At 70.8% G+C, this 113,512-nt stretch carries 102 protein-coding genes, 1 tRNA gene and 1 pseudogene (1 of these 104 cut by a window edge); 52 read left to right on the top strand and 52 right to left on the bottom strand.

From position 1 onward, the window contains the following. The first annotated feature begins 299 nt into the window (after positions 1-299). Positions 300-875, top strand: a complete 576-nt coding sequence (locus ACIPWY_RS34795) for a pep a2 (RefSeq protein WP_393702494.1) — start codon at positions 300-302, stop codon at positions 873-875. 175 nt (positions 876-1,050) lie between these two features. Then, the gene (glgX, locus tag ACIPWY_RS34790) at positions 1,051-3,180 is read left to right on the top strand and encodes a glycogen debranching protein GlgX (RefSeq protein WP_393702492.1); all 2,130 of its coding nucleotides are present in this window, start codon (positions 1,051-1,053) and stop codon (positions 3,178-3,180) included. A 55-nt stretch (positions 3,181-3,235) separates the two neighbouring features. Here glgX and ACIPWY_RS34785 read toward each other — a convergent pair whose 3' ends face one another. The 5 genes from ACIPWY_RS34785 to ACIPWY_RS34765 form a co-directional block, all read right to left on the bottom strand. Beyond that, positions 3,236-6,250, bottom strand: a complete 3,015-nt coding sequence (locus ACIPWY_RS34785) for a glycoside hydrolase family 38 C-terminal domain-containing protein (RefSeq protein WP_362907856.1) — start codon at positions 6,248-6,250, stop codon at positions 3,236-3,238. A gap of 128 nt (positions 6,251-6,378) precedes the next feature. Then, on the bottom strand, positions 6,379-7,650 hold the full coding sequence (locus tag ACIPWY_RS34780) for a glycosyl hydrolase (RefSeq protein WP_393702489.1): 1,272 nt from the start codon (positions 7,648-7,650) through the stop codon (positions 6,379-6,381). 60 nt (positions 7,651-7,710) lie between these two features. Beyond that, positions 7,711-8,631 (bottom strand): carbohydrate ABC transporter permease, encoded by a 921-nt coding sequence (locus ACIPWY_RS34775; RefSeq protein WP_362907858.1) that lies wholly within the window; start codon positions 8,629-8,631, stop codon positions 7,711-7,713. Then, positions 8,628-9,596: a sugar ABC transporter permease gene (locus ACIPWY_RS34770; protein ID WP_362907859.1), complete on the bottom strand. Its 969-nt coding sequence runs from the start codon at positions 9,594-9,596 to the stop codon at positions 8,628-8,630. Before ACIPWY_RS34770 ends, ACIPWY_RS34775 begins: the two co-directional genes overlap by 4 nt. 18 nt (positions 9,597-9,614) lie before the next feature. Further along, on the bottom strand, positions 9,615-10,907 hold the full coding sequence (locus ACIPWY_RS34765; RefSeq protein WP_362907860.1) for a sugar ABC transporter substrate-binding protein: 1,293 nt from the start codon (positions 10,905-10,907) through the stop codon (positions 9,615-9,617). A gap of 252 nt (positions 10,908-11,159) precedes the next feature. Between ACIPWY_RS34765 and ACIPWY_RS34760 the strand changes: the two genes are divergently transcribed. Next, the gene (locus ACIPWY_RS34760) at positions 11,160-12,230 is read left to right on the top strand and encodes a LacI family DNA-binding transcriptional regulator (RefSeq protein ID WP_362907861.1); all 1,071 of its coding nucleotides are present in this window, start codon (positions 11,160-11,162) and stop codon (positions 12,228-12,230) included. Positions 12,231-12,243: 13 nt separating this feature from the next. Here ACIPWY_RS34760 and ACIPWY_RS34755 read toward each other — a convergent pair whose 3' ends face one another. Continuing rightward, positions 12,244-12,726 carry a luciferase family protein gene (locus tag ACIPWY_RS34755; protein WP_393702526.1) on the bottom strand — a complete coding sequence of 161 codons (483 nt, stop codon included), beginning with the start codon at positions 12,724-12,726 and terminating at the stop codon, positions 12,244-12,246. Positions 12,727-13,158: 432 nt separating this feature from the next. Here ACIPWY_RS34755 and ACIPWY_RS34750 point away from each other — a divergent pair, with 432 nt between their 5' ends. Next, positions 13,159-13,695, top strand: coding sequence for an HAD domain-containing protein (locus ACIPWY_RS34750; protein ID WP_393702486.1), 537 nt, complete (start codon positions 13,159-13,161; stop codon positions 13,693-13,695). Positions 13,696-13,726: 31 nt separating this feature from the next. On the opposite strand, the gene ACIPWY_RS34745 is transcribed toward ACIPWY_RS34750, so the two are convergent. Together ACIPWY_RS34745 and ACIPWY_RS34740 are read right to left on the bottom strand one after the other, a co-directional pair. Further along, the gene (locus ACIPWY_RS34745) at positions 13,727-14,611 is read right to left on the bottom strand and encodes an aminoglycoside phosphotransferase family protein (protein WP_393702484.1); all 885 of its coding nucleotides are present in this window, start codon (positions 14,609-14,611) and stop codon (positions 13,727-13,729) included. Positions 14,612-14,740: 129 nt separating this feature from the next. Further along, positions 14,741-15,655 (bottom strand): MerR family transcriptional regulator, encoded by a 915-nt coding sequence (locus tag ACIPWY_RS34740; protein ID WP_362907997.1) that lies wholly within the window; start codon positions 15,653-15,655, stop codon positions 14,741-14,743. A 111-nt stretch (positions 15,656-15,766) separates the two neighbouring features. Here ACIPWY_RS34740 and ACIPWY_RS34735 point away from each other — a divergent pair, with 111 nt between their 5' ends. Then, positions 15,767-17,287 (top strand): alpha/beta fold hydrolase, encoded by a 1,521-nt coding sequence (locus ACIPWY_RS34735; protein WP_393702482.1) that lies wholly within the window; start codon positions 15,767-15,769, stop codon positions 17,285-17,287. 583 nt (positions 17,288-17,870) lie between these two features. Here ACIPWY_RS34735 and ACIPWY_RS34730 read toward each other — a convergent pair. Next, entirely contained in the window at positions 17,871-18,839 is a 969-nt protein-coding gene (locus ACIPWY_RS34730) for an alpha/beta hydrolase (RefSeq protein WP_362907866.1), read from the bottom strand. Between the two features lie 325 nt (positions 18,840-19,164). On the opposite strand from ACIPWY_RS34730, the gene ACIPWY_RS34725 reads away from it, so the two are divergent. Continuing rightward, positions 19,165-19,893: a glucose 1-dehydrogenase gene (locus ACIPWY_RS34725; protein ID WP_362907867.1), complete on the top strand. Its 729-nt coding sequence runs from the start codon at positions 19,165-19,167 to the stop codon at positions 19,891-19,893. Between the two features lie 184 nt (positions 19,894-20,077). On the opposite strand, the gene ACIPWY_RS34720 is transcribed toward ACIPWY_RS34725, so the two are convergent. Continuing rightward, on the bottom strand, positions 20,078-20,521 hold the full coding sequence (locus tag ACIPWY_RS34720) for a MarR family winged helix-turn-helix transcriptional regulator (RefSeq protein WP_393702479.1): 444 nt from the start codon (positions 20,519-20,521) through the stop codon (positions 20,078-20,080). 54 nt (positions 20,522-20,575) lie between these two features. Here ACIPWY_RS34720 and ACIPWY_RS34715 point away from each other — a divergent pair, with 54 nt between their 5' ends. The 4 genes from ACIPWY_RS34715 (at position 20,576) to ACIPWY_RS34700 (ending at position 24,018) form a co-directional block, all read left to right on the top strand. Further along, entirely contained in the window at positions 20,576-21,181 is a 606-nt protein-coding gene (locus ACIPWY_RS34715; protein WP_393702477.1) for a TIGR03086 family metal-binding protein, read from the top strand. An 85-nt stretch (positions 21,182-21,266) separates the two neighbouring features. Beyond that, entirely contained in the window at positions 21,267-22,094 is an 828-nt protein-coding gene (locus tag ACIPWY_RS34710) for an N-formylglutamate amidohydrolase (protein WP_393702475.1), read from the top strand. A gap of 152 nt (positions 22,095-22,246) precedes the next feature. Then, a complete protein-coding gene (locus ACIPWY_RS34705) occupies positions 22,247-23,230 on the top strand; it encodes an alpha/beta fold hydrolase (protein WP_401536416.1) in 984 nt (327 codons plus the stop codon). A 140-nt stretch (positions 23,231-23,370) separates the two neighbouring features. Beyond that, the gene (locus ACIPWY_RS34700) at positions 23,371-24,018 is read left to right on the top strand and encodes a dihydrofolate reductase family protein (protein WP_393702471.1); all 648 of its coding nucleotides are present in this window, start codon (positions 23,371-23,373) and stop codon (positions 24,016-24,018) included. 21 nt (positions 24,019-24,039) lie between these two features. Here ACIPWY_RS34700 and ACIPWY_RS34695 read toward each other — a convergent pair whose 3' ends face one another. Continuing rightward, positions 24,040-25,107: a class I SAM-dependent methyltransferase gene (locus tag ACIPWY_RS34695; RefSeq protein WP_393702469.1), complete on the bottom strand. Its 1,068-nt coding sequence runs from the start codon at positions 25,105-25,107 to the stop codon at positions 24,040-24,042. Positions 25,108-25,357: 250 nt separating this feature from the next. On the opposite strand from ACIPWY_RS34695, the gene ACIPWY_RS34690 reads away from it, so the two are divergent. Next, positions 25,358-26,179, top strand: coding sequence for a VOC family protein (locus tag ACIPWY_RS34690; protein ID WP_362907874.1), 822 nt, complete (start codon positions 25,358-25,360; stop codon positions 26,177-26,179). Positions 26,180-26,189: 10 nt separating this feature from the next. On the opposite strand, the gene ACIPWY_RS34685 is transcribed toward ACIPWY_RS34690, so the two are convergent. Further along, positions 26,190-26,957 carry a sulfite exporter TauE/SafE family protein gene (locus tag ACIPWY_RS34685; protein ID WP_393702467.1) on the bottom strand — a complete coding sequence of 256 codons (768 nt, stop codon included), beginning with the start codon at positions 26,955-26,957 and terminating at the stop codon, positions 26,190-26,192. A 156-nt stretch (positions 26,958-27,113) separates the two neighbouring features. Here ACIPWY_RS34685 and ACIPWY_RS34680 point away from each other — a divergent pair, with 156 nt between their 5' ends. Further along, positions 27,114-27,845, top strand: a complete 732-nt coding sequence (locus tag ACIPWY_RS34680) for a class I SAM-dependent methyltransferase (RefSeq protein WP_393702465.1) — start codon at positions 27,114-27,116, stop codon at positions 27,843-27,845. 467 nt (positions 27,846-28,312) lie between these two features. Here ACIPWY_RS34680 and ACIPWY_RS34675 read toward each other — a convergent pair whose 3' ends face one another. After that, a complete protein-coding gene (locus ACIPWY_RS34675) occupies positions 28,313-28,504 on the bottom strand; it encodes a hypothetical protein (RefSeq protein WP_362907877.1) in 192 nt (63 codons plus the stop codon). 436 nt (positions 28,505-28,940) lie between these two features. Between ACIPWY_RS34675 and ACIPWY_RS34670 the strand changes: the two genes are divergently transcribed. Together ACIPWY_RS34670 and ACIPWY_RS34665 are read left to right on the top strand one after the other, a co-directional pair. Continuing rightward, entirely contained in the window at positions 28,941-30,602 is a 1,662-nt protein-coding gene (locus ACIPWY_RS34670) for an ATP-binding cassette domain-containing protein (protein WP_362907878.1), read from the top strand. 131 nt (positions 30,603-30,733) lie between these two features. Continuing rightward, positions 30,734-31,085 (top strand): annotated as a pseudogene (locus ACIPWY_RS34665) (MFS transporter); the annotation flags it as partial. Between the two features lie 3 nt (positions 31,086-31,088). Here ACIPWY_RS34665 and ACIPWY_RS34660 read toward each other — a convergent pair. Beyond that, positions 31,089-32,573, bottom strand: a complete 1,485-nt coding sequence (locus tag ACIPWY_RS34660) for an FG-GAP repeat protein (protein ID WP_401536409.1) — start codon at positions 32,571-32,573, stop codon at positions 31,089-31,091. Positions 32,574-32,716: 143 nt separating this feature from the next. On the opposite strand from ACIPWY_RS34660, the gene ACIPWY_RS34655 reads away from it, so the two are divergent. Continuing rightward, positions 32,717-33,340 (top strand): class I SAM-dependent methyltransferase, encoded by a 624-nt coding sequence (locus tag ACIPWY_RS34655; protein WP_393702460.1) that lies wholly within the window; start codon positions 32,717-32,719, stop codon positions 33,338-33,340. Positions 33,341-33,356: 16 nt separating this feature from the next. Here ACIPWY_RS34655 and ACIPWY_RS34650 read toward each other — a convergent pair whose 3' ends face one another. Further along, on the bottom strand, positions 33,357-33,995 hold the full coding sequence (locus tag ACIPWY_RS34650) for a LysE family translocator (RefSeq protein ID WP_362907881.1): 639 nt from the start codon (positions 33,993-33,995) through the stop codon (positions 33,357-33,359). A 152-nt stretch (positions 33,996-34,147) separates the two neighbouring features. On the opposite strand from ACIPWY_RS34650, the gene ACIPWY_RS34645 reads away from it, so the two are divergent. Next, positions 34,148-34,768 (top strand): L-threonylcarbamoyladenylate synthase, encoded by a 621-nt coding sequence (locus ACIPWY_RS34645; protein ID WP_362907882.1) that lies wholly within the window; start codon positions 34,148-34,150, stop codon positions 34,766-34,768. A 16-nt stretch (positions 34,769-34,784) separates the two neighbouring features. Here the strand turns inward: ACIPWY_RS34645 and ACIPWY_RS34640 are convergent, their stop codons facing one another. From ACIPWY_RS34640 to ACIPWY_RS34630, 3 genes are all read right to left on the bottom strand, one after another. After that, the gene (locus tag ACIPWY_RS34640) at positions 34,785-36,020 is read right to left on the bottom strand and encodes an epoxide hydrolase (RefSeq protein WP_362907883.1); all 1,236 of its coding nucleotides are present in this window, start codon (positions 36,018-36,020) and stop codon (positions 34,785-34,787) included. Positions 36,021-36,029: 9 nt separating this feature from the next. Next, positions 36,030-37,367 (bottom strand): M1 family metallopeptidase, encoded by a 1,338-nt coding sequence (locus tag ACIPWY_RS34635; protein WP_362907884.1) that lies wholly within the window; start codon positions 37,365-37,367, stop codon positions 36,030-36,032. A 104-nt stretch (positions 37,368-37,471) separates the two neighbouring features. Next, complete coding sequence (locus ACIPWY_RS34630) at positions 37,472-41,335, bottom strand: Pls/PosA family non-ribosomal peptide synthetase (protein ID WP_393702524.1); 3,864 nt, start codon at positions 41,333-41,335, stop codon at positions 37,472-37,474. Between the two features lie 513 nt (positions 41,336-41,848). On the opposite strand from ACIPWY_RS34630, the gene ACIPWY_RS34625 reads away from it, so the two are divergent. Further along, a complete protein-coding gene (locus ACIPWY_RS34625; RefSeq protein ID WP_362907886.1) occupies positions 41,849-43,501 on the top strand; it encodes a GMC oxidoreductase in 1,653 nt (550 codons plus the stop codon). Between the two features lie 67 nt (positions 43,502-43,568). Here the strand turns inward: ACIPWY_RS34625 and ACIPWY_RS34620 are convergent, their stop codons facing one another. Further along, on the bottom strand, positions 43,569-44,048 hold the full coding sequence (locus ACIPWY_RS34620) for a carboxymuconolactone decarboxylase family protein (RefSeq protein WP_362907887.1): 480 nt from the start codon (positions 44,046-44,048) through the stop codon (positions 43,569-43,571). Continuing rightward, positions 44,048-45,133, bottom strand: coding sequence for a dihydrodipicolinate reductase (locus tag ACIPWY_RS34615; RefSeq protein WP_393702456.1), 1,086 nt, complete (start codon positions 45,131-45,133; stop codon positions 44,048-44,050). The genes ACIPWY_RS34620 and ACIPWY_RS34615 overlap by 1 nt, the downstream gene beginning before the upstream one ends. Before the next feature lie 199 nt (positions 45,134-45,332). Here ACIPWY_RS34615 and ACIPWY_RS34610 point away from each other — a divergent pair, with 199 nt between their 5' ends. Then, the gene (locus tag ACIPWY_RS34610) at positions 45,333-45,785 is read left to right on the top strand and encodes a hypothetical protein (RefSeq protein ID WP_362907889.1); all 453 of its coding nucleotides are present in this window, start codon (positions 45,333-45,335) and stop codon (positions 45,783-45,785) included. Positions 45,786-45,852: 67 nt separating this feature from the next. Here the strand turns inward: ACIPWY_RS34610 and ACIPWY_RS34605 are convergent, their stop codons facing one another. Further along, entirely contained in the window at positions 45,853-46,158 is a 306-nt protein-coding gene (locus tag ACIPWY_RS34605) for a cupin domain-containing protein (RefSeq protein ID WP_362907890.1), read from the bottom strand. 145 nt (positions 46,159-46,303) lie between these two features. Here ACIPWY_RS34605 and ACIPWY_RS34600 point away from each other — a divergent pair, with 145 nt between their 5' ends. Further along, positions 46,304-46,873 carry an isochorismatase family protein gene (locus ACIPWY_RS34600; protein ID WP_393702453.1) on the top strand — a complete coding sequence of 190 codons (570 nt, stop codon included), beginning with the start codon at positions 46,304-46,306 and terminating at the stop codon, positions 46,871-46,873. Positions 46,874-46,902: 29 nt separating this feature from the next. Here the strand turns inward: ACIPWY_RS34600 and ACIPWY_RS34595 are convergent, their stop codons facing one another. The 4 genes from ACIPWY_RS34595 to ACIPWY_RS34580 form a co-directional block, all read right to left on the bottom strand. Then, positions 46,903-47,253, bottom strand: a complete 351-nt coding sequence (locus ACIPWY_RS34595; RefSeq protein WP_362907892.1) for a UBP-type zinc finger domain-containing protein — start codon at positions 47,251-47,253, stop codon at positions 46,903-46,905. Then, positions 47,250-48,719 carry an ATP-binding protein gene (locus tag ACIPWY_RS34590; RefSeq protein WP_393702451.1) on the bottom strand — a complete coding sequence of 490 codons (1,470 nt, stop codon included), beginning with the start codon at positions 48,717-48,719 and terminating at the stop codon, positions 47,250-47,252. Before ACIPWY_RS34590 ends, ACIPWY_RS34595 begins: the two co-directional genes overlap by 4 nt. After that, complete coding sequence (locus ACIPWY_RS34585; RefSeq protein ID WP_393702449.1) at positions 48,716-50,392, bottom strand: FAD-dependent oxidoreductase; 1,677 nt, start codon at positions 50,390-50,392, stop codon at positions 48,716-48,718. Before ACIPWY_RS34585 ends, ACIPWY_RS34590 begins: the two co-directional genes overlap by 4 nt. Positions 50,393-50,528: 136 nt before the next feature. Next, positions 50,529-51,491, bottom strand: coding sequence for a threonine/serine dehydratase (locus tag ACIPWY_RS34580; RefSeq protein ID WP_393702447.1), 963 nt, complete (start codon positions 51,489-51,491; stop codon positions 50,529-50,531). Between the two features lie 148 nt (positions 51,492-51,639). On the opposite strand from ACIPWY_RS34580, the gene ACIPWY_RS34575 reads away from it, so the two are divergent. Continuing rightward, the gene (locus ACIPWY_RS34575) at positions 51,640-52,440 is read left to right on the top strand and encodes an ATP-binding cassette domain-containing protein (protein WP_362907896.1); all 801 of its coding nucleotides are present in this window, start codon (positions 51,640-51,642) and stop codon (positions 52,438-52,440) included. A gap of 28 nt (positions 52,441-52,468) precedes the next feature. Here the strand turns inward: ACIPWY_RS34575 and ACIPWY_RS34570 are convergent, their stop codons facing one another. Continuing rightward, complete coding sequence (locus tag ACIPWY_RS34570; protein WP_401536397.1) at positions 52,469-53,026, bottom strand: hypothetical protein; 558 nt, start codon at positions 53,024-53,026, stop codon at positions 52,469-52,471. A gap of 146 nt (positions 53,027-53,172) precedes the next feature. Here ACIPWY_RS34570 and ACIPWY_RS34565 point away from each other — a divergent pair, with 146 nt between their 5' ends. Together ACIPWY_RS34565 and ACIPWY_RS34560 are read left to right on the top strand one after the other, a co-directional pair. Continuing rightward, positions 53,173-53,631 carry a MarR family winged helix-turn-helix transcriptional regulator gene (locus tag ACIPWY_RS34565; RefSeq protein WP_362907898.1) on the top strand — a complete coding sequence of 153 codons (459 nt, stop codon included), beginning with the start codon at positions 53,173-53,175 and terminating at the stop codon, positions 53,629-53,631. 165 nt (positions 53,632-53,796) lie between these two features. Further along, complete coding sequence (locus ACIPWY_RS34560; RefSeq protein ID WP_362907899.1) at positions 53,797-55,023, top strand: SpoIIE family protein phosphatase; 1,227 nt, start codon at positions 53,797-53,799, stop codon at positions 55,021-55,023. Positions 55,024-55,034: 11 nt separating this feature from the next. On the opposite strand, the gene ACIPWY_RS34555 is transcribed toward ACIPWY_RS34560, so the two are convergent. Both ACIPWY_RS34555 and ACIPWY_RS34550 read right to left on the bottom strand, forming a co-directional pair. Then, entirely contained in the window at positions 55,035-56,246 is a 1,212-nt protein-coding gene (locus ACIPWY_RS34555) for an FAD-dependent monooxygenase (protein ID WP_393702442.1), read from the bottom strand. Positions 56,247-56,346: 100 nt separating this feature from the next. After that, complete coding sequence (locus ACIPWY_RS34550) at positions 56,347-57,159, bottom strand: AraC family transcriptional regulator (RefSeq protein ID WP_362907901.1); 813 nt, start codon at positions 57,157-57,159, stop codon at positions 56,347-56,349. A 49-nt stretch (positions 57,160-57,208) separates the two neighbouring features. Here ACIPWY_RS34550 and ACIPWY_RS34545 point away from each other — a divergent pair, with 49 nt between their 5' ends. Next, the gene (locus ACIPWY_RS34545) at positions 57,209-57,742 is read left to right on the top strand and encodes a DUF2000 family protein (RefSeq protein WP_393702440.1); all 534 of its coding nucleotides are present in this window, start codon (positions 57,209-57,211) and stop codon (positions 57,740-57,742) included. A gap of 376 nt (positions 57,743-58,118) precedes the next feature. Continuing rightward, on the top strand, positions 58,119-60,218 hold the full coding sequence (fusA, locus tag ACIPWY_RS34540; RefSeq protein WP_393702438.1) for an elongation factor G: 2,100 nt from the start codon (positions 58,119-58,121) through the stop codon (positions 60,216-60,218). A gap of 67 nt (positions 60,219-60,285) precedes the next feature. On the opposite strand, the gene ACIPWY_RS34535 is transcribed toward fusA, so the two are convergent. Beyond that, positions 60,286-61,293, bottom strand: a complete 1,008-nt coding sequence (locus ACIPWY_RS34535; protein WP_393702436.1) for a zinc-binding alcohol dehydrogenase family protein — start codon at positions 61,291-61,293, stop codon at positions 60,286-60,288. A gap of 211 nt (positions 61,294-61,504) precedes the next feature. Here ACIPWY_RS34535 and ACIPWY_RS34530 point away from each other — a divergent pair, with 211 nt between their 5' ends. Further along, positions 61,505-62,476 carry a methyltransferase domain-containing protein gene (locus ACIPWY_RS34530; protein ID WP_362907905.1) on the top strand — a complete coding sequence of 324 codons (972 nt, stop codon included), beginning with the start codon at positions 61,505-61,507 and terminating at the stop codon, positions 62,474-62,476. Then, a complete protein-coding gene (locus ACIPWY_RS34525; RefSeq protein ID WP_393702433.1) occupies positions 62,473-62,976 on the top strand; it encodes a hypothetical protein in 504 nt (167 codons plus the stop codon). The genes ACIPWY_RS34530 and ACIPWY_RS34525 overlap by 4 nt, the downstream gene beginning before the upstream one ends. Before the next feature lie 25 nt (positions 62,977-63,001). On the opposite strand, the gene ACIPWY_RS34520 is transcribed toward ACIPWY_RS34525, so the two are convergent. The 4 genes from ACIPWY_RS34520 to ACIPWY_RS34505 all read right to left on the bottom strand — a co-directional run bounded on the left by ACIPWY_RS34520 (position 63,002) and on the right by ACIPWY_RS34505 (position 66,546). After that, positions 63,002-64,627 (bottom strand): amidohydrolase, encoded by a 1,626-nt coding sequence (locus ACIPWY_RS34520; protein ID WP_362907907.1) that lies wholly within the window; start codon positions 64,625-64,627, stop codon positions 63,002-63,004. A 37-nt stretch (positions 64,628-64,664) separates the two neighbouring features. Continuing rightward, on the bottom strand, positions 64,665-65,132 hold the full coding sequence (locus ACIPWY_RS34515) for a hypothetical protein (protein WP_393702431.1): 468 nt from the start codon (positions 65,130-65,132) through the stop codon (positions 64,665-64,667). A 145-nt stretch (positions 65,133-65,277) separates the two neighbouring features. Next, positions 65,278-65,607, bottom strand: a complete 330-nt coding sequence (locus tag ACIPWY_RS34510) for a deoxyxylulose-5-phosphate synthase (protein WP_393702429.1) — start codon at positions 65,605-65,607, stop codon at positions 65,278-65,280. A 45-nt stretch (positions 65,608-65,652) separates the two neighbouring features. Further along, a complete protein-coding gene (locus ACIPWY_RS34505; protein WP_393702427.1) occupies positions 65,653-66,546 on the bottom strand; it encodes a LysR family transcriptional regulator in 894 nt (297 codons plus the stop codon). Positions 66,547-66,664: 118 nt separating this feature from the next. Between ACIPWY_RS34505 and ACIPWY_RS34500 the strand changes: the two genes are divergently transcribed. After that, positions 66,665-67,063: a 4-oxalocrotonate tautomerase family protein gene (locus ACIPWY_RS34500; protein WP_393702425.1), complete on the top strand. Its 399-nt coding sequence runs from the start codon at positions 66,665-66,667 to the stop codon at positions 67,061-67,063. Between the two features lie 13 nt (positions 67,064-67,076). On the opposite strand, the gene ACIPWY_RS34495 is transcribed toward ACIPWY_RS34500, so the two are convergent. Continuing rightward, positions 67,077-68,807 (bottom strand): immunity 49 family protein, encoded by a 1,731-nt coding sequence (locus ACIPWY_RS34495; protein WP_393702423.1) that lies wholly within the window; start codon positions 68,805-68,807, stop codon positions 67,077-67,079. A 10-nt stretch (positions 68,808-68,817) separates the two neighbouring features. Then, positions 68,818-69,591, bottom strand: coding sequence for a hypothetical protein (locus tag ACIPWY_RS34490; RefSeq protein WP_362907913.1), 774 nt, complete (start codon positions 69,589-69,591; stop codon positions 68,818-68,820). A 123-nt stretch (positions 69,592-69,714) separates the two neighbouring features. Between ACIPWY_RS34490 and ACIPWY_RS34485 the strand changes: the two genes are divergently transcribed. From ACIPWY_RS34485 to ACIPWY_RS34475, 3 genes are all read left to right on the top strand, one after another. Then, complete coding sequence (locus ACIPWY_RS34485; RefSeq protein ID WP_393702421.1) at positions 69,715-71,202, top strand: PLP-dependent aminotransferase family protein; 1,488 nt, start codon at positions 69,715-69,717, stop codon at positions 71,200-71,202. 579 nt (positions 71,203-71,781) lie between these two features. Next, positions 71,782-72,330, top strand: a complete 549-nt coding sequence (locus ACIPWY_RS34480) for a GNAT family N-acetyltransferase (protein ID WP_362907998.1) — start codon at positions 71,782-71,784, stop codon at positions 72,328-72,330. 153 nt (positions 72,331-72,483) lie between these two features. Next, positions 72,484-73,461: a DUF1731 domain-containing protein gene (locus ACIPWY_RS34475; protein ID WP_393702419.1), complete on the top strand. Its 978-nt coding sequence runs from the start codon at positions 72,484-72,486 to the stop codon at positions 73,459-73,461. Between the two features lie 46 nt (positions 73,462-73,507). Here the strand turns inward: ACIPWY_RS34475 and ACIPWY_RS34470 are convergent, their stop codons facing one another. Then, on the bottom strand, positions 73,508-74,215 hold the full coding sequence (locus tag ACIPWY_RS34470) for an SDR family NAD(P)-dependent oxidoreductase (protein ID WP_393702417.1): 708 nt from the start codon (positions 74,213-74,215) through the stop codon (positions 73,508-73,510). A gap of 367 nt (positions 74,216-74,582) precedes the next feature. Here ACIPWY_RS34470 and ACIPWY_RS34465 point away from each other — a divergent pair, with 367 nt between their 5' ends. From ACIPWY_RS34465 to ACIPWY_RS34435, 7 genes are all read left to right on the top strand, one after another. Further along, a complete protein-coding gene (locus tag ACIPWY_RS34465; protein ID WP_393702415.1) occupies positions 74,583-76,223 on the top strand; it encodes an alpha/beta hydrolase in 1,641 nt (546 codons plus the stop codon). A gap of 386 nt (positions 76,224-76,609) precedes the next feature. Then, on the top strand, positions 76,610-77,833 hold the full coding sequence (locus ACIPWY_RS34460; protein ID WP_393702413.1) for a cytochrome P450: 1,224 nt from the start codon (positions 76,610-76,612) through the stop codon (positions 77,831-77,833). Positions 77,834-78,414: 581 nt separating this feature from the next. Further along, positions 78,415-78,978, top strand: coding sequence for a winged helix-turn-helix domain-containing protein (locus ACIPWY_RS34455; protein ID WP_389545116.1), 564 nt, complete (start codon positions 78,415-78,417; stop codon positions 78,976-78,978). A gap of 73 nt (positions 78,979-79,051) precedes the next feature. Continuing rightward, positions 79,052-79,900 carry an oxidoreductase gene (locus tag ACIPWY_RS34450; protein WP_393702411.1) on the top strand — a complete coding sequence of 283 codons (849 nt, stop codon included), beginning with the start codon at positions 79,052-79,054 and terminating at the stop codon, positions 79,898-79,900. 74 nt (positions 79,901-79,974) lie between these two features. After that, complete coding sequence (locus tag ACIPWY_RS34445; RefSeq protein ID WP_401536389.1) at positions 79,975-80,718, top strand: aldo/keto reductase; 744 nt, start codon at positions 79,975-79,977, stop codon at positions 80,716-80,718. A gap of 154 nt (positions 80,719-80,872) precedes the next feature. Next, entirely contained in the window at positions 80,873-82,873 is a 2,001-nt protein-coding gene (locus tag ACIPWY_RS34440) for a hypothetical protein (protein ID WP_401536387.1), read from the top strand. Between the two features lie 130 nt (positions 82,874-83,003). Continuing rightward, the gene (locus ACIPWY_RS34435; RefSeq protein ID WP_362907922.1) at positions 83,004-83,507 is read left to right on the top strand and encodes a GNAT family N-acetyltransferase; all 504 of its coding nucleotides are present in this window, start codon (positions 83,004-83,006) and stop codon (positions 83,505-83,507) included. Between the two features lie 153 nt (positions 83,508-83,660). Here ACIPWY_RS34435 and ACIPWY_RS34430 read toward each other — a convergent pair whose 3' ends face one another. Together ACIPWY_RS34430 and ACIPWY_RS34425 are read right to left on the bottom strand one after the other, a co-directional pair. Beyond that, the gene (locus ACIPWY_RS34430) at positions 83,661-84,032 is read right to left on the bottom strand and encodes a MerR family transcriptional regulator (protein ID WP_393702407.1); all 372 of its coding nucleotides are present in this window, start codon (positions 84,030-84,032) and stop codon (positions 83,661-83,663) included. Positions 84,033-84,099: 67 nt separating this feature from the next. Beyond that, complete coding sequence (locus ACIPWY_RS34425) at positions 84,100-85,128, bottom strand: MDR family NADP-dependent oxidoreductase (protein WP_393702405.1); 1,029 nt, start codon at positions 85,126-85,128, stop codon at positions 84,100-84,102. A 400-nt stretch (positions 85,129-85,528) separates the two neighbouring features. Here ACIPWY_RS34425 and ACIPWY_RS34420 point away from each other — a divergent pair, with 400 nt between their 5' ends. From ACIPWY_RS34420 to ACIPWY_RS34405, 4 genes are all read left to right on the top strand, one after another. Beyond that, the gene (locus ACIPWY_RS34420) at positions 85,529-86,065 is read left to right on the top strand and encodes an NUDIX hydrolase family protein (protein ID WP_393702403.1); all 537 of its coding nucleotides are present in this window, start codon (positions 85,529-85,531) and stop codon (positions 86,063-86,065) included. 142 nt (positions 86,066-86,207) lie between these two features. Then, positions 86,208-86,561, top strand: a complete 354-nt coding sequence (locus ACIPWY_RS34415) for a DUF1330 domain-containing protein (protein WP_362907926.1) — start codon at positions 86,208-86,210, stop codon at positions 86,559-86,561. 121 nt (positions 86,562-86,682) lie between these two features. Beyond that, positions 86,683-87,114 (top strand): PPOX class F420-dependent oxidoreductase, encoded by a 432-nt coding sequence (locus tag ACIPWY_RS34410; protein WP_362907927.1) that lies wholly within the window; start codon positions 86,683-86,685, stop codon positions 87,112-87,114. Between the two features lie 126 nt (positions 87,115-87,240). Further along, positions 87,241-90,030 (top strand): SpoIIE family protein phosphatase, encoded by a 2,790-nt coding sequence (locus tag ACIPWY_RS34405; protein ID WP_393702400.1) that lies wholly within the window; start codon positions 87,241-87,243, stop codon positions 90,028-90,030. Between the two features lie 7 nt (positions 90,031-90,037). On the opposite strand, the gene ACIPWY_RS34400 is transcribed toward ACIPWY_RS34405, so the two are convergent. Genes ACIPWY_RS34400 through ACIPWY_RS34390 form a run of 3 tightly spaced genes read right to left on the bottom strand, consistent with a single transcriptional unit; the run spans position 90,038 to position 93,037 of the window. After that, positions 90,038-91,144 (bottom strand): DUF6183 family protein, encoded by a 1,107-nt coding sequence (locus ACIPWY_RS34400; RefSeq protein ID WP_393702398.1) that lies wholly within the window; start codon positions 91,142-91,144, stop codon positions 90,038-90,040. Then, complete coding sequence (locus tag ACIPWY_RS34395) at positions 91,141-91,581, bottom strand: hypothetical protein (RefSeq protein WP_362907930.1); 441 nt, start codon at positions 91,579-91,581, stop codon at positions 91,141-91,143. The genes ACIPWY_RS34400 and ACIPWY_RS34395 overlap by 4 nt, the downstream gene beginning before the upstream one ends. Positions 91,582-91,618: 37 nt before the next feature. Beyond that, positions 91,619-93,037 (bottom strand): hypothetical protein, encoded by a 1,419-nt coding sequence (locus ACIPWY_RS34390; protein ID WP_393702396.1) that lies wholly within the window; start codon positions 93,035-93,037, stop codon positions 91,619-91,621. Positions 93,038-93,098: 61 nt separating this feature from the next. Here ACIPWY_RS34390 and ACIPWY_RS34385 point away from each other — a divergent pair, with 61 nt between their 5' ends. After that, a complete protein-coding gene (locus ACIPWY_RS34385; RefSeq protein WP_362907932.1) occupies positions 93,099-93,842 on the top strand; it encodes a TetR/AcrR family transcriptional regulator in 744 nt (247 codons plus the stop codon). An 84-nt stretch (positions 93,843-93,926) separates the two neighbouring features. Beyond that, positions 93,927-94,985 (top strand): helix-turn-helix domain-containing protein, encoded by a 1,059-nt coding sequence (locus tag ACIPWY_RS34380; protein WP_362907933.1) that lies wholly within the window; start codon positions 93,927-93,929, stop codon positions 94,983-94,985. 18 nt (positions 94,986-95,003) lie between these two features. On the opposite strand, the gene ACIPWY_RS34375 is transcribed toward ACIPWY_RS34380, so the two are convergent. Beyond that, positions 95,004-95,540 carry an RNA polymerase sigma factor gene (locus ACIPWY_RS34375; RefSeq protein ID WP_390017520.1) on the bottom strand — a complete coding sequence of 179 codons (537 nt, stop codon included), beginning with the start codon at positions 95,538-95,540 and terminating at the stop codon, positions 95,004-95,006. Positions 95,541-95,797: 257 nt separating this feature from the next. On the opposite strand from ACIPWY_RS34375, the gene ACIPWY_RS34370 reads away from it, so the two are divergent. After that, positions 95,798-97,915: an acyltransferase family protein gene (locus ACIPWY_RS34370; RefSeq protein ID WP_401536381.1), complete on the top strand. Its 2,118-nt coding sequence runs from the start codon at positions 95,798-95,800 to the stop codon at positions 97,913-97,915. A 52-nt stretch (positions 97,916-97,967) separates the two neighbouring features. Here the strand turns inward: ACIPWY_RS34370 and ACIPWY_RS34365 are convergent, their stop codons facing one another. Continuing rightward, positions 97,968-98,762, bottom strand: coding sequence for a phytanoyl-CoA dioxygenase family protein (locus ACIPWY_RS34365; RefSeq protein WP_393702391.1), 795 nt, complete (start codon positions 98,760-98,762; stop codon positions 97,968-97,970). Between the two features lie 35 nt (positions 98,763-98,797). Here ACIPWY_RS34365 and ACIPWY_RS34360 point away from each other — a divergent pair, with 35 nt between their 5' ends. Continuing rightward, positions 98,798-99,715, top strand: a complete 918-nt coding sequence (locus ACIPWY_RS34360; protein ID WP_362907937.1) for a helix-turn-helix domain-containing protein — start codon at positions 98,798-98,800, stop codon at positions 99,713-99,715. Here the strand turns inward: ACIPWY_RS34360 and ACIPWY_RS34355 are convergent. After that, a complete protein-coding gene (locus ACIPWY_RS34355) occupies positions 99,703-100,557 on the bottom strand; it encodes a helix-turn-helix transcriptional regulator (RefSeq protein ID WP_393702389.1) in 855 nt (284 codons plus the stop codon). The genes ACIPWY_RS34360 and ACIPWY_RS34355 overlap by 13 nt on opposite strands. 195 nt (positions 100,558-100,752) lie before the next feature. On the opposite strand from ACIPWY_RS34355, the gene ACIPWY_RS34350 reads away from it, so the two are divergent. Next, positions 100,753-101,238, top strand: coding sequence for a hypothetical protein (locus ACIPWY_RS34350; protein WP_401536378.1), 486 nt, complete (start codon positions 100,753-100,755; stop codon positions 101,236-101,238). A gap of 81 nt (positions 101,239-101,319) precedes the next feature. Here ACIPWY_RS34350 and rox read toward each other — a convergent pair whose 3' ends face one another. The 3 genes from rox to ACIPWY_RS34335 all read right to left on the bottom strand — a co-directional run bounded on the left by rox (position 101,320) and on the right by ACIPWY_RS34335 (position 105,179). Beyond that, positions 101,320-102,747: a rifampin monooxygenase gene (rox, locus tag ACIPWY_RS34345; protein WP_362907940.1), complete on the bottom strand. Its 1,428-nt coding sequence runs from the start codon at positions 102,745-102,747 to the stop codon at positions 101,320-101,322. A 470-nt stretch (positions 102,748-103,217) separates the two neighbouring features. Further along, entirely contained in the window at positions 103,218-103,721 is a 504-nt protein-coding gene (locus ACIPWY_RS34340) for a hypothetical protein (RefSeq protein ID WP_393702386.1), read from the bottom strand. A gap of 276 nt (positions 103,722-103,997) precedes the next feature. Next, positions 103,998-105,179 carry a mandelate racemase/muconate lactonizing enzyme family protein gene (locus ACIPWY_RS34335; protein ID WP_393702384.1) on the bottom strand — a complete coding sequence of 394 codons (1,182 nt, stop codon included), beginning with the start codon at positions 105,177-105,179 and terminating at the stop codon, positions 103,998-104,000. 206 nt (positions 105,180-105,385) lie between these two features. Between ACIPWY_RS34335 and ACIPWY_RS34330 the strand changes: the two genes are divergently transcribed. Continuing rightward, positions 105,386-106,261: a LysR substrate-binding domain-containing protein gene (locus tag ACIPWY_RS34330; protein ID WP_362907943.1), complete on the top strand. Its 876-nt coding sequence runs from the start codon at positions 105,386-105,388 to the stop codon at positions 106,259-106,261. A 32-nt stretch (positions 106,262-106,293) separates the two neighbouring features. On the opposite strand, the gene ACIPWY_RS34325 is transcribed toward ACIPWY_RS34330, so the two are convergent. Further along, positions 106,294-107,142, bottom strand: a complete 849-nt coding sequence (locus ACIPWY_RS34325; RefSeq protein ID WP_393702382.1) for an IclR family transcriptional regulator — start codon at positions 107,140-107,142, stop codon at positions 106,294-106,296. 57 nt (positions 107,143-107,199) lie between these two features. Between ACIPWY_RS34325 and ACIPWY_RS34320 the strand changes: the two genes are divergently transcribed. From ACIPWY_RS34320 to ACIPWY_RS34305, 4 genes are all read left to right on the top strand, one after another. After that, positions 107,200-108,174 (top strand): 5-dehydro-4-deoxyglucarate dehydratase, encoded by a 975-nt coding sequence (locus ACIPWY_RS34320; RefSeq protein WP_362907945.1) that lies wholly within the window; start codon positions 107,200-107,202, stop codon positions 108,172-108,174. A 93-nt stretch (positions 108,175-108,267) separates the two neighbouring features. Beyond that, positions 108,268-109,605, top strand: a complete 1,338-nt coding sequence (locus ACIPWY_RS34315) for a gluconate:H+ symporter (RefSeq protein WP_393702379.1) — start codon at positions 108,268-108,270, stop codon at positions 109,603-109,605. Between the two features lie 40 nt (positions 109,606-109,645). After that, positions 109,646-110,983, top strand: coding sequence for an enolase C-terminal domain-like protein (locus ACIPWY_RS34310; protein ID WP_362907947.1), 1,338 nt, complete (start codon positions 109,646-109,648; stop codon positions 110,981-110,983). A gap of 60 nt (positions 110,984-111,043) precedes the next feature. Further along, positions 111,044-111,117: transfer RNA gene (locus ACIPWY_RS34305), tRNA-Met, on the top strand. A gap of 168 nt (positions 111,118-111,285) precedes the next feature. Here the strand turns inward: ACIPWY_RS34305 and ACIPWY_RS34300 are convergent. The 3 genes from ACIPWY_RS34300 to ACIPWY_RS34290 all read right to left on the bottom strand — a co-directional run bounded on the left by ACIPWY_RS34300 (position 111,286) and on the right by ACIPWY_RS34290 (position 112,481). After that, a complete protein-coding gene (locus ACIPWY_RS34300) occupies positions 111,286-111,462 on the bottom strand; it encodes a hypothetical protein (RefSeq protein WP_165914507.1) in 177 nt (58 codons plus the stop codon). 140 nt (positions 111,463-111,602) lie between these two features. Continuing rightward, positions 111,603-111,833: a hypothetical protein gene (locus ACIPWY_RS34295; RefSeq protein WP_393702377.1), complete on the bottom strand. Its 231-nt coding sequence runs from the start codon at positions 111,831-111,833 to the stop codon at positions 111,603-111,605. Between the two features lie 72 nt (positions 111,834-111,905). Then, a complete protein-coding gene (locus tag ACIPWY_RS34290) occupies positions 111,906-112,481 on the bottom strand; it encodes a hypothetical protein (protein ID WP_393702375.1) in 576 nt (191 codons plus the stop codon). 333 nt (positions 112,482-112,814) lie between these two features. Here ACIPWY_RS34290 and ACIPWY_RS34285 point away from each other — a divergent pair, with 333 nt between their 5' ends. Continuing rightward, positions 112,815-113,366: an HPP family protein gene (locus tag ACIPWY_RS34285; RefSeq protein WP_389481665.1), complete on the top strand. Its 552-nt coding sequence runs from the start codon at positions 112,815-112,817 to the stop codon at positions 113,364-113,366. 120 nt (positions 113,367-113,486) lie between these two features. Here the strand turns inward: ACIPWY_RS34285 and katG are convergent, their stop codons facing one another. After that, positions 113,487-113,512, bottom strand: the end of a protein-coding gene (gene katG / locus ACIPWY_RS34280; protein ID WP_393702373.1) for a catalase/peroxidase HPI. 2,206 nt of this gene lie beyond the right edge of the window; the window shows 26 of its 2,232 coding nt (coding positions 2,207-2,232); its start codon lies off the right edge, out of view; its stop codon occupies positions 113,487-113,489.

Here is a 113,512-nt window from a genome sequence, read left to right as displayed (position 1 = left end):
TGTTCACTTCCCACTCTTGATGCGCACGGTGCACCGGGTCGGTGCGCTGGGGCCGTGCACGGAGAGGCACCGAACCATTACGCCGATCGGTACCCCGTTCCATGGTGCATTTGGCGGTACTTCCCGTCCTGTTGGAGCTTCAACGACACCGCGGCCGGCTCCTCGGGTTGCACGAATGGAGTAGCGATCTCATCCTGAGGCTGACTCAGGAGCGATCAGTGCTCACGCTACGTGTTCGGGGTACGGCCCGCAGGGGGCGAACGTCGAGCGGGAGCTTCGCCGGTGAGGAGCCGAAGACGATGAACAAAGCAGTGCCCTGCTACTACCACCTCGATGTCGAGGTCAGCTCGGAGCGTGTCGGGCAGGTCAGGCGCATCCTGGCCGCCCATCTGCGGTACTGGAAGCTGGACATGCTCGTCGAGCCCGTCTGTCGTGGCGTCGAGGTGTTGCTTCACACGATCGACGAGCATGCGACGGACAAGAACACCACGGTCGAGATGTGGTGGAACGGACAGCACTTGATCACCGCGGTGTCGGACCATGAGCGCGACCTGCCGGGCCCGCACTACTCCCCACAAGGGTGCCTCGCGGAGATCGCGGCGCTGAGCGACGGCTGGGGCGGCTGCGCCACAGCCACGGGAAAGATCATCTGGTTCTCGCGCCGTGCCCGTCTCGGCGAGCGCGCCCCGCTGCTGCCGGTCGGACCCGCGCCGAGAATCGGCGAAGAGCTCGAGATGCCGCGCGAGGTGCCGGTCCCGGCGTTCGCGGGCTCGGTGGTCACGGATCCGCTCGTGTCCGCCGCCCCGGCAGCCCGTGCGCGCGGGCCCGAACTGTCCTTCCCACGCAGGGTGGTACGCCCGACGCCGGTGATGTGACATCCATCAGCACCGCGCTCCGTCCGGAGCGCATCGCACCGGGCCGCGGTCTGCTTCGGCAGTCGTGGCCCGGCGGCGCGCAAGGACGCGGCAGACGTGGGCCGGGCGCGCGGCAGACGAGGTGCGGGCGGCGCGGTGACGACGCCGACACCAAGATCATCCGTACGGTGGCCGAATGCTCACCTGGACCGGACGCCCCTATCCACTCGGCGCGGCATTCGACGGCGACGGAACGAACTTCGCCCTGTTCACGGAGGTCGCCGAACGCGTCGACCTCGTCCTCCTCCACGACGACGGCAGCCACGACACGATCACCATGACCGAGGTCGACGGCTTCGTATGGCACTGCTATCTGCCCGCCGTCGGCCCCGGCCAGCGCTACGGCTACCGGGTGCACGGCCCGTGGGACCCGGCGGCGGGCCACCGCTGCAACCCCGCGAAGCTGCTCCTCGACCCGTACGCCACCGCTGTCGACGGGCAGATGGACAACGACCCCTCACTCTTCGAGCGGGCGGCCGGCGGGCCGTCCCCGGCCGACAGCGCGGAACACACCCTTGTGGCCGTGGTGACCGACGGCGCCTTCGACTGGGGCAACGACCGCCCGCCCCTGCACCCGTACGCCGACTCCGTCATCTACGAGGCCCACGTCCGCGGCCTGACCCGCACCCACCCGAAGGTCCCCGAGAAGCTGCGCGGCACCTACGCGGGCCTCGCGCACCCGGCGGTCATCGAGCACCTGACCTCCCTCGGCGTGACAGCGGTCGAGCTGATGCCGGTGCACCAGTTCGCGCAGGACGGCTTCCTGCGCGACCAGGGCCTGTCGAACTACTGGGGCTACAGCACGATCGGCTTCTTCGCGCCGCACAACGCCTACGCCGCCCAGGGCACCCGTGGCGGGCAGGTCACCGAGTTCAAGTCGATGGTGAAGGCGCTGCACGCGGCCGGCCTCGAAGTGATCCTCGACGTCGTCTACAACCACACCGCCGAAGGCAACGAGTACGGCCCCACGCTCTCCTTCCGCGGCATCGACAACGCCTCCTACTACCGGCTCGTCGACGGCGACCCGGCGCACTACTACGACACCACCGGCACCGGGAACAGCCTGCTGATGCGGCACCCCAACGTGCTCCAGCTCATCATGGACTCCCTGCGGTACTGGGTCACCGAGATGCACGTCGACGGATTCCGGTTCGACCTGGCGGCGACGCTCGCCCGGCAGTTCCACGAGGTGGACCGGCTCTCCGCCTTCTTCGACCTGATCCAGCAGGACCCGGTGATCGGCCGCGTCAAGCTCATCGCCGAGCCGTGGGACGTCGGCGAGGGCGGCTACCAGGTCGGCAACTTCCCGCCCCGGTGGTCCGAGTGGAACGGCAAGTACCGGGATTCCGTACGGGACTTCTGGCGCTCCGGCGAGAACACCCTCGCCGAGTTCGCCTCCCGGCTCACCGGCTCCTCCGACCTCTACCAGCACGACAGCCGCCGTCCGCGCGCCAGCGTCAACTTCGTCACCGCCCACGACGGTTTCACGCTGCGCGACCTGGTCTCGTACAACGACAAGCACAACGAGGCCAACGGCGAGAACAACCAGGACGGCGAGAGCGCCAACCGGTCCTGGAACTGTGGCGCCGAGGGCCCCACCGACGACGAAGGCGTGCTCGAACTGCGCGGCCGCCAGCAGCGCAACTTCCTCGCCACCCTGCTGCTCTCCCAGGGCATCCCCATGCTCGCCCACGGCGACGAACTGGGCCGCACCCAGCAGGGCAACAACAACGCCTTCTGCCAGGACAACGAGATCTCCTGGATCGACTGGCGCCTGAGCGGCGAACAGCGCGAGCTGATCGAGTTCACCCGGCGCACCATCGCCCTGCGCGCCGCCCACCCCGTGCTCCGCCGCCGCCGCTTCTTCCGCGGCGAGACCGCCACCCGCGAGGGCCAGCCGCTGCCCGACCTCGTGTGGCTGCGCCCGGACGCGCGCGAGATGACGGACGACGACTGGCAGCGCGGCGACGCCCACTCGGTGGCCGTGTTCCTCAACGGCGACGCCATCGCCGAGCCCACTCCGTACGGGCGGCCGGTGGTCGACGACTCCTTCCTGCTGCTCCTCAACAGCTACTGGAAGCCGGTCCGCTTCCGCCTCCCGGACGCCACCTACGGCGAGCGGTGGACCACCCGGATCGACACCACCGACCCGCAAGGTGTCGCGGACGAGACGGAACACAAGCCCGGCACTGATGTGCTGGTCGAGGCGCGCAGCCTGGTCGTGCTGTCCCGGGAGGCCAGGACGGCACCCGGCACGCAGGACTGAACGCGCCGTGCGGTGGGCCGGTTCCGTGACCGGCCCACCGCACGAGAACTCCGGGTCAGGCCCGCTTCAGCCGCAGTGTCACCAGCTCGAAGGGGCGCAGTGACAGCGTGATCCGGTCGCCGTCGCGCTCCGGGTCGGCCGCGTCGGCGAGCGGACGCTCCAAGAGGTCCGTGGCCGCAGCGGCCGCGACCTCGAAGCCCGCCGTGAGCGTGGCGCGCACCCGGCCGCCGCGGGACTCGTGGAAGCGGACCACCACGTCACCACTGCCGTCGTCGGCCAGCTTGACCGCCGTCACGACGACAGCGTCCTGGTCGACGTCCACCAGCGGAGCGACCTCGCCGGAGCCGCTCACGTGGCGCTCGGGCAGGTTGATCCGGTAGCCCTCGCGGACCGCGTCCCCGATCGCCGCGCCCGGCACCAGCGCGTGCCGGAAGCGGTGCACACCCTGGTCGGTCTCGGGGTCGGGGAAGCGCGGCGCGCGCAGCAGCGAGACGCGGACGGTGGTCGTCGTGCCCGAGTCGCTGTCCCGCACGGTCCGCGTCACGTCATGGCCGTACGTCGAGTCGTTCACGAGCGAGACGCCCCAGCCGGGCTCCTCGACGTGCACGAACCGGTGGTTGCACGCCTCGAACTTGGCGGCCTCCCAACTGGTGTTGGTGTGCGTGGGCCGGTAGAAGTGCCCGAACTGCGTCTCCGACGCATACCGCTCGGCGTGGATGTCCAGCGGGAACGCCAGCTTCAGGAACTTCTCCGTCTCGTGCCAGTCGACCTCCGTGTCGATGCCGAGTCGCCGATCGCCGGCCGTCAGCGTGAGGATCTGCGTGACACGCGAGTCGCCGAAGGTGCGCACGACGCGCACCGACGTGCCCTCGCCGGGGGCCACCTCGTCGGCGTCCACCAGGTCGGTGACGGTGTTGCGGTAGAACTCGTCGACGTCCCACGCGTCCCACATGTTCGGGAAGTCCGGGTGGATCTGGAGCAGGTTCGCGGCCCGGCCCGGCGCCACGGTCTCGCGATCCGCGACGAGGTCGTACGCGGACACGACCAGGCCCCGGTCGTCGATCTCCACCCTCAACAGCCCGTTGTCCAGGACGAAACCGCCCGCCGCGCGCGAAGCGATCGCGGCCTCGCCCTCGACGACCGGGGTGCGGGCGCCGCCCGCGGGCACCCCGTCGCGGGTGTGCGGCGCCGAGTTGAAGACGAGCGTCCCCGAGCCCTCACCGGCCAGAGCCCGCTGAGCCGCGCCGATGATGCCGTTCAGTTCCTCGGCGACCCGCTCGTACGTCCTGCGCGCCTCACGGTGCACCCAGGCGATCGACGAGCCCGGCAGGATGTCGTGGAACTGGTGCAGCAGCACCGTCTTCCAGATCCGGTCCAACTCCTCGTAGGGGTAAGGGAATCCGGCCCGGACCGCCGCGGTCGCCGCCCACAGCTCGGCCTCGCGCAGCAGGTGCTCGCTGCGCCGGTTGCCCTGCTTCGTCTTCGCCTGGGAGGTCAGGGTGGCGCGGTGGAGTTCGAGGTAGAGCTCGCCGACCCACACGGGCGCGTTCGGGTACTCCGCCTCGGCCTTCTTGAAGAACTCCTGCGGCGTCTCCCACACCACCGTCGCGGACCCTTCGAGGTCACGGAGGCGGGCAGCCTTGGCAACCATCTCGCGGGTCGTGCCGCCGCCCCCGTCACCCCAGCCGGTCGGCGCGAGCGAGTGCCGGGCGACCCCCTTGTCCTTGAAGTTCTTCGCCGCATGGGCGATCTCGCTGCCCTTCATGGAGCAGTTGTACGTGTCCACGGGCGGGAAGTGCGTGAAGATCCGGGTCCCGTCGATGCCCTCCCACTGGAACGTGTGGTGAGGGAACTTGTTGGTCTGCGACCACGAGATCTTCTGTGTGAGCAGCCACTTGGAGCCCGCAGCCTTGATGATCTGCGGCAGCCCCGCGGCGAAACCGAAGGTGTCGGGCAGCCACGCCTCGTCGTTCTCGATCCCGAACTCGTCGAGGAAGAACCGCTTGCCGTGCACGAACTGACGGGCCATCGCCTCCGAGCCCGGCATGTTGGTGTCCGACTCCACCCACATGCCGCCCGCCGGCACGAACCGCCCGTCGGCGACCGCCTTCTTCACCCGCGCCCACACCTCGGGCCGGTGCTCCTTGACCCAAGCCCACTGCTGGGCCTGCGACATGGCGAAGACGAAGTCGGGCTCGTCCTCCAGGAGCGCCGTCATGTTGGACGTCGTCCGCGCCACCTTGCGCACGGTCTCGCGCAGCGGCCACAGCCACGCCGAGTCGATGTGCGCGTGGCCGACGGCGCTGATGCGGTGCGCCGACGGGACCGCGGGCGCGGACAGGACACCCGTGAGCCGCTCGCGGGCGGCGGCCGCCGTGCCGTTCACGTCCTGGAGATCGACCGCGTCGAGCGCGCGCTCCACGGCGCGCAGGATGTCGTGGCGCCGCGCGGACTCCACCGGCAGTTCGGCCATCAGCTCGCCGAGCACTTCGAGATCCATGACGAGCTGCCACACGGTCTCGTCGAGGACCGCGAGATCCATCCGCGCCAGCGTGTACTGCGGCTCGCTGCCCGCGGTCTCCTTGTCACCCAACTGCGTGGGCAGGAAGGGGTGGTAGTCGAGGATGACCGGATTGGACGCCGCCTCGATGTGCAGGCGGACCTCCTCGCCGCCCTCCACCGGGGCGCCGACGCGTACCCACTGGTTGCGCGGGTTGAGGCCCTTCACGGGGGTGCCGTCCGGGCGGTAGACCAGGCCCTCGCACTGGAAACCGGGCATGTTCTCGTCGAAGCCGAGGTCGAGGATCGCCTCGACGGTCCGGCCCGCCCAGGCCTCGGGCACCGTCCCGGTGACGCGGAACCAGCAGGTGGCCCACGGAGCGCCCCAGCGGGCGCCCACCGCGATCGGCTCCGGCGTCGCCGCGAGCCCTTCATCGACCGGAACCGGCTCACCCGGCGCGTTCCACACCGCGACGTCCAGCGGCACGGACTCCGGGTACACGGCGGGTCGGATGCGCTCGTCGAGGACGCGCTTGAGACGGGCTTCGACCAGCGTGCGGTCGTCATGCATGAGGGTGCTCCGTAAGGTCCGGGGTGCGGGTGATTACCAGGTGAAGACGGGGGGCGGCATACGGGACGCTGTACAACTCCCCGACGCGGCGCACCTCGAATCGTGCGGTCCGCATCGGGGAGGATCGGTCACGGCGCCGTGCCGACGGTCCGCGTGACCTGGCCGGGTGTGACCACTTCGGTGATGCCGCGCGCCGCCAGATGATGTTTGTCGTGCGCGCGGCTCGCCAGAACAGTCGTGGGCCTGGCCCCGTCGGCGGTGAGCCGGGCGAACGCCTCGAAGACGGCGCCGCCGGGCGCGCACACCGAGCGGTGCGGGGCGGCCTCGTCGTCACCCGCGTCGACGACGAGCGCGGTGGTGCGGGGCGCGGGCGTACGGGGATGCGCCCGCCGGTCCGCGACGATGCGGGCGAGGGCCTTCGCCGCAGGCTTCGGATGCCGGTCGCTGGTCAACAGGCCGAGGCTGTACTCGAGTTCGGGGAAATCGGCGAGATCGCGGCTGACGTCGTGCGAGCACCACCAGGTCACGCCCCACAGGTCGGGGCAGTCGAGGGCGTTCTCGACGGTGGCCTCGGTGAAGTGCGCGGCGTGCTCGGCCGGGACGAGGGGCGCGGGCGCCCCGACCTCCTGGAGCCAGACCGGCCGGTGCGGATCGCCGGCCCAGGCCTTGGACAGCTCGACGAGGTACGCGGCATGGTGCTCGGTCGCCGTCCCGGTGCGGCCGTGGAGCTGCGCCGTGCCGTTGAACACCCACGAATGCACCGCGGTCAGCGCGCCGAGCCGGGCGGAGTGCGCGGGCGTGAACGGCTGGTCGTCCTGGTACCAGGCGGCGTCGTACGAGGCGTGCAGATGGATCCGCCCCGGCGCTCCCTCCTCGCACGCGGCGAGCACGCGGCGCAGCCAGCTCCCCGCCTGTTCCGGCGTGATGCGGTCCGGGTCGGGATGCGGGCCTGCCGCGAACTGGTTGACCTCGTTGCCGATCGTCATGCCGATGAAGTTGGGCCGGTCGGCGAGCGCCCCCGCGAGGGTGCGCAGATACGCCTCCTGGCCGTCGATCACGTCAAGGTCGGTGAAGAGGTTCCGCCGGTGCCAGGTCTGCGTCCACGCGGGCAGGAAGTCGAAGCTCGACAGATGTCCTTGCAGACCGTCCACATTGACATCCAGCCCCCGCTCGGCCGCCGCGTCGGCGAGCTGGACGAGCTGCTCGACGGCGCGGGGGCGGATGAGGGTGCGGTTGGGCTGGAAGTACGGCCACAGCGGGAACACCCGGATGTGGTCGAGGCCCAGCGCGGCGATCGAGTCGAGATCGGCGCGCACGGCGTCGAGGTCGAAGTCGAGCCAGTGGTGGAACCACCCTTGGCTGGGGGTGTAGTTGACGCCGAAGCGCACGGCAGAAGTCATGCGGAGTCCTGGTTCTGTGGTACGTGGGTGCCTCGGTGGCGGGATGCCCGCCGTACGGGGTCAGCCCTTGACGGCTCCCTCGCCGACCCCGCGGAAGAAGTACCGCTGGAGGCAGGCGAAGAGGATGATCAGCGGCGCGACGGCGATGATCGTGCCGGCCGCGACGATCCGCTCGTCGTTGGCGAAGGTGCCGTGCAGGTAGTTCAGGCCGATGGTGAGGGTGAACTTCGCCGGGTCGCTGAGGACGATGAGCGGCCACAGGAAGTCGTCCCAGGCGCCCATGAAGGCGAAGATCGCGACGACCGCGAGGGTGCCCTTCACGGACGGCAGCGCGATCCGCAGGAACCTCTGCCAGGCGTTCGCCCCGTCGACGAAGGCGGCCTCCTCGATCTCGTACGGCAGGTTCAGGAACGCGTTGCGCATCAGCAGGACGTTCATGGCGGCGATGCAGCCCGGCAGGACCACGCCGACGAGGGTGTTGTTGAGGCCGAGTTCACGCATCGTGGTGAACTGCGCGATCACGATGCTCTCGACGGGCACCAGCATCGCGAGGATGAACACGAGGGTGGCGATCTTCCGGCCGCGGTAGCGCAGCCGGGCCAGCGCGTAGCCCGCGAGCGCGGAGCCGACGCAGTTGGTGACCACGTTGGCGGTGGCGACCTTCAGGGAGTTGAACGCGTAGTCCCAGACCGGAATGGTGTCGGCGACGCGCTCGTAGTTGTGGAGCGTGGGATCGGCCGGCAGGAACTTCGGCGGGGAGCTGAAGATGTCCTCGTGCGTCCCCTTGAGCGAGGTGGACAGCTGCCAGAGGAAGGGCCCGACGGTGATCGCGAGCACGGCCAGCAGCAGCGCGTAGCGCAGTACGAGTTCCCAGACGCGGATGCGCCGGCCGTTCTCGTCGGTGACGCGCGGTGCGCGGCGGGGCCGAACAGGCTTGGCTGCCCGGGCAGTTGTGGCGCGGACGTCCTCGGTGACGCTCACGCGTCCTCCTTCCGGTCGGCGCGGAGCACGAGCAGCATCAGCGCGACGGTGACGACGAACACGACGACGGAGATCGCCGAGGCGTAGCCGACGCGGCCGGTCAGGCCCGTTCCGGTGCGCTGCACGAGCATCACGAGCGTGGTGTCCTCGCCCGCGGGGCCACCGTTCGGCCCCGCCATCAGATAGACCTCGGAGAACACCTTGAAGGCGGCGACCGAGGAGAGCGCGGCGACCAGGACCATGGTGGAGCGCACGGCGGGCACGGTGACGGTGAAGAAGCGGCGTACCGCGCCCGCACCGTCCACCGAGGCGGCCTCGTGCAGCTCGCGCGGCACGTTGGCCAGCGCCGCCAGGTAAATGATCATGTAGTAGCCGAGGCCCTTCCAGACCGTGACGGCCATGGCGCTCAACAGGAGCAGCCACTGGTCGCTGAGGAAGCCGACCTTGCCGATCCCCACGGCTTCGAGCAGCGAGTTCACCAGACCGCGCTCGTCCAGCATCCACACCCAGATCAGGCCGACCACGACGATGGACGCGACCACCGGCGTGTAGAAGGCCGACCGGAAGAAGGTGATGCCCGGGATGTTCTTCTGGACGAGGAGGGCGAGCAGCAGCGGAAGGAGTACGAGGGCGGGGACGACCCCGACCATGTACAGGACGCTGTTGCGCAGCCCCGTCCAGAACATGTCGTCGTGCAGCAGCTCCCGGAAGTTGGCCAGGCCCACGAACTCGCCGGGGATCAGGGTCCGCCGGTCGGTGAAGGAGTTGACCACGGTGGAGACGAACGGATACAGGATGAAGACGGCGACGACCAGCAGCCCGGGGGCGGCGAACAGCCAGGGGCTGGTGGGCAGATGACGTCTGACGCGGGAGACGGGCCGCCCCGAGGCGTTCGCGGGTGACGTCACATCGGCGTGCGCGGCGGTCTCGGCGGCGGTCTTCACGGTCGGAAGGGGACTCGTCATGATGTACGGCTCCGGGGCTCAGCCCTGCTGCTGGAGCAGCCGGTCACAGGCCTTGACAGCGTTGTCAAGAGCGGTCTTGGGACTCTCCTTGCCCTGCAGGGACTTGGCGACGGAGTTCCGCAGCTCGGTCTTCATCTGCTCGCTGAACAGGACCGGCGTGTAGTTGACCGCGGACTTCAGGGAGTCGGCCGCGGCGATCCGCACCCGCGTCTCGTCCGAGCCGTCCTGCTTCGTGAAGTAGGGGTCGTCCAGGGAGCCCGCGGTGCTCGGGAAGATGGCGACCTTCTTGGCGAACTCCATCTGGTGCTGCGCGTCGGTGACGTAGTGCGCGAAGGCCACGGCCGCGGGCTTCTGCTTGGTGCGCGAGTTCACCATCACGCCCATCACGTACATGTTCACCTTGCCGGTGCTGGTGATCTGGTCCGTGATCCCGATGTTCCTGTAGAGGCTGGGCGCCTCCTTCTTGAACTTCGACAGGTCGAGCGCGCTGCCCGGGTTCATCGCCACGGCCCCGGTCAGGAACTTCTTGCCGGTGGACTCGGGCGTCGCGGTCAGCGCCTGCGGGTCGAGCGCCTTCGCGTCGTACAACTCCTTGTACTTCGTGAGGAGTTCGACACCCTTGGCGTCGTTGAACGCGAAGCCGGTGCCCTCCTTGTTCATGAGCGGAGCGCCGTAGCGGCCGAAGTCCTCGATGGTGGGCACGTTGGCGAGCGTGGCCACCTTGCCCTTGCTCTTCTTCGCGAGCTGGAGCGCGTCGTCGAACAGTGCGTCGTACGTCTTCGGGGGCTTGGACGCGTCGAGCCCGGCCTTCTTGAACAGGCTCTTGTTGTAGAACAGCGGCCCGGTGTTGAGGTACCACGGGAAGGCGTACGTGCCGTCCATGCCCGGTATCTGATGGCTGGCCCACGCCCCCGGCAGGTACTCCTTCTTGTACTTCGGGGCCGCCTTGTCGAGGTCGAGCGCGAGGCCGGCCTTGGCGAGCGGGGCCACGAGGTCGGGGGAGACGTTGACGACGTCGGGCAGCGTGCCGCCGGCGGCGTCCGCGCTGATCTTGTCGGCGTAGCCCTCGCCCGGCTGGTCGATCCACTTCACGTGGGTCCCGGGGTACTTCTTCTCGAAGTCCTTGACCAGGCCGTCGAAGTACGGCTTGAAGTTGGCCCTGAGGTTCCATGTCTGGAACGTGATGCTGCCTTCGATCTTGCCCGAGGCGTCCGCCGAGCCGCCGTCGTCGCCCCCGGAGCCGCACGCGCTCAGCGGCAGGACGACAGCGATGGCGGCGGCAGCGGCTAGTGCTCTGCGAGAGATGGGCACGGTGACACGGCTCCTTTGCGGCGTCGAATGTTGCCGTGCAGACCCTGCATTGCGATCACGGAAAAAGTCAATGCATTCTCGGAAACTGCTGTGAGCGGAATGACATATCGGCAGGTCAGGGCAGTGGAGTAGACCTTTTGAAGGGGGTGACTAATGCGCTTTAGGGTCTTGAGCTCAAGCGCATTAGTGTGCGCCGCGTGCGCTACGCTGGTCGCGGCAACCCAGCCGGGTTCCACGGGGAAAGGGGCAGCTGTGGCAGCCAAGCGGTCTCCCGCGCGCCGGCCGACGATGAAGGACATCGCGCTCAGGGCGGGTGTCTCGGAGAGCGCCGTGTCCTTCGCGCTCAACGACCGGCCAGGGGTCTCCGAGGTCACCCGCGACCGGGTGCGGCGCGTGGCCGAGCAACTCGGCTGGCGGCCCAGCACGGCGGCCCGCGCCCTGTCCGGCGAGGGCGCCGCCACGGTCGGCCTGGTCGTGGCACGCCCGGCGGACACGCTGGGCGTGGACTCGTTCTTCCTCCAGCTCATCTCCGGCATACAGGAAGTCCTGGCGGAGCGTCATCTCGGCCTGCTGTTCCAGGTGGTGGAGGACGTCGAGGCGGAGTGCGCCGTCTACCGGCGCTGGTGGGCCGAGAACCGGGTGGACGGCGTGCTCGTCGTCGACCCCCGCACCGCCGACCCGCGCCCCGCCCTCCTCGACGAACTCGGACTGCCCGCCGTGGTGATCGGCGGAGTGCCCGACGCGCACCACCCGGGCCTGTCGACGGTCTGGGCGGACGACGCCGGGGCGATGGCATCGGTCGTCGACGAGCTGTACGCGCTCGGGCACCGCCGCATCGTCCACATCGCAGGGTTGCCGGGCCTCGCGCACACCGAGCGGCGCATCCGCACCCTGCGCGGCGAGGCCGAGCGGCGCGGCCTGACCGAGGTGCGGTCCGTGACCACGGACTACTCGGACGCCGAGAGTGCCGCGGTCACGCGCCGGGTCCTGGAGGCCGGCACACCGCCCACCGCGCTCGTCTACGACAACGACGTGATGGCCGTCGCCGGGGTGGCCGCCGCCGGCGAGCTGGGCTTCTCCGTCCCCGGCGACGTCTCGGTGGTGGCCTGGGAGGACTCCCCGCTGTGCCGCATGGTCAAGCCCTGGCTGTCGGCGCTCTCCCGCGACACGGTCCAGTTCGGCCGGACGGCGGCCCAGGAGCTGACCGCACTCCTGGACGGCGGCCCGGCCCGGACGGTGCAGGTTCCGCTGCCCCGCCTGATCGAACGCGACAGCACGGGGGCGGCGCGGGGTGCGAAGGCCGTGGCGGGAGGCAGTGACTGACAGGCGTTGCCGGTCAGTGGCCGTGCGGCAGCATCCGTCCGACGGCCTTCCACGCGTCGTGGACGCGGCCGTGGTGAGCGGCACCGGGCGCCGACGCTGCCGCCTGCCCGGCCGCGCGCGGTGCCGGGATCGCCTGTGGTTCCCAGTCGCAGGGTGGGGCCGAGCGGGCGGCGCGGGGGCCGCCGCACTCCTCCTGACGCCCGCTGACCGCGTCGTGCTCCTTGAGCGCCACGCTGATGAGCGTCAGCAGGAGCGCCACGTCGTCGTCGCAGTCGAGCAGCACGGTGATCCACGAGGCCCCGGGGCGCACCCGGATCGCGGTGCTGTCGCGCAACTGCGGAAGGAGGCGTTCGACCGCAGTGCGGGTGAGGTACAGATCTGCGGCATCGTTGGCATGGAAATGCACGATGTCGCACCCCGCTGTCCCGAAGGCGCGCCCAACGGCACACCGGGGAGAGCCACTTACCAGGTTCGGCCAGGACTCCAGCTGGGTCATGGCGCGATGGGCCGCGGTCATGTGCACATGGTTGCGCACTCTTCACCCCGCCAACCAGCCCTATTCACCACCCGCTTGATTAATCGGCGGTTTCGGGACCCTCACGAGGGACGGAAGGGGGCGGCGTGCCCCCGCCGGCTCGGGCGAGCAGGGCCGTCGTGGACGCCTCGCGCAGGCGCCTCAGCAGGCTCCCGACCGACCGGAGCGTGGTCCCTGACATGGCCCATCGCGAAAATCGGCGGCACGGCCACGTCACCGGGTATGAACCCCAACTGCCATTGGGTCAGAGCGTCCCGCCGGACGACCGCGCCCGCATGCGCCATGCCGCTCGCCGGCTCGTACCTGTCCACCGGCCTGGTGTCGGCAGTCATCATGGTCCTCACACCAGCGGCGCGGGCGCGGGCGCGGCCCCCGAGTCGCTACTGTGCCGAAGTGACCGGATTCGTGCACCTTCCGCTCCTCTTCCTCGACGTCGACGGGCCGCTGATTCCGTTCGGCGGGCCGCCGGAGTGCCACCCGACGTATCCGATGCGCCGGCCCGGGTGCCCCGACCCGCTCGGTGCCGCCCTGAACCCCCTGCTGGCCAGGATCAATCCCGCGTACGGGCCCCGGCTCGCGGCGCTCCCGTGCGAGCTCGTCTGGGCGACGACCTGGATGGACGAAGCGAACGACTGCGTCGCCCCGCTTCTCGGGCTGCCGCCGTTGCCGGTGGTTGACTGGCCGGATCCGGCGGTGCGCGAGGCAGGACACGGCGTCCGCGGCCTGCACTGGAAGACCCGCGCCCTGGTCGGCGAGGCGCACGGCCGTCCCTTCGCATGGGTCGACGACGAGATCAGCGACGTCGACCGCGCCTGGGTCTTCGAACATCACCCGGAACGCGCCCTGCTGCATCGCGTGGACCCGCGACAGGGCCTCACCGAGGCGGACTTCGTTCTTCTCGACGAGTGGTTGCGCGCCGCAGCCGACTGACCCGGGGCGGTGCGCAGGCAGGACGGGATCGTCAGGCCGCGGCCACGTCGTCGGCGAGGAGTTCCGCGATGACGTGACGGGCGATGGAGGCCATCACCGGATTGCTCTCCCGGTAGTACCGGAGCTCCTGAAGGGCGACGGACAGGGCCCAGCCACGGCCCCGCGCCCAGGCGTCGTCGTCCGCGCCCGAGCCCGTCCGGAAGACCTCGCGCGCACCGGCGGGCAGCAGGTACCAGGCCGCGATGAGGTCGACCGCCGGGTCGCCCAGGCCCAGGCACCCGAAGTCGATGACGGCGCTGAGTCGTCCGTCCGTGACGAGCACGTTCCCGGGCTGCAGATCCGCGTGGATCCATACGGCGGGCCCGGCCCACCCGTGCGCGCGCAGGGCCGACTCCCAGACGGCGGTCGCCGCATCCCCGTCCAGCTCCGCCCGCAGCTCATGGATCGCCGCACGCGTCACCTCGTCGCGCCCCGCCAGCGGCTCGCTGCGGTAGGAGGCGGGTCCGCCCGTGGGGTCGACACGCTGGAGTACGGAGACGAACTCCGCCAAGTCCTCTGCCAGCAGGGCGGGTTCGTGGGCGTGGCCGGGCGCCGGGTTGGCGCCGTCGAGCCAGCGGTAGACGGACCAGGGCCACGGGTAGCCCTCGCCGGGCGTTCCTTTGCCCAGCGGAGTGGGGACGGCCACCGGGAGCGCTCCGGCGAGCAGCGGCAGCCACCGGTGCTCCTTCTCCACGTCCTGCGCCGAGCCCGCGAGGCGGGGGAGCCGTACGGCCATGTCCTCGCCGAGGCGGTACATGGCGTTGGACGTACCGGCCGAGACGACCTCCGTGAGAGGAAGGCCGGCCCACTGCGGGAACTGCGCAGCGACGAGCCGGCGCACCAACGAGACGTCGATGTCCGCCTCTTCGGGCCGCAACTTACGAGCACACACAGGGAAGCCTCGGGCCTTTCGCAGAGAGCCGCACAGGATGGATTCCGTTGCGCCAAGATACGGAATCCGACGCCGCCGGCCCAGTGATTAACCGGCGCCTGCGGCCTCCCCGCCTCAAGCGGCCCGGCGTGCGACCTGGGCGTCGAGCGCGGCGCAGAGCCAGTCGTGGGCGGCGCCCGGCGTCGGCCGCGAAGGACCGGTCAGTTCGGCGACGAGCTGCCAGTAGTGGTCGATACGCGGATCCGCGGCCAGCACACCGCTGAGCACACGGCGGAACGCGGGGGTGTCGCGCACGCCCCGTGCGGCGGCGTAGGCGGAGACGAAGCAGTCAAGCGCCTCACCCTCGTGCGGTGACCGCTGGTCGCACAGCTGGGGCGATGCCAGCGAGTAGGCCTCGCTGAGTCCCTCGTAGAGCACCCCGGGGCGGAACCCCTCCTCGGTCCGGTGCGCCGCCGGCTGGCCGCGGTCGCCGCCGTCGCAGGAGCCCGAGGTGAACGCGTGCAGTCGGGCGAAGGCCAGGACGTGGGCCGGAGTCGGGTCCGCCGGAGGCTGCGGCACGGCCTGGTCGAGGACGGCTGAGACGACTCGGGCGGGCATCCGCGGCGGCAGCCACCGGCGCCAGAAGCGGGCCGGTGCGGCCGTACTGGGCGGAGCCGACACCGCACCGACGAGAAGAAGCCGCTCGGCACGTTCGGTGGGGGTGCAGCCCTGGAGCAGCTGAAGTGCGGCCTCCCGCCAGCGCAGCGCGGCCAGTTGGGAGCCGATGTCCCGCAACTGGCCGGCGACGACGTCCTCAAGCGTGTCGCCGAGCGCGCCCTCCTCACCCAGAACGCGGCTCACGTCCGGCACCCGCACGTCGAGGGCGCGCAGGGAGCGGATGACGCGGAGCCGGTCGAGCGCCTCGGGCCCGTACCGGCGATGGCCGCCCGTACTGCGGGGCCCTTCGGGCAGCAGACCGCGGTCCGAGTAGAAGCGGACCGTCTTGACGGTGACGCCCGCGCGCTCGGCGAGCTCCCCGATGGACCACATGCTGTCGGCGGGCACGACTTGAACCTCCCTCAGGGGGAGTTCCTACGGTACCGGCGAGCGCGGACGGCCGGTGCGGCCCCTTCGCGGACCATGGCATGGGAGGAGACGGACATGACGGCATTCATCCTGGTGGCGGGCGCCCACACCGGCGGCTGGGTCTGGCGGGACGTGGCGGCGGGGCTGACGGACGCGGGGGCGCAGGCGTACGCCGTGACGCTCACCGGCATGGACGGAGAGGACAGCGGGAACGGCGGGGGCCGTCCCGTGGAGCTGGAGACGCACATCGACGAGCTGGTCCGGCTGATCGACCAGGTCGGGGAGCGGGACGTGGTCCTCGTCGGCCACTGCTACGGCATCCACCCTGTGCGCGGTGCCGCGGATCGGCGCCCCGAAAGGATCGCCAGGATCGTCCACGTGGAGGTCGGCATCCCCCAAGACGGCGACCCCGCACTCAAGTTGGTCCCCGACCAGACGGTCCGCGAGCGCGTGCTGAGGTTGTCCACGGATGGCGGGGGCGGGACGCTGCCCGCGCCGGGAGTCGAGGAGTGGCAGCGCTGGGGCAGCGTCGCCGGCCTCTCGGCCGAGGCGCTGGCACGGCTGACCGAAAGGGCCGTTGCCCAGCCCTTGGGCACGTTCACCAAGCCGCTGCGGCTGTCCGGCGCGGCCGCCGAGCTGCCGACGACCGGCGTCCTGTGCGCCGCCAACGGGTCGAGCATCGCCGTGGTCGAGACTCTGGTGGGCATGGGCGATCCCGCGTTCCAGGTGCTCGCCGACCCCCGTGTCACCTTCTTCGAACTCGACACCGGGCGCTGGCCGATGCTCTCCGCTCCCCGCGACCTCGTGGACGTGTTGCTCCGGGCCGTCGCCGGGGAGGGGCACCGGGTGACTGCCGCGGTGCGCGAGCGGCCCGCGCGCCTCCGGCCGTTCCTCATGGACGTCAAAGAGCGGCCACGGGAGCGGACGGGCCGCGTCGACCTGCATCTGCCCGACGCGGCCGGTCCCCGGCCCGCCGTGGTGTTCGTGCACGGAGGGCCGGTTCCGGCGGGCGCGCGCCCGACACCGCGTGACTGGCCCGCCTTCGTCGGCTACGCGCAGTACGTGGCGGGCCTGGGCGCTGTCGGGGTGACCGTGGACCACCGGCTCCACGAACTGACCGCGTACGGGCGGGCCGCCGACGACATCGCCGAGGCGATCGACCTCGTACGGGCCGATCCACGGGTCGACGGCGACCGCGTCGCCCTGTGGTTCGTCTCCGCCGGGGGGCTCCTGTCGGCCGACTGGCTCGCGGCGCCGCCGTCGTGGCTGCGGTGCGTGGCGGCCTCGTACCCGATCCTCGCACCGCTGCCGGGCTGGGGACTCGCCGACAGCCGGTTCCGCCCGGCGGTGGCGGTCCGTGGTGCGGGGCGGCTGCCGATCGTGCTGACCCGGGTGGGGCTCGAACGCCCTGAAATCGCGGTGACGGTCGAGGAGTTCGTGTCCGCCGCCGCGGACTGCGGAGCCGCCGTCGAGGTGATCGACGTACCGCTCGGCCACCATGGATTCGAGACGGTCGACCCCACCGACGCGTCACGCGCCGCGGTGGAACGGGCGGTGCGCTCGGTGCTCGGACATCTGGGAGCAGAGACGGACTAGTCAGCGGGCTGCTCGGTCTCGTCGGCTGCCGCGGTCATCCCTACCGTCGACTCGACCACCTCGGTTGCGCGGTGAGGAGGCGCTGTTGTCGGGCCTGGTGGGCGAAGAGGCGGTGGCGGTGAGGGTGTTCGACGCCTGTACGTCGAGGCCGATGAAGGGGTTCAGCCAGGTGAAGTGCTCGGCTGCGGCCTCGGGGGCCCCGCCGCCGCTGCTGTCGGCAGCACTGCGCTACGGGCGCAGGCCGCGGAGCACGATCCTGCGCGCGGGCGAAGAGCCGCGCGAAGCTCGCCCTCCGGCCTACATCGCATCCCTGCCCGCGCAGGACCGGCCCACCGGGAAAAGAGAGTCACCCCAGTTCCCGGGACGCGTGACCGCGGCGCTCTACTCCTCGCCCGAACTGGCGGCCCTTTCCGGCAGGGCTCTGATCGGCGCGGAGTTGGGCTCTTCGCTCTCCGTCACCGATATCGACGGCGGCACACCCCGGTCCATGCGTCATGTCCTGGGGAACCGCGCGAGCCTCGCCCAAGCCTGCTGGGCCGACCGACCCGGGCAACGCCGATCCTCACGCCGTCCTGGGGCGCCGTCAGGGCGCCGGGCGCCGCAGCCGACGGCCCAGGAGGACGGCTCCTGCGCCGGCGGTCAACGAGGCGGCGGCGATGCCGGTGAGTGCGGCCCGGACGTCATGAGTGGTTCCGGTGGCGGCCAGAGCAGGCCGGGCGGAATCGGCCGACGTGGCGGCTTGGAGGACGAGGTCGGTGACCGCGTCGGGGTGGGAGATCATGGCCACGTGGGAGGAGTCGATCTCCACCGTGTGTGAACCCGCGCGCTTCGCCTCGAAGCGTTCCTGGTCGGGGTTGATGGTCTTGTCCTGCTTCGCGACGAGGAACCACGACGGGATGTTCTTCCAGGCGGCCACCTTGGCCGTCTCCGAGAACGCAGTCGTTGCCGCAGGCCGTTGGGTGACCGCCATGACCTTCGTGGTGCTCTCCGGCAGGTCGGCGGCGAAGACCGGATGGATCCTGTCGGGCTTGAGGTACAGGTCTGTTCCGCTGACGCCGCCGGCCCGGTAGGGAACGGACTTGGTGGCGGTGCCGAGTTCGCTGGGGAACTTGGCCCCCAGGGTCATTCCGCTCTCGCCCACGTCGGGCATCAATGCCGATACGTACACCAGGGACTTCACCCGGGGGTTGCCCGCGGCGGCCGTGCTGATCAACGCGCCGCCGTATGAGTGACCCGCCAGCACGATCGGGCCCTTGATGCTGTCCAGCACGGAGGCGATGTAGGCGGAGTCGCTGTACAGCCCGCGCAGCGGGTTGGCGGGAGCGATGACGGTGTAGCCACGGCGTTCGAGCCGTTCGACCACCCCGTTCCAGCTGGAGGCGTCCGCGAACGCTCCGTGCACCAGCACGATGGTGGGTTTGGCCGTGGTCGTGCCGCCGTCCGCGGCGACAGGGGCCGCCACGGTCGCGCACAGGGCCACGGCGCACCCGGCTGCCATGACGGGTGCGCGACGTATTCGGCGCCATGCGCCGGGGACCGGAAATGCTGCCATGTTGTTCTCGCTTTCCGTTAGACCTACGACATCTGAGTGTTCGCCCATCAGCACCGGCAGGCGCAGCCACGCACTCCAGCCGGGTGACAAAAGTGGGCCATGGGGGTGAATGCCGGAGTCGACAGGTTTCCCGGATCCGCGTCGTGAACTGTGTGTGATCCGCCGACTGTCCAGCGCCGTGCGCAGACCACTGGACGCGACCGGCTCTACGCCACAGAACCGCGCCACCGGCCCGATCCGGTTCACCTAACTAAGATGTTCGCGGGGTATCGGGATGAATTCGAACCATCCGCCAGTCGTGATTGAGAATGTCGGGAGTAGCGCCATGGGCAAGTTGCAGGGAAAGGTGGCGGTCATCACCGGCGGTACCGCCGGGATCGGACTGGCCACAGCAAGGCTCTTCGTCAGAGAGGGTGCCTATGTCTTCATCACGGGCCGCCGCCAGAAAGAACTCGATGAAAGCGTGAAGGCAATCGGCGGCAACGTGACCGGCGTTCAGGGAGACGTCGCTGAACTGGCCGACCTCGACCGCCTCTACGAGACCGTCGCGGCGAAGGGGCGAATCGATATCGTTTTCGCCAACGCCGGGCTGGGTGAGTTCGCTTCACTGGAAAATGTCACGGAAGAGCATTTCGACAAAATCTTCAACGTCAACGTGAAGGGGGCGCTCTTCACGGTACAGAAGGCCCTGCCGCTGTTGAACGACGGTGCCTCTGTCATTCTCGTGGGCTCCGTTGCGGGCGTGAAGGGAACTCCCGCGTTCTCGGTCTACGGTGCGAGCAAGGCTGCCGTCCGAAATTTCGTCCGAGGGTGGACGGTGGAGCTGAAGGATCGGCGTATCCGGTGCAACGTCCTCAGCCCTGGCCCGATCGAAACGCCGCTTGTGGCGGCGCAACCTCAAGATGCCATCGCGAAGATTGCATCCACCATCCCGATGGGCCGCATGGGGGAGCCCGACGAAGTTGCCAAGGCGGCACTCTTCCTGGCCTCGGACGACTCCAGCTTCGTCACCGGGATCGAACTGTTCGTTGACGGTGGCAGAGCGCAGATCTAATTGCGCAACGGTGCGTCTGACCGTGTCGTTCGGTTCCCGGGGCCGGTCGTGACCACATGCCTGCGCAGTGCTGCGGATTCAGGCCCCGAACGCCACCTCGCCGTACACGATCAGCGCCTCGCCGACCTCCGGGCGTCTTCCGTCGGGTCGTCGAGCGGACGATCTCCTGGCTGCACCGCCTTTGTCAGGACCTCTGAGGCGTGTCCGCATCCGGCGTGAGGGTGTGGACCGAGTCGAGGAAGGCGCGACGGTCGGCCGGGGGGAGCCGCGCCAGGAGGCGGTCCTCGTGCGCGTGGATGTCGGCCTGCGCGGACCTGCGCACGCGTCGTCCGTCGTCGGTGATGGACAGGAGGCGGACCCGGCGGTCGTCAGGGTCCGGAGTACGGGAGATCAGACCTGAGTCCTGCAACGTGTCCAGCGTGGAGATGATCCGGGTCTTGTCGGCGCCGATCGCCGTCGCGAGCGCGGCCTGGGTGCGGACGGGGCCGTCGTCCAGGGCGCTGAGGACGACGTATCCCCACATCGAGATCCCGTGCGACGCGAGCACCGGCAGTTCGGCGGCGATGAGGGAACGCACCAGGGGCTGCAGCATCGCGGCGAGGTCGCGCCGTCCTCCGTTCTTGGCCATCACGCGCCGATGATAGACGTTGACATGCGATAGGCATCGGCAGATCATAAGCGTATGCCTACGAATAGAGATCTGGTCGCACTCGACGCGGAAGCCGTGCGTACGAGCGTCGACATGGTGGCGCGGGCGACGGCCGGGGACCTGGACAGGCCGACGCCGTGCGCAGGGTGGACGCTGCGTGACCTGCTCGGCCACATGGCCGCGCAGCACTACGGATTCGCCGCGGCCTCGCGAGGGGAGGCGGATATTGCGGTGTGGCGGCCGCGTCCGCTCGGGGACGATCCCGTCGGGGCGTACCGCGAGGCTGCCCGGCACGTCCTGGAGGCCTTCGCCGTCGACGGGGTCGCACAGCGGGCGTTCCCGCTCCCGGAGATCCGCGACGGCGGACCGTTCCCAGGGGCGCAGGCCGTCAGTTTCCACTTCATCGACTACGTCGTGCACTCCTGGGACGTGGCGCGGACGCTGGGGCACCCGGTGGCGTTCGACCCCGAACTCCTCGATGTGGCGCTCGCCGTGGCGCGGGCGGTGCCGGGAGGCGAGGCGCGGCGCGGTCCGGGTGCGGCTTTCGCGCCGGCGGTCACGTCCCAGGGTGGGGCACGGCTCGACGAGATCGTCGCGCTCCTGGGCCGCTCACCCGCATGGCGACCTGTCTCCGTCTAGTTGTGGCCGGTCTCCCAGGCCTGGTCCGTCACGCACCCCGTCCCGCGACGACCCCGCGCGGGTGCGGGCGGGGGAGAGTGGGCACATGGACACCACGGACAGTTCAGTGCAGGACACCCGGCCGTCGTACCGGCTGATTCCGGGCAGCGCCGCGTCGCCCGTCATCCTCCACGTGCCGCACGGCTCGCGCTTCGTGCCGCCACACGTCCGCAGGGGCATCGTGCTCGACGACGTGTCCCTGGAACGGGAGTTGGACCTGATCACGGACGCCCGCACGCAGGACATCGCCGAACTCGCCGCACGTGACGCGGCGGTGACGCCCTGGCGATTCGTCAACGAACTGTCCCGCCTCGTCGTCGACCCCGAACGATTTCCCGACGAGCGCGAGGAAATGAGCGCGGTCGGCATGGGCGCGGTCTACACCCGCACCACTCACCGCGAGGTCCTCAGGCCCGAACCTCCCGCCGACGGGACCGAGCTCCTCGACACCTACTTCCACCCCTACGCCGCCGCGATGACGCACGCGGTCGAGGACCGGCTCGCCGCCACCGGGCGGGCGGTGATCGTCGACGTGCACTCGTACCCCAGCCGGGCCCTGCCCTACGAACTCCACGGTGCGGGTCCGCGCCCGCCCGTGTGCCTGGGCACCGACCCCTTCCACACCCCCGACGCCCTGCTCGCGCAGGCGCGCGCCGCCTTCGGCGAGCTCGGTGGCATCGCCCTAGACACACCGTTCGCCGGGACATACGTGCCGCTGCGGCACTACGGCAAGGACCCGCGGGTCGGTGCCCTCATGATCGAACTCCGGCGGGACGTATACCTGGACGAACCGGTGACGCCGGCGCCGGGCCTGCCGAAGGCGGCGGCCGCGCTGGCCGAGCTGGTGGACTTGATCGGCGGCGCGGGCGACTGAGCCGAAGGCGCCGGACCGGATCGTTCCGGCCGGGCGGATTTTTTGCCGAAGCGGCAACAAAGGTCGGTGCCTTGCCGCGGCCGTTGCATGATCGGTGTCGGCCATCGCCGATCGCACCCGGCGGTGCCGCACGGTGTCTACAAGGAGGTCTCATGACGCAGCAGGCCGGGGAAGCCACGCACCGACTGGTCGACGGGCCCGCGGGCCGGATCCACCTCATCGAGCAGGGCACGGGGCCGCTGGTCCTGCTCGTGCACGGGTTCCCCGAGACCTCGTACTCGTGGCGCCGCCAGCTGCCGGCCCTGGCTGCCGCCGGATACCGGGCCGTAGCCATGGACGTCCGCGGTTACGGCCGCTCGTCGAAGCCCGCGGACCCGGCCGCGTACGGAATGCTCGACCTGGTGGACGACAACGTCGCCGTCGTGCACGCCCTTGGTGAGCGTTCCGCGGTGCTCGTGGGACACGACTGGGGCGCGAACATCTCCGTCTGCTCGGCACTGCTCAGGCCGGACGTCTTCCGCGCGGTCGCGCTGCTGAGCGTTCCCTACACCCCGCCCGGCGGACCCCGGCCGAGCGACATCTTCGCGGGCATGGGTGGGGACGAGGAGATCTACGTCTCGTACTTCCAGGAGCCAGGGAGGGCCGAGGCGGAGATCGAGCCGGACGTGCGCGGCTGGCTCGCGGGCCTCTACGCCGCGCTGTCGGCCGACACGATGGCCGCGCCCGGCGCACCCGACCCGCACTTCGTCGCCCGGGGCGCAGCGATGCGTGACCGTTTCCCCGTCGGCCGGCTCCCCGCCTGGCTCGACGAGGCCGAACTCGACGTGTACGCAGGGGAGTTCGAACGTACGGGACTGACCGGGGGGCTCAACCGTTACCGGAACATGGACCGGGACTGGGAGGAACTCGCCGCCCACCGGGGCGCCCCCGTCACCCAGCCCTCCCTGTTCATCGGCGGCGCCATGGACGCGTCCACCACCTGGCTCGCCGACGCCATCGACGCCTACCCCACCACGCTGCCGGGCCTGCGCGCGTCGCACATCCTCGACGGCTGCGGCCACTGGATCCAGCAGGAGCGCGGCGACGAGGTCAACCGCATCCTCGTCGAGTGGCTGGCCGGGCTCCCCGAGGCCTGAGAGGTCGCCTGCCCCGTACGCGCTGCGGCGACGGGATTCCTGGAAGAAAATCGGGACGCGCTGTCGATCCGGCCCCGCACCGTTCGACGCAGGGGTGAGGGCGGGAACGGACCCGCCACGGTCACCACCAAGGAGACGTCATGCCCAAGCTCCGCGTACACAACGTCACTGTCTCGCTCGACGGGTTCGCCGCCGGCACCGACCAGCGCATGGACGCGCCGTTCGGCGACGGGATCGACGACAGCCTGCACGACTGGATGTTCGCCGCGATGCGGGACCATGCCGACGGCAAGAAGGGCGTCGACGTCGACTTCGTCGCCCGCAGCGAGGACAACATCGGCGCCACGATCATGGGCCGCAACATGTTCGGCCCCTATCGCGGACCGTGGGAGAACGAGGCGTGGACCGGCTGGTGGGGCGACAACCCGCCCTTCCACCACCCCGTGTTCGTGCACACGCACTACCGGCGTCCGTCGGTGTCGATGAAGGGCGGAACGGACTTCCACTTCACCGACGAGCCCGTCGAGACGGTCCTCGCCAGGGCCTACGAGGCCGCGGACGGCAAGGACGTACGCATCGGCGGGGGCCCGGCCACGATCCAGGAGTACCTGCGCGCCGGCCTCGTCGACGAACTGCACCTGGCCATCGTGCCGCTCCTGGTCGGCAAGGGCGAGCGCCTCCTCGACAACCTGAGTGACGGCGTCGACGGCTACGAGGTCGCAGAACTCGTCAGCTCCCCGGCGGCCACGCACGCCCGTCTGGTCCGCCGCTCCCCGGCCGGCGCATGACCCGGTGAGCCGGCGCGAGGGTCACTTGCGGGCCACGTAGTACACGTTGAGGATGTCGCCCTCGACCTGCTCCACGTCGATGTCACCGAACCCGGCATCACCGAGCATCTGCAGCGCCCGCTGCCGCCCCCACACCGCGCCGAGCCCCGCGCCGCCCTCACCCAGCGACACGGTCATGCAGTAGAAGACCGAGAAGGTGTACAGGGCGGGGCCGAGGGGATGGCCGATGTTCTCCTCGAGGTTGCTGGAGGCGGAGATGTCGCCCATGAGGAACACGCCGTCGTCACGCAGCGCGGCGGCCACCGCGTCCAGGGTGCGCGCCGGGCGGGCCAGGTCGTGGATCACGTCGAACGCCGTGATCAGGTCGTACGTACCGGCCAGGTCGGCGGTGTCGACCACGTCGAACCGGACGTTGTCGAGACCGAGCCGCTCCGCCTCGGCGCGTGCCGCCGCGATGCCGGTCCGGGAGATGTCGACCCCCCGGAACCGGCTGGCGGGGAACGCCTGGGCCAGCAGATTCACCGCGTGGCCCTGCCCGGTCCCGATGTCCAGCGCGTCGATCCCGGCGCGCAGCCGCTCCGGGAGGCCCGGCGCCAGCGGGATGATCGTGTCGACCAGCGCCACGTCGTAGACCCGGCCCGTCTCCTCGGCCTGGAGCTCCTGGAACCGCGGATACGAGGAGTAGGGGACCCCGCCGCCCTTGTGGAAGGCGTCGAGCACCTCGTCCTCGACGATGCCGAGAAGGGCGAGGTCCTGAAGGAGCGAGGCCATGTTCTCCGGCCCTGCGGCCCGGGTGAGGGAAGCCGCGTGCTCGGGCGGGAGCCGGTACGTGCCGTCGTCCGGCCGGTACTCGACGACACCGGCGACGGTCAGACCGCCGAGCCACTCCCGTACGTAGCGCTCGTCGAGATCCGCGGCCTTCGCGATCTGCACGCTCGTCGACGGCGGAAGAGGGGCCATCGCATCGAACAGCCCTGTCCGATGGCCGAGGCTGCACAGATAGCCCAGACACGCGTCATTGACCACTTGGACCATGCGCCCCGCGAACTTCTCCGCCCGCTCGGGATCGAGCCCCTGCCCGGCCGTCATCGCCGACTCCTTCCGGCCAGGGCGCGGCACCACCCACCCCGAGATCACGACGCCGACGCGGCACCACCCACAGCGTGCCCGATCGGCACCTTTTATCCTGATTCTACGTCGGGCGTTTCAAGGTGTCCCCAGGTCCCTGACCCCTCGCCCGGCGGCTTTCGGCCAGTTGCGTGTCGCCCCACTGGGCGATGGCCGCACGAGGCCGTTCTTGCTGCAATGGGCGCAGGCCGTGATTCAGGGATGGTGCACGATGACCGACAGACTGGCCACCGAGGCCGGTGACGAGGGCGGCCCGCTGAGCGGCGCTGTGCTCGGGGCCCCTTGCTGGGTGAGCCTCGCGGCGCACGACCTGGCCGCCACCAGAGCGTTCTACGAGGCCGTACTCGGCTGGGAATTCCGCCCGGGCCGCATGGGCGACCGGTTCGCCGTCGCGATGGCGGACGGCAGACCGGTGGCGGGTATCGGCGCGGTGGCGCCCTCCCTCGGCGTGGCCACGGCCTGGTTGCCGTACTTCGCCGTGGAGGATCCGGACGAGACCGCGAGCCGGGTGCGCGAACGCAGCGGCACCGTCGGCGTGGGCCCGATCCCCTTCCCGCTGGGCCGCGCCGCGCTGGTGTCCGACAGCAGCGGCGCCGCGTTCGGGATCTGGTCCGGTCACCTCGTACGGGACTGGAGCGGGTGGCATCCGGAGGCGCGGGTCGGGCTCAGGCTCGTGACCCGGAACGCCTTCGACGCCGCCATCTTCTACGGCGAGGTCCTGGGCTGGACCCGGCCCGGCGGCTGCGACGTCCGCTACGAGAACGAAGAGGTCGTCCTGGTCTGCGGCGGCCTGTCCATGGCCCGGATCAGCTCCGGCGCCGTGGAGGCGGCCCCCGATCCTGACGTCCGGCCGCACTGGGAGGTCCAGTTCACCGTGGGTGACATCGCCGAGTGTGCCCGCGCGGCCCTCAAGCACGACGGCGCCGTGACGGGCGAGTGGGACGACGAGGCGGGACGCTGGGCCGCGGTACGGGATGCTCAGGGAGCTCCGTTCACGATGTTCGAACCGCATGCGGGCCCCTTGGCGGAGTGAGCACGCTCGGTCACCGGACCAGCAGCTGGACGACGCCGGCTGTCCCCACCGTCACGACCAGGGCACGCAGGACGCCGGGGCTGAGGCGCCGGCCCGCCTGCGCGCCGAGCCGGCCGCCGAGTGCGGATCCGGCCGCGACGAGCAGCACGGCCGTCCAGTCGAAGTCGGCGACGAAGAGGAAGAAGAGGGCGGCGACGGCGTTGACGACGGCGACCAGGACGTTCTTGACGGCGTTCAGGCGCTGCAGCGGCTCGTCGAGCAGCATCCCCATCAGCGCCACGTAGAGGATTCCCTGCCCGGCGGAGAAGTAGCCGCCGTATGCGCTGGCCAGCATGAGGGACGTGAACAGGAGCGGCCCGGCGTCGCCGCGCGGGCGGGCGCCGGACCGCTCGCGCCGCCGCCGCAGCCGGGCACTGATCAGGGGCTGCAACGCGACCAGGACGACAGCGAGGCCGACGAGGACCGGCACGATCGCCTCGAAAGCCGCGGCCGGAAGGGTGAGCAGCAAAGTGGCGCCCGCGAACCCGCCGAGCACCGCACCGGCTCCCAGCTTCAGGATGCGCCGCCCCTGCCCGCCGAGCTCGGCGCGGTATCCGATGGCGCCGCTGACGGACCCCGGGATCAGTCCGAGCGCGTTCGAGACGCCGGCGGTGACGGGCGGCAGGCCGGTGGCGAGCAGAACCGGGAACGTGATCAGAGTCCCGGAGCCCACAGCGGTGTTGATGGCTCCGGCGCCCACCCCGGCCGCACAGACGGCGACCATCTCCCACACCGTCACTGAGCCCCCCTCGCCGATTCGTTCCGCACACCGCAGACGCTAGGCGGCGGACGGTTCGGCGAGTGCCGAAGCGTGTGCGGTGGCCGCTGGTGCGGCGCCGTGCTCTCCCGAAAGACCCCGCGAAATTAGGATCGCCGGACAGGGAAGGGGAGCCGGATGGACCGGAACATACGCAGTGTCGACGACGTACTCGCGCTCCTGGACGGGCTGTTCGCGCCGGCCGCCGACCGCTGGACCGGCGGTGCGGCCACCTGGTGGGACGGCTTCTATGCCGACCGCACCAGACCCGTGCCGTTCTTCGCCGACAAGCCCGACGAGAACCTCGTCTCCTACCTCCGGCGCGGGCTCGTCACCCCGGGCCGCGCCCTCGACCTGGGCTGCGGCCCCGGGCGCAACGCGATCCACCTCGCCGCGCAGGGCTTCGAGGTGGACGCCGTCGACCTGTCCCCGGAAGCCATCGCCTGGGCGGAGGAACGGGCGGCAGAAGCGGGCGCGGAGATCCGCTTCCACTGCGGCGACGCCTTCTCCCCGGCCGGCGCCGAACTCCGCGGCCCGTACGACCTGATCTACGACTCCGGCTGCTTCCACCATCTGCCGCCGCACCGCCGCATCAGCTACCTCGGCCTCCTCGACCGGACCCTCGCCCCCGGCGGCCACCTCGCCCTCACCTGCTTCGCGTCCGGCGCGATGGGTTCGGAGGTGGCCGACGCCGATCTCTACCGAGGATCCGGCCTGCACGGCGGTCTCGCCTACACGGCGGAGTCCCTGCGCTGGATCTTCTCCGACCTGACCGAGGTCGAACAGCGGCGCATGCGCGACGAGGCGCCCGGTTCGCAGAGCTTCGGCGAACCCTTCCTCTGGACGGCCCTGTTCCGGCAAGTCTCTTAATTTCGGAGGGAGTTGAGGAAGTCGACCGGTGAGGCGTCGAAGGCTCGGGCTGTTCCAGGTTCGGCAGGTGTCCGGCGCGGTCGACGACGGCGAGGGTCGCGTGCTGGATCAGCCGCTGGATGCCCCGGGCCTCCTCGGACCGGATGTACACGTCGTCCGCGCCCACCGCGACGAGGGTGGGAGCGGGCGTGGCCGCCAACGTCGCCCGGTAGTCCGCGCGTTCGGCACGCCCCCGCAGCGCCGCGGCGGCGCCCGCCGGGTCGGTGCTCCGCGTCATCTCCCGTACGCGTGCGGCGACTTGGGGCTTCGCGGTGAGTTTGAGCCGGTCGGCATCTTGTCGATGACCTCACCCGCGTATCCGTCCATGCCCTCAGCGAGGAGCGGGAGGGAGCCGCCCACCGGCGCGGGGGCCCGCGTTCGGTGACCCCGCGTCGCGGGACGTGACGGTGCGTGGGGCGAACCCCGCGTCAGTTGTGGCCGAATTTCCGCGGCTGCTTGTGCGAGTGGTGCTCCGAGATCCGGCGCGCGGGCTCCTCGGACGGGTCGGTCGCCTTCGTGATCGGCTCCGGCGTCGCCTTCTTCTCGGCGGCGGTGCTGCGGTCATGGCCGTGGCCGCCCGAGCGGGCGCCGCGGTTCTGGCGGCTCTGTTTCTTGCTCATGATCGTTCCTCCTGCCGGAGTGCGCCGGAGTGCCCGACGGCAGGCCGGCCACTCCCAGACTTGCACGTTGCGACAAGGGGTGCATGTCGGGCAGCGTCACGCTCGTGAACTGGGGATCTTGCCTTCCGATCACCCGGTCGCTAAGGTTTTCCACGTCTCTGTTGTCTCCGATCGAGGTGGACGTTGCGCATCTGAGGATCGCGATCACCGCGCCGTACGGCCTTCGCCGCCGTACGCCCGTCACGCTGTAGCGGCTTTTCCGTGCCGCCCGTGACCCCGCGTGGATGCGACCTCGGTGCATGAGCCGTCCCTCGATGATTCCCGGACAGCCGCACCCCCTGCCGGGTTCTCGGAATTCCGCTCTCCCGGTTCGGTCGCCGCGTGGTGCTCGCATACGTAGCCCCCTCCCACCGCGCTTGCGAATGCGAGAAACACCATGGCGACACCCACCGCGCCCAGCGCCTCCCTGACCTGCTCCGCCCTGTCCTTCCAGTGGCAGGACGGCACCCCCGTCTTCGACGGGCTCTCCCTCACCGTCGGCCGGGGCCGCACCGGACTCGTCGGCACGAACGGCACCGGCAAGTCCACCCTGCTGCGCCTGCTCGCCGGTCAACTCGCCCCCTCTCAGGGCTCGGTGACCGTCGGCGGCAGCCTCGCCTACCTTCCGCAGAACATCACCCTCGACACCGCGCTGCGCGTCGACCAGGCCCTCGGAATCGCCGAGCGTCGCGCCGCGGTGCGCGCCATCGAGAACGGCGATGTGAGCGAGGAACACTTCGACACCGTCGGCGACGACTGGGACGTCGAGGAGCGCGCCCTGGCGACACTGGGCTCCCTCGGCCTCGCGGACGTCGAACTCGACCGCACCGTCGGCCAGTTGTCCGGCGGCGAGACCATCCTCCTGCGCCTGGCTGCCCTGCTCCTGGAGCGCCCCGACGTTCTCCTGCTGGACGAGCCGACCAACAACCTGGACGTCTTCGCCCGCCGCAGGCTCTACGAGGCGGTCGACTCCTGGCGCTCAGGCGTCCTCGTCGTGGTCAGTCACGACCGCGAACTCCTCGAACGGGTCGACCGCATCGCCGAACTGCGCTCCGGCTCGGTGAACTGGTACGGCGGCGGCTGGTCCGCGTACGAGGAGGCGCTCGCCACCCAGCAGGAAGCGGCCGGCCGGATGCTGCGGGCCGCGGAGGCCGACGTGCGCCGGCAGAAGCGCGAACTGGAGGAGACCCAGATCAAGGTGGCCCGGCGCGCCCGGCACAACAAGAAGCTGGACGCCCAGCGCAAGGCCCCGAGAATCGTCGCAGGGGAGAAGAAGAGGTCCGCGCAGGAGTCCGGCGACAAACTGCGCGGGCTGCACGAGGACCGGCTCAGCGAGGCGCACGAGCGGCGCGAGGAGGCCTCGGAGGCCATCCGCAACGACGCCGAGATCCGCGTGAGCCTGCCCCACACCGCCGTACCCACGGGCCGTACGGTGCTGAGCCTCGACGAACTGAGCCTCCCGCACGGCAAGTTGCGCGACGGCAGCCTCCACATCCACGGCCCCGAACGGATCGCGCTGGTGGGGCGCAACGGAGCCGGAAAGACCACACTCCTGCGCACCCTCACCGGTGAGCTGGAACCGCTGTCGGGCGAGGCGAAGACGTTCGTACCGCTTCGGTTCCTGCCGCAGCGCCTCGACGTTCTGGACGACGAGCTGAGTGTCGCGGCGAACGTGGCGCGCCGGGCTCCGGGCGTCACCGACAACCACATCCGCTCCCAGCTCGCGCGGTTCCTGTTCAAGGGCGCCCGCGCGGAACAGCCCGCCGGCACCCTCTCCGGTGGCGAACGTTTCCGCGCGGCACTCGCGGCGACGATGCTCGCGGCACCGGCCCCCCAGCTCCTGATGCTCGACGAGCCGACCAACAGCCTGGACATGGCCAGCGTGCGGCAGTTGACGAGCGCACTGGAGTCGTACGAGGGCGCACTCCTGATCGCCAGCCACGACCTGCCGTTCCTCGAATCGATCGGCATCACCCGCTGGCTGCTGCTCGGCGAGGACCTTCAGGAGACGACCGCGGAGGAGGTGCGCGACCTGCTGGAAGCCCCGGAGGCCGGGTGAAACGAGGGTCGTGGCCGGGGCGGTCCCGTGATCGTTGATCGATTCGCGGGGCCCCGCGGCCAGGAATAACGTCGGTGTAGTGAGCGAGATCGTTCACTGCAAGTTTGAGGTGCGCGCCTTCCCATGCCGGGGCCGGCCGCAACGAGGCCACCGACCAGGTGCCGAAGTTCCTGTCACAGGCGACCTCGGCCCAGCGGCCCGAATTCCGCAGGACCGGACAACTCCCGCCCCCCCTGGGGCGACCAGGTCCTGGCGTCGGGGATCTCCAGTGCGTTCGTCGTCGCCGCCGTCTTCGCCGTCTTCGCCGCGCTCATCGCCCTCGTCGTCATTCAGGTCCGCGCCTGCGACCTGGAGCGCCTCCGGGGCGGCGCCATGCCTCTCGCTCCCGCAGAGCAGAGCGCGACGGACGCGGGCGGCGCCGCGCCCAGTGCCGCGACGACGAACCGGGCCACCCGTGAGGGTCCACCCCCGGACGGCGGCTGAGCCCTAAACGGTACGGGGCGGGAGCCCGAGGCCGGACGGGTCCACGAACTGGATCCGCCCGGCCGTGCCAAGTCCCTTCGGCGTACCCGGGAAGAGCCAGAAGCCGCCCTTGCCGCGCCGGTAGCCGGGGGCGTTCGCCACCACGTCGGACCGGCCGTCGCCGTTGACGTCGAGGAGCGGGAACGTGGCGGCGAACCCGTCACCGCCCGACGGGTCGTGCTTGCCGGGCACACCGGGGGTGTCGAGGTCGAAGGCGGTCGCGTTCGCGCCCGTCGGGGAACCGTCGGGACCGCCCGGCAACAGCGTGAAGCGCCCGTTGCCCTGGTCCTCTCCCGGCGTGTCCACGAGCAGATCCGGCTGCCCGTCACCGTTCACGTCGCCGGTGCCCGCTCCCCTTCCGAAACCGTCCTTGCCCTGCGAGTCGCCCGGAACGCCGGGTGTCTCCTGGTCGAAGACGACGTTCGGCCGCCCGCCACCCACCCCCGACTTCGACCCGTATGCCACGGTGAGCCGCCCCGAGGCGGGGCCCTCCGCGACGCCCACCTCGCGGTAGCCGGGCGAGAGAACGTCCTCGATCCCGTCGCCGTCGACGTCACCGCTGCACGGCACCATCACTCCGTCGTACGTGTCGTTGCCGAGGTTCCCCGGCGGCCGGGCCGGCGTCAGCCCGCGGGGGCTGCCCCGGAAGTACGTCACGTACGGGCCGTTGTCCACCGGCGGATCCGTGTCCGCCTCGTCGGGGACGGGGTCGGTGAACATGACATCGCCGTAGCCGTCGCCGTCGAAGTCCCCGCTGATCGCCTGGCTGGGGCTCGCCGTGTTCTCGAGTTCGGCGGTGCGGGCGGGCGCGCCGTCCTTGCCGAAGGAGCCGTAGGCCACCAGGCCCTGCCGGTCCGGCAGTTCGGTGTCGTTCCCGTGAGGGTGGTACCCCGCGTAGACCAGGTCGACGGCCCCGTCGCCGTCGACATCGGTGGCCGCGCTCGCCATGACGAGACCGGCGGCCTTGACGGGAACCGGGTCGCCCAGGCCCTTCTTGCCGCCGGGCAGGATCACGGCGTTCCCCGGGCTGTCGCGCTGCACCGGATCCGTGGCGTCATGGTCGGTCCGCGTCGCGACCAGGTCCGTGTAGCCGTCACGGTTGAGGTCGGCGCGGAGCAGCGGACCGTAGAAGAAGTCGCGGTAGGTCCTGCGGCGCCCGGGATCCAGGCCCTTGGCGGAGCCTGGGAGGACCAGCACGTGGTACGCGGTCGGCTGCCGGAACTTGTTCCGTGTGGTCATCGACGTCACGAAGTCGTCGTAGCCGTCCCGGTCGAAGTCCCCGAGCCCGCGCTCGCCCGCACCCCGGCCCGTGGGCACCCGCGGCGCGGGGTCGGCGGTGCGGTCCTCACGGGTATCGCCCTCCGAACAGCCGGCGAGTAGCGTCACCGCGCATCCGCAGGCGATCAGGGCCTGCGCCAGCCGACGGCGATTACGGGGCGCACGGGACAAGACATTCCTCCTGGGTCTCCTGTTGAGCTACGGATAGGACCGCTCAGGAGCAGCCATGGTTGCGGTCCCGGAGATCGCGGTTCCGCAACGTCGCACCGGGGCCGCCACGGTGCGATCCTGGAAGCGAGACATGGAGGGCCGCCATGGGGTTCTATGCCGAGCAGGTGCTGCCCCGGATCATCGATGTCGCCTGTGGCGTGAAGATGACCGCACCGCTGAGACGGCGGGTATGCGAGGGGCTGCGGGGACAGGTCGTGGAGATCGGGTTCGGCACGGGACACAACGTCCCCTACTACCCGTCGACCGTCGAGGGCGTCGTCGCGATCGAACCCTCGGACGTCGGATGGAGACTCGCAGCCGAGCGGGTCGGGGCGGCGTCCGTCCCGGTGCGCCGCGCGGGTACGGACGGCCAGTCGCTGCCCTTCGAGGACGCCAGCTTCGACACCGCGCTGTCGACGTGGACCCTGTGCACCATCCCCGACGCCGGCGCCGCGCTGCGCGAGGTGCGCCGCGTGCTGCGGCCCGGCGGATCACTGCACTTCCTGGAGCACGGGCTCGCGCCGCAACAGGACGAGAACGTACGCCGCTGGCAGCGACGCCTGGAACCGGTGAACAAGCGGCTCTTCGGCGGCTGCCACCTCACGCGCCCGATCACCGACCTGCTGGCGGAAGCCGGATTCACGATCACGGCCCTGGACGTCTGCTACGAGAAGGGCGCACCGAAGCCCATGGGCGCCGCCTCCCTGGGCGTCGCGCTCGCGCCGTAGACAGAGTCGAACGCGCCTAGTCGGTACGGCCCGTCGCCGCCACGGTGACGCCCAGGCCGATCATCGTGAGCCCACCGACCCCGCCGACCATGCCGAGCCGCCGCGGCGAGCGGGCGAACCAGCTCCGCGTCGTCGCCGCGACCAGTCCCCACACGCTGTCGGACGCCACGGCGATGACGTTGAAGACCAGGCCGAGCAGCAGCATTTGAACGGTGACGTGCCCCTGGCCGCGGTCCACGAACTGAGGCAGCACGGCGGCGAAGAACACGATGGTCTTGGGGTTGGCCACACCCACGGCGAACCCCTCCCACAACGTACGCAGGCTGCCGTGCGCGACCCCGTCACCGGTGAACGCGGCATACAGAGAACGCCGTTGACGCACCGCCTTGACGCCGAGGTACACCAGATACGCGGCGCCGACGAGCTTCAGCGCGGTGAAGACGAGGACCGAGCGCTCCACGACGGCGCCGACCCCGAGCGCCACCGCCACGACGAGCACGTAGGCACCGAGTGTGTTGCCCAAGACCGTGGTCAGCGCGGCACGGCGCCCCTGGCTCAGCGCCCGTCCGATCACGAACAGCACGCTGGGGCCCGGAATCACGATCAGCAGGAACGACATGGCCGCGAAGGCCAGCAGTCGGTCGGAAGACACCATGAGGGCCATACAACACGTTGACGTGCCGTGACCGCATTTCCTTTTGCTGTCAGGGGACTGCTGTCAGGGGACTGCTTTGAGAGGACTGCTTTCGGGGGAGAGCCGCGCCCGTTCGGAGATCGATTCACGCCGGTGGCCACTAGACTCGGCGAATGGCGAAGTACTTCGACGTACACCCCGACAACCCCCAACGGCGCACGATCAGCGGTGTGGCCGACAGCATCCGGGCCGACGAACTCGTCGCGTATCCGACCGACTCCTGCTACGCGCTGGGATGCCGGCTCGGCAGCCGCGACGGCATCGGCCGGATCCGCGCGATCCGCCACCTCGACGACCGTCACCACTTCACGCTCATGTGCCAGAACTTCGCCCAGCTCGGGCAGTTCGTGCAGATCGACAACGACGTGTTCCGCGCGATCAAGGCGGCGACGCCCGGCAGCTACACCTTCATCCTGCCCGCGACGAAGGAAGTGCCGCGCCAGCTGCTGCACCCGAAGAAGAAGACGGTCGGCGTCCGGATCCCCGACCACGCCGTCGTCCAGGCACTGCTGGCCGAACTCGGCGAGCCGATCCTGTCCAGCACGCTGCTCCTGCCCGACGAGGACGAGCCGCTGACGCAGGGCTGGGAGATCAAGGAGCGGCTCGACCACGAGGTCGACGTCGTGCTCGACTCCGGCGACTGCGGAACCGAGCCGACCACCGTCATCGACTTCTCCGGCGGCGAGACGGAGATCGTACGGCGCGGGGCGGGCGACCCCTCGCGGTTCGAGTAGCGGCCGGAGCCGGCGCTCAGCGCCGCCCGCGGAACGTGCGGCGCAGATCGTCGACCCAGGCGCCCGGGACCTCCCACGGGATGAAGTGCCCGCCCTCGTCATGGGCGTTGACGTTGACGTGGTGGTACCAGTCGGCGCGGTCGCTCGCGAGCCAGTTGTCGACGCGCTCCCGCGTCGTCGTGACGCCGGGCGGGTTCTCGTGGCCGACGAAGGTGAGTCCCGTGGGGGCCTCGACGACGGGCGTGCGGGTGTGGGCGGGCGTCCACGGGTAGCGGTTGGCATTCGCGTAGTACCGGGTCGAGGTGCCGATCGTGTTGCCGGCCCAGAAGATCGTGGCGTGGGTGAGGAGATCGTCCTTCGTGAAAACGCTCTCGATGTCGCCGTGGTGGTCGCTCCAGCTCACCCAGCGCTCCAGGATCCAGGCGAGCAGCCCCACGGGCGAGTCGCTCAGGCCGTAGGCGAGCGTGCTGGGGTCGAGGACGTGCACGGCCAGGTGGGAGGCGAAGCGGCGGTCGAGGGCCAGGATCCCGGCCCGGACGTCGTCGGGCAGCCCGTCCGGGATGGGCCGGCCGCCACTGAAGTCCCAGGCACGGTCGCCGCTGAAGAAGTCCAGTTTCAGGCCCGATCCGATGTGGATGCCGAGCAGTTCGTCCGCGTACTTGTGGCCGAGCTGACCGGTGACGAGGGCGCCGATGTCGCAGCCGCCGGCGGCGTACCGGCTGTGGCCGAGCGTGTCGGTCATCAAGGTGTGCCAGAGGTCGGCGACCTTCCAGAAGTTCATGTCGGGGTGGTCGCGCAGCGGCGCCGAGAAGCCGAAGCCGGGCAGGGACGGGACGATGACGTCGAACGCGTCGGCCGGGTCCCCGCCGAAGGCCGCGGGGTCGGCCAGCGGGTCGACGACCTTGGACCAGTGCCAGAACGTCCAGGGCCAGCCGTGGGTGAGGATCAGCGGGGTGGGGTTCGGGCCGGCTCCGGGCCTGCGCATGAAGTGGACGGGAACACCGTCGACGCGCACCTGGTAGTGCTCGTAGGCGTTGATCGCGGCCTCGGCCTTTCGCCAGTCGTAGCTGTGGAGCCAGTGATCGGCCAGCTCCTGGAGGTAGGAGCGGTCGACGCCGTAGAACCAGTCGCCGTTCCCGACGTCGTCGGGCCAGCGTGTCATGTCGAGGCGCCGGCGCAGATCCTCCAGGACGGCGTCGGGCACGTGGACGGGCGTGGGATCCAGGGGGAAGCGCGGTGTTCCGTCTGCCACGGGAAATCCTTACCTGTACGGGACGAGAGGTGCGGGCAGTGGCGGGAGCGGCCTGCGACGCAGCCACGCCGTCAGGAGGTCGCCGACCGGCGCCGCGGCGTACCGGGCGACGTGCGCCGTGAACGCCTCCGTCGTGACCACGCCGTGCCGGTGCGCCGCGACCCAGTCGCGCACCATGCGGAAGAACGGCTCGTCGCCGAGCGCGCAGCGGATCGCGTGCACGGTGAGCCCGCCGCGCTCGTAGACCTGGTCGTCGAACAGCGACTTGCGGCCCGGGTCGGCGAGCACGAGGTCCTGCGGCAGCGTGGACAGCTCGCGGTGCGCCGCGGCGGCCAGTTCCTGCGTGGAGCGACCGCCGGAGCGCTCCGACCAAAGCCACTCGGCGTACTTGGCGAACCCCTCGTTCAGCCAGATGTCCCGCCAGTCGCCGATGGTGAGGCTGTTGCCGAACCACTGGTGGGCGAGCTCGTGCGCGACGAGCCGCTCCCAGCCCCGCGCGCCGTCCACGTGGTTCGCGCCGAACAGGGAGAGCCCCTGTGCCTCGACCGGGACGTCGAAGTCCTCGTCGGCCACCACGACGGCGTACTCGCCGAAGGGGTACGGCCCGAAGAGGTCCTCGAAGAGCCGCATCATCTCGGGCTGCCGGGCGAAGTCCCGCGAGAACTCAGGCAGCAGCCGCACGGGCACGTACGCGCTCTGCGGCACCCCGCCGAGCCCCGGATCGCCCAGCAGGACCGTCTGGTACATGCCGATCGAGAGGCCCACGAGATAGCTCGGCGTCGGTGCCTGCTGCTCGTACACCCAGGTCGTCGTCGACGACTTCGTCGTGCGCGTGAGCAGGCGCCCGCCGACGACCACCGTGTACGGCGAGGGGACCGTGAGGGAGATCTGGTACGCGGCCTTGTCGTCGGGCCGGTCGTTGCACGGGAACCAGGACGGCGCCCCGACGGGCTGGCTCGCGACGAGCGCCCCGTCCGACAGCTCCTCCCAGCCGAGTCCGCCCCAGGGGCTGTTGACCGGCTTCGGGTTGCCCGACCAGTGCACCTCCACCGTGAACGCGGCCCCGGCCCGCAGCGGCTTGACGGGCCGGATCCGGAGCTTGCCGCCCCGGTGCGTGTAGCGCGGCGGCCGGCCGTCGACGAGCACCTTGCCGAGCCTGAAGGCCTCGAGGTTGAGATGGAACTCGGCGAGCGGGGCCCGGCCCGCTATGGCGCTGATGCGGGCGTGACCTGCGAGGCGGTTGGGGCCGGGGCGGTAGTCGAGGGACAGCTCGTAGCGGTGCACCCGGTAACGGGGGTCGCCGTGGCCGGGGAAGTACGGCTCCGAAGCCGCTGTCTGGCCGCTCACTGAAGTGTCCACTCCCTGCGCCGTACCAACGTGTCTGTGTCGTGCCCCCCACCCCGTGCCGTACGCATCGAAGCCTTGACCGACCTTAAGGTGTGTCCGCCCTTCTAGGACCGCCAGGCCTCGATCGGATTGCCCAGCCAGCGTGTGTCGTCGGGTACGGACTCCGCGGCCATGACCAGGGACGCGGGCCCCAGAGTGGCGCGAGCGCCGACCGTACTGCCCGGCAGGACGATTCCGCCAGGGCCCACCGTCGAACCCGCGCCGAGCGCCACCTTGTCCATCCGCAGGATCCGGTCGTGGAAGAGGTGCGTCTGCAGCACACAGCCACGGTTCACGCTGACCGCGCTGCCGAGGGTCACCAGGTCCGTCTCCGGCAGCCAGTAACTCTCGCACCACACACCCCGGCCGACGCGTGCGCCCAGGCCGCGCAGCCACAGCGTCATGAGCGGGGTGCCCGGCACCGCGCCGATCAGCCACGGCACGGCGACCACCTCGACGAACGTGTCCGCCAGCTCGTCGCGCCAGACGAAGCCGCTCCACAACGGGTGCTCACCGGCCCGGTGTCGGCCCACGAGAAGCCACTTCGCGGCGACCGCAGCCAGCGCGCCCACGACGCCCGCACCGAGGAGCACCGCCCCGGACAGCGCGGCAGTCGCCCACCAGCCCACGCCTGTCGCACCGGTGAGCGCGCACAACACCCCGCCCGTGAGGACGGCGAGCGCCGCCGAGCAGAACACGGGCACGAGCCGGAACAGCTCCACCGCGCCGCGCGCCCACAGCAGCCGCGCCGGCGGGTCGTACGTACGGGAGTGGTCGCCGCCCTCGGGAGCGCGCGGCAGCTTCATCGGCGGCAGCCCCAGATACGACGTGCCCTTCTTGGCCTTCTTCGGAGTCGCCGACAGGACACCCACCAGACCGCCGTCGGGGACGCTGCGTCCCGGCCCGGTCATGCCGGAGTTGCCGAGGAACGCCCGCCGCCCGATCGCGGCCCGCCCGATCCGCACCCAGCCGCCGCCGAGTTCGTACGGCGCGGTCAGGGTGTCGTCGGCGAGGAACGCCCCGTCGCCGACCGTGGTGAGGCTCGGCAGAGCGAGGACCGTGGACACCTCCGCGCCGCGACCGATCTTCATGCCGAGCAGCCGCAGCCACACAGGCGTGACGAGGCCCGCGTACAGCGGGAAGAGCGTCTGCCGGGCCGCGTCCATCAGCTGGGTGATGGTCCAGGACTGCCAGCCGATGCGGCTGTGCGTCGGGTGCAGCCCCGGCCGCAGCCCCAGGCTCAGCAGCCGAACGGCGCCCAACAGCAGCAGCGCGTACGCACATCCGAAGGCCAGTGCGGCGGGCACCACCGCGAGCAGGGCGCCGCGCAGCGCCTCGCCGAGACCCGCGTCCGCGGGTACGAAGCGGAGGGCCACCGCGAGCGCGGGCACCGCCGCGAGCGCCGGCAGCGCGGACAGGGCGAGGCCCGACGCGCCGTACATCAGCCGCCACCCGTACGACCGCTTCGGCCGCTGCTTCGGCCAGTCCCGCTTGGCCTTGCCCAGCTTCACGGCGGGGGAGCCCGACCAGCGCTGGCCGGTCGGGATCTGACCGGTCACCGCGGAGCCGGGGGCCACCTCGGCCTTCTTGCCGACGCGGGCGCCGGGGAAGAGCAGGCTGCGGGTGCCGACGACGGCGCCGCCGCCGACCTTGACGGCACCGATCACCAGACGGTCGCCGTCCAGCCAGTGCCCGGACAGGTCCACATCTGCCTCGACGGCGCAGCCGCGGCCGAGCTTGAGCATGCCGGTCACCGGCGGCAGCGAGTGCAGGTCCACGTCGGCGCCGATCCGGGCGCCCAGGGCGCGCGCGTACCGCAGCAGCCACGAGCCGGTCAGTGACGTCGCCCCGCTGTACTCGGCGATCCGCTCCGCAGTCCACAGCCGCAGATGGACCTGGCCGCCGCGCGGGTACGTGCCGGGCCCGACGCCCCGCAGCAGCAGCCGCGCGCCGCCCGCGGCGAGCGCGAGCCGCCCCGCCGGGCTGAACAGCACCGCCGCCCCCACGGCCACCCACCACCAGGACAGTGCCGGAGCCCACGCAAAGGACCCGAACCAGTGCAGGACGTTGCCGAGCGCGGCCAGCGCCACGCACCAGCGCAGCCCGACAAGTGTGAACAGCGGGAGGAGAAGCAGGAGTTGAAGGACCTGGGCCCGCACCGGGACCGGCCCGACGTCGCGGTGCGCCTCGGTGCCCTGCGCGGACTCCTCCAGATGACGGGCGAGCTTGCGCAGCGTCGGGTGCTGGTAGATGTCGAGGACGGCGGCGCTGGGGTAGCGGGTGCGCAGCCGCGTGGTCAGCTGGGCGGCGGCCAGGCTGGAGCCGCCGATCGCGAAGAAGTCGTCCTTGGCGCCGGTCACGGACACCCCGAGGGTGTGAGCCCACTGTTCGGCGAGCCACGCCTCCGTGCCGTACAGCTGCTCGGCGGGACCGGTGGAGGTCTCCAGGTCGGGCAGCGGCCAGGGCAGCGCGGCCCGGTCGACCTTCCCGGACGTGCGGGTGGGCAGGCTCTCGACGGGGGCGAGGAGCGGCACCAGGGCGGCGGGCAGCGCGGCCCGCAGACGCTCGACGGCTTCGGCGCGGTCCCAGCCGTCCTGCGTGACGACGTAGCCGACGAGCAGTTGGTTGCCGCTGCGCGCCGTGCGCACGGCGGCGGCCGCTCCGGCGACGCCGGGCAGCGCCTGGAGCGCCGTGTCGACCTCCCCGAGCTCGATGCGGCGCCCGCCGAGCTTGATCTGCTCGTCGCCGCGCCCCAGGAAGACGAGGCCTTCCGGATCGGCCCTGACCAGGTCACCGCTGCGGTAGGCGCGCTCCCAGCCGAGCGAGGGCAGCGGCGCGTACTTCTCGGCGTCCTTGGCGGGGTCGAGATAGCGGGCGAGTCCCACGCCGCCGATGACGAGTTCGCCGGTGGCGCCGAGGGGGACGGGGTCGCCGGCCTCGTCGACGACGGCCAACTCCCAGCCGTCCAGCGGCAGTCCGATCCTGACCGGCTCCTCGCCGGTCATGAGACACGCGCAGGCGACGACCGTGGCCTCGGTGGGCCCGTACGTGTTCCACACCTCGCGGCCCTCGGTGACCAGCCGCTGCGCCAGCTCTGGCGGGCACGCCTCACCGCCGAAGATGAGAAGGCGTACGTCGTCCAGGACGTGGGGCTCCCACAGCGCGGCGAGCGTGGGCACCGTCGACACGACGCTGATGTCCTGCTCGACGAGCCAGGGCCCCAGGTCGGCGCCACTGCGGACGCGGGAGCGCGGCACCGGCACCAGACAGGCGCCGTTGCGCCAGGCCAGCCACATCTCCTCGCACGAGGCGTCGAAGGCGACGGACAGACCGGCCAGGACGCGGTCGCCGGGGCCGATCGGCTCGTCGGCGAGGAACAGCGCGGCCTCGGCGTCGACGAACGCGGCGGCGCTGCGGTGCGAGACGGCGACGCCCTTGGGCTTCCCGGTGGAGCCGGACGTGAAGATGATCCAGGCGTCGTCCTCGGTCCCGGGCAGGCACGCGGCGGACCCCGGGGGAGTCCCGATGCCACCCTCCTCCGTGCCGTCGGCTCCCCACGCGGTGAGGTCGTGGCCGGCGCCGATGACGGCCCGGACCCCGGCCTCGCCGAAGACCAACTCGGCTCGCTCGTCCGGGTCTTCGGCGTCCACCGGGACGTAAGCCGCACCGACGGCGAGCACCGCGAGAATCGCGATGTAGAGATCATTGGTTCCGGACGGGACGCGGACCCCGACCCGGTCGCCCCTGCGGACCCCGGCGAGCGCGAGCCGCACGCGCAGGTTCTCCACCTCGTCGGCGAGCGCGCGGTACGTGAGCTGCTTCGCGCCGTCGTCCAGAGCCACCTCGTCGCGGTGGTCACGCACGGACGCGCCGAAGATGTTCATGAGGGTGCGGGCAGGTGCGGCGGGGCCCGCGGTGAACACGGCCATGCCGCTGCGTACCGCGACGGTGCTGTCCTCGAAGGACTCCGCGTCGGGGGTGGTGACCGTCAGGTCGAGAGGTGCGACCGGCGGCGTCCCCCGCTCCACCGGGACGCCCGCCGCGTCGTCGAGTGCCACCGTGCCGGGCAGCGGTCCGTCGAGCTGGGGGACGTCGCTGCCGTCGTGTGAGGTCGTCATGGGTTCCTTGCGTGTCGCCGCCGGAGCTGGATCAACGGTGATCCCGCATGAAAGCCGTGCTGCCGGTCCGGCCGGGCGCCGAACAACCTGACGAAGTGTAGTAACCCGCTCGATTGTTTACATGCAGGGACTTGCCTGGATCTGTGTGACAGTGCCAACTCCGCCACGGCCGTCCATGACCGCCAGGGGCCGTCGGTGCGCCTGGTGTTGAGTGGACGCGAGTTACCTATTCGGCGCACATGAATTACTTATTCGTGTGTAGTGACTTGATGTGCGAACGGCAGTAGAACTCGTTTCGATTCCATCGAAAGTGAGGAACATGCCATGAGTGGTTCTACCACGCGTGCAATCGGTTCCAAGAACGTCTCGCGACGCACTTTTATCGCTGGAACTGGTTCTATTCTGAGCGCTGCGGCCCTGTCGGCCCACGCCACTTCGGCCCATGCGGCCACCGCCCCCGTCGCGGCCCCCATCGACCCCGGCGCACACGTCCGCGCCCTCGTCGTCGGCACCGGATACGGCGGCTCCGTGGCCGCGCTGAGACTCGCCCAGGCGGGCGTCGACGTCCACATGATCGAAATGGGGATGGCCTGGGACACCCCTGGACCGGACGGCAAGATCTTCGCCAACACGACCAGCCCGGACGCCCGTTCCTACTGGCTCCGGACCAAGACCAAACAGCCCCTGAGCAACTTCCTCGGCTTCCCGATCGACAAGGACGTCCCCCGCTACACCGGAATTCTGGACGCCGAGGAAATGGGCGGGATCATCGTGTACCAGGGCCGCGGCGTCGGCGGCGGTTCCCTCGTCAACGGCGGCATGGCGGTCACGCCCAAGCGCGAGAACTTCGGCGCCATCCTCCCGTCGGTCGACGCCGCCGAGATGTACGCGACCTACTACCCCCGCGCCAACGCCGCTCTCGGCGTCGGCACCGTGGACCCGGCCTGGTTCGAGAGCGCCGAGTGCTACCAGTTCGCGCGCGTCGGCCGCAAGCACGCCCAGCGCTCCGGCTTCCCCTTCGTTTTCGTGCCCGACGTGTACGACTGGGACTACATGAAGCAGGAGGCGGCCGGCACCGTCCCCAAGTCGGCGCTCGCCGGGGAGATCCTCTACGGCAACAACTACGGCAAGAAGTCACTCCAGAAGACCTATCTGGCCCAGGCCAGGGCCACCGGGAAGGTCTCCATCTCGCCGCTGCACAAGGTGACTTCGGTCGCGCCCGCACCCGGCGACGGCTACACGGTCGTCATCGACCAGATCGACACCACCGGCACCACCATCGCCACCAAGACCGTGACGGCGGACAAGGTGTTCTTCGCGGCCGGCAGCGTCGGCACCAGCAAGCTCCTGGTCCAGCTCAAGGCCACCGGCGCCCTGCCCGCCCTGAACGGCGAGGTCGGCAAGGGCTGGGGCGACAACGGCAACGTCATGTGCGGCCGGGCGAATCATCTGTGGGACCCGACCGGCAAGGTCCAGGCGTCGATCCCCTGCGGCGGTATCGACAACTGGGCGGCCGGAGGAGCGTTCGCCGAGGTCGCGCCGCTGCCGACCGGGATCGAGACCTACGCCTCGTTCTACCTGTCGATCACGAACACCCCGCACCGCGCCGAGTTCTCGTGGAACGCGCAGGCGGGCAAGGCCGATCTGAACTGGCAGACGGCCTGGAAGCAGACCTCCATCGACATGGCCAAGACGATCTTCGACAAGATCAACGCGAAGGAGGGCACGATCTACCGCACCGATCTGTTCGGCTTGTACAAGATCTGGGGCGACCACCTCACGTACCACCCGCTCGGTGGCGCGGTCCTGAACAAGGCCACCGACAACTACGGCCGCCTGCACGGCTATGCGGGCCTCTACGTGATCGACGGCTCGCTGATCCCTGGGAACACGAGCGTCAACCCGTTCGTCACGATCACGGCGCTCGCCGAGCGGAACATCGAGAAGATCATCGCGACTGATCTCCAGGGCGGCTGATCTGCAGCGCGACTGATCCATGGAGGAAGGTGCGGAACGCGGGGGCCGCGCGCCCGGCCCCCGCGTCTCAGGCCGTGGGCAGTACGCACACGGTGTCGAGGCCCAGTACGTGGTTGAGCCGGCCGAACGCGAGCCAGGAACCGATGCTCATGCTCAGCTCCACGATCTCGACCTGGCTGTAGTGCGCGGTCATCCGGGCCCAGAACTCATCGTCCAGACCGTGGTGATCGAGCGCGTACCGCTCGGCGTACTCGGCTGCGAGACGGGTCCGGTCGTCGAAGGTGCCGGTGGTGCGCCACTCGGTCACCGCGTCGGCGAAGGACTCCTCGACCTTCTCCCCGTCCCGGTCGGTACGCCAGTCCAGGCAGAACTGGCAGCCGTTGATCTGCGCGATCCGCAGCCGGGCCGCCTCGAACTCCCGCAGCCCCAGCGTCGTATGGGCGTACACGGACAGGGAGAAGTTGGCGGCCGCCATGCCGATACCGGGGACCATGTCCCCCCAGACGTAACCGATCGGTTCCTGTCCCTCGGGGATGTCGATGATCATCATTGCTTCCTTCCGCGATGGCCGAGCTTTCCGACTGCGGGGCGCAGCGGGACGTCGAGCGCGTCGTAGAGGCCCGGGGCCTGGTCCACGAGCCAGTCGATGGCGTTCACGAGCCGGCCGACGGCGGTGGCGTTGCCGCCGGCGGACCTGTTCTCGCCCTCGTCCGCGGCCTCGACGGTGACCTCGATACGCGGACGGCCTTCGATGACCACCCGGTGTGCCCCGGTGCCGTCGGGGGGCGTCGGCCAGTCCGGCGCGCAGGACGGGTGGATGCGGGTGACGTGTTCGATGACGATGAGGGGTTCGCCCCCGACGACGCCCTGCACCTCGAACCGGACGGCGCCCTGCGTACCGGCCTCGAAGTCGCCCATCGTGCGCGTGCTCACCGTGGCGTCGAGCGGGCGGCGGTCCAACGTCTCGCGGATCTCGTCGAGTTCGACCCCGAGCGCCCGCGCCATCAGACGTATCTGCCCGCCCCACACCATGGTGGGGACGGTGTCCCACAGCATGGGCGGGTCGTAGTCCATCGGCTGGCCCATGCCCACCAGGAGCCGTACCGAGTCGGGCTGGTCGTAGGTCGAGTAGTCGAAGATCTCCTGGCAGCGGATCGCGTCGACGGTGCTGCCGAGCCCGCTGACGAGGAGCGGCAGGACGTCGTTGCCCCAGCCCGGGTCGACTCCGGAGGCGAAGAGGGAGCCGCCGCCGTCCGCGACGGCGGCCGCCACCGGATCCCGGAACTCCGGCGGGGCGCTCCGGTGGTCGTAGAGCGGATAGAGGGCGGGGGAGACGACGACGGCGCCGGACCCGATGGCCCGGGTGATGTCGGCCAGGGCGTCGTCGGGACGGATGTCGCCGGAGGCCGCGTAGACGACGGCGCGAGGGCGGGCGGCCAGCACCGCGCCGATGTCGTCGCTCGCCCTGACCTCCAACTCGCGCTCGAGGCCCGCGAGTTCACCCGCGTCCCGGCCGACCTTCGCGGGGTCGTGGACCAGTACGGCGACGAGTTCCAGCGCCGGGTGGGCCTCGACGGCACGGATCGCCGCGCGCCCGACATTTCCGGTACCCCAGACAACGGTCGAAATCATGCGCGGAGGGTAGCGCCGGGGCCCGAACCTTCCTAGAGCCATGACGAGTCGAGGAGTGTCGGGGATTGCCGAGGAGATGTGGACGGGCTGCCTACGCTCTGGGTGACCGTCCCAGGCGCCCCAGTATGCTCAGCAGTTCGGCCCGCGCGCGAGGTGCGCGGGCCGGCATGCTGAGTTGTACGGGGATCACGGAGGAAACGTGCGCAGGACGGTAACCGGTATTGCTCTGGTCGCGGCGACAGCCGCTCTGCTGACCGGGTGCGGCAGCGGTGGAGAGGACGGCAAGGGCGCCGGGGCGAAGCAGGACACGTCGAAGGCCCCCTCGCACGCCGCCTCGAAGCCGGCCGGGGGTCAGGAGGCCACCCGCGAGGTGACCTTCGAGGTGGAGGGTCAGGGCAGCACGCAGGTCTTCTGGACGGCCGGCGAGAGCAAGACGGAGCAGGTGAAACTGCCCTGGACGAAGACGACCCGACTCACCATCAAGGGAGCCGAGTTGAAGGTCGGCAGCCTGGTGTCGATCGTCCCCGGCTCGGCGACCGCCTCGGACGGACAGCTCGAGCCGGCCTCCTGCGTCATCAAGGTCGACGGCAAGCAGGTCGCGGACAACAAGGGCGGCAAGTCGATCGCCGGCTGCAAGTACCTCGTCAAGTGACCGCCGTCAGGTGACCGACGTGAGGTGACCACTGTCAGGCCACCGCCGTCAGGCGGTCAACTGCGCGCTACGCCACGGCTTTCGACGTCCCTTTGAGCTCGATCTCGACGAACGCCAGCCACGTACCGCCCGTGTTGACGACATCGTGCTCGCTGCCCGCAGAGCGCGCGTAGGACTCGCCCGCGCGCAGCTGCGACTCGGTCACGGTGCCGTCGGCGGCGAACGCGCTGATCCGGCCGTCCACCACGGGCACGACCACATAGTCGTGCTCGTGGACGTGACGGCCGGTACGTGTGTCGGGCTCGAAGTCCCAGCGGGTCACCCGCACCTGCTCGTCCTCGTGCTGCACGCTCGGCTTCGCGGTCGTCGTCATCGCGCTTCTCCTGCTCTCGCTCATCGGGCGCCGGCTCCAACGCCCACGTCAGAGGCCTGATCGGCCTCCGACGTCAGTGGAACACAGGCGCGAGGGCGGGCAAAACCTCGTGGAGGTGCCCGGTGGCGACGGTCATGATGGCCTCATGACTCATCGCGTGGAGGCCCTGATCGTCGTGGACGTCCAGTCGGCGTTCGTCGTCGGCGACGGGGCGGTACCCGACGCGGACCGTCTCGTGGAGCGGACGACGGACCTGATCGCACGCGCCCGTAGCGGCGGGGCGCTTGTCGTGCACCTCCAGAACGACGGACAGCCCGGGGAGGACGACGAACCGCACACGCCGGGCTGGGAGCTCCACCACCCGGTCGAGCCGGGCCCGGCCGAGGTCGTGATCCGCAAGCCCAAGGACGACGGCTTCGACGGGACCACGCTGGGCGGCGTGCTCTCGGGCGCGGGGGTCGAGGCGCTTGCGGTCTGCGGCGTGATGTCCGAGATGTGCGTCCAGGCGACGGCCCGCACCGCTCTCGCGCGGGGCTACCGGGTGGTTCTGCCGTACGACGCCCACGCGACGCAGAACGTCCCGGCGGCCCCGGGCATCAGTGAGGAGATCCCGGCCGCCACGGCGTCGAGGGTCGCGGCCTGGGCCCTCGGCAGCGACGCGGACACGACGACGCACTCGGCGGACGTGCTCTTCACGGCCCCGGGGGCGGCCTGATCCGGAGCTCGCCCGGCCGGGGAACCCCGTCAGCCCAGCAACTCGGTCCAGTTCGAGGGGACTCGGTTCGCGGGGCCGGGGGTCGACTGGGTCGTCGGGTGGCTGGCCGGGGGAGCGAGGTCCGGGCCCGATTCGATGAGCGAGGACGTGTTGTAGTCCCAGAACCAGCTCTCGTCCGGCTCGAAGCTGCGGATCACCGGGTGGCCCGTGGTCTTGGCGTGCTCCGTCGCGTGCTTGCCCTGTGAGTCGTCGCAGCAGCCGATGTGGCCGCACTGCGCGCAGCGCCGCAGATGGAACCACCAGCCGCCGAGCGCGTCGCACTCGACACATCCGTCGCCGCTCGGCGGAACCGAAGGGTCGATTCCGTTCTGGGTGCTCATGAAGGCTCCTGAGGGGGGTCGGGTTCGGGTTCGGGGTCCGCGGAGGTGAGGGGGAGGAACACCTGGAAACGGGTGTCTCCGGGCGTGGAGTGCACTTCGAGATGGCCGTGGTGCTTGTTGACGACGATGCGCCAGGAGATGTCGAGGCCGAGCCCGGTCCCCTCGCCCACCGGCTTGGTGGTGAAGAACGGGTCGAAGATGCGGCCACGGATGTCTGCCGGGATCCCCGGCCCCGTGTCGCGGAACTCCACGAGCAGGTGGTCGCGGTCGAGGGCGGTACGCACCGTCAACGTGCCCTTGCCGCCCGTGCTGTTCATCGCCGCGACCGCGTTGTCGATCAGGTTCGTCCACACCTGGTTGAGTTCGCCGGGATAGGCGGGGATCTCGGGAAGCGTGCGGTCGTAGTCCTTGACGACCTTGATGCCGTGACCGAACTTGCCGGAGAGCATCATCAGTGTGCTGTCGAGCAGTTCGTGCACGTCGGCGAACCGGGAAGGAGCCCGGTCGATCTGCGAGTACTGCTTGGCCGCGTCGACGAGGTGGGAGATCCGCGCGGTGGAGTCCTCGATCTCGTTCATGAGGAGTTCGGTCTCGACCGTGTAGTTCAGCCACCGCATCGCGCCTTCGAGGGTCTCCTCGCCGACGGCCGACGCGACCTGGTCGAGCCAGTCGACGTCGAGGCCCGCCTGGACGAAGTTCGGCGCCAGCTGCCAGCCGGCGGTGATCCCGTGGTCGTCCAGCCAGTCCGTGAGGGTGTCCTCGCGGTCGGAGGTTTCGAGGGGGGTCAGTGCAGGAGCCTTGGACACCTGCTCGGCCGTCCGCTCCTGGATCTCGATGAGCGTCTCCAGCGTGGCCCGCTGGTACGGGCCGGCGGCGATCGCGCCCAGCTTGTGCCGCATGCCCGCGACCCGCTCCCGCAGCGACGACGTGGCCCGCGCCGCCGCGGCGGCCGGATTGTTGAGCTCATGGGTGAGCCCGGCCGACAGGGAGCCGAGGGCGAGGAGCCGCTCCCGCTGCCCGATCATCTGCTGGGCGCTCTGGACACCGAAGAAGAGCCCTTCCAGCAGGTGGACGGCCATGGGGAACCATTCCCGCATGACGGCGGCAAAGGTTTCGGCCGGCAGGACGAAGAACCGCGAAGGCTCCGTGACCCGCATCGAGCTGTTGTACGTCTGCGGGGTGCGATCGCCGAGGTAGGACTGGAAGGCGCCCGAGTACACACCGCGGCTGGAACTCCGCGTCACCTCGACGTCGTCGGCGCCGACGCGCCGCGAAAGGACGAGCTCACCCTCGAGGAGTACGTAGAAGCAGGTCGCCTGATCGCTCTCCGCGTATACGGGCCCGGGCTCGAAAGCCTCCACGCGGCCCTCGCGGCAGAGCCGGTCGAGCTGGTCCTCGTCGAGCTTCTCGAACAGGAACAGTGTGCCCAGTTCCTCGCGGTTGCACGGAACGCGCCGCCCGCTCACGACTGCTCCAGGTACCGGTGTACGAGCATGACGGCCATGGCTCCCTCTCCGACGGCGGACGCGACGCGCTTGGCGGACTCGGAGCGCGCGTCCCCGGCCACGAACACGCCGGGCACATTGGTCTCCAGGTGGTACGGCGGCCGGTCGAGCTCCCAGTCCGCGGGCGGCCGCCCGTCCGGGGTCAGGTCGGGACCCGCCATGATGAACCCCCGCCTGTCCCGCAGCACGGTCCCCTCCAGCCACCCGGTCAGCGGGGCCGCCCCGATGAACACGAACAGCCATTGCGCGTCGACGAGTTCGGTGTGCCCGCTCGCCACGTCGCGCAGGGTCAGCTGTTCCAGATGGCCGGAGCCGTGCGCGGCGTCGAGGACGGTGCCGGTGCGTACGGAGATGTTGGCCGCGTCCTCGATCTGCTGGACGAGATAGTGCGACATCGAGGCGGCCATCGACGGACCCCGCACGAGGAGCGTGACGGACTTGGCTCCCCTCGCCAGGAACATGGCGGCCTGTCCCGCCGAGTTCGCGCCGCCGACGATGTACACGTCGTGGCCGTGGCAGGCGCTCGCCTCCGTCAGCGCTGAACCGTAGAAGACCCCGCACCCCGTGAGTCCCGCGAGGCCGGGGGCGTCGAGCTGCCGGTAGGACACACCGGTCGCGAGGATCACGCTGTGCGCGGAGACCGTGGAGCCGTCCGAGAACAGCACGGTGCGCGCGGCGCCGTTCACCTCCAGGCCCGTCACCTCACGAGCGGTGAGGATCTCGGCGCCGAACCTGGTGGCCTGCCGCCGGGCCCGTTCGGTGAGCTGTGACCCGGACACGCCGTCCGGGAATCCGAGGTAGTTCTCGATCCGTGAGCTCTGGCCCGCCTGCCCGCCGGTCGCCGAGCGCTCCACGAGGACCGTCCGCAGACCCTCGGACGCCCCGTAGACGGCCGCGCCGAGCCCCGCGGGTCCGCCGCCCACGACGACCAGGTCGTAGAAGTCGGCGGTCGGCGTCGTCGCCAGGCCCACCCGCGCCGCCAGCTCCGCGTCCTCGGGTTCGACCAGGGCCGTGCCGTCCGGGGTGATCACGAGCGGGAGCCGTGAGCCGTCCTGCCCGGCGGCGGCCAGCAGGCACCTGGCCTCCGGATCGTCCGACGAGTACCACCGGTAGGGCACCTGGTTACGGGCGAGGAACTCCCGCACGTCCGACGACCGCGCCGACCACCTGTGCCCGACGACCTTCGTGGTCGGCACCGGCTTGCGGTCGGTGGCCCGCCAGGTCTCCAGCAGGTCCTCCACGACGGGATAGAGCTTCTCCTCCGGCGGGTCCCAGGGCTTGAGGAGGTAGTGGTCGAGGTCGACCACGTTGATCGCGTCGATGGCCGCGCTCGTGTCGGCGTACGCGGTCAGCAGGACCCGGCGCGCGCCCGGATAGATGTCGATGGCCAGCTCGAGGAACTCGATGCCGTTCATCTCGGGCATCCGGTAGTCGGCCAGGATCACCGCCACGAGGTCGCCGCGCAGCTTCAGCTCGCGCAGCGCGTCCAGGGCGGACGCCCCGGACTCCGCGCGGACGATCCGGTACGACTCGCCGTAGCGGCGCCGCAGGTCCCGGGCGACGGCGCGGGAGACCCCCGGGTCGTCGTCCACGGTCAGAATGACGGTGCGCGCTGGGCCTGCGGCCTCTGCCATGCGTCTTCCACCCCGAACTCATCGGCGTCTCGCCCCGGCGCCGGTCCCCGTGGGCGTGCGCGGGGGAGCGACCGGAGAAGTCCATCGTAAGTTCGATCGCGCGGGTTCGCGCTGGAAAGCCCGCGGGGGTGCACGCTCAGGACACGAGGCGTGTGCCCCGCGTGAGGTCGCCGGGGTCCGTGTTCGCCCCGCAGAGGATCACGGCGACCCGCTCACCGGGTGCGGGCGTGTAGACGCCCGAGGTCACCGCCGCGAGCGCCGTGGCCGCCGCATGCTCCACCGCGAGCCGACGGTCGTCCCACAGGGCCTTGCGGGCCGACACGATCGCCTCGTCCGGCACGAGAACGGACCGTACGTGGTCCTGGCCCGCCCATTCGAGCGCCATCTCGCAGGTGCGACGCGCGCCGAGGGAGTCCGCCGCCACGGAGTCGACCGGTACGTCGACCACCGCGCCCGCCTCCAGAGCCGAGTGCAGGGCGCAGCAGCGCTCCGGCTCCACGGCCACGACGCGCACGCCGTGCTCCCGCGCCGACACGGCGATGCCCGTGAACAGTCCGCCGCCGCCCACCGCGACCAGGACGGTGTCGACACCGGGCCGCGCCCGAACGAGTTCCTCCATGACCGTGCCGGCACCGGCCGCGATCAGCGGGTGGTCGTACGCGTGGGACTCCAGGGCACCGCTCTCGGCCGCGTACTTCTGAGACGCGTCCAGCGCCTGTGCGTACTCCGTGCCGACCTGCCGGACCGTGGCGCCCAGCCGCCTCAGCTTGTCGACCTTCACCGCGGGAGCCGTCTCGGGGACGAAGACGGTGGCCTGGACGGAGTGCCGGGCCGCGGCCCAGGCACAGGCGAGCCCGGCGTTGCCCCCGGAAGCGATGACGACACCCGCGTCCGGCATCAGGCCGGCCTCCATGTGACTGCTGACGAAGTTGAAGGCGCCGCGCGCCTTGAACGAGCCGGTGTGCTGCATGAACTCCAACGCCAGCCACCCTTCGGCCGCACCGAACGCCCCGTCGTCCGTGGGGGCCAAGACGAGCGGCCTCGTGTGCCCCGCGATGCGGTCGGCTGCGGCCCGTACGTCGTTGAAGGCTATGGTCACGAGCTTCTCCTCGGGTGAGCGGTGATGACGACCCTACGAGACGGGGCCAGGCGCCCCGGACGCCCGCCGAGGTCCACGAACTGGACTTCTCAGCGTTTGGATGCCGTGTGCAGCTAACCTGTTCCGGTCCATTCGACAGGAGGCGTCAGTGAGCAACGGACGGATCGTCGCCGCCCTCGACGGAGCCTGTGTGCGCAGGTTCACGACGGGCCAGGTCATCCTCGACGACATCAACTGGACGGTGCGGTCCGGTGAACACTGGGCCCTGCTCGGCGCCAACGGCGCGGGCAAGACCAGCGTGCTCCGCCTCATCGGCGCCCTGATGCACCCCACCACCGGCACCGTCGAGGTCCTCGGCCACCGCCTCGGCAAGGTCGACGTACGCGAACTGCGTGCGCACATCGGCCTGGTGTCGAGCGCGCAGCGCGTGCCGCAGGACCTCACCGGGCACGCCGTCGTCCTGACCGGGCACACCGGCACCGTGCAGCCGCTGTGGCGCAAATACGACGCCGACGTGCGCGAGCGCGCGCACACGCTCCTGGCCGAACTCGACATCAAGGAGCTCGCGGACCGGCCGTACGGCGTGTGCTCCGGCGGCCAGCGGGCCCGCATCCTCATCGCCCGTGCGCTGATGGCGGACCCGTCCCTGCTCCTCCTCGACGAGCCGTTCAACGCGCTCGATCTGCCCTCGCGTGAGGACCTCATCGACACTATGCGTCAACTCGCAGAAGGGCGCCGCGAGTTGGCGACCATCACCGTCACCCACCACCTGGAGGAGCTGTCGCCGGCGATCGGCCACGCCCTGCTCCTGCGTGACGGCCGCGTGCTGGCGCAGGGCCGGGCCGACGAGGTGCTCACGGCCGCCCGGATGACGACCTGCTTCGGCCGTCCCATCGAGGTGTCACGCCACGGGGGCCGCTGGCTGGCCCGCTCGGGAACGGTCGGTTAGGCGCCGCGGAGCGGATTGCGGGCACGGCCTAGGCCCACCCGGATGTGGGAGGCCGGTCCGTCCAGCCGGTCGCGGCCAGCACCTCGGCGGCGATGTCCGTGACCGTCCGCCCGTCGGTCGCCACCCGGACCGTGTCCGCGGGTGCCCGCTCGTCCAGGAGGCATGCCTTGCGGGCGCTGCCCTGCAGCTCCTTCTCCAGCTCCGAGCCGAGTTCGCGGGCGGTCAGCCGCAGGCCTGCGGTGGTGTCGGAGGCGGTGAGCAGGACCCGTACGATCCGCACTCCCGCTCCCATCGCGCGCTCGAACATGCCGGCCGCCTCGGGCAGCACACTCACCGTGTTCGTGTAGATGAGGCGGCGGTAGCCGCGGCGGGCGAAGTTGCCCCACACGGCCGTCAGATTGTCCTCGGTGATCCCGGCCCGGCGCGGGTCGCCCGCAGGCGCCGGATGCACCTGCCCCATGAAGTCGCCCTCGATCACCGCGTGTGACACCTCCATGGCGCACAGGAGGGCCGACACCTCCCAGCCCACCGTCGTCTTGCCGACACCGGCCCGTCCGCCGAGGAGGAGCACTTCCGCATCACTCATGACAGCAGCGTGCCAGGGCGCGGCGGCCCCGCGCGATCCGAAATCGCGCGATCCATCCCGCCACAAGCCCTGGACCTCAACCGTGGTTCAGTTTCTAGACTCGGAGGGACCGGAGGGCTTTGCGCACAGGACGGAGCGAATGAGCAATGGAGTTCTCGCACAGCGACGCGGAACTGATCGAGCAGCCCATCGGCTACTGGGCCTGGGCCGCCTACAAGGCGGTCGTCACCCGCACGCGGGGCGCCCTCGCGGAGAAGGGCACCACCCAGCCGCAGTGGTGGATCCTCGCGCAGGTCGCACGGGCCGACCACGTCAAGACCCGGGGTGAGGTGACCGACACCCTCAGTGGCTATCTCGACGTGGGCGGGGCAGGCCTGGCGGAGGAGATCGATGCGACGATCGCTCACGGCTGGATCACCGAGGACGCCGGGGAGCGGCTCTCGCTCACGGCGACGGGCAAGGGCTTCTTCGACGAAGTGGCCGCGCTCCAGCGGGAGTTGTGGGCCGAGCGGCACGCGGGCGTCTCGGACGAGGACTACCTCACCACTTTGAAGGTGCTGCAGCGCTTCATCCACAACACGGGCGGTCACGCCTGGCATCACTGACCGTGGCCTGGCGAACGGCGGGAGGGTGCGGATACGGCATGGGACACGCCACCGATGACGTAATCGGAGCTCCGGCCCCCGCGGCTGGGACACCCTTGGTCGTTCGCCCGCGGGGTGCCCGGCACCCTTCGCCGCGCGCGGCACAGGCAAGGAGGCGAACGCGTCGTGAGGGATTCCGGAATCGACTACGAGCAGGTGTTCCAGGCGCTGCCCGGATCGGTCGCACTGCTCAGGCCCGACCTCGTGTACGCGGATGCAAACGAAGCGTTCTGTCAGATGTCGGGACGCACTCGTGAACAGCTCGTCGGCCGGTATCTGTTCGACGTGTTCCCCGACAACCCCAACGACGACGGTGCGTCCGGCATGCGCAACCTGGAGCTGTCGCTGCGCAGGGTGGTGGCCACCGGGGAACGCGACGCCATGGCGCTCCAGCGGTACGACGTCGAGTACCCCGACCGGCCCGGCCAGTGGGACGAGCGGTACTGGAGCCCCGTCAACGCCCCGGTCTTCGGTCCGGACGGCAGCGTCGTGCTGCTGCTGCACCGGGTGGAGGAGGTCACCGAGCTGATCCTCGCCAAGGGCGGCCGCGACGGTGACCGGGCCCGGGTGCTGGAGGCGGAGCTGTACACCCGCGCCAGGGAACTTCAGGAGGTCAACGAGAGGCTGCGCCAGGCCCACGCCCGTGAGCGCGAGGTCGCCCTGACCCTCCAGGCCGCGATGCTGCCGATGCCGGAGTCCGTCGGCAGCGGACGGGCGGCCGTGCGCTACCGGCCGGCCGTGGGCGCCCTGAACGTGTGCGGCGACTGGTACGACCTGGTCGAACTGCCCGGCGACCGGCTCGCGGTGACCGTGGGTGATGTCGTCGGCCACGGACTGCACGCGGCCGGCGTCATGGGCCAGCTCCGCAGCGCCCTGAGTGCCGCCGTGCTTGTCGCCGACGGCCCCGCGGCGGCGCTCGACGCACTCGGCCTCTACGCCCGCTCGGTCGAGGGCGCCGAGTCCACCACCGCCGCACTGGCAGTCATCGACCACGACCGCCACACCGTCACCTACAGCAGCGCCGGCCATCTTCCGCCCGCGCTGCTGCACACCGACGCCACCGTGGAATTCCTCGACGGGGCGACCGACCCACCGCTCGGCGCCCGCCTCGCACACACCCCCAGACCGCAGGCCGAGACCGCCTTCGAGGACGGGGCCGCCCTTGTCTTCTACACCGACGGCCTGGTCGAGCGGCGCCGCGAGGACATCGACACGGGCCTGAACCGGCTCGCCGACTGCCTGACCCGCAACGCGTCGGCGGACGCGGAACGCCTCGCCGACGCCGTCCTCGCCGAACTGATCCCGCGCGGCGGCAACACCGACGACACGGCCCTCGTCATCATCAGGCTCTGATCCGACGCGCCTTACCCGCGCGCGGAGTTGCGGTTCTGGAGTGTCCGGGCGAGGCGCGGTCCCAGCCACTGCTTGAGTCTGCGCAGCGACTGCAACTGGTCGGCGGCCTGGTCGATCCGGTAGTAGAGCTGGGGCGGGACGTGCGGGAGCAGCGGCGAGTGCCGCTGGCCGAGCAGGGCGAACATGTGGGGCGGCGGGAGCTGGATGTAACGGGGGAGGTTCTCGTACCACTGGGCACTGTGCCGGGCCGCGCTCTGGACGGACAGCAGCTCGCTCTTGCGGGTGCGTTCGTAGTGGGCGAGCGCAGGAGGGATCGCCTTCGCGCCGGCGAGGGAGCTCGCCAGGACCATCGCGTCCTGCATCGCGAGGGTCGTGCCCGCGCCGATGGAGTAGTGCGTGGTGTGCGCGGCGTCGCCCAGCAGCACCAGATTGCCGTGCGACCAGGTCCGGTTGGTGAGGGTGCGGAAGGTCTGCCAGGGGGCCGGGCCGCCGAGGTCGCTGCGTCCGACGAGGGGGTGGCCTTCGAGGAGCGACGAGAAGATTCCCTCCAAGCGCCGCAGGGCCTCCGGCTGGGGCAGACGGTCCAGTTCGAGGCCCTGCCACGTCGCGTTGGAGCACTCGACGACGCAGGTGCTGTGCCCGTCGCTGTACCCGTAGGCGTAGCACCAGATCCAGCCGTGGGCCGTCTCGGCGAAGGCGAAGGTGAACGAGCGGAACACCTTGGTCGTGCCGAGCCAGAGGTAGGGGTTGCGGCCCAGGGTGGTGTGCGTGCCGAAGTGGCCCGCATGGCTGTCGCGCATACGGCTGTTGGCGCCGTCACCGGCCACGACCAGGTCGGCCTCGGGCAGTTGCTCGCGGCCCGGGACCTCGTGGCCGTACTCGATGCCGACGCCGAGGGACTCCGCCCGCCGGGCGAGGATGCCGAGGAGCTTGTGCCGGCCGATGGCGAAGCCTTCGTCGCCCTGGTGGGTCGTGGTGCGCTCCCCGACATGGGCGACGCCGTCACGCCAGCGCAGCGACCCCTCGCCGATCTCGGCCGCGGAGTGCGGGTCGTGGCGCCTGAGCCGCTCCAGCATGTCCGGCCAGTACGTGACACCCCAGCCGTAGGTGGACCCGGCCGGGTTGCGCTCGAAGACGGTGATGTCGTGCGAAGGGGCCTGAAGCTTCAGCAGGATCGAGAGGTACAGGGTGGCGGGACCTCCACCGACACAGACAACCTTCACGCACACTCCCTGGGTCTTGTCGCGGCCCGGCCTCGGAGCCCGGCGGCATCCGTGCAACGACGTTAGGGGGAAGTGGGTGCGTGAACGTGCGCAACACCCGCTAAAAACACCCGAAGCGCTCAGGGCGCGATGCGGCGTAGCGGCCCGGGGTGGTGCCGAGGACCCGCTTGAAGTGCCGGGTCAGGTGGGACTGGTCGTAGAAGCCGGCGGCGGTCGCGACCTCGCCCGGCGGCCGACCGTCGAGGAGCAGGCGACGGGCCAGATCGACGCGGCGGGACATCATGTACTGATGCGGCGGGATGCCGAAGGCGCCGCTGAAGGCGCGTACGAGATGGGTCGGGTGGGCGTGGACGAGACGTGCCGCCTCCTCGAGAGCGATGCCGTCGAGGAGCCGTGCGTCCAGGAGGTCCCGCAGGTCGTGGGCCACGCCCCGGCCGGGCCGCTCGGGAACGGGGACCCCGGGGCGCAGATGGGTGCGCAGCCGTTCGGCGATCAGGGCGAGGCGGCTCTGTGCCTCGAACTCGTCGCCCGGGTGTGCGAGGGCGCGGTGGAGCAGGCCGACGCGGGTGCGCAGGACGGGGTCGGTGAGGTCGGGCCCGTCCACCGCCGCTCCGATGAAGGTCGCGTCGAGCTGCGTCATGTCGAGGTACAGGACGCGCTTGCGGAAGCCGCGTGCGGTGGCGGGCGACCCGTCGTGCGGGACACCCGGCGGAAGCAGGCTGACCGTGTCGTCCGGGGTGCCGCGCTCGTGGCGGTCCAGGTGGTAGCGGACCGCGCCGTCGTCGACGATCAGCAGGGTCCACACGTCGTGGACGTGCATGGGGTACGCGTGCTCCGTGAAGTGAGCGTGGAACACCTCCACGACACCCGCGACCTGCGGGCGCCAGGCGGAGATCTCGGGCCGGGGCACCATGCAAGGAACGTACAAGACCTGACCGGGGTGGACAGCGCAGTCTCGAAGCATGAGAACCATGGACGAGATCCCCACCGACGTCGCGACCCCGCAGCCGCGGGACGGAGCACATGGCCAGGCTGACCAGGCATGGGCTGATCAGTCACCGGCTGAGCACGCCGACCGGGCGCCGGTCCGTTTCGACACCAAGATCGCCGTCCTGCTGCGCGACGACCTGGAGCCCTGGCAGCGGCTCAACGTGACCGCGTTCCTCGTCAGCGGGCTCGGTACGGCGGCTCCCGAGGTGGTCGGAGCCCCGTACGAGGACGCCGACGCGACCGCGTACCTGCCGATGTTCCGCCAGCCGGTGCTGGTCTTCGAGGGGGCGAGGCAGACGTTGACCACGGCGCACAGTCGTGCCCTGTCCCGCTTGCTGCCGACGGCGGTGTTCACGGCGGAGCTGTTCGGCACGGGCAACGACCGGGACAACCGCGCGGCGGTCAGGGCCGTGCCCGCCGACCGCCTGGACCTGGTGGGCATGGCCGTGTACGGACCGCGCAATGCCGTCGACAAGGTCCTCAAGGGGGCGCGGATGCATCCCTGAGCGACGAGCCTGCGGGACGCTTTCGGACAAGCCCGCGGGACGCTTTTAATCGGGTGCCTGGCACGCGTCCGGTTCCCTACACTCGCCCCGTGTTCACGCCGCTGCCTCACGTCGCAGCGCGCGCCGTGACAAGTGAGGGGAGCCGGGCCGTGCGTCACCGCACCGCTGTCGTCGTTCCCCGGTCACGGTTCGAGGTGATCCTGGTGTCTCGGTGTGCCCGGTACCGGCTGCGCGGCCGGTACCGGACACCCGCGACGGACATCTGACACCTTCATGTGTCCGCACGACCCTGAACCGCCCTTCAGGCGGGGCCCGTTGTGCTGTCCGTCCGGTCATCGCGCTGCCTCTGTGTGGAACCACCTGAAAGGCCACAGGCGTGCGTACCAACCTGCACCGTCATGACACCGACCCCCTGACCGCCGTCCGCAACGTGGGCATCCTCGCCCATGTCGACGCCGGCAAGACCACCGTCACCGAACGGATCCTCTACACCACCGGCGCCACCTACAAACGCGGCGAAGTCCACGACGGCACCACCGTCACCGACTTCGACGTCCAGGAACGTGAACGGGGCATCACCATCTCCGCCGCGGCCGTCAGCTGCGACTGGGACGGGCACCGGATCAACCTGATCGACACCCCGGGCCATGTCGACTTCGCCGACGAGGTGGAGCGCTCCCTGCGCGTCCTGGACGGCGCGATCGCGGTGTTCGACGCCGTCGCCGGCGTCGAGCCGCAGAGCGAGTCGGTCTGGCGGCAGGCCGACCGCCACGGCGTGCCGCGCATCGCGTTCGTGAACAAGCTCGACCGCGCCGGTGCCGACCTCGACACGGCGGTCGAGTCGTTGCGTCGGCGTCTCGACACGGTCCCGCTGGTGGTCCAGCTGCCGGTCGGCCGCGAGGACGCCTTCACCGGTGTCGTCGACCTGATCCGCATGCGCCTTCTCACCTGGCGAGAGGGCGGCGACACGTACGAGGAGGGGCTGGTACCGGAAGAGCTGCGTGAGGAGGCGCGGCGGCGCAGGCGGCTCCTCGACGAGACGGTGGCGCAGCTGCATCCCGGCGCGCTGGAGGAGTTCTGCGACGGATCGGCGCTGTCCGCCAAGACGTTGGCGGCGGCGCTGCGGGATCTGACGCGCAGTGGCGAGGGTGTCGTCGTGCTGTGCGGATCGGCGTACCGCAACCGCGGTGTCGAGCCACTCCTGGACGCGGTCGTCGCCTTTCTGCCGTCACCGCTCGACGTTCCCGCGGTGCGCGGTGCCGTCGGCGACGACGAGCAGGAGCGTGTCTGCGATCAGGCGGCACCGATGGCCGCGCTGGTCTTCAAGGTGCAGGCGACGCCTCGCGGGCGTCTCACCTACCTGCGGGTGTACTCGGGAACGGTTCACAGGGGAGAGGCGGTGTGGGATGCGGGCGCACGGCGTACGGAGCGGATCGGCCGGATCCTGCGTGTCCAGGCCGACCGGCACACCGAGGTGGAGCGTGCGGTGGCCGGGGACATCGTCGCGGTGGCCGGCGTGAAGGCCGCCCGCAGCGGCGCCACCCTGTGCGCACCCGACGCGCCGGTCGTCCTCGAACCGCCCACGGTCGCCGAACCGGTCGTCTCCGTGGCGGTCGAGGCACGCAGGAACGCCGACAGCGCCCGGCTGGTGTCGGCGCTCGCACGACTCGTCGAGGAGGACCCCTCACTCGTCGTCAGGACGGACCCCGAGAGCGGCCAGACGGTCCTTTCGGGCATGGGTGAGCTGCATCTGGAGGTGGCGGTGGAGAAGATCCGCCGGGCCCACGGCCTGGAGGTCGGCGTCGGCAGGCCGCAGGTGGCCTACCGGGAGACGGTTTCGCGCGGGGTGTCCGGGCTTGTGTACCGGCATGTCAAACAGGACGGAGGAGCAGGCCAGTTCGCGCACGTCGTCATCGATGTGCGGCCCATGGCGCCGGCACAGGACGGTACGGGCGAGGGCGCGGCGGAGTTCGCGTTCCGGTCGGTCGTCACCGGCGGACGGCTGCCGCGGGACTACGTCCAGGCCGTGGAGGCCGGGTGCAGGGACGCCCTGAGCGACGGCCCTCTCGGCGGTCACCGGGTCACCGGGGTGCAGGTCACGCTCACCGACGGGTTCACGCACCCCAAGGACTCCTCGCCGATGGCGTTCCGCACGGCCGGCCGTTTCGCGCTCAGGGCGGCCTTCCGCGCGAGTGACATGGCGCTCCTCGAACCGGTGGTCGAGGTCACGGCCACCGTGCCCGAGGACGCCGTGGGCGGGGTGCTCGGGGACCTGGCGGCGCGCCGCGGCCAGATCTCCGACTCCGCGATGCGCGCGGGCACCGCGGTCGTCACGGCGACGGTGCCCCTGGCCGAACTCTTCGGCTACGCGTCCCAGTTGCGCGGCCGGACCCAGGGCCGGGGCACGTTCACCAGCCGGGCGACCGGCTACGCCCCGGTGCCGGGTGCGGTGTCCGATCAGGTCGTATCGCGGTAGCAACAGGAGCGACGGCCCCGTCCGCCGAGGGCGGGCGGGGCCGTCCGGCCGCTGAGCGGGCCGGAGTTCAAGCAGCCGCCGACAGCACCGACAGCACCGTCTTCGCCGGGGCCGTCCGGTTCTCCAGGGCCTCGTGCACCTTGCCGGCGTTCTCCAGCGGCTCGACCGCCGGCAACGGCTCGTCCAGGATGCCGCGGGCCACCAAGGAGATGACGGCGGTGAGGGCCTTGGTACAGGCGGCAGGGCGCAGATGTGCGACGCCGCCGATGCTCAGGCCCGACACCGTGCGCGTCGCGAGCCACGTCTCGTCACCGGAGAAGGGGCGATCGTCGCGGCTGGCGTCGCCGAGGACGACGTGGCGTCCGAAGGGGGCGAGGCGCTGGAACGCCGTGGCGCGCAGCCGGCCGCCCACCGGATCGATGACGACATCCACCGAACCGTCGGGCGTGAGCCGGTCGAGAGCGTCGGCCAGCGCGTCCGCGACCACCACGTCCGTGCACTCGGCCGGGGCCCGGTCCGGATCGCGGCCGACGACCCCGATCACCTGCTGTGCCGGGAAGAGCGCCGCCATGCGCGCCGTGGTGGCGCCCAGGCCACCCGTCACGCCGAGGACCAGGACACGGTCCCGGGAGTCGAGCCGCGCGACGTCGTGCAGGGCGACCCACGCGGTGACGCCGTTGACGAGGGCCGCGGTGACGCGGCGCAGGTCGACGCCGTCCGGCACCGGAGCGGCCATCGTGTGGTGTGCGACGGCGACCTGCGCGTAGCCGCCTGCGCGCTGTCCGCGCCCGAAGTCGTTGAGCAGCGCGGCGACGCTCTGGCCGACGCCCAAGCCCTGGACGTCGCGGCCCACGGCACGGACCCGGCCGGTGACCTCGATCCCGGGGACCATCGGCGTCCACAGCGGAAACGCCCCGGAGCGCAGCAGGGTGTCGACGAAGCCGACACCGGCGTACGTGACGTCGATGCTGATCTCCCCAGGACCCGGCTCGGGAACGGGGCGGCGCGACACGGTGAGAGCGGAGGCGGGCCCGAACTCGTCGACCCCGGCAGCGAGCATGGTCTCGTCATTCATCAGCGGATCTCCAGGCAGCCCGGCATTACGTGTCGTCGGGATCCGGCCGCATGCCTCGGTGGCGCTCGGGACCACGACCGCAACCCACGGACCGACCTTGCCACCGTGACGGGCGGACCGGGGGACCCCACGCGCGAACACAACGGGCAACCGCGGGTCCGGCTCCCAGGGCGCGGCACCGACGGCCTCCCCGGCCACGTACCTTCTCCCTGTGCAGCTCATCGAGATATCCGATCTGGTCGTGGACCACGACCCCGGCACGCGCGAACGCCTGCCGGTGCGGCGGGCCGACGTCGTCGCGCGGCTCGCCGCCGCCGGTGACCGCCGCGGCGCCCGTATCGCCGCCGGGCTGGCGTGTGACGACGACGGGAACCTCGATCCGCTCGCCGTGGACCGCCGGCTCGTCGCCGTCCACACCGAACTCCAGCGGCTCAGCGAGGAACTGCGCCTCGGCGACCGCATCGCCGAACTCCTGCGTCCGCTGCTCGCCGTGATCCGCGCCGCCGGACGGAGCGACGGTCCGCTCCGGGTGGTCGACGTCGGCTGCGGGCTCGGCTACCTCGTGCGGTGGCTGGCCGCTTCGGGCGTCCTCGGCCCGGATGTCGACCTGGTGGGCGTGGACTTCAACGCGGCCCTGGTCACCGAGGCCGGACGGCTCGCCGGCGCCGAGCAACTGCCCTGCCGTTTCGTACGGGGTGACGCGTTCGCCCTCGAGGAGCCCGCCACCGTCTACGTGTCGACGGGCGTCCTGCACCACTTCCGGGGCAGTGACCTCGACGCCTTCTTCGCCGCCCAGGCCACGCCGGGTACCGCCGCGTTCTGTCACTTCGACATCGCGGCCACCGGTCTCGCCCCGATCGGCGCCTGGGTCTTCCACCGTGCGCGGATGCGCGATCCGCTGGGCCGCCACGACGGCGTGATGTCGGCCCGCCGCGCCCACGACGACGAGACGCTGCTGGCGGCCGCCGCGCACGCCGACGGCCTGACCCCGCTCGTGTACGAACCGCGCGGCCGCAGCAACCCGTTCTGCACCACGCTGCGTCCCGTCATCGGCGTACGCCCGGACCTGCTGCCGCCGCTGCGGGCCGAGTTGGGACCCGGTCCGTCGGGCCGCCTGGTGGGGCGTGCCGTGTCCGGGGGCGGTACGCGCCAGGGGGCTTCGGCGGGGGAGGGCGCCGGGTGAACGCCTTCCTGCTCACCGCTCTGGCGCTCGTCGACGCGGCGTTCGCCGGATTCCGTGCCTACACAGGGCGCGACGGACGCATCCGCAAGTCGCGACGGGCGCTGCTCGCGGCCCGCCGCGGTCTTGCGGTCGGCGCCCCGGCACTGCTGCTGAGCACGGCCCTCGCGCTGACACTCCTCGTCGTCGCGGCGGACCGGGGCGCGCGCTACGCCGAACTCGACGCCGCCGCCCACCGCATGCTCCTGTGCTACGCGCCCTACGCGGTGATCATCGCCCTGAGCCTGGCCTGCTACCTGTGGGGACCGTTCCGGGCCGGCACCCTCGCCGTGGTCGTCGGCCTCGGGCCGCTGACCCTGGTACGCCCGCTGGTGGTGCTGGCCGGAGCGGTCGCGGCTGCGTGGGGGTCACTGCCGGCGGCATCGGTTGCGGCGGTCGCGTCGGTGGGCGTGCTCCTGGTGGAGCCGGTCGTCCACCGACGCTGGTACGGGGAGCCGGTGTGAGCACTCCCCGAACTCCCGGCTCTTCCTACAGGCCCGCGTCGCGGTGCGTCGGGCGGCCGTCGAGGACCGTGAGCAGCACCGGCAGGTCCGGCAGCACCGTGTCGGCCGTGGTGAGCGGGTTGTCGGCGAACACGGTGAGGTCGGCGCGGTAGCCGACGGCGATCCGCCCCGCCTCGTGTTCCTCGCCGGCCGCGTAGGCCGCGTCTACCGTCAGCCCCTGGAGCGCTTCCAGCGGCGTGAGCGCCTGCCCGGGTCCGTGCGGGGCCTGGGTGAGGTCGCGGCTGGGGCGGCGGTGGCGAGCGCCCGCCATGACGCCGAGCGGCGGATACGGGGCGATCGGCCAGTCGGAGCCGAGCACCACGGTGGCCCCCGAGTCCCGCAGGTCGCGGCAGCGCCAGGCGCGGGATGCGCGCTCCTCACCGAGCCGGCGCGACCAGTTGTCGGTGTGGTCGGCCCGGGTGAAGTCGCAGCAGTGGGTGGGCTGCATGGACGCGATGACGCCGAGCTCGGCGAAGCGGCCCAGGGTGTCGTCGGGCACGGTCTCGATGTGCTCGACCCGGTGGCGCACCCCGCGCCCGCCGGTGGCCTGCGCCTTCTCGACGGCGTCCAGGACATGGCGCACGGCGGCGTCACCGATCGCGTGGGTGGCGGTCGGGACTCCGGCGCGGTGCAGTTCGCCGATGATCCGCGTGTAGACCTCGGGATCAGGCCAGAACGCGTGGGTGGACTCTCCGTGGCAGTCCGGGCGCTCCAGCCAGGCCGTGCCGTTGTCGATGGTGCCGTCCATGAAGATCTTGACGCCGTCCGTGCGCCACAGTGTGCCGCCGGCGCCCTGCTGCTCGATGAGCGCCCGTACCCCTTCGGCGTCCGTGCCGGGCTGGCACCACGGTGCGACCCGCAGCCGCAGCGCGAGTTCACCCGCGGCGTCCAGCGCGTCGAAGAGGGCGAGGCTGTCGGCGTTTGCGTCCATCACGTGACCACCCGTGAGTCCCGAGGCGGCCATGGCGCGCAACGCGGCGGCGAGCCGGTCGCGGCGCTCCTCCCGCGTGGCCTGCGGGGCGACGCGCTCGACGAGTTCGCAGGCGGCGTCCTCCTGGAGCAGACCGGTGGGACGGCCCCGTTCGTCGCAGACCACGTCGGCGGAGGCCTGGTCGAAGGTGCGCGGGCCGTCCACACCGGCCAGTTCCAGCGCGCGCCGGCTGGCCAGCATGGAGTGGGCGTCGAACAGCAGAAGAAGGGCCGGTACGCCGTCGAGGACGGAGTCGAAGGGGGCGGTCTCGACAGGCCGGCCACCGAAGACGTTCGGGTCGAGCCCCCAGCCGTGCAACCACGCCCCCGGCGCCAGGTTCCGCACCTCGGCGGCGAGCGCCGCACGCACGCCTTCCACATCGGTGCAGCCCGACAGGTCGAGACCGTGCGTCAGCTCGGCGCCCGACACGGGGTGGAGGTGCCCGTCGACCAGGCCCGGTGTCACCACGGCGCCCTTGAGGTCGATCACCGTGGTCGAGGAGTCGACGTGTTCACGTATGCCGTGGTCGTCGCTCAGGGCACGGATCCGGCCGCCGGACACGGCGAGCGCGGTCTGCGGCAGGAACGCGCCGGTGGCCGGATCGAGCAGACGGGCGGAGAGCAGGACGAGAGAGGTGGGCACAGCGGCTCCTTCAATGACGGGAATGTGACGACACGGCCTAGGGCCTCTTGCCGATGAGTGGCGCTGTGAGCGGCGCCTCGGTTCGGGTGAACGCCCGCTCCGGAAAGCCGAGTTCGCGCTCCGCAGAGGTGGCGGCCATGTGTGACACCGCGGGGCGGCGGGGCGGTTGCGGGTGTCGCTGTTGGCGTGCGTGCGCTCGGAGGCCGTCGAGCACGACCTGGATCTGAAGGGTCGTCATATGCAGGTCGTCCGTGCGGAATTCGTTCCGGCCGGCGCCCGTCCCGATCAGGCCGGTGAGCCGCACACGCCATGCCGCCTCCCGCTCGGCTCCCCGGTCGCGCAGGGCGGTCCGATAGCGGCTTAGGCGGCGCGCGTTGATCCAGGGGCGGCTGAGCTCCAGCCCCTGGGCGAGGGTGACCGCGGCGGCCGTGTCGGTGATTTCCGCACGTCGGGCGGTGGCGCCCGGCGTGCGCCGAATTCGCTTGCGCTGGACGCTGGGCGGCATACCCGGCATGTTATTGAGTGCGTGACCAATAGGCAAGGCCGGTCAGCGGGCTGTGGGGTGGGGCGGGCGAGTCGTCATGATGCGGCGCTCGGGCCCAGAGCCGACACGACCGCGCACATCGACTGACCGGGCCCGGCCCCGCGGTCTACGGCACGTCATACCACTGGAGCGCGCGGGCGACGGGCTCACCCGACCGCTCGGCGTACGCAAGGCGCTCGCGTACCTCACGCAGGCCGCGGGGCCGGAATCCGGGGCCGCCGCAGCAGCTTTTGTGGAAGCCCACTCCCGCGTTCAGCAACACCGTGAGCGTCCGCCACGCGGCCGTGTCCCGGTGCCGTGGCGCGGCGAAGGCCGACCCCGCATGGACCATCGGCTCCGCGCAGCGCGGACAGACCCGCTCCCTGTTCCGGTCGTAGGTCTGCTTGAACGAGACCCGGCAGGGCAGGCACACGTATGAAGTCTTCCCATGGGGCATGCCGTCACAGTAACCAGACGCCGTCCGCGGTCTCGACGGGATTTCTCAGCCCACCGGTGCGGCCGGCGTGGCACCGGCCGCGGCGAGATGGTCCAGTGCGGAGTCCGCCAGGGCGCGGACGGCCGGGTGCCAGGGGCGGGCCCGGGGTCCGGTCAGGACGAGGCGCCGTGAGGTCTGCGGGTGCAGCGGCAGGAGCGCCAGGTCGGGCGGGATCAGGGAGCGGGACACCTCCGACAGGACGGTCACGCCGATACCGGCCTGCACCATGCTGATCAGGGTCGCCAGATCCCGCACCCGGTGCGTGGGGGTGAACCGCAGCCCGGCGAGACGGTGGATGGTCCGGATGCGGTCCTCGCAGCCGTTGGGCGAGATCAGGAACGGATCGTCCTCCAGGTCGCGGATGTCGACGACCGGCTCGCCCGCGAGCGGATGGTCCAGGGGCAGCACGGCCCGGTAGCTGTCGGCGGCCAGCTGGATGCCCGGTCCGGGGGGAGGGTCGATCAGGATGGCGGCATCGGCCGTCCCGTTCTCCAGCCAGGCGGCGATCTCTGCGCTGTCCCCCTCGAAGACCCTGACCGTGACGCGGGGCTGGTCCTCGCCCCACTGCCGCAGCAGCCCGGGGACCAGGCCCTGGCAGACCGTGGGGGTCGCGGCGAGACACACCGTGCCCGTCATGGTGGCCGCGTCCGAGGCGAGTTGCTCTACAGCCTGGGCCGCAGCCACGGCGGTCCTGGCATGCGGCACGACCCGCTCGCCGAGCGCCGTGGTGCGCACCGGGGCGGCACGGACGAGGAGCGGAGCGGTCAACTCGCGTTCCAGCGAGGCGACCGCGTGCGACACCGCGGACTGGCTCAGGCCGAGATCGGCAGCCGCCGCGCTGAAGCCGGCCGCGTCGACGACGGCGAGGAACGCCCTCAACTGGGAAAGGTTCACGCTCATGCAGGGGCCTCATATACCTATGACACGTATGCGTTGGATCAATGGTGCCGCCTCGGTGAGGCTTGGTCCGTGCCGCCACCTCCGCGGACACACCCCCCTCACCTGCTCAGGAGAAGCGATGCCTTTCATCCGCGTCACCGTCACGGACACCGCACTTCCCGCTGACGCGCAGCGCACCCTCGCCGAGGGTCTGACCGGCCTGGCCGTGTCGGCCCTTCGCAAGTCCGCCGCGAGGACCATCGTGCACGTGGACCTGGTGCCGGCCGAGCGCTACTACGTGGACGGCCGGCCGTTGACCGGTGGCCTCGACGCCCATGTCGAGGCCACCGTCACCGTCGGCACGAACAGCGCCGCGGAGAAGGCCGCGTTCATCGCGCAGGCGGGCGAGCTGATGGCCAAGGCCCTTGGCCCGCTCGCCCGTTCCGGTGTCGCGCTGCACGAACTGCACCCCGAGAGCTACGGCTACGACGGCCTGACCCAGTTCGACTTCTACCACCGTGAAGCCGCCCGGCGGTAGCCGCGGCCGGCTCTCACGTGTCGAACTCGCCGTACCAGGCGCGCTCGAGCAGGCACTTGGGCAGATACGGCGACGAGCTGTCGACCGGGAACTCCGAGTCGAAGGCGAGGCACGCCAGCGCGAGTGGGCCGAGGGCCACCCGGCTGTGCGGCTCCGTCGAGTCGTTCCAGTAGCGCTCGTGATGGGCCAGGGCCTGCGTGAGCGCTTCCGCGAAAGCCTCATGGTCGCCGGTCACGAGACGGTGGAAGAGCGCGACGGGCTGGTAGTCGACCAGGTTCAGGAAGTCCGCGGGTGTACGGGTGGCCACGTCGGGGTGGGACGTGTTCATGGTGGCGAGCAGCTTCTGGACCACATCGTCCATCGGGTGCTGGAGCCAGTACGTCTGCAGCGTGTCGATCCAGTGGAAGACGTACTCGTCCATGGGGGCGGCCCGGCGCAGATCGTCCAGCGGCACGTGGCACAACTGGGTCATGCGGTCCCGCTCACGGCAGACGACGGCGAGATAGAAGGCGTTGAGCCAGGCGCGGCCGTCCGCGTACGGAGCGGGGCCGGTGACCGGGAGCGTCACGACGTCGTCCTCGAGACGGCAGTCGACGGTGCTCTCCCGGGAGGTCGTGGTGGCGAACAGCGCCGAACCGACCTGCATGGCGCCGACCCACGCCTCCCAGGTCTCCAACGCGCCCCCGTCGGGGTCGGAGGCGCAGCGCACGTGGCTCAGGGTGAGCGCCGCGGCGAACGCGTCGCCGAAAGCCGCGGGGGACTGGGGCAGACGGGATGTCAACTCGGCTGACATCCGGGCGAGTTGATCGGCGGTCTGTGGTGGAGGGGCCGGGGTGGCAGCTGCGGAGTCCTGGCCACGCAAGGACCTCATGAGGTCCAGCAACTCCTGCGGCGGCACCACGGAGAACGACCGGGCCTCGTGGTCGAAGACCGTGAGAGAGATCAGCCGTCCCTGGTGCCACCAGTACAGCCGCGGTGAGAGCGCGCCCGGCCCGTCCTCGTAGGCGCCGATGGCGTAGGCGCCCAGGTCGTTGACGGCGTCCACCACGCTGCCGTCCACGATCGGGTGGAAGGCCAGCAGATGCCTGGTCGGCAGCACGACGAGCGCCCCGGCATCCGGCAGCTCCCGGCCGGTCGACTCCCTTACGAGTTCCGGCAGTACGAGCACCTTGCTGGACACGAAGAACGAGTCTCCGTACACGGAGTGCATCAACGCGCCCTGCGGGCCGCGGAATTCGTCGTGCTCGACCGGCCGACGGAGCAGATTCGTCCGGCCCGCCGCCCACAGCCGCTCAGGACCGACGCGCGCCACGTCCTGGTCGTCGAGGATCCGGACGGAGGTGGGCGCGTCCAGGGCGAGGGCCGCGAGGAGCCCCTCGGCGACCGGCCGCGCATAGCGGAAACCGTCGGCTGTGTCGCCGGCGAAGGCGTCGTCGGGCAGAAGCCGCCAGCAGGTCCGCTCCAGGAGTTCCGTGCAGCTCTCGCCTCCCTGGGAGGCGTTCTCCAGGCCGGCGAAGTGCTGCTCCACGATCCCCGGCCAGTCTTCCTCGGCCGACCGGCGACACCGCTGCGCCAGGTTCGACAGCGGGCTGAGCCGGCCCTCCAGCTGCACCGCGTCCCCCGTCACGGTCGGCGATACGCCGTGACGGGCGAGGAAGTGATCGGCTGTCAGACTCCGCAGGCGCTCGGCCTGAGGGACGTTCAGCATCGGCAGATGCGGATCGGGTGCGTGGTGAAGGTTCACCGCACAGACTCTACGAAGTGGTGCGGGTGCCGGTGGCAGGCGGGCCCGGACGTGCGGTCCCGGCCAAGCCCGCGTAGGCGAACCAGGGCAGGAAGAACTGAGTGACGGGGCCGACGGCCAGGGCGTACAGCACGGTGCCGGGCCCCACGCCGCCGCCGAGCAGCCACCCCACGGCGAGTACGGCGATCTCGATGAACGTGCGGACCGCGCGGATGGAGCGACCGGTCAGCGCGGCCGCGCCGGTCATCAGTCCGTCCCGGGGCCCTGGCCCGAAGCGGGCACCTACGTATACGGCGACGGACAGCGCGTTGGCGAATGTCCCGGCGAGGAGGAGTCCGACGCGCGCGGGCAACCCCAGGCCCTCGGGGACGAGCGCGAGGCCGAGGTCGGAGGAGAGGGCGATGACGACGATGTTGGCGGCGGTCCCGAACGCGGGCCGCTGTCGCAGGGGGATCCACAGCAGCAGGACGGACACACCCACGACCGCGGTGAGGGTGCCGAAACTCAGCGAAGTGTGCTTCTCCAGACCTTCGTTGAGGACGCTCCAGGGGCTCAGCCCCAGCCCGGCGCGGACCATGACGGCCATGCTGAATCCGTACAGGGCGAGGCCGATGAACAACTGCGGCAGGCGGCGGAGCGGGCGTTCGCCGAAGCGTACGTAGGTGAGCGGGGGAGTCGTGCGCGTGCCGCCGCCGGGGCTGCCGGGTGCGGTCGTCGGGGTGCCGCCGTCACTCCGTATCGCCGCCTGTTCGGAGTGGTCCGCCATGTCCGTGTCGTGCCGCATGTGTGCTTGTCTCCACCGTCGGTGCCCTGTGTGTTCAAGGCCATTACGGCAACTCTGTAGAGTGATTGGCCCGGATGACATGGCCAATCCGGGGAGAATGGTTTGATCTCTGGGGAGCATGGGTTGACCGACGCGAAGACCTTCCTGCCGGCGGACAGGGTGGGCCGAGCCGACCGGACCCTCGGCAGCCGTCAGCTCGCCGCGATGCTTCCCGGCGCCGCGGCCACGAGGCCCGCCTACCGCCATCTCGCCCAGGCGATCAGCGCGCTCATCCTGGACGGACGCATCGCCCTGCACGTCAGACTCCCCGCCGAGCGTGAACTGGCCGCCGCCCTCGACACCAGCAGAACCACCATCACCGGCGTGTACGACCTGCTGCGCGAGAGCGGCTACGCGCACAGCCTCCAGGGATCGGGCACGTGGACCGCCCTGCCCGAAGGCCGCACCCCCAACGGCGTCACGCGCCTCCTCGGCCCCCAGGACACCGCGATCGACCTGGCCAGAGCCTCGCCCGGCATGCCTCCGCAGGCACTCGTCGACGCACTGGTGCACATCACCCCGCAACTGGCCGAGCAGGCGCACACCCCCGGCTACCATCCCTACGGCCTGCCCGACCTGCGCGCCGCCGTCGCCGAGCGCTACAGCCGACGGGGCCTCGCCACCCTGCCCGAGCAGATCCTGGTGACGTCCGGCGCGCAGCACGCGCTGACACTCGTCCTGGGACTGCTGAGCAGCCCCGGCGACCGGGTCATGGTCGAGAACCCGTCCTACCCGAACGCCCTGGAGGCGCTACGGCGCGCCCGGCTGCGTACCGTGTCCGTCCCCGTGACCGACACCGGCTGGGACATCGAGATCACCGAATCGACGCTGCGCCAGACGGTTCCCCAACTCGCCTACCTGATCCCGGACTTCCATAATCCGACCGGCTGCCTCATGCCCGAGCACGAGCGGGTGCGCGTCCTGCGCGCGGCGGAGCGCTCCGGTACGTGGCTGGTCATCGACGAGACGCTGGCCGATCTCGCGCTCGACGTCCCCGCCCCGCCCCCCTTCGCCTCCCACGCCGCGCCCGGTGGCGCCGGCCAGGTCATCACCATCGGCTCGATGAGCAAGACCCATTGGGGCGGCCTGCGCATCGGCTGGCTGCGCGCGCCCGCACGGCTCGTCACCGAACTCGCGGGCCAGCGCGTCGCCACCGACATGGGCGGATCGGTCGTCGACCAGCTACTGGCCCTCGCCCTCCTGGACCGGGCCGACGAGCTGCTGCCGCCACGGCTCGATCAACTACGGCTGCAGCGCGCCGCGTTGGCCACCGCACTGACCGAACGCATGCCGCGCTGGACCTGGCAACTGCCGCCCGGCGGGTTGTCGTTGTGGGTCGACCTGGGCGAACCGGTGGCCTCCGCACTGTCCGAGCGAGCCCTCGACAACGGCGTCCGGATCGAGAGCGGCGCCTGCTTCGCCACCGACCCGGGCATCTTCGAGCAGCGGATGCGCATCCCGTACACGACCCCGGCGGACACTCTGCGCGAAGCCATCCACCGCATGGCGACCACGCTCGCCGCCGGCCTCCCGTCGGCGTCGACCGCGCGCCGCCCGCACTGGGTCGCCTGAGCACCGGAGCACGAAGGGGATCGCCGCATGCCGTACGCGGGTGAACGTCCCGGGACCGGTCCGCTCTTTCGCCTCGCATGGCGCGGGAGTCACTACCCGGGCCGGCCCGTCGAGAACGTGTGGCTAGCCATCGGTAAGAGCGGGGGTGGGGGCAGCGGCGGTGGCTGGTGGTTCGACGCGTATTTCCTCGGACGCGTGCCGCTGGGCGAAGGTGCTCCACGGGCCGCCGAGTTCGCCCGGTGGCTCCTGGCCGCACCGTCGAACGGGCCGTACGAGCGGGAGTTCACGCTGATCGCCCGCGAACCGCACACCGGATCCCCGCGGATCGCCGCCGGAACGCTGCTGACCGTCGGATTCCTCATGGGCCGCGAGGAATCCGACGGGCCCGAGTATCTCCAGATGCTGCCGTCGGGCGAGACGGCGGTACGGCACACCGGCTTCGAGGTGTGCGCACCGCTGGAGTGCGAGCCGCTGCCGCGCGCCGCCCTGGGGAGGGCGGCGACCGCACTCCTCTATGCCGCCACCGCCCAGGCATTCGCTTTCGGATCACTCCCACGGGCGTGCGATAGGTTGCCCGCCATGACTGGACTCGGCCCCGCCACCTGGCCACCTGCCCCCATAAGGACGGAACGCCTCGTGCTCCGCGAGCCCGAGGCCCGGGACCGTGCGGCGTTCATCGAGCTGCTCGCCTCAGCGGAGGTGCACACCTATCTCGGTGGCCCTCGACCGCGTGCTGAACTCGAGCTCGAGGCGCCCGAGATATCCGGACGGCGCCCTGGCTTCTTCGTGGTGGAGCTCGACGGAGTGATGATCGGGACGATCCAGCTCGACCCGCACGTACTTGAGCGTGCGGGCAACCGCCGTCCGGAGGCCGGGGAGACCGAGCTCGGCTATTTGTTCCTGCCGCAGGCATGGGGACGCGGGTACGCCGCCGAGGCGTGCGCAGCGGCACTCGACTGGTTCGCCGGAGCGCTTCCCGGTGCGCCCGTGGTCCTCTACACCCAGACCGCCAACGTCCGCTCGATGCGCCTCGCGGCAAAGCTCGGGTTCACCGAACTGGAGCTGTTCGAGGCGTACGGCGCCGAGCAGTGGTTCGGTGTGCGGCCCCCGGTCACGCCGTCCGGCTGAGTTGCGTCGCTTCTCCCGATCACGACCTCGCCGCTGTCCCGGATCGGGGCGTTCCACGCCACCACGTCCAGACCCAGCACGCCCACCCTCCCTCTTATTTGAACGCGTTCAATTATCTGGGCTAAGGTGGTGGCGACATGATGAGGGGGCCCGATGAAGATCGTGATACCCGGTGGCACGGGGCAGGTAGGGACGATCCTGAAGCGTGAACTGGCCGGTGCGGGACACGAAGTCGTGGTCCTCACGCGGCACCCGACCCGCACCGGGGAAGTCCGCTGGGACGGCGAGACCCTGGGCCCTTGGGCCGAGGCCGTGGACGGCAGCGATGTCGTGATCAACCTCGCGGGACGAAGCGTCAGTTGCCGCTACACGCCGGCCAACCTCAAGGCGATGATGGATTCCCGCGTGAGGTCCGCCGAGGTCGTCGGCGAGGCCATCGCCGCCGCCTCGCGGCCTCCGGGGGTGTGGCTGCAGATGAGTACGGCCACCGTCTACGCCCACAGCTTCGCCGCACCGAACGACGAGGCGACCGGTGTGCTCGGCGGTGACGAGGCGGGGGTGCCGGGCTACTGGGCGTACAGCGTCGAGATCGCCAAGGCGTGGGAGCGGGCGCAGGAACGGGCCGACACCCCGCACACCCGCAAGGTCGCTCTGCGCTCCGCGATGGTCATGAGCCCCGATCGAGGCGGCGTCCTCGACATCCTCCTGCGCCTGGCCCGGCTCGGCCTCGGCGGTCCGGTCGCAGGCGGCGGCCAGTACGTGTCCTGGATCTACGACCGTGACTTCGCCCGCGCGGTCCGGTTCCTGATCGAACGCGACGACCTGGACGGGCCCGTGAACCTCGCCGCCCCCGAGCCGCTGCCGCAGCGTGACTTCATGCGTGCGCTGCGCGCGGCATGGGGTGTTCCGGTGGGTCTGCCCGCGACGAAGTGGATGGCTGAACTGGGTGCGTTCGCGCTCCGGTCGGACACCGAACTCCTCCTGAAGAGCCGCCGCGTCGTCCCGGGGCGGCTCCTCGGCGCGGGTTTCTCCTTCGACCACGCCGGGTGGCCGGACGCCGCCGCCAACCTCGCGCGACGTGTACGGGGCGGACGGGATGTCACGCGGGCCACGGCGGACGGGCTGGTGTGAGGCGGGGTCGGTGGAACGTCTCCGTCAGCCGGCCGCCGTCGCCAGGTCACCAGGGGAGTGGGCCCTCGGCATCGACGTACGTGCCGGTCGGGCCGTCAGGTCCCAGCTGGGCCATGCGCACGATGATCTCGGCACCTTCCTCGACGGTCTGGGTGCCGGTGTGCGCGTTCAGGTCCGTCGCGGTGTAGCCGGGCTCCACCGCGTTGATCCGCATCCCGGGGAACGCCTTCGCGTACTGCACGGTGATCATGTTGACCGCGGCCTTCGACGCCGGGTAGGCGACCCCGGGATACGCGTGAGTCGGGGAACCCGCGTCGGCGACCCGGGCCAGTGAGGCCAGGCCGCTGCTCACGTTGACCACGACCGGCGCGTCGGACTTCTGCAGCAGCGGCAGGAACGCGTGGGTCACGCGCACGACGCCGAAGACGTTCGTCTCGAATGTCGACCGCATCTCGTCGGCGGTCACGTCCGCGGCGCCGATCACGCCTCCGTCCGGCGTCCGGCCCTCGATGCCGGCGTTGTTGATCAGCACGTCGAGGCCGCCGTCGGCCTCGATCGCCTTCGCGGCGGCGGCGACGGACGCGTCGTCCGTGACGTCGAGCTGGACCCAGCGTGCGCCGAGCCGCTCGGCGGCGCGGCGTCCGCGCTCGACGTCACGGCTGCCCACGTAGACGGTGTGGCCCGCGGCGGTGAGCCGGCGGGCGGTCTCGAAGCCGAGCCCCTTGTTCGCTCCGGTGATGAGTGTTTTGGTCATGCCTCCAGGGTGCGGCGGCGCGGTGCCGTCAGCCAGGCGTCCCGTCTTCCTGGGACTGGCGGTACCAGGAAGTTCCCAGGCGGGCCACCGGCGTGGGCCCAGACGGGTCCCGGGCGTGGTCCCAGGTGGTTCCTGGCGTGATCTCATCGAGTGGCGCCTCGACCTCAGCTTTAGGGTGAGGGTTTGGTGATCTTGCCTCGTCCTCGACGACACGACGACACGACGACACGGCGACACAGTGATGGTGGTTCGCCCGATTGGTCGCGGTCGGCGCGCGCGCGTTGCCGGGCCGCGGTGCCGTTGGCACAGATGCGTGCTGACGTCCTACGCCCGAAGGGCGTCCGGCCCAGCCGTGGAAGGACATGGCATGCACATATCCGGACCGACAGCGGGCCGTCGGGTCTGTGCCGCGGTCATCGCCGCGTCGGTGACCTGCTCGACCGTTCTGACCGGGCAGTACCTCGCCGCGGCCGGAGGTCTGCCCACACCTCCTTCGGTGCCGGCCCTGAAACTGGACTGGAGACCCTGCGTTCAACGCAGCCCGTTCGACTGCGCGACCGCGAAGGTGCCGTTGGACTACGGCGACCCAGGCCGCCGCACCATCGAACTGGCAGTCGTCAAACGGAAGGCGACCGGCCCCGGCCGGCGCATCGGCACCCTGCTCTTCAACCCCGGTGGACCCGGCGGGCCGGGAACGGTACAGATGCCGCAGAACTACGAGTCCTTCCCGCACGAGGTGCGGGAGCGGTTCGACATCGTCAGCTGGGACACCCGCGGCATCGGCAGCAGCACCGCGGTGAACTGCTTCGCGACTCCCGGGGAGGCCGCCGCGTGGAACGCGGGCAAACCGGCCGGCGTCCCCGTGGGCGCACAGCAGCGAGCGGCCGTGATCGCCGCGTACCAGGACCTGGCCCGGCGCTGCGAGCGGCGTGACCCCGAGCTGCTGCGCCACGTGTCGACCGCCGACACCGCGCGCGACCTCGACGGGCTGCGCCAGGCGGTGGGCGACGCACAACTCACCTACCTCGGAATCTCCTACGGCACGATCCTGGGCGCCACCTACGCCAACATGTTCCCCGGCAGGGTCCGCGCCATGGTCCTCGACAGCGACATCGATCCGCAGGCCTGGACGAACCACGCCTCCGACGCGGACCCCCGGCTACCCACGTTCCTGCGCATGGGCTCGGACCGCTCCGCAGCAGCGGTCCTGGACCGGTTCCTCACCCTGTGCGGATCCACGGACACCGCGGGCTGCGCCTTCTCGGCCGGCAGCCCGAAAGCGACCCGGGACAGGTTCGACCAGCTGATGCGGCGGCTGCGAGCGCATCCGGTGGGTGGGTGGACCTACGGCCGCACGGTCGCCGACGTGGTGAGCGGCCTCTACATCGTCCACCCGGGCTGGCCGGACCTCGCCGGCAGGCTGCGGGACCTCTGGCAGGGACGGGTCCCCAAGGCGTCTCCGCTCCCGCCCCTGCCGCCTGTCCCGCATCCGAATCCGTACCTCGGCGAGGAACAGGCGAGTGCCGTGGCCTGCGGCGAGAGCCCCAATCCGCGTGACCCCGCCGCCTACCACGCCATGGAAGAGGCCTCCGCCGCCCGCGCGGGCGACGCCGGACGCTTCTGGACCTGGGCCGCCGTGGCGTGCGCCTCCTGGCCGGCCGTCGCGGCCGACCGCTACCGCGGCCCGTGGAACAGGCCGACGGCACACCCGGTCCTGCTGGTCGGCACCAGGTACGACCCCGCCACTCCTTACGCGGACGCGCAGGCGCTGGCGGGGGAATTGGCCGACGCCCGCCTGCTCACCCACGAGGGGTACGGTCACACCGCGCTGATCAACCCCAGCAGCTGCGTGAAGGCGTACGAGAGCCGGTACTTCGTCGACGGCACGCTCCCGCCGGCCGGAACGGCCTGCCGACAGGACGAGCCCCCCTTTCCCGCGCCCAAGCCGGTCGGCGGCGTCGCCACCGGCGGCGGAGGGATGACCGGCGCGACCGGCACCGTCCAGTGAGTCGGCCACCGGGCAAAGCTGAGCCTGGGGTCTCGCGCGGGACGGCATGTGAGGAGTGGGGCGGGAGTACCGTCAGTCGGCTACGGGCACATATTCCGGTCTGTCGGACCGGTCAACTCGACTGTATGTATGGGCTGTTGACTGTCTGCCGACCAGTCGACTTTCGGACAAGACGGGGCCCGTTGAGGACCGGCTCACTCGGCGGCGTCACGCGCCCCCGCCCCGCCGCAGCTGCCTTCGGGCGACCGGGCGCCCTCGGCCGACCGCCTCGAACCGGCCATGCCCGCCTGGCGCCCGTAATGATCTTGGATAGGTTCCTCAGGGCTCTCGCGCCGCGAGGCGCGCCGCTGTCCGGCCCTAGATTCCGACCAGGCAGGAGCCACTTCATGGGACCGCAACCCGTCGCACTCGACCCGGCCGGTGCCGACGTCCACGCCGAGGCCGCCCGGCTGCGCGCCTCGGGCCCGGCGACGCTCGTCCAACTCCCGGACGGCCCCGAGGCGTGGGCCATCACCAGCCACAGCCTGCTCAAGGACCTGCTGACCGACCCACGCGTGTCCAAGGACGCCCGCCGGCACTGGCCCGCGTGGCAGCGCGGCGAGTACCACGAGTCCTGGCTGGCCACCTGGGTCGGCGTGAACAACATGTTCACGGCGTACGGGAGCGACCACCGGCGGCTGCGCAAGCTCATCGCACCGGCGTTCACGGCGCGGCGTACCGACGCCATGCTGCCCTCGGTCGAGCGCATCACCACCACCCTCCTCGACGAACTCGGCACGCTGCCAAGCGGATCCGTCGTCGACCTACGGGAGACCTTCACGCACCAGCTGCCGATGCAGGTCATCTGCGAGCTGTTCGGTATCCCCGAGGGCGACACCCGCGCAGAACTGGCCAGGCTCTCCGAGATCATCATGACGTCCGTCGACCCGGAGGAGGCGGGCGCCGCGTACGTCGACGTCCAGGCGCTGCTGACGGGGCTCGCCGGCCTCAAGCGCGAGGAACCCGGGTCGGACCTGACCAGTGTGCTGGTCGCCGCGCGGGACGAGGAAGGCCACAGGATGACCGAACAGGAGCTGATCGACACGCTCCTGCTCGTCCTCGTCGCCGGCCACGAGACCACCGTCAATCTGATAGGCAACGCCGTTCACGCCCTGCTCACACACCCGGAACAGCTCGAGCTGGTCCGTGCGGGCGAGCTCTCCTGGAACGACGTGATCGAGGAGACCCTCCGCTGGGCCCCCAGCGTCGCCAACCTTCCGCTCAGGTTCGCCGTCGAGGACATCGAGATCCCGGACGGCCCCATCATCCGCAAGGGCGAGGCGATCCTGGCGTCGTTCGCGGGCACCGGGCGCGATCCGCAGCAACACGGGGACAGCGCCGACCGGTACGACGCACAGCGCCCGAGCGCCGAACACCTCAGCTTCGGCTACGGAGTCCACCGCTGCCTGGGCGCACCCCTGGCCCGGATGGAAGCGGAGATCGCCCTCCCGGCCCTCTTCGACCGCTTCCCCGACCTGGAACTCGCCCTGCCCGCAGCGTCGTTGGAACCGGCCGGCGGCTTCATCGTGGGGGGCCTGAAGGCGATTCCCATGAGGCTGACGAAGGCCTGACCCCGGATTCGGGCACGCGCGGCGGCCGGCCCTTCGCAAGCTCAGCCGGCCACCGCGCGCACCGGGACCGATGACCAGCCGCGCAGGCCCGTACGGACCGGGGCGAGATGACGTCCGCCATCGCGTCACGGTGTGCGCCGGTGGGTCGGTCTCCCGACCTCCCGACCTCCCGGCGTCGCGGTGTGCCGGCATCCCTACGTCCCGGCGCCGGAGCGTGGACGGGGCGCGGCTTCGGGCAGTGCGTCGCCGCTCGGAAATGTGTCCTGGGAAAGATCCCCCGCCGATCGCGTGGCCAGGAGCGGACGCGGTCGTTGGGCATCGCATGAACGACCCGCGCAAAAGCGTTCCTGCGCCCAGACCCCGTCACGCTGCCCCGCTGGGCACGAGCGGGGCCGTCTCGCCGACGCCCATCTACGACGCGCTCGTGCATCAATGGCGCGCCCTGCACCGGGAGGTCCCGCGCCCGCCCACCGCACGGCAGGGCTGGGTGCGCGTCGATCCTCAGGACCTGTTCCACCGTGGTTGAGGCAGTCTCACAAGAACCATTGCACAAGAGGTCTTGTGTAAGTAGTGTCGCCCGTATGGCCCCTCCGATCACCGATTCCCGGGTGCTGGCCGCGATGGCCCACCCGGTCCGTCGCCGTCTCCTCGACCTGCTCAAGCTCGACGGCCCTTCCACCGCCAGCGCACTGTCGCAGGCGACGGGCGAAGCCGTCGGCAATGTGAGTCACCACCTGAAGGCGCTGGCCGCCGCGGGGCTGATCGAGGAGGCGCCCGAACTCGCCCGCGACCGCCGCGAACGGTGGTGGCGGCGTACCACGCCGAAGTTGCTGTGGTCCTCCGTCGACTTCGCCGACGACGCGGCGGGGGAAGCTGTCGCGCACGCCGCCGAGTCCCTCAACCTCGAGCGGCAGATCAACCAGGTGCGCCGCTGGGCCGATCAGCCCCAGTCCGAGCAGCAGCGCTGGCCGCTCGGCCCCTTTGTCGCCGAGGTGTGGCTGCGGATGACCGATGCCGAACTCGCCCAGTTCAAGGACGAGATCGTGGAAGTCATGGACCGATGGGCCGACCGGGAACTCCCCGACGACGGCCAGAAGCGGGAAACCGTCTTCACCTTCGCCCGTGGCGTACCGGGGCGCCCGTAAGCCCGTACAGCGCGCATGGCGCGTACGACACCTGCGGCACATGCCGTCAGTCACGCCGACGAAAGCAGGAGACATGTCTGTTTGGTTCATCACCGGCGCTTCGCGCGGACTGGGTGCTCAGATCGTGCGGGAGGCGCTGGCGCGAGGGCATGAGGTCGTCGCCACGGCGCGAGATGCCGAGGCCGTTCGCCGTGCGTTCCCGGACGCGTCCGACGCCCTGCTCGCCGTCGACCTGGACGTCACCGAGGAGGCGACGATACGCACCGCGGTCGACGCCGCGCTCGCGCGCTTCGGCCGCATCGACGTCCTGGTCAACAACGCGGGGCGCGGCCTCCTCGGGGCGGTGGAAGAGGCATCGGACGCGGCCGTCCGTGCCGCGTTCGACATCAACGTCTTCGGGGTGCTCAGCACCCTGCGGGCCGTACTGCCCACGCTCCGGGCCCAGCGGTCGGGGCACGTGATCAACATCGGCTCGGTCGGTGGCTTCGCCACCGCTGCCGGCGTCGGCCTGTACGGCGCGACGAAGTTCGCCGTCGAAGGCATCACCGAGGCACTGCACGGCGAACTCGCCCCCTTGGGCATCCACGTCACCGTCGTCGAACCCGGCGGCTTCCGTACCGACTTCCTCGACGCGTCGAGCCTCTACACCGAACCCCACATGATCGACGACTACGCCCCCACCGCGGGCGCCACCCGCAAGGCCCTCGCGGACGTCAACCACCGCCAGCCCGGGGACCCCGCCAAGGCGGCAGCCGCCGTCGTCGGCCTGACCGGCACCCCGGAACCCCCGCTCCGCCTCGTTCTCGGCGCCGACGCCGTGGCCCGGATCGAGGCCAAACTCGACCTCGTCCAGCGCGAACTCGACCGGCACCGCACCCTGGCCATGTCGACGGACCTGGCGCCGTCGGACGACCCGGAATGACGTAGGCGCAGCAGCGTCGGACACCGGCCCGCAGGACCGCATGAGCGTGGAGTCGCGGGCGTCGCTTCACTCTCATGGGGAGGCATGAGTCGCTGATCGCCCGGGCGCTCGCGTCGTACGGCGGTGACACCTCGGGCGTGCTCGTCGGTGCGAAGGGCGGGGCGGCGCGCGGAGCCGATGGGGCGTGGCTGTTCGACGGCGACCCGGCGATCCTGAGGGAGTCGTGCGAGGGATCGCTCAAGCGCCTCGCAGTGGACGCCATCGGGCTCTACCAGCTGCACGTCCCCGACCCGAACGTGCCGTACGCCGATTCGGTGGGCGCGACGGGGAAGCTGTACGACGCGGGCAAGATCCGCGCGATCGGCATCTCGAACGTGAACTCCGATCAACGCCGCGTGGCCCACGGCATCGTCGGCGAGCGGCTGGTGTCCGTCCAGAACAACTTCTCGCCGGCGACCCACGAGAGCGGACCGCAACTGCGCCTCTGCGACGAACTCGGCATCGCGTTCCTTCTCTACAGCCCGCTGGGCGGCATCTCTTGTGCGGGTGCCCTGGGTTCGGCGCACGCGGCGTTCGCGAGCATCGCCGAGGCGCGGGGCGTCGGCCCTCAACAGGTCTGTCTGTCCTGGGAGTTGGCCAAATCCCCGGTCGTCGTCCCGATCCCCGGATCGTCCCGTCCGTCCGCCATCGAGGACTCGACGGCGGCAGCAGACCTCGCACTCACGGCCGCGGAACTGTCCGAACTCGACGCGGACCAGCCGGGCCCCAGCCGCCGCACCTCCATCGGCATGCTTGAAACTGCTCGAAAGTTTCATTGACCGAGCAATTTCAAGCAGATAGCTTTCCTTTGTCCTCAGATCGTCGGTTCCTCGCGCCCGCTCCCCTTGTCACTTCCCGGAACTGCGCGGGCGGACAGGGCGGCGGGCCGGCGGAGCCACCGGCCGCGCCCGCCCTCGTACAAGGAGAGTCACGTTGTCGGCGCGCTACCACCTGCGATTCCAGCTTCCTCCCCGCAAGGACCCGGCCGACGCGGTCTCGCACGCGACCGACCTGGCCCGGGCCTGCCAGGAAGCCGGAGTCGACGAAGTCGTTCTCCTGCTGGCCGCCGAGGAGGTGTTCGACGGCTATCTCTCCGGTGAGACCGAAGACCGCTGGTACGAGACCACGGCCGCGGTCAGCGGCATCCTGGGTGACGCCGGACTCGACGTCAGCCTCAACCCCTGGGTGACGGCCGGCCACGCGGACCGCGGCCGCAAGGACGCCCACGGCTTCCAGCCGATGGTCTCGCCCACCGGGCGGACCGCCGCCGCGCAGGCCTCCTTCGCCTGCCCCCGCTGGCGCGAATGGCTGTACGCCCACTACGGACGCTTCGCCGGACTCGGCCTCCGCGTGCTGTGGCTGGAGGACGACTTCCGGTATCACAACCATGCCCCGCTGGACTGGGGCGGCGGCTTCGAGACCCCCGTCCTGGACCGGCTGGCCGATCTCGTCGGCCGGCCTGTGACCCGCGACGAGGTCGTACGCGCGATCACCGAACCCGGCCCACCGCACCCCTGGCGCGCCCTCCTCCAGCAGGTGTGGCGCACCCTCCAGACAGAGATCGCCGAGCGGCTGAGCGAGGTCGTGGAGGAGCGTTCGGCGGGGCGGTCCCGGCTCGGGCTGATGAGCTCGCTGCCCGACGTCCACTCCGTCGAGGGCCGCGACTGGCCGGCGCTGTTCCAGGCACTGGCCGTACAGGGCCGCGCCACGCATCGCCCGCACTTCGCCCCGTACAGCGACAGTGCCCCGCGCTCACTCAGCAGCCAGATGTGGCTCCTGGAAACCCAGCGCGCGCTGCGGCCCGCCTGGGTCGAGTCCGAGCCGGAGATCGAGAACTGGCCGCACACCACCTGGTCGAAGTCGGACGTGCAGACGTGGTCCGAGATGACCACGGCCCAACTGTCCGGCGCGGACGCGCTGTTCCTCAACGTCCACCCGATGCAGGCCGGCCGCCCCGACCGCTTCCCCGGCACCGCTCGGCTGCTGCGCCGCTCGCGCCCGGCACTCGACTGGATCGCGGGGCGCCACACCAAACACGCCCGGACACTCGGTGTCGGGCTGCCGTACCGGCAGGACACGGCGGCTCACGTCCGCACCCGGTCCGGCAGTCTGGACGAGCTGCGCACCGGCCCGCGAGGCGCAGCCGACTTCCTCCTGCGGTACGGCGTCCCTGTCACCGCCTCGAAGGCTCCGGTGCAGGCTGTCTTCGGCACGACGGCCTGGGCGTTCGACGACGACGAGATCCGGGAGATGCTGGCGGGCGGGCTGCTGCTCGACGGGGTCGCGGCCGACGTGCTGACCCGGCGCGGATTCGGCGAACTCCTCGGTGTCCAGGTCGCCGAGGTCGTCGACCGCGAGGACGCACAGGCGGCGGACCCGTTCAGCTTCGAACAGATCACCCACCATCCCGATCCCGACATCGTCGGCACGCTGCTGAGCGTCAACACCCAGCCGGCACTGGCCCGCCTGATCCCGCATCCCGAGGCCGTGGTGTGGACGCACATCCTCACACCGGGGGAGGACGCATGGGGCGCCGGAAGCTGCGGATACGTCAATGAACTCGGCGGCCGTGTCGCCGTACTCGCCGCCACGGACCCCGCCGACCTGCCCCGGGACGACTTCGGTCAGCGCGTCACCCACGCCGTCGTCCGGTTCCTCGAAGGGCAGGCCCCGGCGCTGCCCCTGGTCAGCGGCGGACCGCACCTGATCCCGCACCTGTCGCACCAGGACGGGGTGACACGGCTCGCCATAACCAACGGGAGCTTCGATCCCGCTCTGCCCCACGTGGACGTCCCCACGCCACCTGGCGCGGTCTCGTCGGTCCGCCTCGACCCGCTGAAGAACCCGGAACCGGCGAGCGTGCTCCACGGCGCGGAAGGCATCGCGACGGAGACGGAACTCCCTCACCGGGCTTGGCTGATGCTGGCCTGGTGAGACCTCCCCCCCCCGGCCCTCTCGGTCCCTCCCGGCGGAGCGGGAGGCTCCGCGGCTTCGGAGGCCGGTCCGCCCGGTGGCACGGGGAAAATCACTTGATGCGCCCTCCTGGGGCGCAGAGGGTGCAGGCGTGACGACGGAACTCCGCCTAGAGGCGATCACCCCGGCCAACTTCGAGACGGCGATCGCTCTCAAGGTCCGGCCGGACCAGGAACACTTGGTCGCCCCGGTGGTGAAGTCCCTCGCGGAGGCCTACGTGCATCCCGGGGTGGCCTGGCCCCGGCTCATCGTGGACGGCCACCGGGCCGTCGGCTTCCTCATGGCCTTCTTCGACATCGATTTCGCGGGAGACGGTACGGGCAAGGATGTGCGCTCCGGACTCTGGCGCCTCAACATCGCGGCCGATGAACAGGGGCGCGGGTACGGCCGCTTCGCCGTCGGGTCCGTGGCCGACGAGATCCGGCGCCGCGGCGGAACCCGCCTCACGGCCACCTGGCACCCCGGCACGAGCGGCCCGGAGAACTTCTACCTGGGGCTCGGATTCCGGCTGACCGGCGAGACGAGCGGGGACCAGTCGGTAGGGGAGCTGGAACTGACACAGCAGTCCGCGACCGGCCGGTCCCGGACGGACTGACTCGGGGCGCCGGGCGCGTGCCTTGTCCGTACGGTCGGCGATGGGCGCGCTGGCATAGGGGCGCACCCGGATAGCCTCGCGGTCCGCTTCGCACGTACCGCGAGGCCCCACCACCGCATCACCCCGCGTGACGCGGGCGTTCCGCATCGGCGCTCACCCACCGCCGAATGCGCGTCGGGCGAGGTTCTCCCGTAGTCCGGCCAGCCGGTCGATCTCGGCGTCGAGGGCGGCGAGTCTGCGGCCCACGATCCCGGAGGCGGGGGATCCGGCTTCGCCGGACCCGCAGCGGGGCGGCGGGTTCTGCGCGAGCAGGTGGAGGCGATCGGCGCAGCTGCGCAGGTCCTCGACGGTGAGACCCAGCGCCAACAGGCCCCGGATGAAACGGACTTGGACGATCTCGGCGGACCCGTACTCGCGCTGGCCGGAGGCAGTGCGCTCCGGTGGGCGCAGCAGCCCGCGCTGCTCGTAGAACCGCAGCGCCCTGGGCGTCGTACCGGCGGCCGCGGCCGCTTCGCCGATCCGCATCCTGAACCACTCCCCGTCTCTCCGCCCGCCCGGGCCGGCCGGCCGAACGCGCGCCACGCCGCCACCGCTACAAGTCCACGACGACCGCCCCGAAATGCTTGCCCTCGATCATTTCCTGAAACGCTCCCGCAGCCCGATCGATGCCCGGGACCCGGGTATGGGGGAACGTGATGTCGCCGGATCGCAGCCAGTCACCGAAGCGTGCGGTCCACTCCTTCTCCACATCCGGGTGGTCCGCACCGGTGTAGCCCCGCAGCGAGATGCCCTTGACGACGAGGCGGAAGGCGTCGATCTCCACCGGTGAATTGCCGCCCGTCCGCTGGGGCGACATCTGTCCCGACAGCGTGCCGACCAGGGCGAACCGCGCGCCCTGGCGGGCCGCGTCGAGGGCCGCGACGAGTTGCTCGCCGGCGACGTTGTCGAGGAGGACGTCGATGCCTTCGGGGGCCGCCTCGGCGAGCTGGTCCGCAAGGGGCTGCCCGCAGCCGCGCAGCACGACAGCGTCGTATCCGAGCTCGGAGACGAGCCGTTCGGCCTTCGCGCGCGAGCCGGTGCTGCCGATGACCCTCCCCGCGCCCAGGATCCGGGCGATCTGCCCGGCGAGCGAGCCGACCGCTCCTGCTGCTCCCGTGACGAAGACGGTGTCGCCCTCGCGGATGCCGGCGAGGCGGGTCAGCGCTCCGTAGGCGGCCGAGCCGGGGGAGAGATACGCGACCGGGTCGGGGAGCGCGTCGCCCAATGCCGTGCAGCCGTCGGCGTCCACCAGGGCGTACTCGCGCCAGCCGAGCATGTGGGACACAAGGTCGCCGGGACGCAGCGGGCCGTCGCCGGGCGCCGAGACGACCTCGGCGACGGCGGGCCCGAACAGTGCGTCCCCGGCGCGCAGGGACGGCAGTTGCAGGCCGTCCACCTCCCCGCCGATCAGGGTCCTGAGGCCGGGGAAGACGAGGAAGTGCCGGTTGCGCACGAGGACTTGGCCCGGCCCCGGCTCGGGAAGGGGCGTCTCGGTGACGGTGAAGTGCCGCTCGGTGGGCAGCTCCGCCGGGATGGTGGCGAGACGGACTTCGCGGGTGGTGCGGGGCGTGGCTGCGGTCATGAGCGGCCTCCTCGGCGGACTCCGGGCCCCGGTGCGGCACGGGTCGGCCGCCGGGTGCGGCGACGCTAACCCCTGACCCGCACGTCAGGGTCAAGGCCCGATGGTGGGAAGACCACGTAGGCCGCCGGTGCGTCACGCTCGCCGTCGCCCCACGTGTCCGTCCGTTCGCGAGGCGTGGTTCCGATCAAGTCCGCAGTCTGTGAAACTTGAACAGTCACGCTCGTCGTGGCAGCCCCCGCCGTCCCATCCCCGTGACGGCGGGGCGCTACGCGACCACGTCACGGGGGAGTGTTCCGCCTCGTGCCGTTTGCCTGAATCCTGCACGACCGTCCGTCCCCGATCGGGGTGTTGCAGGGAGCGGCGTGCGTGACCCGGGAGGCGTTGAAAGTACGATCGCCCAATGTCTGATACGACCGAAACCACGCCCGGCTGGCTCACCTCCGAGGAACTTGAACTGGCGCGCTCACGCATGCCGATCCTGTACGTCGAAGCCGTACCGGTGCGAGTCGACAACAATGGTGAAGTCACCCACATCGGACTGTTGTTGCGCATCGGGCGGGACGGGACGGTCAGCCGTTCCTTCGTCTCCGGCCGGGTGCTGCACCACGAACGCGTCCGCGACGCGCTGCTGCGTCATCTGGAGAAGGACCTCGGCCCGGTGGCGCTGCCTCGCGTACCGGCGTCCTTGCAGCCGTTCACCGTCGCCGAATATTTCCCGACGCTCGGGGTCACGCCGTTCCACGACCCGCGCCAGCATGCCGTGTCCCTCGCTTACATCGTCCCCGTGACCGGTGACTGCCGCCCCCGGCAGGACGCGCTCGACCTGGTCTGGTTCACCCCGGAGGAGGCTTCGTCGCACGCGGTCCAGAACGAGATGCCGAGCGGGCACGGCGTCCTCCTGAAGCAGGCCCTCGCGTACGTGGGGGCCCTTTCCTGAGCAAGGGTGCCGGAGGCCGTCCCATGAACGCCTCGGCGCCCGCCTGGCAACTACCTCAGAGGTAATCGACCCTCACATGCCCGCGGGCTACGTTCAGGTTCTCGTCCTCGCACCGCGAGGACCTGAACGAGGGAGCCCGCCCGTGCCCGCCTATGGCTTCGCGCATCTCCGCAGCCGCCGGCATCACGCCGACATCATCGAGTACCTGGAGCGCATCCAGGCCACGCTCGATCCCTTCGACGGCCGCTTCGTCATCCATGGTCCGCCCGCCGAAGTGGTCGAGGGGAGCTGGCCCGGCAGCATGGTGCTCATCGAGTTCCCCGGCCTCGCCGAGGCCCGTGCCTGGTACAACTCGCCCCCGTACCAGGCCATTCTGCGGCTTCGGGCCGACCATATCGAGGGTGATCTGCTGCTGATCGAGGGCGTCGGACCGGACTACGACCCGGCCGACCGGGCCACGAAACTGCGTACGGACGCGGTGCGGTCGAGCGAGTAGGGCAGGCCGGAAGGCGTCTGCGATGCGGTGGTGGGGTGTCTTCGGATGTCCCGGGTGTCTTCGGATGTCTTCGGCCGGCCAAGGGGGAATAGCGGCGTCGGGGCGAGACTTGATTGTGAATATGACCGACACTTCGTTCAGCCCGCGCACGCTGCTCGCCCAGAGCCGACTCGGTGTCCTCGCCACGATCAAGTCGGACGGTCTGCCGCAGCTTTCCCCCGTCATGCCCTTCTACGACGAGGAGGCCGGTCTGCTCCACGTCTCGATGACCGAGGGACGCGCCAAGACGGCGAATCTGCGCCGTGACCCGCGCGCCGCGCTGGAGGTCACCAGCGCCGACGGCTGGTCATGGGCCACTGCCGAGGGCCCGGTGACGCTCGTCGGACCGGGAACCGACCCGAACGGCCCCGAGGTCGAGGCCCTCGTGAGCTACTACCGCGCCGCTTCCGGCGAGCACCCCGACTGGGACGAGTACCGGTCGGTGATGGTGTCGGACCGCAGGGTGCTCATGACGATGACGGTCGAGCGCGTGTACGGGTCCCAGGCCGGCTGACGCGTTCGCCGGGTCACTCCTCGTGAGCGAACCCTCCTGGGAGGATGCCGTCCGCCACGGCTGCGTGCCGCTCGGGGGTCCGGCGCGCTCTTCGCCCCTGTTTACGCAGGGTGTTACAAAGGGGATATGACGCAGTCTCTCGGGCGGCCTGCCGCCCGACAGGAGGGCGCCGTTCTCGGGGAGCCACGGCCCTCCTGGGGACAGAGCCTCCGCTCCCTCGTCAGCGTGCACAGCGTCGCAGGCCAGGTGTTTCTGCTGCAGCTGACACTGACCGTGCTGCTCGTCGTCGCGGCCGGCACGGCACTCGTGCTCCAGGCGAGGGACTTCACCATGGAGGAGGCCACGCAGCGCACGGTCTCGACCGCGGAGGCGTTCGCCCACTCCCCGGGGACGCTGAGCGCCATGAAGTCCGCCGACCCCGGAGCGCGGCTCCAGCCCACCGCGGAGGCGGCCCGCAAGGCAACCGGCGTCGACTACGTCGTGGCGTTCAACCCGGCGGGCATCCGCTGGACACACCCCGACCCGAGCCTGATCGGCAAGCGCGTGATCGGCTCGTTCGAGCCCGCGCTCGCGGGTCACACCATGACCGCCACCTTCCGTACCTCCGTCGGCCTCGCCGTGAACGCGACGGTCCCGGTCATCGACACCGACGGCTCCGTGGTCGGCCTCGTGAGCGTCGGGATCACCGTGGACAACGTGAACGCCGGGGTGTCGGACAGACTGCCTCTGCTGCTGGGGTCCGCCGTGGGCGCGCTACTGGTCGTGACGGCCGGGTCGGTTCTCGTGAGCAGGAGGCTGCGGCGCCAGACCCATGGCCTGGATCCCACTGAGCTCTCGCGGATGTACGAGCACCACGACGCCGTCCTGCACGCCGTGAAGGAGGGCGTGCTCATCACCAGCGGCGACGGCCGCCTGCTGCTCGCCAACGACGAGGCGAAACGGCTCCTGGACCTGCCCCCGGGTGCGGAAGGGCGCAGCATCGCGGACCTCGGTCTCGCACCGCCCCTGGCCGAACTCCTCGTCGCCGAACGAGTCGTGACCGACGAGGTGCACCGTGCGGGCGACCGCCTGCTCGCGGTGAACGTGCGCTCGACCGCCCTCTACGGCGGGCCGGCCGGAAACGCCGTGACGCTGCGGGACTCCACCGAGCTTCGGGCCCTCGCGGGCAGGGCCCAGTCGGCCAGGGAGCGTCTGCAGCTCCTCTACGACGCGGGCGTGCGCATCGGTACGACGCTGGACGTCGTACACACCGCGGAAGAACTTGCCGATGTCGCCGTTCCCCGCTTCGCGGACGCCGTCACCGTCGAGCTCCTGGACAGCGTCATCAGGGGCGGCGAGCCCAGCGGAGACACCACCGAAATGCGCCGCACGGCGGTCACGGGCATGACGCGCAAGGACGTCTTCTACCCGGTGGGCGAACTGATCCGGTTCGCCCCCGCGACGCCGATGGCGCAGTCCATGGGCAACGGCCACGCGGTGCTCGAGGCCGATCTGAGCGAGACCGGCGGCTGGCGGACCCAGAACCCCGAGCGGGCCCGGCGGATTCTGGATCACGGCATCCGCTCCCTGATCAGCGTGCCCCTGAGGGCGCGCGGCGTCGTGCTCGGCCTCGCGGACTTCTGGCGCCTGGAGAGCACCGGGCCCTTCGAGTCGGAGGACCTGTCCACCGCCGAGGAGCTGGCGGCCCGCGCCGCCGTGGCGATCGACAACGCCCGCCGCTTCACCCGGGAACACTCCATGGCCGTCACGCTGCAGCGCAGTCTGCTGCCCGGAGCGCTCCCCGAGCAGTCCGCGCTCCAGGTCGCCCACCGGTACCTCCCGGCCGAAGCGGGGGTCGGCGGCGACTGGTTCGACCTCATCCCGCTGCCCGGCGCCCGCGTCGCGCTGGTCGTCGGTGATGTCGTGGGGCACGGCGTACGCGCGGCGGCCACCATGGGACAACTGCGTACCGCCGTCCACAACTTCTCGTCCCTCGACCTGACCCCTGACGAACTCCTGATCCACCTCGACGAACAGGTCGCCCGCATCGACGCCGAAGCCGTGCGCGACGGTGACGGCGACGGCGTGGGTGTCGTCGGGGCGACCTGCCTGTACGCGATCTACGACGCGGTCACCGGGCACGTGACGATGGCCTCGTCCGGTCACCCCGGACCGGCGGTGGTCCGCCCCGACGGCACCGTCACCTTCCTCGACGTTCCCGTGTCCCCGCCCCTCGGACTCGGCGGCAGCATGCCGATGGAGACCCTCGAACTGTTCCTGCCCGAAGGCTCCCGGCTCGTGCTGTACACCGACGGCCTGATCGAGGGCCGCCACCGCGACTTCGACACCGGCATCGAGCTGCTGCGCGCTGCCCTGACCACCGCCGGGGCGGACCGGACACCCCAGGAGACCTGCACGGACGTTCTCGACGCCGTGCTGCCGGAACGGCCCGACGACGACATCGCCCTGATGGTGGCCCGCACCCGGCTCCTCGACCCCGGGCGGGTCGCCGAGTGGGCCGTGCCCTCCGATCCGGAGGCCGTGGCCACCGTACGCGCCGCGTGCCTGCGCCAGCTCGACGCGTGGGGCCTCGACGGGATCGCGTTCACCGCCGAGCTCGTCCTCAGCGAACTGATCACCAACGCCATCCGCTACGGCACCCAGCCCATCAAGGTCCGCATGCTGTACGACCGCAACCTCATCTGCGAGATCTCCGACGGCAGCAGCACAGCACCGCATCTGCGCCGGGCCGCCACCACCGACGAGGGCGGACGGGGGCTGTTCCTCGTCGCCCACTACACGGAACGCTGGGGCACGCGCTATCCGCCGCGCGGCAAGGTGATCTGGGCCGAGCTGTCCCCGCACGCAGGAGAGCAGGAGCTCGTCCCCGACCTCGGCGACGACTTCCTGGACCAGTGGGCCGAACCAGATATCTGATGGGGCGTCAGTCGGTGTCGGTGGCGGCGAGGACGGCGAGCCGCCGACGGTCGGGCGAGAGCGCGGCGATGCCGTAGTCGGAGCCGCAGTCGTTGTGGAACCACTCGGCGTCGGCCTCGAATTGGAACCACGTGCTCTGGCCCGCCCGGCGTTCGACCTCCTCGGCGCTCGCGCCCGCGGTGGCTCCGCTGAGGCCCGCCAGCGAGTGCCACGCCCAGAGCCGTCCGTAGGCACCCTGGACGCCCGTGCCGTACATGCCGCCCATCGACGCCGTGGCGAAGAGCAGCCGCCATATCTCGTCCACCGGGCGGATCGCGATCTCGAAGCGGCCCGTGGGGCCGAGTCCGTGGACGCAGGGCATGGGAAGCGTCGGCAGCAGAGCCGGCACCTGCTCCGGTGCGATGGCCTCGTCGAGCCTGAAGACCCACGCCCCTTGGTCGCCCCACTCTCCGGCCTCCGGTGCGGCGACGATGCTCTCGTACACGTCCTTGGTGGCGACGTCCTGAAGGTCACAGCGGTCGGTCGCGCGTGGCGTGGGCGGATCCATCCGGCCCTCGGTGGGCAGGACCGACCCGCTGCCGCCGGCGCAGCCGCGCAGCGAGCGGCGGGGGAAGTCGACGACTGCCTCCATGGCGCGACGCTCCGCCGGCAGCCAGGTGAGGGCATGCCGGCCCGGCCGGACGATCGTCCAGGTGCGCAGTGGACGAAAGGCATCGATGTCCACTCCGCGAAGGACCAATTCGTGGAAGAGACAGGCGCGCAGCTCGTCGAGGCGGTCCGCGCGGGGACGGTCGAACACGGTGGCCGCCAGATCGGCGGGGTCCTGGTGCTCGGCGAGGAGCGAGGCGACGAAGCGTGGGTGAACGGGGCCCGCGGACTCTTCCTCGAGGAGCCGCAGCAGTTGCGTCAGGCTGTCATGCCCGGGGGTGAGAGCGAGGACCCGTACGACATGGTCCAGATCGCGTCCGTACTCCCTTGCCTGCTCGGCGGCGGCCTCGCGCCGGTCGGCGAGGCGCGCCCCCAACTCCCGCAGATACGAAGTGTCACCGCGCGCCGCGCGCTGCTCGACGTGATCCCGGTCGAGAGAGCCGAGGCCATCCATTGCGTCTGTCACGGTCGGTCACCCTGCGGGGCGGGGATCGCGGAGGGTCGCCGTGTCACGACCACGATCTGGACCTCGTCCTCGTAGATGACCTGGCCCGGGTCGGCGGACCGGACCAGGCGGCATTCGACGCCATGCGCCGCGAGGATTTCCAGGTAGCCGCCGACGCGTTCTATGAGGTGCGTCGCCGTCGGCTTGAACCAGGCCGTGGCGGTGGGGTTGACCGCCGGGTCGTAGACCGACGGATCCGTCTTCGAGGGGTCGGGGTACGCGAGGTCGTACCAGGCGTTGTTCTCGAGCCGGAAGCGCTCCTGCTCCTCGCTGAGCCTGCCCGCCCGGCCGAGGCGGTTGACCAGCCCGAACACGCCCGTGAAGTGTCCCCGTTCGTTCGGCGTGACTGCCTGGAAACGTACGAACTCGGCGGGGTCGCCGCTGCCTGGAGTTGTCATCGGGTGATCTTCGCATGCCTGAACCGGACGGTCCTCGCTACACATCTCCCAGGAACACCGGGGTCACGGACACGGGGAAACGGACGAGCGTCCCGTCCCGCGTCACGGGTACGGCGACCCCGAACGCATCCACGGCGTGAACCTCCGCATGCGGCCACGGGCGCTCGATCCACGTGGGCGGCTCGTCCTCGCCGGTGAACACGTCCCCTGCCGTCCACACGACCTCCAGGGGGCCGCGCCCTGGCCGTGACACCTCGAAGACATACCGGTCCGGACGTTCCCCGGCTTCGATGCGGCGCACCTCGTCGGCACCGTCCAGATGTCCGGCCAGGCGGGCGAACGCGTCGGCCGAGGGGTGACGTACGGTCAGATCCGGTCCGTCGTAGTCGAGCAGGGCCAGCTTGCCGAACAGGAAGCCCATCATGTTGAGGCGGTCGTGGTAGCCGGGGATCTCGGGTGCCAGGTTCCAGCAGACGGTGCGGGTCACTCCGGCGGCCAGGGCGAGAACGTTGCGGGTCACGACCTGGCGGCAGTTGATCCGGTCCCTGAGCGCGGCGAGTTCCGCGGGGCAGTCCTCCAGGAACATCCGCAGCGAGTCGGGGAGTTCGGCCTCCCGGTCATACAGCGCCCGCATGGTGCTGCGGTCCGGTGGCTCAGCCTCCGCACCGGTGGTGGGGGACCCGAACGCCGCCATCATCTCCCCCTGGAACGCGGCCTGGGCCTCGGGGAACTCGAACAGGGTCGGCCCGTTGTACTCGCCGGCCACCACAGGCCGTTCGTAGCCGTGCCGCCGCATCATCGCGCGCACGGACTCCACGTGTTCCGGGATGTCGTGCGGGTCGCCGTACAGGTGCACGGAGAAGAGATCGAACGCGTCGCGGCCGTGCTCCACCACGTGCTCGAAGAAGGCGCGCTCCTCGCTTTCGGGCGGGCTCGACAGCACGTCGTAGCCGCAGCCGCCGAGGACGGTCCGGGCGCCGGGGTCGGCGTCGCGCACCGCGCGATGGAAGGCCGTCAGCTGCTCGACGTACTCGGGGGCGGTGCCGTCCCAGAGCAGGCCCGTATTGCTCGGCTCGTTGTTGCACTGCCAGTAGTCGACACGGCCCCTGCAGCGGGTCACCAGGCGGCTCACGAAGCGCGCGTACCGCGCGTTGTCCTGTGCAGGCGACGACGGCAGGAACGCCGATGGGTTCCGTGTGGCCCAGGGCGAGCTCGAACAGACCGTGATCCACGCCTCGTCGGCCGGGTCCAACTGGTCGAGGATCGCGTCCACCACGGTCCAGTCGTAGTGGCCGGGCTCCGGCTCGACCTGCCCCCAGTAGACGTAGACACGCACCAGCGTGCCGCCCAGCGCCCGGATCTGCGGGACGAAGGGATCCGGCTTGCCGAACATGCCGTAACTGATCCCCCGGACGATACCGAGCCGGATCCCGCTGGGTGCGGCGGTCGGGTTCATGGCGCTCTCCTCACGCTTACGTTTATGTCATAAACTCTAGCTGATGACGTAAACTCCAGCCATGGAGGACGAACGGACAGCGGCCGGAGACTTCGGTACGCCCTTGATCTGGACCCGTGCGGAGCCGTCGAAGCGCCGGCAGAGCCCCCTGGAGCGGGACGACATCGTCCGGGCCGCGACGGCCGTCGCCGACGAGGGCGGAGCGGAGGCCCTGACCATGGCCGCGGTCGCCCGGCGCCTCGGGCCGTACACGCCGATGGCGCTGTACCGCCACGTGATGAGCAAGGACGGGCTCGTCGACCTGATGCTCGACGCCGCCACCGCGGAGATTCCCGTGCCCGCGGAGCCGGGGCCCGACTGGCGGGCCGACCTGCGGGAGATCGCGACGCAGAGCTGGGCGATGGCGAAGCGGCACCTGTGGTTCGCCCAGCTCGTCCCGACCCGCCCCCCGCTGGGTCCCCACATGCTGCGCCGCACCGAGTTCCAGCTGCGTGTGCTCGTGGAGCGCGGCGCCGCACTGGGGGAGGCCGTCGCGTACGCCGCCCTCCTCGACCGCCATGTCTTCGGGGGCGCACAGCAGGAGGCCGAGGAACACGCCATGCGCCGCCGGTTGGGAATCGACACTCCGCAGCGGCTGGCCGCGGCGGTCAACGCGGTCGGAGGAGTGGCGGAACGGGGCGGGCACGAACTGCTCGCGCGATGGATGAAGGAACCGTCCGGGCCCGATATGGACGAGCAGTTCGCGCTCAGCCTGACGTTCCTGCTCGACGGCATCGAAGCGCGTCTGCCGAACTCGCAGAAGTGAGAGGTGGTCGCGCCCCCGAGCTACAACAACCCCGGACCTGCGCTAAAAAGACGACAGCAACTCATCAAGATTCCGGGGGCGAACATGGCGGACCAGGACATACCCGACGCATTTCTCGACGGATACGCCCGCATCCTCGCCGAAGCCGCCGCCACCGGAAGGCGTCTGACCCGCGACGAACTCGAATCCCGCCGCGCCGTGGGCGAGCGCGCCGCCGAAGCGGGCCACGGCCTGCGCGCCCTGGTCGGCGCACACCTGGACGCGACGCGCACACACTGGCCGGCCGCGGCGGCGTCGCCCGACAGGGTGCTCGCCACCGTCGCGCAGGCCGTCGACGCCTTCGCCGAGGGCTACGAGAGAGCGCAGCGTCTCGCCGTACGCCGGGAGGAGGCCGCACGCCGGGAGTTCATCGACGACCTTCTGTACGGACGCAGTGACCTCGGCCTGATCGCCCAGCGCGCCGAACGCTTCGGGCTGCGCCTGTCGTTCGAGCACGTGGTCGCCGTCGCGCAGGGGACCGTCGCCTACGACGAGTCGGACGCCGTCCCGCGAGAGGTGGAGCGTGCGCTCATCGGCCGCTTCGGAGACCGCAGCATTCTGCTGACCACCAAGGACGGCCGTCTCGTGTGTGTCGCCCCGGGCGACCAGGAAGAGGTCCTCGCGTTCTTCGCCAAGCAGGCCTACGCCGCGACCGACGGGTGCCAGGTGGCCATCGGCCGCCCGCAGCCGGGCGCCGGCGGCGTCGTCCAGTCGTACGAGGAGGCGCTCAACGCCCTGGACCTCGCCGAACGTCTGGAGCTCGACGCCCCGCTCCTGCGCGCCGCCGACCTCCTCGTCTACCCGGTCCTCACCCGCGACCGTCAGGCGATGGCCGACCTCGTGCACAGCGTGCTGGGCCCGATGAGAGACGCCCGCGGGGGAGCGCAGCCTCTCCTCGACACGCTCACCGCCTACTTCGACGCGGGGTGCGTCGGCGCCGAGGCGGCCCGGAGACTGTCGCTGAGCGTGCGCGCACTCACGTACCGGCTGGAACGGATTCACCAGCTGACCGGCGCCGACCCGTCGGACCCGGTCCACCGCTACACACTGCAGACCGCGGTGATCGGAGCGCGCCTCCTCGACTGGCCGTCCGTCGACTTCTGACCTTTGGCGACGCGCGGGCTACGCGTCGACGGACGCCCGCAGCCGGGCCCTCGCCCGCGACAGGCGTGAGCGGACCGTGCCCGGAGCCACGCCCAGAATCTCCGCGGCGGCCTCGGAGTTGAGCTCCGACCAGCCGCACAGCAGGACGACATCGCGCTCCGCACGGTTCAGCCGGCCCAGCGCCGTGCGGGCGGCGGCGACCTGTTCGGCGTCCGCGATGCGGTCGACCACCTCGTCAGCGAAGTCCGGCAAGTGCTCGCGGGCGGGCAGCCGGGCCAGGGCCGCGCGGTGACGGCGGGCCGAGCGGGTCTGGTTGCGCAGGACGTTCAGGCCCACACCCAGGACGAACGGCCGCAGCGGGGCTTCCTCGTGGCGCACCGTCCGCCGCAGCCGCCATATCTCCAGAAAGGTGAGCGAGACGACGTCCTCGGCCTGCGCCCAGTCGCCCGTCGCCCGCAAGGCCATGCGGTGCACCTCGGGAGAGGTGTCGTCGAAGAGCTCCGCGAAGGCGTCGGCGTCGCCCGCCCTGATCCGGGCGCGCAGTGAGTCCTCCATGACCGCATGTCTCCGTTCCGCGGCAGCCGTTGCGTGAGCCACGCCATCGTGCCGGGCGCCGGCGCAACACCGAACGACGCGGAGACGCCCTGCCGGTGAATACCTGGTTGAGCGTTCAAAAAGAGGGGTGCGCGGCTGCAACACAAGGGTCTGACCGGACAGCCCCAGACGTGACCAGGACTCCATACGCCGGACATCGTGCAAGAACGAACGCCGGACAGACAGCAACCGATTCCGCGGCGCAGCAGGCGGGGACGGTGGAACAGAAGCCCGCACCCGACACCGGGCGCACCCCACCCCTGCCCGGCGCGAACCGCACCGGGCCTGCGCAGCGCCCGGACATCCAGGGGCTCCGGGCCCTCGCCGTCACGCTGGTCGTCCTGGGCCACGCCGGGGTCGCACGGTTCAGCGGCGGCTATGTCGGGGTCGACGTCTTCTTCGTGATCTCGGGGTTCCTCATCACGTCCTCGCTCCTGCGTGAACTGTCCGCGTCCGACGGCATATCGATCCGCGCGTTCTACGCCCGCCGGGCGCTGCGCCTGCTCCCCGCCTCGGCCCTCGTCGTCCTGGTGACCCTCGCCGGATCGTGGCTGTTCCTGTCGAAGATCCGCTTCGCCGAGTACATGAGCGACGCGTTCGCCAGCGCCCTGTACGCGGTCAACTTCCGTCTTGCGGCCACGGGCACCGACTACCTCGCCGAGGGCAGCCCTCCGTCCCCGTTCCAGCACTTCTGGTCGCTGGCCGTCGAGGAGCAGTTCTATCTGGTGTGGCCGCTGCTCCTGCTCCTGGGATGGCGGCTGTCCCGGCGTCGCCGCCCGCTCCTGGCGATACCCCTGGTGGCGCTGTGCGCGGTGTCACTCGGGCTCAGTATCCACGTGACCGGACGTTCGGCGCCCTGGGCCTACTTCGGTTCGCACACCCGCGCCTGGGAACTGGGCACCGGAGCGCTGGTCGCGCTCGCCCTGCTCCGCCCGCCGCGTCTGCCGGCCGGCGTCGCCGTCGCGATGACGTGGACCGGTCTCGCCTGCGTGATCGCCGCCGCTGTGGGCTTCGACGCCGACACGCCCTTCCCGGGAACGGCCGCCGCGGTACCGGTCATCGGCGCCGCGCTCGTCATCGCCGGCGGCGCCTCGCCCGCGTGGCCGGGAGCACGCCGCATGCTCACTGCACGGCCGGTGACCTGGCTGGGCGGCCTGTCGTACAGCTGGTACCTGTGGCACTGGCCGTTCCTGGTCATCGGGCCGAAGGCGCTGGACAGGCCGGCCGGTACGCACCTCCAACTCGCCCTCGGTGTGGCCGCACTGCTCCCGGCCTGGCTCACGCTGCGCCTGGTCGAGAACCCGGTGCGCTTCCACCGGGCCCTGCGCGGCCGTCCGGGCCGAGGGCTGCGGCTCGGCCTCGCACTGACCGCCGTCACGGCGTCCACCGCGCTGGTAGCAGCGGCCTTCCCGCCGTCGATCAGCTCCGGTGAGCCCGCGCTCGTACTCAAGAACGCCGTCGCCTCCGCCCCGGACCCCGGCGCGCGCCTCACGCAGGCGCTCGGCACGACCGGCACCCGCCTGCCGGCCAACCTCACGCCGCCGCTGACGGGGATCACGGACGTGCGGTCGGCCGTGTACCGGGACGGGTGCCACCAGAACTACGCCAGCACGAGCACGCCCGACTTCGCCGGCACGAGCACGCCCATGTGTGTGTACGGAGACCGCTCCTCGAAGAACGTCGTCGTCCTCTTCGGCGACTCCCACGCGGCCCAGTGGTTCCCGGCGCTCAACCTCCTTGCCCTGCAGCACCATTGGAAGCTGATATCGATGACCAAGGCCTCCTGCAAGGCGGCGACGGTCACCACACTCAACGCCCACCGTCCCTACACGACATGTGACCGCTGGCGGGCCGACGCGCTCGCGCGGATCGAGAAGCTCCGCCCCTCCCTCGTGCTCATGTCCTCCTCCGACGCGGGCACCCCGGCGAAGGCGATGCGCGACCCGCTCGCGGGATGGACCGACGGCTACGTCCGGACGTTCCGGAACCTCTCGCGGTCCGGTGCCCAGGTCGTCGCGCTTCTCGACACACCGTGGCCCCGCGAGGACGTGCTCGACTGCGCGGCCACCCACCCCTTGCACCTGCGGGACTGCTCGGTCCGCGTCCCCGAGGCGTTGCACGACGTGACCCGCAGGAACGCCACGAAGGCGGCGGCGCGGTCGACCGGCGTCTCCGTGATCGACCCGCAGACCTGGCTGTGCACCTCCCACGGCGACTGCCCCGTCGCGGTGTACGACACCTTCGTCTACCGGGACGAGAGCCATATGGCCGAGGGTTACGCCGAAGCCGTGGCGCCCGTCCTGGGACGGGCGTTGGAGGTCGGGCACGCGGACTGACCACCTGTCCGGCCGGGACCACGACAAGACCCACCGGACAGGTCGAAAGACCCTAGTGCGCCGACGTGACCGGGAACTCCGTACCGCAGGGGCCGCCGCCCTCCGCCTCGGCGAGGAAGACCTCCTGGCCTTCCAGCGTGAACGTGCGGTAGTGGCGGGCGATGCGGCGGGCCGAACGCGGAGCGTAGTGGCACACGAAGCTGCGGCGGAAGCGGTCCGTGGTCGTGTTGGGCTCGGAGCCGTGGACCAGGCTGCCGTTGAAAAAGAGGACGTCGCCCGGCTCCATGTCGACGGGCACGCGCTCGAGGCCCGCCGGCGGCGGCACGTACTCCCTCGTGAAGTAGGTGTCCGGGTCGGCCTCCTCGGGACAGAAGAGGTCCATGAGGTGCGTGCCGGGGACGACTTCGAGCCCTCCGTTGTCGCGGTCCACGTGGTCGAGCGCCACCCACGCCGCGACACACGTGCCCGGCTCGACCCGGAGATAGAAGTTGTCCTGGTGAAGCGCCTGCCCGCGCGCGCCGGGAGGCTTGAAGTACAGCATGCTCTGCGCTGCTATCGGCTCCTCGTCGATCAGCTCGGCGACGATCGCGGTGATCCTCGGGTCGAGGAGGTAGCGCATGGCGGTGTCGTCGATCAGGTGGGGGTGCATGATGCGCGGGTACTCGCGCAGCGGATCGTGCGGGCCGTCGGGATCCTGCGCCGACGGCTGGAAGTGTCCTGGTACGGCGCCTCGTCGGGGGTAGTCCATGAAACCGTCGGTGAGCGCGGCCACCTCTTCGCGTGACAGGAGTTGGCGCGCGATCGCGTAGCCCGAGGTCCGGAAGGTCGAGATGTCGACTGTGTTCATGGGACGACCGTAGAACCGTCCTGGTGTGCCAGGCTATGCGCGTGTCCGCCACAGACCTTCGTGAAACTGCTGCGCCGCCTCCGGGTGTCCTGATCGTCGGCCGTTACGACGGGCCGTCCGACTACGCGGTCCGCAGGACGGCCGGCGCCCCGAGCTGGCTGCTGCTGTGGACGGAGTCCGGTGCCGGTCACGTCCGCCAGGGCGGTGCGGGCACGCCTGCCGGACCCGGGAGCCTGGTGCTGCTCGCGCCGGGCGTGCGGCACACCTACCGGACCGCGCCGGGGGCGGAGCACTGGGGACTGTGGTGGGCCCATTTCCTGCTGCGTCCCGGGTGGGAGCAGCGCCTGCGCCCGTACGACCTCGGCAGCGGCTGCCACGTGGTGCCCGACGTCCACCCCGGAGCCCGTACCGGCGTGGCCGCCGCGCTGCGGCAGGCGCACGCCGACAGCCGCTGGACGGGCGCCGGCGCTCCGCCCCGGCCCGTGAGCGCCACGCGCCGCACCGTCCCGGCCTCGGTGGCGACGGGACCGGACGCCGCCGCGCTGGCCCTGGGCTCCGTCGAACGCGCTCTGCTGCTCGCCACCTCCCCGTCCGGCGGCCCCGGCCCCGGCGATGCGCGTGTCCGCCGCGCCCAGACCCTGATCGACGCCGACCCTGCGGCCGCGCACACCGTCGACTCCCTTGCCGCGGCGGTGGCCCTGTCACCCTCGCGGTTCGCCCACCTGTTCGTCGAGGAGACCGGCTCCACGCCGATGCGGGCCCTGCGGGAGGCGCGGCTGCGCCATGCGGCGTGCCTGCTGACAGGTACCGAACTCACCGTGGCCCAGGTGGCCGCGGCCTCGGGCTTCGCGGGCCCTTTCCACTTCAGCCACGCGTTCCGCGGCAGGTACGGCTCGCCTCCGACGGCGTACCGATCCGCCGCGAGATGCTCCGAACCGCCTTACGGCCACTGATCGCGGGACTGCTGACCCGCGAGTGTCTGGGTGCCGATGACGCCGAGGAGCGCGAGGCGTTCGGCGTCCTGGGTGCCGGGCTCGGCGGTGTAGATGATGATGCGCAGGCCGGTGCCCGCGACGCTGAGGATGTCGCAGTCCAGCGTCAGGGCGCCCACCTCGGGATGATCGACGGTCTTGCGCGACGCCTCCGCCTGGCCGACGGCTCCGGAATCCCACAGCTGGGCGAACCGGACGCTGTGCGCACGCAGCTCCGCGACCAGCCGCAGCAGCCGCTGGTCCTGCGGGTAGCGGCCCGCCGCCGCACGCAAGTCGGAGACCTGAGCGGTCTCGAGCGCGTGCAGGGACTCCGGTGTGTGACGGACGCGGCCGGGCGCGCCGAGGAAGTTGCGCCACACCGCGTTGCGCTCGTCGCCGTGCCGCTCACCCATCAACGCCGTGTACAGGGGATTGGCCAGCAGCAGTGTCCAGGTGGCGTCGGAGACCGCGACGGGCGTCCCGGTCAGCCGGTCCAGCATCCGCTGGACGCTCGGCGTGATGAAGGCGGGCACTGTGCCCTGCCCCGGAGGTACGAGCCCGGCCAGGTGGAACAGGTGCTCGCGCTCCGGACCGGACACGCGCAGCGCCCGGCCCAACGCCTCGACGACCTGTTCGGAGGGGTTGGTCGCGCGCCCTTGTTCGAGGCGCGTGACGTAGTCGACGGAGATACCGGCCAGCATGGCCAGCTCCTCGCGGCGCAGCCCCGGCGCCCGCCGGCCACCGCCGACGGGCAGCCCGGCAGCCTCCGGCGAGACCCGGTCGCGCCAGCGCCGCACCGTGTGCCCGAACTCCGTGGTCGCCATGACTCCACTGTGCACCGCCCGCCGAGGATCTACCTGGTACTGGGAGTCCCACCTGGTGGTCGTTCCCGCAGCCGCATGACGATCAGGTGACGACCACAACCTGTTGAAGCCTTCGGAGGTCTACTCCGGTCAAGGCGGCCGAGCTGCGCTCCATGAACTCGCCCGCGCCGAACGCCTGCGAAGGGTGCCTGGCTCGTGTTCGTTTTTCTGCTGCTGCCCGCTCTGCTCGCGCTCCCCGTCTGGATCGTCGCGGTGGTCATCAAGCTCATCTCCGTCGCCCTTCCCGGCCGCCGGGCGGACTGGAAAATGGATCTGTTGCGGTGGGGTGCGGCGATGGCGGCGGCAGCGGCAGTCACGCTGTACGTGGTGGGGCTCGGCGCGATCCAGTGGTCCGAGCACGAGTCGGAGAGCGGCGCCGACTCGTCTCCGGCGCGCGCGTGCCGCGACGCCGATGTCGACGACAGCACCCTCCGGCACCTGGTCGGGCACCGGGCTTCCTACATGCCGCTGGCGTTCGACTGCGTTCTGGACGACGGACGCACCTACCCCAGCAGCAGTGGCTACGCGTGGCTGAACGGCCTCACCGCCACGTTCGGCGTCGGTGCCGGCGTACTGATGGTGACGGCCGGGTTCGTCACCGAACGCAGGGCCCGGGCGCGTACGAACGGTGCAGGCGTGTGAGTGGAGGGAGGGGGGAGTACGGGGCGTGGGCCGGTGACCGTCCCCCGCCCCGCAAGATGCACTCTCCCTACACCCGTGCGCTCAACTGGCAGGCGTACCGAACCACTTGGGCAGGTGACCGAGAAGATCCTGCTGATCGTCACCTACCCACGCCACGTGGCCGTCGGGCCGCAGCAGCACCGCGGGCACGTCCAGTTCCTCGCTGACGTCGACGACGTGGTCGACCCGATCCACCCAGCCCTCCACCGAGAGCCGGCCCGTCTGGTCGAGGAGCAGGCCACGCCCTTCGTGCATCAGCCCGTAGAGGCGCCCCCGCTTCAGCCCGACGTCCCGCATCCGGCGGCCGAGCAGTTCGTGCCCCTCGCCGAAGTCGTAGCTGACCCCGACCGCGGTGATCATCTCGGTCACGTACCGGTTCACCTCCTCGAAGTCCATCAGCTTCGAGAACAGCTCCCGGAGCGCGGTCGCGCCGGCGTCGGTCCCCAACAGGGTGATCTGCGCTCGGGTGTTGTCCAGCACGCGGGCGCCCACCGGGTGCCGTTCGACGTGGTAGCTGTCCAACAGCCCCTGCGGCGCCCAGCCGTTGACCGCGGCGGCCAGTTTCCAGCCGAGGTTGAAGGCGTCCTGGGCGCCGAGGTTGAGGCCCTGCCCGCCGGTCGGCGGATGGATGTGTGCCGCGTCCCCGGCCAGGAACACCCGCCCTACCCGGTAGCGCTCGGCCTGCCGGGTGGCGTCGCCGAATCGGGACAGCCAGCGCGGCGAGTGCACGCCGAAGTCCGTGCCGGCGGTGGCCCGCAGCTGCTGCTTGAAGTCATCGAGGGTCGGCGCTGCCGCGCGGTCCTCGGCCACTTCCGCCGCGGGCACGACGATGCGGTACATCCCGTCCCCCTGGGGGATGAGGCCGAACCGCAGGTGGGTCTTGCGGGTTTCCTCGACGACGGCGGCGATCGTCGCCGGATCCTCCGTGGCCCGCATTTCGCCCAGCAGCGTCTCGATCGTGGCCGGTTCACCGGTGAAGTCGACCCCGAGCTGCTTGCGCACGAGGCTGCGGCCGCCGTCGCATCCGACGAGGTAGCGCGACCGCAGCTGTGTGCCGTCTGTCAGCTCGACGGTCACTCCGGCCTCGTCCTGGCTGACCCCGGCGACCTCGCACCCGCGCCGGATCTCGGCCCCGAGTTCGAGCGCGCGCTCGTTGAGCAGCCGCTCGGTGACCGGCTGCGAGGCGGCGACGCCGAACGGGTGCGCGGTGTCCAACCGGTCCGGCCACGGCTTCATGATGCCGCCGAAGAGACCGCCGGCGCTGAACTTCTCGCTGACCGCGAGGAACCGGTCCAGCAGGCCGCGCTGGTCCATGATCTCGACACTGCGCGCGTGCAGACCCTGCCCGCGGGACTCCTTGGTCGGCTCGGTCAGCTTCTCCAGCACGACCACGTTCACGCCGTGCAGCCGCAGCTCACAGGCAAGCATCAAGCCGGTCGGTCCGCTGCCCGCGATGATGACGTCGATCATGAAATCCCCTACGTGACGAGTTGACTGTCGGCCGGGCGCTCCGCGAAGTCCGATGAAGACGACGACCATCAGGCATGTCCCGTACATGAACAGGCATGTCCCGTACATGAACTGAGCGCACGTACTCCCCGCATCCCTGATTTCCGCAGGTCCTGGCCTAGGCCGGTCATTCTGCGTCACGACCCGGGCCTTGCCGCAAGGCCCCCTGTGGGCTATACGTTGGAGAGGGCAAGGGAGTGGTCGTCGGCGTCAAGGCGCGAGGGCGACACTGCATTCCGAGGAACCGAATGCCGCCGTAACCGAAGAGTGCGTACCGGGCAGTCGAAGAGTGATTTGCCGCTAGCCGGTACGCAGTTGCGATGGCTTTCGTGGCCCGATAAAGCGCGCCCTTTTGCTGAGCCCCCTGAAGGAGAGACGCGGGTGGCCCGTACCGGTTGTGTCCGGTACGGGCCACCGCTCGTTGCTGCGGGCTATTCGGCGGGCGCCAGGTCGGTGATCTTGCGGGTCTGGAGGTCCGACTGGACCTTGATCTTGGTGACCTCGGAGCTCGCGCCGTCGCTCCAGGTGAGCGTGACCAGCGCGGTCGCGTGGCCGGCACCGGAGCCGGTGTAGTCGACCTTCCACTTCACGGGCACGTTCTGGGCGAACAGGATGCCGTCGGCGTGCTCCTTCTCCTCGAAGGCGGCGACCTTCTTCTGAGCCGCGGCCGACAGGTAGAAGGAGCGCAGCGCCTTGGCATTGGCACCGGCGGCCGGGTCCTCGTTGTCCCAGATCGAGTCGATGTACGCGCCGTAGAAGTCGGCGACGCGGTTGGTGGTGCTGCGCGGGTCGCCCTGGGACGGCGCGGGGGCGGAGGCGACGGCGGCCGTGGTGTGGGCGGAAGTGCCGGCCAAGGCCGGGGTGATCGCGGTGAGGGAGAGCGTGGCCGCGATTGCGGCGGAGGCGAAGAGCGCGGTGCGGGTGCGAGCGTGCATGGTCGGTAAAACCTTCCCCGTCATTTGGCGCCGCAGTGAATCCTGCGGGCTCCTGGTCACGGGATAAGACTGCACCAGCGGCCCGCCAGTTCCCCCATTCTTCGAATTCTTTTTGCGTGCGGTCGCGTGAATGGCATTCATGAAATGGTTGTGCGGTCGGATGGAAAAATGACGGCAAAATCGTGCTTGAGCGGAGGGTGGGTATCCGTACTCCGGGCATGCCTCGTCCGCGCCCCATGAGGAGGCGCGGACGAGAGGGTGTTGTGTGCTGTGCAGTCAGTGGCGCTTGCCGGCCTCGTGGGTGGCCTGGGTCCATGCGCGGGCCTGGTCGGTGAGGGTGATCCCGAGGCCGGGGCGGGACGGGACGTGCATCCGGCCGTCGCTGATGGTGAGGCGCTCGTTGAACAGAGGCTCCAGCCAGTCGAAGTGCTCCACCCACGGCTCGATCGGGTAGGCGGCCGCCAGGTGGAGGTGGATCTCCATGGCGAAGTGCGGTGCGAGCTGGAGGTTGTGGTGCTCGGCGAGCGCCGCGAGCTTGAGGAACTGCGTGATGCCGCCGATGCGGGGGGCGTCGGGCTGGATGATGTCCGCGGCGTTGTTGCGGATCAGCTCCCAGTGCTCGGCGACGCTGGCGAGCATCTCGCCGGTGGCGATGGGGGTGTCGAGCGACGCGGCGAGCGCGGCGTGCCCCTGCGCGTCATAGGCGTCGAGCGGCTCCTCGATCCAGACGAGGTCGAACTCCTCCATGGCCCGGCCCATCCGCTGGGCGGTCGGCCGGTCCCACTGCTGGTTCGCGTCGACCATCAGCGGGGCGTCGTCGCCGATGTGCTCGCGCACGGCGGTCAGACGGCGCAGGTCCTGCTTGCGGTCGGGGTGGCCGACCTTGATCTTTATGCCGCCGATGCCGCTCGCGAGGGAGGCGTCGGCGTTGTCGAGCACCTGCTCGGTCGGGGTGTGCAGAAAGCCGCCGGAGGTGTTGTAGCAGCGTACGGAGTCGCGGTGGGCGCCCAGGAGTTTGGCCAGCGGCAGGCCCGCGCGCTTGGCCTTGAGGTCCCACAGGGCCACGTCGTACGCGGCGATGGCCTGCGTGGCCAGACCGCTGCGGCCGACCGAGGCGCCGGACCACGCCAGCTTCGTCCAGATCTTGCCGATGTCGCTGGGGTCCTCGCCGAGCAGGTTGTCGGCGATCTCCCTGGCGTGGGCGAACTGGCCGGGGCCGCCGGCTCGCTTGGAGTAGCTGAAGCCGATGCCCTCGTGCCCCTGCTCGGTCTCCAGCTCCACGAAGAGGAACGCCACTTCGGTCATGGGCTTCTGGCGCCCGGTGAGGACCTTGGCGTCGCTGATCGGCGTGGCCAGCGGCAGGGTGACCGAGGAGAGCCTGATCCAGGAGATCCTGTCGAGCGTCGCCTCGCCTGCTGCGTGCGCGGCGTTGGTGGTCGTACTGGTCTTCGTCACCACTGCGTGTCCCTGGGGTGTGAGGCGGATGCGACCGGCGGGCATGCTGCACGCGCGTGGCAGTGCCGACGGGCGGGTGCGGACTCCTGCCGGCGCGGGCGGCTGCCGGTCTGCGGCCGACGGAGGCGTTGACTCCCCTTGAAGCTAGAGTCGGCGATTGATCCACGTCCAAGACCAATTTTGCATGCGCTGATACCCGGAGAGAATCATTGTTCACGCTGGCACAGCTCGTGAGCTTCGTGGCGGTGGCCGAGGAACTGCACTTCACCCGGGCCGCGGAGCGGCTTCGGATGACGCAGCCCCCGCTGAGCCGGCAGATCCAACTCCTCGAGCACGACCTGGGTGTACAGCTCCTCGACCGCACCAACCGGTCCGTGCGGCTCACCCCGGCAGGCCGCACCTTCCTCAACGAGGCGCGCCACATCCTGCGCCAGTCCGAGCACGCGGCACTCGCCGTACGGCAGGTCTCAGTGGGTGAGGCCGGGGCCATCGCCATCGGGTTCACGGCGGCCAGTGCGAACTCGGCCCTCGGCACGCTGCTCGAAGTGGCCCGCTCGGCCATGCCCCGCGTGGAGGTGGTGCTGCGTGAAATGGTCACCCGCGATCAGCTGGAGGCCATCACCGAAGGCTCCCTGGACCTGGGCATGATCCGCCCCGCGAACACCGGGCCCGACCTGGAGACCCGGCCCGCCGATAGGGAAGGCCTGCTCGCCGCCCTGCCCACCGGCCATCCGCTCGCCGCGCGCGAAGGCGACCTGCGCGTGGAGGACTTCGACGGGGAGCAGCTGCTGATGTACTCGCCCGTCGAGGCCCGCTACTTCCACGAGCTGCTCGTCAGCATCTTCCGCGCCGCCCAGGTCGCGCCCGTCTTCACCCAGTACCTCAGCCAGGTGCACAGCATTCTGGCGATGGTGAATGCCGGCTGGGGCATCGCCCTGGTCCCGGAGGCAGCGGCCCAGATGAGGTTCAGCGGGATCACCTTCAAACCGCTGTCCCTCAGGGAACCCAAACCGGTCGAGCTGAATCTGGTGTGGCGCAAGAACAACGACAATCCGGCGTTGGAGGCCCTGCTCCGGCACCTGTGACGAAGCTCAGGGCGCACCCCCGACGCACCGCCTCACCGCCAGTCGGGCGCCCCCGAGCGAGGCGACAACACCGCCTCGATCTTGGTCTGTACGTCCCGCATCACGGCGACGACGCGTTCCTGGCGCTCCGCGGTGAGGCGGGCGACCGGAACCGAGCAGCTGATGGCGTCGACCGCCGGGGCCGAGTACCGCAGAGCGAAGCCGAAGCCCGCGATGCCGGTCACGGTCTCCTCGCGGTCGATGGAGTAGCCGCGCTCGCGGATGCCCGCCAGGTCGGCGAGCAACGCGGCGCGGTCGGTGTGCGTGTTCTGCGTCAGGGCGGCCAACGGGCCGTCACCGAGCGGTAGTTCGCTGTCCGCACGCTCGGCGAGCAGGGCCTTTCCGAGGGCTCCGGCGTGCGCGGGGACCCGGCGGCCGACGCGGCTGATGGTGCGCAGGTATTCGTGGGACTCGCGGGTCGCGAGATAGACGACGTTCGGACCGTCCAGCCGCGCCAGGTGAATCGTCTCGCCGAGCGCGTCCGACGCCTCGTCGAGGTACGGGCGCACGGCGCGCACGCGGGGGTCGCTGTCGAGGTAACTCGTACCCGTGAGGAGGGTGCGGATCCCGATCCCGTACAGCGAGCCGGTGGTGTCCGTGCGCACCCAGCCGCAGTCGACGAGGGTCCGCAGCAGTTGGTACATGCTGCTGCGCGGCACATCCAGTTCCGCGGCGAGTTCGTCGAGTCGCGCGGGCCGGTCGCCCCGCGCCGCGAGCAGTTCCAGCAGTGCGACGGTGCGCAGCGCCGACTTCACCCCACGTACCCCAGATGCCGCGTCTGTCACGTGCGTTCCCCCTGCCTTCCGGTGCCGGTCATCGTAAATCGGCGGTGCTTCACCCATTGACCCGGCCGGTTCACCGACTTAGCCTCCATTCTCATACATGGACGCCATCTGCATATGGGGATCAGATCTATGAACGAGGTCGGTACGCAACCCGAGGACGTCACACGGAAGCTGCGTGACGGGATGGCGCGGGGGGTGCTGTCCTTCCCGCTCACGAGCCTTCGGGACGACGGCAGCCTCGACCTGGACGCCTACCGGACCTACCTGACCGCCCAGTTGGCCAACGCGCCGGGTGTGGTCTTCCCCGCCTGCGGAACCGGGGAGTTCTTCTCGCTGGACGAGGAGGAGTACCGGGCGGTCGTCAGGGTCACGGTCGAAGTCGCCGACGGGCGCCTGCCGGTGGTCGCGGGCACCGGCTACGGCTGGTCGCAGGCGCTGCGGTTCGCCCGGATCGCGCAGGAGGAAGGCGCGGACGCGCTGCTCGTGCTGCCGCACTACCTGGTCGGCGCTCCGCAGGACGGACTGGTGGAGCAGCTGCGGCGGATCGCCGCCGGCACCCGGCTGCCGCTGATCGCGTACCAGCGCGACCAGGTCACCTTCAACGCCGACGCCCTGCGCCGGATCGCCGAGATCCCCACCGTCATCGGTCTCAAGGACGGACACTCCGACCTCGACCGGCTCCAGCGCCTGACACTCGCCGCACCCGAGGGCTTCCTCTTCTTCAACGGCGCCGCCACCGCCGAGATGCAGGCCCGCGCCTACGCCACCGTCGGCGTGCCCGCCTACTCCTCCGCGGTCCACGCGTTCGCGCCCGAAATCGCGAACGCCTTCTTCACCGCACTGCGCGCGGGCGACGACGAGGCGATGAACAAGCTGCTGCGCGACTTCTACGTTCCCCTGGTGGAGCTGCGCGACCGCGTCCCGGGCTACGCCGTTTCCCTGGTCAAGGCCGCGGCACGGCTGCGCGGCCTCCCGGTCGGCCCCGTACGCGCCCCGCTCACCGACCTGTCCGCCGCCGACCTCGCGGATCTCGAGAAGGTGCTCGACGCCGGGCTGAACCTGGTGGGAGCTGCACGGCGCGTCAACTGACCGCCACAAGCGCGTAGTTGATGTCCCGCCGCTTCGACGCGCTCACCCTCGTACCCGCCTGACCTGCAATCCACAGTTCAAAGGGGAACTGACTTGCCTCTCGTCGTAGTGGGAATCAGCGTTCTGATTCTGCTCTTCCTCATGACCAGGCTGCGCATGAACGGGTTCGCCGCACTCCTCCTCGTGGCGATCGGCGTCGCGCTGGTCCAGGGGATTCCGGCGGCGACGATCCCGGACGTCCTCTCGGAGGGCATCGGCGGACAGATCGGCGACACGATGCTGACCATCGGCCTCGGCGCCATGGTCGGCCGCGTCATGGGGGACTCCGGAGCGGCACAGCGAATAGCCAACCGGCTGCTCGACGCCTTCGGGCCGCGCTGGGTCCAGGTGGCCATGGTGGTCACGTCCATGCTCATCGGCGTCACCATGTTCTACGAGGTCGCCTTCATCATCATCGTGCCCATCGCGTTCACCCTCGTGCGGGTCACCGGCGCGAAGCTGCTGTGGGTCGGGCTGCCGATGTCGATCGCCCTGTCCACCATGCACAGCTTCCTCCCGCCGCACCCCGGCCCCACCGCCGTCGCCGCGACCTTCCACGCCTCCGTCGGACACACCCTGTTCTACGGCCTCTTCATCGCGGTGCCGGCCGGAGCGCTCATCGCCCTCGCGTGGCCGCGCCTGCCCTTCGTGCAGGCGATGAACCCCTCCATCCCCAAGGGCCTTGTCAGTGACCGCGAGTTCACCGACGAAGAGATGCCCGGCATGGGCTGGTCGCTGCTCGTGGCCCTCTTCCCGGTGGTCCTGATCGCGGGCGCCGCGGTGATCGACATGGCCACGTCGGGCGAGAGCCCGTTCCTGCACGCGGTCGCGTTCATCGGCTCGGCCCCGATCGCGCTCATGCTGACGCTGCTTCTGGCGATCTGGGCCTTCGGGCCGCGCATCGGCCGCAGCCTTACGGAGGTCAGCGCCTCCTGCACCTCGGCGGCCCAGGCGATGGCGATGATCCTCCTGGTCATCGGCGCCGGCGGCGCTTTCAAGAACGTCCTCGTCGAAGGCGGAATCTCCGACTACATCAAGGACGTCACGGACAGCTGGTCCATCTCACCCCTCATCCTGGCGTGGCTCATCGCGGTCATCCTCCGCGTGGCACTCGGCTCGGCGACGGTTGCCGTCGTCACGGCGTCCGGCGTGGTGCTGCCGCTCCTGGCAGGCAGCGGAATCCACCCCGAAATCATGGTGCTCGCCGTCTCCTGCGGGTCGATCGCGTTCTCCCATGTGAACGACCCCGGATTCTGGCTCTTCAAGGAGTACTTCAACCTCTCGGTCATCGACGCGATCAAGGTCAGGACCACGTACACGACCGTGCTCGCGGTGCTGGGCCTGGGCGGCGTACTTGCCATGGAATGGGCCTTGGACGTCCTGAGCCTGTGACCCACGTCAACCCGCACACCTTCCGACCACAGGAACCGCAATGACCTTGAGCAAGCAGCCGACCGTCACCGCGTTCGCCGTCTACCCGGTCGCCGGCCGGGACTGCATGGAACTGAACCTCTCCGGCGCGCACGGCCCGTACTTCACCCGCAACATCGTCGTCCTCCAGGACTCCGAGGGCCGCACCGGCCTGGGCGAGGTGCCGGGCGGCGAGAAGATCACCCAGACCCTGCGCGACGCCGAGTCCCTCGTGGTCGGCGCGAAGGTCGGCGACTACAAGCGCGTCCTGCGCGAGATCGGAGCCCGGTTCGCCGACCGCGACGCCGGCGGACGAGGCGCCCAGACCTTCGACCTGCGCACCACCGTCCACGCCGTCACCGCCGTCGAATCGGCGATGCTCGACCTCCTGGGCCAACACCTCGAAGTCCCCGTCGCGGCCCTCCTCGGCGATGGCCAACAGCGCGACTCCGTACGGGTGCTGGGCTACCTCTTCTACGTCGGCGACCCCGGCCGCACCGACCTGGAATACGTCCGCGAACCCGACTCGGCCGTCGACTGGCACCGCGTCCGGCACGAAGAGGCCCTGACACCCGAAGCGATCGTCCATCAGGCCGAGGCGGCGTACGACCGCTACGGATTCCGCGACTTCAAGCTCAAGGGCGGCGTCCTGGAAGGCGCCGAGGAGGTCAGGGCCGTGCAGGCGCTGAAGGACCGCTTCCCCGAGGCCAGGATCACCCTCGACCCCAACGGCGCGTGGTCGCTGCGCGAGGCGATCGAACTGTGCACGCCCCTGTCCGGCACCCTCGCCTACGCCGAGGACCCCTGCGGAGCCGAAGGCGGCTACTCCGGCCGGGAGATCCTCGCCGAGTTCCGCCGCGCCACGGGCCTGCCCACGGCGACCAACATGATCGCGACGGACTGGCGCCAGCTCACCCACGCCCTGGCGCTCCAGTCGGTCTCCATCCCCCTGGCCGACCCGCACTTCTGGACCATGCAGGGCTCGGTCCGCGTGGCCCAGCTCTGCAATGCGATGGGCCTGACCTGGGGATGCCACTCCAACAACCACTTCGACATCTCCCTCGCCATGGTGACCCACTGCGGAGCAGCCGCCCCCGGCGAGTACAACGCCCTGGACACGCACTGGATCTGGCAGGAAGGCCTGGAGCGACTCACCACCGCCCCGCCCCGGATCGTCGACGGTGAGATCGCCGTCCCCGATGCCCCGGGCCTGGGCGTCCAGCTCGACATGGACCGACTGCTGGCGGCCCACGACCTCTACACGGCGAAGGCTCTGGGGGCACGCGACGACGCCGTCGGGATGCGGTACCTCGTCCCGGACTGGCAGTTCGACAGCAAGCGTCCTTGCCTCGTCCGCTAACCCTCCGCGGGCACGTGGTCAGGGGGACCGGCTGCGATGGCGTACGGTTGTGTCTACCGACGCGGGGTGGAGCAGCTCGGTAGCTCGCTGGGCTCATAACCCAGAGGTCGCAGGTTCAAATCCTGTCCCCGCTACTGACAACCAAGGCCCGGATCCTTTTGGATCCGGGCCTTGCTGTGTCTGTGAGGGGCTGCACCGCACGACCCCGCAGCCTTCCCGGTGACCGGTGACCGGTGACCGGTGACCGGTGACCGGTGACCGTGGGCGGCGGGCGGGGAACCGGCAGGCTGCGGGCCGGGGGCTTACGCGGCCTTCACAACCTCGCCACGTATCGCCGCGGACCATTCGATGACGAGAACTTCGTACTCCCGGCGCTGCTCCGCGCTCAACCGGCCACCGCTGCACAGCATCAGGCAGCGAATCTCTTCGTTCAGATCGTCGGCGGACCGCACGGAACCAGGGATCGGAGTGGTGGACATGTGAAGAAGCCTAGAGGGTCGGTGTGACAATCGGCGTCGCTGCGCCACGGGACGGAGGGCGGAAGTTGCTCTGAGGGTGGCCTTGACCTGGGAAATTGGGGGTGGAGTCGGCCACTCCGCACAAAACTGTGACCTTGGCCTCACGTAGTGTCGCGGTGCTCTGCATGGCTCGGGGAGGCGAGTTGGAGTTCGCGCAGCTTTACGACGATCTGGACGCCGGCGCTGGTCGGGGGAATCCGTCCGGCGCCGAAGCGGTACGCCGTCGGTGCCGGAGAGTTCGGCGGCGGTGGCCCCTCGTGTTTGGCCATGACTCCCACGCCCTCGTACCTGTCGATCGCCCCCGAGCTGCCGGGTGCCGTCTCCGCAGGCACCTCAGGCACCCTCCACGGTCACTCAACTCCCGTTCATGACGCATGTGTTCAGCCGGATCCTTGACGGCATCGTCATAGCCGGTCGACATCCCCGAAGACACGGACCTGGGGAGCGAAGGCCCGTACGGCTTGTTTGAGGCGTTCGGAGTCCACCTTGCACAGGGCCATGGAGCGAGAGGACTCCTGGGTTCGCCTGAACGACTCGACGAAATCGGGATCCACGTGCGTCGACAGATACGCGTCGAATGCGCGAAGCTCAGGCGGCGCGGTCGGCTCCGCTCGCGGGGGAGCCCCCTTGCGGTGACGCACTTCGAGCTCGGGAAGCCGGAAGCGTCCCGGCCCCCGCACGCCGTCGGAGAGGCTGACGGACACGATCTCCGACCAGGGATGGAACTCCGGTCTGCGGAAGAACAGCAGGCCGCCCAGGGTGATGCCCTGGGGGCCGATACGTACAGCGGTCCGTCGGAGGGCGGCGGCCGGCATGACCAGCGCCACGTACGGCGCGAGGATCAGCTCGACATGGCCGTTCCCCGGAGGTTCTGCGCCGGGGACGAATCCCACGCCGATGAGCAGGGCGAACGCCAGAGCCAGCCAGGCGGGGGCGGTCCACCCGTAGCGGATCTCGTAGGCTGCGCCCGGCTCGTCCATGGGCCGAATGCTGCCGCCCGCACCGAGTCCGTTCAACAAGCTCGCGGTCAGGGACTGCCCAGGATGAGGTAAGGATGCCGTGGCTCTGAGACGGCGTGTGCGCGTGTGACGGCGGAAGCGTTTCGGGCGGACGCCGCCCGGTGGGATGGGTCGCCCCATGCCTGGCGCGTCCGGCTCGGCAGGTAAAATCGCAGGTGGACTGCGCCGGTCCCACCCGGACAGGCGCAAGGTCAGAACCACTGTTGATCACAGAGGTGTGCTCCGCGCAGCTACGACCGCTCCTTCTTCCGTCGTCCTGCCGGCCGTGAGCCGCCTGCCCCAGAAATCGTCACTGTGAGCACCGATTCCGTGCTGCGACCGCAGCCCCCTTCCGTCCCCGATTCGCCCCGCCCGCGGCGCCGGTCCGGCCGGGCACCGGCCCGTCCCACCGCAGCCGCCGCCATCCACAGCATCAGCGCTGTCACGGCGGTCCTGCTCGGGCTCGTGGCGATCGGCGCGATGATCCATGAGCCGGTCCTGATACCGCCGCTGGCCGCGAGCGCCGCCCTTGTGCACAGCGCGCCCACCCTGCCCCTGGCCCAGCCCCGGAGCATCGTCATCGGCCACCTGCTCGGCGCCGGGTCCGGTTACGCGGTCCTCGCGCTGACGAACAGCAGCCCGTGGACGGCGGCACTGGCGGGAGGCATCACCCTCGCCGCGACGATGCTCGCCCGTACCCCGCACTCGGCTGCCTGTGCCACCGCCGTGATCGTCGTCCTCCAGACGCCGGCCCCCGGGCGCTTCGTACCGCTGCTGTTCGGCTCCACGGTGCTGCTCGTCCTGACCGGCTTCGCGGCCTCTCGCGTACGGCGCGGGGCGCCGAAGTACCCGGCGTACTGGTGGTGACCCCGGTGGTGACCTCCGGACGGCGCGCGTCGCGCCGGACCGGCAGGCGTCATGGTGCGCAAACGCCGAAGTCCAGGCCGGCCCACCGCGGGCCGGCCTGGACTTCGTGATCATGTGTGATCAGGAGAGGTCGAACCGGTCCAGGT

This window comes from Streptomyces sp. NPDC090032, assembly GCF_044748025.1.
In the GTDB taxonomy this organism is placed as follows: Bacteria; Actinomycetota; Actinomycetes; order Streptomycetales; family Streptomycetaceae; genus Streptomyces.
The sequence above is the reverse complement of the archived record's forward strand: the minus strand, read 5'-3'. Positions and strand labels throughout refer to the sequence as shown.

Bases quoted from the DNA above. Each gene is read 5' to 3' on its own strand.
- ACIPWY_RS34615 (WP_393702456.1), bottom strand. From the start codon at position 45,133: ATGATTTCGACCGTTGTCTGGGGTACCGGAAATGTCGGGCGCGCGGCG.
- ACIPWY_RS34595 (WP_362907892.1), bottom strand. From the start codon at position 47,253: ATGAGCACCCAGAACGGAATCGACCCTTCGGTTCCGCCGAGCGGCGAC.
- ACIPWY_RS34515 (WP_393702431.1), bottom strand. From the start codon at position 65,132: ATGCCGCCCAGCGTCCAGCGCAAGCGAATTCGGCGCACGCCGGGCGCC.
- glgX (WP_393702492.1), top strand. From the start codon at position 1,051: ATGCTCACCTGGACCGGACGCCCCTATCCACTCGGCGCGGCATTCGAC.
- ACIPWY_RS34390 (WP_393702396.1), bottom strand. From the start codon at position 93,037: ATGAACCCGACCGCCGCACCCAGCGGGATCCGGCTCGGTATCGTCCGG.
- ACIPWY_RS34645 (WP_362907882.1), top strand. From the start codon at position 34,148: ATGGCGAAGTACTTCGACGTACACCCCGACAACCCCCAACGGCGCACG.
- ACIPWY_RS34655 (WP_393702460.1), top strand. From the start codon at position 32,717: ATGGGGTTCTATGCCGAGCAGGTGCTGCCCCGGATCATCGATGTCGCC.
- ACIPWY_RS34625 (WP_362907886.1), top strand. From the start codon at position 41,849: ATGAGTGGTTCTACCACGCGTGCAATCGGTTCCAAGAACGTCTCGCGA.
- ACIPWY_RS34605 (WP_362907890.1), bottom strand. From the start codon at position 46,158: ATGACGACGACCGCGAAGCCGAGCGTGCAGCACGAGGACGAGCAGGTG.
- ACIPWY_RS34430 (WP_393702407.1), bottom strand. From the start codon at position 84,032: ATGCGGATCGGCGAAGCGGCCGCGGCCGCCGGTACGACGCCCAGGGCG.
- ACIPWY_RS34630 (WP_393702524.1), bottom strand. From the start codon at position 41,335: ATGGCCGTGTTCACCGCGGGCCCCGCCGCACCTGCCCGCACCCTCATG.
- ACIPWY_RS34510 (WP_393702429.1), bottom strand. From the start codon at position 65,607: ATGCCCCATGGGAAGACTTCATACGTGTGCCTGCCCTGCCGGGTCTCG.
- ACIPWY_RS34680 (WP_393702465.1), top strand. From the start codon at position 27,114: ATGGACCGGAACATACGCAGTGTCGACGACGTACTCGCGCTCCTGGAC.
- ACIPWY_RS34465 (WP_393702415.1), top strand. From the start codon at position 74,583: ATGCACATATCCGGACCGACAGCGGGCCGTCGGGTCTGTGCCGCGGTC.
- ACIPWY_RS34310 (WP_362907947.1), top strand. From the start codon at position 109,646: ATGACCTTGAGCAAGCAGCCGACCGTCACCGCGTTCGCCGTCTACCCG.
- ACIPWY_RS34470 (WP_393702417.1), bottom strand. From the start codon at position 74,215: ATGACCAAAACACTCATCACCGGAGCGAACAAGGGGCTCGGCTTCGAG.
- ACIPWY_RS34770 (WP_362907859.1), bottom strand. From the start codon at position 9,596: ATGACGAGTCCCCTTCCGACCGTGAAGACCGCCGCCGAGACCGCCGCG.
- ACIPWY_RS34670 (WP_362907878.1), top strand. From the start codon at position 28,941: ATGGCGACACCCACCGCGCCCAGCGCCTCCCTGACCTGCTCCGCCCTG.
- ACIPWY_RS34325 (WP_393702382.1), bottom strand. From the start codon at position 107,142: ATGGGTGAAGCACCGCCGATTTACGATGACCGGCACCGGAAGGCAGGG.
- ACIPWY_RS34405 (WP_393702400.1), top strand. From the start codon at position 87,241: ATGACGCAGTCTCTCGGGCGGCCTGCCGCCCGACAGGAGGGCGCCGTT.
- ACIPWY_RS34565 (WP_362907898.1), top strand. From the start codon at position 53,173: ATGGAGTTCTCGCACAGCGACGCGGAACTGATCGAGCAGCCCATCGGC.
- ACIPWY_RS34355 (WP_393702389.1), bottom strand. From the start codon at position 100,557: ATGGCGACCACGGAGTTCGGGCACACGGTGCGGCGCTGGCGCGACCGG.
- ACIPWY_RS34545 (WP_393702440.1), top strand. From the start codon at position 57,209: ATGAGAACCATGGACGAGATCCCCACCGACGTCGCGACCCCGCAGCCG.
- ACIPWY_RS34585 (WP_393702449.1), bottom strand. From the start codon at position 50,392: ATGGCAGAGGCCGCAGGCCCAGCGCGCACCGTCATTCTGACCGTGGAC.
- ACIPWY_RS34365 (WP_393702391.1), bottom strand. From the start codon at position 98,762: ATGAACACAGTCGACATCTCGACCTTCCGGACCTCGGGCTACGCGATC.
- ACIPWY_RS34475 (WP_393702419.1), top strand. From the start codon at position 72,484: ATGAAGATCGTGATACCCGGTGGCACGGGGCAGGTAGGGACGATCCTG.
- ACIPWY_RS34410 (WP_362907927.1), top strand. From the start codon at position 86,683: ATGACCGACACTTCGTTCAGCCCGCGCACGCTGCTCGCCCAGAGCCGA.
- ACIPWY_RS34535 (WP_393702436.1), bottom strand. From the start codon at position 61,293: ATGAATGACGAGACCATGCTCGCTGCCGGGGTCGACGAGTTCGGGCCC.
- ACIPWY_RS34385 (WP_362907932.1), top strand. From the start codon at position 93,099: ATGGAGGACGAACGGACAGCGGCCGGAGACTTCGGTACGCCCTTGATC.
- ACIPWY_RS34425 (WP_393702405.1), bottom strand. From the start codon at position 85,128: ATGACCGCAGCCACGCCCCGCACCACCCGCGAAGTCCGTCTCGCCACC.
- ACIPWY_RS34705 (WP_401536416.1), top strand. From the start codon at position 22,247: ATGACGCAGCAGGCCGGGGAAGCCACGCACCGACTGGTCGACGGGCCC.
- ACIPWY_RS34725 (WP_362907867.1), top strand. From the start codon at position 19,165: ATGGGCAAGTTGCAGGGAAAGGTGGCGGTCATCACCGGCGGTACCGCC.
- ACIPWY_RS34710 (WP_393702475.1), top strand. From the start codon at position 21,267: ATGGACACCACGGACAGTTCAGTGCAGGACACCCGGCCGTCGTACCGG.
- ACIPWY_RS34620 (WP_362907887.1), bottom strand. From the start codon at position 44,048: ATGATCATCGACATCCCCGAGGGACAGGAACCGATCGGTTACGTCTGG.
- ACIPWY_RS34380 (WP_362907933.1), top strand. From the start codon at position 93,927: ATGGCGGACCAGGACATACCCGACGCATTTCTCGACGGATACGCCCGC.
- ACIPWY_RS34360 (WP_362907937.1), top strand. From the start codon at position 98,798: ATGCGCGTGTCCGCCACAGACCTTCGTGAAACTGCTGCGCCGCCTCCG.
- ACIPWY_RS34795 (WP_393702494.1), top strand. From the start codon at position 300: ATGAACAAAGCAGTGCCCTGCTACTACCACCTCGATGTCGAGGTCAGC.
- ACIPWY_RS34340 (WP_393702386.1), bottom strand. From the start codon at position 103,721: ATGCACGCTCGCACCCGCACCGCGCTCTTCGCCTCCGCCGCAATCGCG.
- ACIPWY_RS34320 (WP_362907945.1), top strand. From the start codon at position 107,200: ATGGGGATCAGATCTATGAACGAGGTCGGTACGCAACCCGAGGACGTC.
- ACIPWY_RS34395 (WP_362907930.1), bottom strand. From the start codon at position 91,581: ATGACAACTCCAGGCAGCGGCGACCCCGCCGAGTTCGTACGTTTCCAG.
- ACIPWY_RS34460 (WP_393702413.1), top strand. From the start codon at position 76,610: ATGGGACCGCAACCCGTCGCACTCGACCCGGCCGGTGCCGACGTCCAC.
- ACIPWY_RS34715 (WP_393702477.1), top strand. From the start codon at position 20,576: ATGCCTACGAATAGAGATCTGGTCGCACTCGACGCGGAAGCCGTGCGT.
- ACIPWY_RS34650 (WP_362907881.1), bottom strand. From the start codon at position 33,995: ATGGTGTCTTCCGACCGACTGCTGGCCTTCGCGGCCATGTCGTTCCTG.
- ACIPWY_RS34780 (WP_393702489.1), bottom strand. From the start codon at position 7,650: ATGACTTCTGCCGTGCGCTTCGGCGTCAACTACACCCCCAGCCAAGGG.
- ACIPWY_RS34490 (WP_362907913.1), bottom strand. From the start codon at position 69,591: ATGCGGCACGACACGGACATGGCGGACCACTCCGAACAGGCGGCGATA.
- ACIPWY_RS34675 (WP_362907877.1), bottom strand. From the start codon at position 28,504: ATGAGCAAGAAACAGAGCCGCCAGAACCGCGGCGCCCGCTCGGGCGGC.
- ACIPWY_RS34300 (WP_165914507.1), bottom strand. From the start codon at position 111,462: ATGTCCACCACTCCGATCCCTGGTTCCGTGCGGTCCGCCGACGATCTG.
- ACIPWY_RS34455 (WP_389545116.1), top strand. From the start codon at position 78,415: ATGGCCCCTCCGATCACCGATTCCCGGGTGCTGGCCGCGATGGCCCAC.
- ACIPWY_RS34445 (WP_401536389.1), top strand. From the start codon at position 79,975: ATGGGGAGGCATGAGTCGCTGATCGCCCGGGCGCTCGCGTCGTACGGC.
- ACIPWY_RS34570 (WP_401536397.1), bottom strand. From the start codon at position 53,026: ATGAGTGATGCGGAAGTGCTCCTCCTCGGCGGACGGGCCGGTGTCGGC.
- rox (WP_362907940.1), bottom strand. From the start codon at position 102,747: ATGATCGACGTCATCATCGCGGGCAGCGGACCGACCGGCTTGATGCTT.
- ACIPWY_RS34785 (WP_362907856.1), bottom strand. From the start codon at position 6,250: ATGCATGACGACCGCACGCTGGTCGAAGCCCGTCTCAAGCGCGTCCTC.
- ACIPWY_RS34720 (WP_393702479.1), bottom strand. From the start codon at position 20,521: ATGGCCAAGAACGGAGGACGGCGCGACCTCGCCGCGATGCTGCAGCCC.
- ACIPWY_RS34500 (WP_393702425.1), top strand. From the start codon at position 66,665: ATGCCTTTCATCCGCGTCACCGTCACGGACACCGCACTTCCCGCTGAC.
- ACIPWY_RS34755 (WP_393702526.1), bottom strand. From the start codon at position 12,726: ATGACCCAGCTGGAGTCCTGGCCGAACCTGGTAAGTGGCTCTCCCCGG.
- ACIPWY_RS34505 (WP_393702427.1), bottom strand. From the start codon at position 66,546: ATGAGCGTGAACCTTTCCCAGTTGAGGGCGTTCCTCGCCGTCGTCGAC.
- ACIPWY_RS34695 (WP_393702469.1), bottom strand. From the start codon at position 25,107: ATGACGGCCGGGCAGGGGCTCGATCCCGAGCGGGCGGAGAAGTTCGCG.
- ACIPWY_RS34735 (WP_393702482.1), top strand. From the start codon at position 15,767: ATGACGGCATTCATCCTGGTGGCGGGCGCCCACACCGGCGGCTGGGTC.
- ACIPWY_RS34450 (WP_393702411.1), top strand. From the start codon at position 79,052: ATGTCTGTTTGGTTCATCACCGGCGCTTCGCGCGGACTGGGTGCTCAG.
- ACIPWY_RS34690 (WP_362907874.1), top strand. From the start codon at position 25,358: ATGACCGACAGACTGGCCACCGAGGCCGGTGACGAGGGCGGCCCGCTG.
- ACIPWY_RS34420 (WP_393702403.1), top strand. From the start codon at position 85,529: ATGTCTGATACGACCGAAACCACGCCCGGCTGGCTCACCTCCGAGGAA.
- ACIPWY_RS34290 (WP_393702375.1), bottom strand. From the start codon at position 112,481: ATGGACGAGCCGGGCGCAGCCTACGAGATCCGCTACGGGTGGACCGCC.
- ACIPWY_RS34480 (WP_362907998.1), top strand. From the start codon at position 71,782: ATGACTGGACTCGGCCCCGCCACCTGGCCACCTGCCCCCATAAGGACG.
- ACIPWY_RS34700 (WP_393702471.1), top strand. From the start codon at position 23,371: ATGCCCAAGCTCCGCGTACACAACGTCACTGTCTCGCTCGACGGGTTC.
- ACIPWY_RS34600 (WP_393702453.1), top strand. From the start codon at position 46,304: ATGACTCATCGCGTGGAGGCCCTGATCGTCGTGGACGTCCAGTCGGCG.
- ACIPWY_RS34550 (WP_362907901.1), bottom strand. From the start codon at position 57,159: ATGGTGCCCCGGCCCGAGATCTCCGCCTGGCGCCCGCAGGTCGCGGGT.
- ACIPWY_RS34740 (WP_362907997.1), bottom strand. From the start codon at position 15,655: ATGTGGTCCATCGGGGAGCTCGCCGAGCGCGCGGGCGTCACCGTCAAG.
- ACIPWY_RS34730 (WP_362907866.1), bottom strand. From the start codon at position 18,839: ATGGCAGCATTTCCGGTCCCCGGCGCATGGCGCCGAATACGTCGCGCA.
- ACIPWY_RS34375 (WP_390017520.1), bottom strand. From the start codon at position 95,540: ATGGAGGACTCACTGCGCGCCCGGATCAGGGCGGGCGACGCCGACGCC.